Annotated in this window: 93 protein-coding genes (2 of these 93 cut by a window edge); 37 read left to right on the plus strand and 56 right to left on the minus strand. The window is 68.5% G+C overall.

Annotation, left to right across the window (positions count from 1 at the left end):
- On the minus strand, positions 1–536 hold the start of the coding sequence (locus QT382_RS18500; protein WP_289255596.1) for an ABC transporter substrate-binding protein. The gene continues 1057 nt to the left of window position 1, outside the view; only the first 536 of its 1593 coding nucleotides appear in the window; the start codon lies at positions 534–536; the stop codon falls past the left edge of the window.
- Between the two features lie 115 nt (positions 537–651).
- On the opposite strand from QT382_RS18500, the gene QT382_RS18505 reads away from it, so the two are divergent.
- Positions 652–2838 carry an NHL repeat-containing protein gene (locus QT382_RS18505; protein ID WP_289255597.1) on the plus strand — a complete coding sequence of 729 codons (2187 nt, stop codon included), beginning with the start codon at positions 652–654 and terminating at the stop codon, positions 2836–2838.
- Positions 2839–2851: 13 nt separating this feature from the next.
- Here the strand turns inward: QT382_RS18505 and QT382_RS18510 are convergent, their stop codons facing one another.
- From QT382_RS18510 to QT382_RS18545, 8 genes are all read right to left on the minus strand, one after another.
- Positions 2852–3130 carry a PspC domain-containing protein gene (locus tag QT382_RS18510; RefSeq protein WP_289255598.1) on the minus strand — a complete coding sequence of 93 codons (279 nt, stop codon included), beginning with the start codon at positions 3128–3130 and terminating at the stop codon, positions 2852–2854.
- Between the two features lie 27 nt (positions 3131–3157).
- The gene (locus QT382_RS18515; RefSeq protein ID WP_289255599.1) at positions 3158–5653 is read right to left on the minus strand and encodes a putative bifunctional diguanylate cyclase/phosphodiesterase; all 2496 of its coding nucleotides are present in this window, start codon (positions 5651–5653) and stop codon (positions 3158–3160) included.
- 8 nt (positions 5654–5661) lie between these two features.
- Complete coding sequence (locus QT382_RS18520) at positions 5662–7230, minus strand: B12-binding domain-containing radical SAM protein (protein WP_289255600.1); 1569 nt, start codon at positions 7228–7230, stop codon at positions 5662–5664.
- On the minus strand, positions 7218–8483 hold the full coding sequence (locus QT382_RS18525; RefSeq protein WP_289255601.1) for a patatin-like phospholipase family protein: 1266 nt from the start codon (positions 8481–8483) through the stop codon (positions 7218–7220). Before QT382_RS18525 ends, QT382_RS18520 begins: the two co-directional genes overlap by 13 nt.
- Positions 8484–8639: 156 nt before the next feature.
- On the minus strand, positions 8640–9881 hold the full coding sequence (locus QT382_RS18530) for a glycoside hydrolase family 18 protein (RefSeq protein WP_289255602.1): 1242 nt from the start codon (positions 9879–9881) through the stop codon (positions 8640–8642).
- Positions 9882–9959: 78 nt separating this feature from the next.
- Positions 9960–10616: a hypothetical protein gene (locus tag QT382_RS18535; RefSeq protein WP_289255603.1), complete on the minus strand. Its 657-nt coding sequence runs from the start codon at positions 10614–10616 to the stop codon at positions 9960–9962.
- Positions 10613–11737 carry a diguanylate cyclase gene (locus QT382_RS18540; RefSeq protein WP_289255604.1) on the minus strand — a complete coding sequence of 375 codons (1125 nt, stop codon included), beginning with the start codon at positions 11735–11737 and terminating at the stop codon, positions 10613–10615. The genes QT382_RS18535 and QT382_RS18540 overlap by 4 nt, the downstream gene beginning before the upstream one ends.
- Positions 11738–11756: 19 nt before the next feature.
- Positions 11757–12278, minus strand: coding sequence for an Lrp/AsnC family transcriptional regulator (locus tag QT382_RS18545; protein ID WP_289256077.1), 522 nt, complete (start codon positions 12276–12278; stop codon positions 11757–11759).
- A gap of 221 nt (positions 12279–12499) precedes the next feature.
- On the opposite strand from QT382_RS18545, the gene QT382_RS18550 reads away from it, so the two are divergent.
- Positions 12500–16054 (plus strand): indolepyruvate ferredoxin oxidoreductase family protein, encoded by a 3555-nt coding sequence (locus QT382_RS18550; protein WP_289255605.1) that lies wholly within the window; start codon positions 12500–12502, stop codon positions 16052–16054.
- Positions 16055–16205: 151 nt separating this feature from the next.
- Entirely contained in the window at positions 16206–17777 is a 1572-nt protein-coding gene (locus tag QT382_RS18555) for a methyl-accepting chemotaxis protein (protein WP_289255606.1), read from the plus strand.
- Here QT382_RS18555 and QT382_RS18560 read toward each other — a convergent pair.
- From QT382_RS18560 to QT382_RS18575, 4 genes are all read right to left on the minus strand, one after another.
- Positions 17758–19560, minus strand: a complete 1803-nt coding sequence (locus tag QT382_RS18560) for a peptide-N4-asparagine amidase (RefSeq protein WP_289255607.1) — start codon at positions 19558–19560, stop codon at positions 17758–17760. The genes QT382_RS18555 and QT382_RS18560 overlap by 20 nt on opposite strands.
- A gap of 143 nt (positions 19561–19703) precedes the next feature.
- Entirely contained in the window at positions 19704–21599 is a 1896-nt protein-coding gene (locus QT382_RS18565; protein ID WP_289255608.1) for a TRAP transporter large permease, read from the minus strand.
- Between the two features lies 1 nt (position 21600).
- On the minus strand, positions 21601–22251 hold the full coding sequence (locus QT382_RS18570; protein WP_289255609.1) for a TRAP transporter small permease subunit: 651 nt from the start codon (positions 22249–22251) through the stop codon (positions 21601–21603).
- Positions 22252–22311: 60 nt separating this feature from the next.
- Positions 22312–23436, minus strand: coding sequence for a TRAP transporter substrate-binding protein (locus QT382_RS18575; protein WP_289255610.1), 1125 nt, complete (start codon positions 23434–23436; stop codon positions 22312–22314).
- Positions 23437–23642: 206 nt separating this feature from the next.
- On the opposite strand from QT382_RS18575, the gene QT382_RS18580 reads away from it, so the two are divergent.
- The 7 genes from QT382_RS18580 (at position 23643) to QT382_RS18610 (ending at position 29510) form a co-directional block, all read left to right on the plus strand.
- Positions 23643–24707 (plus strand): alkane 1-monooxygenase, encoded by a 1065-nt coding sequence (locus QT382_RS18580; protein WP_289255611.1) that lies wholly within the window; start codon positions 23643–23645, stop codon positions 24705–24707.
- 83 nt (positions 24708–24790) lie between these two features.
- The gene (locus QT382_RS18585; protein ID WP_289255612.1) at positions 24791–25345 is read left to right on the plus strand and encodes a cytochrome b; all 555 of its coding nucleotides are present in this window, start codon (positions 24791–24793) and stop codon (positions 25343–25345) included.
- Positions 25346–25362: 17 nt separating this feature from the next.
- Positions 25363–25974, plus strand: a complete 612-nt coding sequence (locus QT382_RS18590) for a YceI family protein (protein ID WP_289255613.1) — start codon at positions 25363–25365, stop codon at positions 25972–25974.
- 61 nt (positions 25975–26035) lie between these two features.
- The gene (locus QT382_RS18595; protein WP_289255614.1) at positions 26036–26605 is read left to right on the plus strand and encodes a YceI family protein; all 570 of its coding nucleotides are present in this window, start codon (positions 26036–26038) and stop codon (positions 26603–26605) included.
- A gap of 203 nt (positions 26606–26808) precedes the next feature.
- The gene (locus QT382_RS18600; RefSeq protein WP_289255615.1) at positions 26809–28224 is read left to right on the plus strand and encodes a sensor histidine kinase; all 1416 of its coding nucleotides are present in this window, start codon (positions 26809–26811) and stop codon (positions 28222–28224) included.
- A complete protein-coding gene (locus QT382_RS18605) occupies positions 28221–28664 on the plus strand; it encodes a hypothetical protein (protein WP_289255616.1) in 444 nt (147 codons plus the stop codon). The genes QT382_RS18600 and QT382_RS18605 overlap by 4 nt, the downstream gene beginning before the upstream one ends.
- Positions 28665–28673: 9 nt before the next feature.
- A complete protein-coding gene (locus QT382_RS18610) occupies positions 28674–29510 on the plus strand; it encodes a LytR/AlgR family response regulator transcription factor (protein WP_289255617.1) in 837 nt (278 codons plus the stop codon).
- Positions 29511–29532: 22 nt separating this feature from the next.
- Here the strand turns inward: QT382_RS18610 and QT382_RS18615 are convergent, their stop codons facing one another.
- Both QT382_RS18615 and QT382_RS18620 read right to left on the minus strand, forming a co-directional pair.
- Positions 29533–29925: a YciI family protein gene (locus QT382_RS18615; protein ID WP_289255618.1), complete on the minus strand. Its 393-nt coding sequence runs from the start codon at positions 29923–29925 to the stop codon at positions 29533–29535.
- Positions 29922–30575: a lysoplasmalogenase gene (locus tag QT382_RS18620; protein ID WP_289255619.1), complete on the minus strand. Its 654-nt coding sequence runs from the start codon at positions 30573–30575 to the stop codon at positions 29922–29924. The genes QT382_RS18615 and QT382_RS18620 overlap by 4 nt, the downstream gene beginning before the upstream one ends.
- A gap of 61 nt (positions 30576–30636) precedes the next feature.
- On the opposite strand from QT382_RS18620, the gene QT382_RS18625 reads away from it, so the two are divergent.
- Both QT382_RS18625 and QT382_RS18630 read left to right on the plus strand, forming a co-directional pair.
- Positions 30637–31308, plus strand: coding sequence for a hypothetical protein (locus tag QT382_RS18625; protein ID WP_289255620.1), 672 nt, complete (start codon positions 30637–30639; stop codon positions 31306–31308).
- On the plus strand, positions 31305–31910 hold the full coding sequence (locus QT382_RS18630) for a hypothetical protein (protein WP_289255621.1): 606 nt from the start codon (positions 31305–31307) through the stop codon (positions 31908–31910). The genes QT382_RS18625 and QT382_RS18630 overlap by 4 nt, the downstream gene beginning before the upstream one ends.
- 1 nt (position 31911) lies before the next feature.
- Here the strand turns inward: QT382_RS18630 and QT382_RS18635 are convergent, their stop codons facing one another.
- Positions 31912–33990, minus strand: coding sequence for an ATP-dependent helicase (locus QT382_RS18635; protein WP_289255622.1), 2079 nt, complete (start codon positions 33988–33990; stop codon positions 31912–31914).
- Positions 33991–34029: 39 nt separating this feature from the next.
- Entirely contained in the window at positions 34030–36567 is a 2538-nt protein-coding gene (locus QT382_RS18640) for a hypothetical protein (RefSeq protein ID WP_289255623.1), read from the minus strand.
- Positions 36568–36694: 127 nt separating this feature from the next.
- On the opposite strand from QT382_RS18640, the gene QT382_RS18645 reads away from it, so the two are divergent.
- Positions 36695–38239 carry an alkaline phosphatase D family protein gene (locus QT382_RS18645; RefSeq protein WP_289255624.1) on the plus strand — a complete coding sequence of 515 codons (1545 nt, stop codon included), beginning with the start codon at positions 36695–36697 and terminating at the stop codon, positions 38237–38239.
- A 16-nt stretch (positions 38240–38255) separates the two neighbouring features.
- Here the strand turns inward: QT382_RS18645 and QT382_RS18650 are convergent, their stop codons facing one another.
- The gene (locus tag QT382_RS18650) at positions 38256–39248 is read right to left on the minus strand and encodes a protein kinase family protein (protein WP_289255625.1); all 993 of its coding nucleotides are present in this window, start codon (positions 39246–39248) and stop codon (positions 38256–38258) included.
- Positions 39249–39368: 120 nt separating this feature from the next.
- Between QT382_RS18650 and QT382_RS18655 the strand changes: the two genes are divergently transcribed.
- Genes QT382_RS18655 through QT382_RS18665 form a run of 3 tightly spaced genes read left to right on the plus strand, consistent with a single transcriptional unit; the run spans position 39369 to position 43498 of the window.
- On the plus strand, positions 39369–40337 hold the full coding sequence (locus QT382_RS18655) for an AEC family transporter (RefSeq protein ID WP_289255626.1): 969 nt from the start codon (positions 39369–39371) through the stop codon (positions 40335–40337).
- A gap of 31 nt (positions 40338–40368) precedes the next feature.
- Positions 40369–41109 carry a tetratricopeptide repeat protein gene (locus QT382_RS18660; RefSeq protein WP_289255627.1) on the plus strand — a complete coding sequence of 247 codons (741 nt, stop codon included), beginning with the start codon at positions 40369–40371 and terminating at the stop codon, positions 41107–41109.
- Positions 41069–43498, plus strand: a complete 2430-nt coding sequence (locus QT382_RS18665) for an alpha/beta hydrolase family protein (protein WP_289255628.1) — start codon at positions 41069–41071, stop codon at positions 43496–43498. The genes QT382_RS18660 and QT382_RS18665 overlap by 41 nt, the downstream gene beginning before the upstream one ends.
- A 10-nt stretch (positions 43499–43508) precedes the next feature.
- Here QT382_RS18665 and QT382_RS18670 read toward each other — a convergent pair whose 3' ends face one another.
- Entirely contained in the window at positions 43509–45599 is a 2091-nt protein-coding gene (locus QT382_RS18670) for a primosomal protein N' (protein ID WP_289255629.1), read from the minus strand.
- 315 nt (positions 45600–45914) lie between these two features.
- Positions 45915–47006 (minus strand): uroporphyrinogen decarboxylase, encoded by a 1092-nt coding sequence (hemE, locus tag QT382_RS18675; RefSeq protein WP_289255630.1) that lies wholly within the window; start codon positions 47004–47006, stop codon positions 45915–45917.
- A 94-nt stretch (positions 47007–47100) separates the two neighbouring features.
- Between hemE and QT382_RS18680 the strand changes: the two genes are divergently transcribed.
- Genes QT382_RS18680 through QT382_RS18690 form a run of 3 tightly spaced genes read left to right on the plus strand, consistent with a single transcriptional unit; the run spans position 47101 to position 49201 of the window.
- Complete coding sequence (locus tag QT382_RS18680; RefSeq protein WP_502929925.1) at positions 47101–47745, plus strand: LemA family protein; 645 nt, start codon at positions 47101–47103, stop codon at positions 47743–47745.
- 7 nt (positions 47746–47752) lie between these two features.
- Positions 47753–48685, plus strand: a complete 933-nt coding sequence (locus tag QT382_RS18685; protein ID WP_289255632.1) for a TPM domain-containing protein — start codon at positions 47753–47755, stop codon at positions 48683–48685.
- Positions 48686–49201 carry a TPM domain-containing protein gene (locus tag QT382_RS18690; protein ID WP_289255633.1) on the plus strand — a complete coding sequence of 172 codons (516 nt, stop codon included), beginning with the start codon at positions 48686–48688 and terminating at the stop codon, positions 49199–49201. It begins immediately after the preceding gene.
- On the opposite strand, the gene QT382_RS18695 is transcribed toward QT382_RS18690, so the two are convergent.
- The 13 genes from QT382_RS18695 to QT382_RS18755 form a co-directional block, all read right to left on the minus strand.
- Entirely contained in the window at positions 49193–50053 is an 861-nt protein-coding gene (locus tag QT382_RS18695) for a D-hexose-6-phosphate mutarotase (RefSeq protein WP_289255634.1), read from the minus strand. The two genes, QT382_RS18690 and QT382_RS18695, sit on opposite strands and share 9 nt — an antisense overlap.
- A 103-nt stretch (positions 50054–50156) precedes the next feature.
- On the minus strand, positions 50157–50570 hold the full coding sequence (locus QT382_RS18700; protein WP_289255635.1) for a F0F1 ATP synthase subunit epsilon: 414 nt from the start codon (positions 50568–50570) through the stop codon (positions 50157–50159).
- 128 nt (positions 50571–50698) lie between these two features.
- On the minus strand, positions 50699–52111 hold the full coding sequence (gene atpD / locus QT382_RS18705) for a F0F1 ATP synthase subunit beta (RefSeq protein WP_289255636.1): 1413 nt from the start codon (positions 52109–52111) through the stop codon (positions 50699–50701).
- A gap of 43 nt (positions 52112–52154) precedes the next feature.
- Positions 52155–53027 (minus strand): F0F1 ATP synthase subunit gamma, encoded by an 873-nt coding sequence (atpG, locus tag QT382_RS18710; protein WP_289255637.1) that lies wholly within the window; start codon positions 53025–53027, stop codon positions 52155–52157.
- Between the two features lie 55 nt (positions 53028–53082).
- The gene (gene atpA / locus QT382_RS18715; protein ID WP_289255638.1) at positions 53083–54636 is read right to left on the minus strand and encodes a F0F1 ATP synthase subunit alpha; all 1554 of its coding nucleotides are present in this window, start codon (positions 54634–54636) and stop codon (positions 53083–53085) included.
- Positions 54637–54742: 106 nt separating this feature from the next.
- Positions 54743–55279, minus strand: a complete 537-nt coding sequence (locus tag QT382_RS18720) for a F0F1 ATP synthase subunit delta (protein WP_289255639.1) — start codon at positions 55277–55279, stop codon at positions 54743–54745.
- 2 nt (positions 55280–55281) lie between these two features.
- Positions 55282–55752, minus strand: coding sequence for a F0F1 ATP synthase subunit B (locus QT382_RS18725; protein ID WP_289255640.1), 471 nt, complete (start codon positions 55750–55752; stop codon positions 55282–55284).
- Positions 55753–55787: 35 nt separating this feature from the next.
- Complete coding sequence (atpE, locus tag QT382_RS18730; protein WP_289255641.1) at positions 55788–56030, minus strand: F0F1 ATP synthase subunit C; 243 nt, start codon at positions 56028–56030, stop codon at positions 55788–55790.
- Between the two features lie 74 nt (positions 56031–56104).
- Positions 56105–56992 carry a F0F1 ATP synthase subunit A gene (gene atpB / locus QT382_RS18735; RefSeq protein WP_289255642.1) on the minus strand — a complete coding sequence of 296 codons (888 nt, stop codon included), beginning with the start codon at positions 56990–56992 and terminating at the stop codon, positions 56105–56107.
- A 16-nt stretch (positions 56993–57008) separates the two neighbouring features.
- Positions 57009–57515 carry an ATP synthase subunit I gene (locus QT382_RS18740; RefSeq protein ID WP_289255643.1) on the minus strand — a complete coding sequence of 169 codons (507 nt, stop codon included), beginning with the start codon at positions 57513–57515 and terminating at the stop codon, positions 57009–57011.
- Between the two features lie 129 nt (positions 57516–57644).
- The gene (locus tag QT382_RS18745; protein ID WP_289255644.1) at positions 57645–58541 is read right to left on the minus strand and encodes an SMP-30/gluconolactonase/LRE family protein; all 897 of its coding nucleotides are present in this window, start codon (positions 58539–58541) and stop codon (positions 57645–57647) included.
- 38 nt (positions 58542–58579) lie between these two features.
- Positions 58580–59071: a GNAT family N-acetyltransferase gene (locus tag QT382_RS18750; RefSeq protein ID WP_289255645.1), complete on the minus strand. Its 492-nt coding sequence runs from the start codon at positions 59069–59071 to the stop codon at positions 58580–58582.
- A complete protein-coding gene (locus QT382_RS18755; RefSeq protein WP_289255646.1) occupies positions 59068–59766 on the minus strand; it encodes a cytochrome b/b6 domain-containing protein in 699 nt (232 codons plus the stop codon). The genes QT382_RS18750 and QT382_RS18755 overlap by 4 nt, the downstream gene beginning before the upstream one ends.
- A 136-nt stretch (positions 59767–59902) precedes the next feature.
- Here QT382_RS18755 and QT382_RS18760 point away from each other — a divergent pair, with 136 nt between their 5' ends.
- Positions 59903–60361: a c-type cytochrome gene (locus tag QT382_RS18760; protein WP_289255647.1), complete on the plus strand. Its 459-nt coding sequence runs from the start codon at positions 59903–59905 to the stop codon at positions 60359–60361.
- Between the two features lie 11 nt (positions 60362–60372).
- Here the strand turns inward: QT382_RS18760 and QT382_RS18765 are convergent, their stop codons facing one another.
- From QT382_RS18765 to QT382_RS18780, 4 genes are read right to left on the minus strand one after another with little or no spacing between them, the layout of a single operon-like run.
- A complete protein-coding gene (locus QT382_RS18765) occupies positions 60373–61212 on the minus strand; it encodes a PhzF family phenazine biosynthesis protein (RefSeq protein ID WP_289255648.1) in 840 nt (279 codons plus the stop codon).
- On the minus strand, positions 61209–61667 hold the full coding sequence (locus QT382_RS18770) for a GNAT family N-acetyltransferase (RefSeq protein ID WP_289255649.1): 459 nt from the start codon (positions 61665–61667) through the stop codon (positions 61209–61211). Before QT382_RS18770 ends, QT382_RS18765 begins: the two co-directional genes overlap by 4 nt.
- Positions 61667–62875, minus strand: coding sequence for an aminotransferase-like domain-containing protein (locus tag QT382_RS18775; RefSeq protein WP_289255650.1), 1209 nt, complete (start codon positions 62873–62875; stop codon positions 61667–61669). Before QT382_RS18775 ends, QT382_RS18770 begins: the two co-directional genes overlap by 1 nt.
- 22 nt (positions 62876–62897) lie before the next feature.
- Positions 62898–63644, minus strand: a complete 747-nt coding sequence (locus QT382_RS18780; RefSeq protein ID WP_289255651.1) for an aspartate/glutamate racemase family protein — start codon at positions 63642–63644, stop codon at positions 62898–62900.
- A gap of 74 nt (positions 63645–63718) precedes the next feature.
- Here QT382_RS18780 and QT382_RS18785 point away from each other — a divergent pair, with 74 nt between their 5' ends.
- Together QT382_RS18785 and QT382_RS18790 are read left to right on the plus strand one after the other, a co-directional pair.
- The gene (locus tag QT382_RS18785) at positions 63719–65146 is read left to right on the plus strand and encodes an aminotransferase-like domain-containing protein (RefSeq protein ID WP_289255652.1); all 1428 of its coding nucleotides are present in this window, start codon (positions 63719–63721) and stop codon (positions 65144–65146) included.
- 191 nt (positions 65147–65337) lie between these two features.
- A complete protein-coding gene (locus QT382_RS18790; protein ID WP_289255653.1) occupies positions 65338–65976 on the plus strand; it encodes a response regulator in 639 nt (212 codons plus the stop codon).
- A 25-nt stretch (positions 65977–66001) separates the two neighbouring features.
- On the opposite strand, the gene QT382_RS18795 is transcribed toward QT382_RS18790, so the two are convergent.
- On the minus strand, positions 66002–67867 hold the full coding sequence (locus QT382_RS18795) for an ATP-binding cassette domain-containing protein (RefSeq protein WP_289255654.1): 1866 nt from the start codon (positions 67865–67867) through the stop codon (positions 66002–66004).
- Between the two features lie 63 nt (positions 67868–67930).
- Here QT382_RS18795 and QT382_RS18800 point away from each other — a divergent pair, with 63 nt between their 5' ends.
- Together QT382_RS18800 and QT382_RS18805 are read left to right on the plus strand one after the other, a co-directional pair.
- Complete coding sequence (locus tag QT382_RS18800; protein ID WP_289255655.1) at positions 67931–68800, plus strand: flagellin; 870 nt, start codon at positions 67931–67933, stop codon at positions 68798–68800.
- A gap of 97 nt (positions 68801–68897) precedes the next feature.
- Positions 68898–71618 (plus strand): M16 family metallopeptidase, encoded by a 2721-nt coding sequence (locus tag QT382_RS18805; protein WP_289255656.1) that lies wholly within the window; start codon positions 68898–68900, stop codon positions 71616–71618.
- Positions 71619–71639: 21 nt separating this feature from the next.
- On the opposite strand, the gene gshB is transcribed toward QT382_RS18805, so the two are convergent.
- Together gshB and QT382_RS18815 are read right to left on the minus strand one after the other, a co-directional pair.
- Entirely contained in the window at positions 71640–72587 is a 948-nt protein-coding gene (gene gshB / locus QT382_RS18810; protein ID WP_289255657.1) for a glutathione synthase, read from the minus strand.
- A gap of 24 nt (positions 72588–72611) precedes the next feature.
- Positions 72612–73784, minus strand: a complete 1173-nt coding sequence (locus QT382_RS18815) for a benzoate/H(+) symporter BenE family transporter (protein WP_289255658.1) — start codon at positions 73782–73784, stop codon at positions 72612–72614.
- A gap of 23 nt (positions 73785–73807) precedes the next feature.
- Between QT382_RS18815 and QT382_RS18820 the strand changes: the two genes are divergently transcribed.
- Complete coding sequence (locus tag QT382_RS18820) at positions 73808–74578, plus strand: class II glutamine amidotransferase (RefSeq protein WP_289255659.1); 771 nt, start codon at positions 73808–73810, stop codon at positions 74576–74578.
- A gap of 9 nt (positions 74579–74587) precedes the next feature.
- On the opposite strand, the gene QT382_RS18825 is transcribed toward QT382_RS18820, so the two are convergent.
- Together QT382_RS18825 and QT382_RS18830 are read right to left on the minus strand one after the other, a co-directional pair.
- A complete protein-coding gene (locus tag QT382_RS18825; protein ID WP_502929926.1) occupies positions 74588–76507 on the minus strand; it encodes a potassium transporter Kup in 1920 nt (639 codons plus the stop codon).
- Between the two features lie 148 nt (positions 76508–76655).
- Positions 76656–79556, minus strand: coding sequence for a TonB-dependent receptor plug domain-containing protein (locus QT382_RS18830; RefSeq protein WP_289255661.1), 2901 nt, complete (start codon positions 79554–79556; stop codon positions 76656–76658).
- Positions 79557–80094: 538 nt separating this feature from the next.
- Between QT382_RS18830 and QT382_RS18835 the strand changes: the two genes are divergently transcribed.
- From QT382_RS18835 to QT382_RS18855, 5 genes are all read left to right on the plus strand, one after another.
- Positions 80095–81057 (plus strand): LysR family transcriptional regulator, encoded by a 963-nt coding sequence (locus tag QT382_RS18835; RefSeq protein ID WP_289255662.1) that lies wholly within the window; start codon positions 80095–80097, stop codon positions 81055–81057.
- Positions 81058–81129: 72 nt separating this feature from the next.
- Complete coding sequence (locus QT382_RS18840; protein ID WP_289255663.1) at positions 81130–82323, plus strand: amino acid aminotransferase; 1194 nt, start codon at positions 81130–81132, stop codon at positions 82321–82323.
- 141 nt (positions 82324–82464) lie between these two features.
- On the plus strand, positions 82465–83718 hold the full coding sequence (locus QT382_RS18845; protein ID WP_353957281.1) for a D-amino acid dehydrogenase: 1254 nt from the start codon (positions 82465–82467) through the stop codon (positions 83716–83718).
- Between the two features lie 70 nt (positions 83719–83788).
- Positions 83789–85003: a serine hydrolase gene (locus tag QT382_RS18850; RefSeq protein WP_289255665.1), complete on the plus strand. Its 1215-nt coding sequence runs from the start codon at positions 83789–83791 to the stop codon at positions 85001–85003.
- 10 nt (positions 85004–85013) lie between these two features.
- Positions 85014–85925: a S66 peptidase family protein gene (locus QT382_RS18855; RefSeq protein ID WP_289255666.1), complete on the plus strand. Its 912-nt coding sequence runs from the start codon at positions 85014–85016 to the stop codon at positions 85923–85925.
- 92 nt (positions 85926–86017) lie between these two features.
- On the opposite strand, the gene QT382_RS18860 is transcribed toward QT382_RS18855, so the two are convergent.
- Entirely contained in the window at positions 86018–88837 is a 2820-nt protein-coding gene (locus QT382_RS18860; protein WP_289255667.1) for a TonB-dependent receptor, read from the minus strand.
- Positions 88838–89086: 249 nt separating this feature from the next.
- Here QT382_RS18860 and QT382_RS18865 point away from each other — a divergent pair, with 249 nt between their 5' ends.
- The 3 genes from QT382_RS18865 (at position 89087) to QT382_RS18875 (ending at position 92325) form a co-directional block, all read left to right on the plus strand.
- On the plus strand, positions 89087–90010 hold the full coding sequence (locus QT382_RS18865; protein ID WP_289255668.1) for an ornithine cyclodeaminase family protein: 924 nt from the start codon (positions 89087–89089) through the stop codon (positions 90008–90010).
- Complete coding sequence (dacB, locus tag QT382_RS18870; protein WP_289255669.1) at positions 90007–91461, plus strand: D-alanyl-D-alanine carboxypeptidase/D-alanyl-D-alanine endopeptidase; 1455 nt, start codon at positions 90007–90009, stop codon at positions 91459–91461. The genes QT382_RS18865 and dacB overlap by 4 nt, the downstream gene beginning before the upstream one ends.
- Positions 91462–91539: 78 nt before the next feature.
- Positions 91540–92325, plus strand: a complete 786-nt coding sequence (locus QT382_RS18875; RefSeq protein WP_289255670.1) for a substrate-binding periplasmic protein — start codon at positions 91540–91542, stop codon at positions 92323–92325.
- Positions 92326–92332: 7 nt separating this feature from the next.
- Here QT382_RS18875 and QT382_RS18880 read toward each other — a convergent pair whose 3' ends face one another.
- The 4 genes from QT382_RS18880 to QT382_RS18895 are packed head-to-tail and all read right to left on the minus strand — an operon-like array spanning position 92333 to position 96512.
- Positions 92333–93391: a S66 peptidase family protein gene (locus QT382_RS18880; RefSeq protein ID WP_289255671.1), complete on the minus strand. Its 1059-nt coding sequence runs from the start codon at positions 93389–93391 to the stop codon at positions 92333–92335.
- Between the two features lie 19 nt (positions 93392–93410).
- Positions 93411–94013 carry a M15 family metallopeptidase gene (locus tag QT382_RS18885; RefSeq protein WP_289255672.1) on the minus strand — a complete coding sequence of 201 codons (603 nt, stop codon included), beginning with the start codon at positions 94011–94013 and terminating at the stop codon, positions 93411–93413.
- A complete protein-coding gene (locus tag QT382_RS18890) occupies positions 94010–94912 on the minus strand; it encodes a LysR family transcriptional regulator (RefSeq protein WP_289255673.1) in 903 nt (300 codons plus the stop codon). The genes QT382_RS18885 and QT382_RS18890 overlap by 4 nt, the downstream gene beginning before the upstream one ends.
- A gap of 7 nt (positions 94913–94919) precedes the next feature.
- Positions 94920–96512 (minus strand): ABC transporter substrate-binding protein, encoded by a 1593-nt coding sequence (locus tag QT382_RS18895; RefSeq protein ID WP_289255674.1) that lies wholly within the window; start codon positions 96510–96512, stop codon positions 94920–94922.
- Positions 96513–96665: 153 nt separating this feature from the next.
- On the opposite strand from QT382_RS18895, the gene QT382_RS18900 reads away from it, so the two are divergent.
- Both QT382_RS18900 and QT382_RS18905 read left to right on the plus strand, forming a co-directional pair.
- Positions 96666–97145 carry a hypothetical protein gene (locus QT382_RS18900; protein WP_289255675.1) on the plus strand — a complete coding sequence of 160 codons (480 nt, stop codon included), beginning with the start codon at positions 96666–96668 and terminating at the stop codon, positions 97143–97145.
- Positions 97145–98026 (plus strand): DUF2145 domain-containing protein, encoded by an 882-nt coding sequence (locus QT382_RS18905; RefSeq protein WP_289255676.1) that lies wholly within the window; start codon positions 97145–97147, stop codon positions 98024–98026. Before QT382_RS18900 ends, QT382_RS18905 begins: the two co-directional genes overlap by 1 nt.
- On the opposite strand, the gene QT382_RS18910 is transcribed toward QT382_RS18905, so the two are convergent.
- The 3 genes from QT382_RS18910 to QT382_RS18920 all read right to left on the minus strand — a co-directional run bounded on the left by QT382_RS18910 (position 98020) and on the right by QT382_RS18920 (position 103679).
- Positions 98020–99507 carry a serine hydrolase domain-containing protein gene (locus QT382_RS18910; protein ID WP_289255677.1) on the minus strand — a complete coding sequence of 496 codons (1488 nt, stop codon included), beginning with the start codon at positions 99505–99507 and terminating at the stop codon, positions 98020–98022. The genes QT382_RS18905 and QT382_RS18910 overlap by 7 nt on opposite strands.
- Positions 99508–99551: 44 nt before the next feature.
- The gene (locus QT382_RS18915) at positions 99552–102896 is read right to left on the minus strand and encodes a ligand-binding sensor domain-containing diguanylate cyclase (RefSeq protein ID WP_289255678.1); all 3345 of its coding nucleotides are present in this window, start codon (positions 102894–102896) and stop codon (positions 99552–99554) included.
- A gap of 81 nt (positions 102897–102977) precedes the next feature.
- Entirely contained in the window at positions 102978–103679 is a 702-nt protein-coding gene (locus QT382_RS18920) for a helix-turn-helix transcriptional regulator (protein WP_289255679.1), read from the minus strand.
- Positions 103680–103869: 190 nt separating this feature from the next.
- On the opposite strand from QT382_RS18920, the gene QT382_RS18925 reads away from it, so the two are divergent.
- Both QT382_RS18925 and QT382_RS18930 read left to right on the plus strand, forming a co-directional pair.
- The gene (locus QT382_RS18925) at positions 103870–104529 is read left to right on the plus strand and encodes a response regulator transcription factor (RefSeq protein ID WP_289255680.1); all 660 of its coding nucleotides are present in this window, start codon (positions 103870–103872) and stop codon (positions 104527–104529) included.
- Complete coding sequence (locus tag QT382_RS18930) at positions 104513–106375, plus strand: sensor histidine kinase (protein WP_289255681.1); 1863 nt, start codon at positions 104513–104515, stop codon at positions 106373–106375. The genes QT382_RS18925 and QT382_RS18930 overlap by 17 nt, the downstream gene beginning before the upstream one ends.
- A 48-nt stretch (positions 106376–106423) precedes the next feature.
- On the opposite strand, the gene QT382_RS18935 is transcribed toward QT382_RS18930, so the two are convergent.
- From QT382_RS18935 to QT382_RS18960, 6 genes are all read right to left on the minus strand, one after another.
- Entirely contained in the window at positions 106424–109441 is a 3018-nt protein-coding gene (locus tag QT382_RS18935; RefSeq protein ID WP_289255682.1) for a TonB-dependent receptor, read from the minus strand.
- A gap of 238 nt (positions 109442–109679) precedes the next feature.
- Positions 109680–110264, minus strand: coding sequence for a general secretion pathway protein GspB (locus tag QT382_RS18940; RefSeq protein ID WP_289255683.1), 585 nt, complete (start codon positions 110262–110264; stop codon positions 109680–109682).
- Positions 110265–110285: 21 nt separating this feature from the next.
- The gene (locus tag QT382_RS18945) at positions 110286–111893 is read right to left on the minus strand and encodes an ExeA family protein (RefSeq protein ID WP_289255684.1); all 1608 of its coding nucleotides are present in this window, start codon (positions 111891–111893) and stop codon (positions 110286–110288) included.
- 49 nt (positions 111894–111942) lie between these two features.
- Complete coding sequence (locus QT382_RS18950; protein WP_289255685.1) at positions 111943–112914, minus strand: peptide ABC transporter ATP-binding protein; 972 nt, start codon at positions 112912–112914, stop codon at positions 111943–111945.
- Positions 112907–113941, minus strand: coding sequence for an ABC transporter ATP-binding protein (locus QT382_RS18955; RefSeq protein ID WP_289255686.1), 1035 nt, complete (start codon positions 113939–113941; stop codon positions 112907–112909). The genes QT382_RS18950 and QT382_RS18955 overlap by 8 nt, the downstream gene beginning before the upstream one ends.
- On the minus strand, positions 113938–114635 hold the 3' portion of the coding sequence (locus QT382_RS18960; protein WP_289255687.1) for an ABC transporter permease. 193 nt of this gene lie beyond the right edge of the window; the window shows 698 of its 891 coding nt (coding positions 194–891); the start codon falls outside the window, past its right edge — the gene reads right to left on this strand; its stop codon occupies positions 113938–113940. Before QT382_RS18960 ends, QT382_RS18955 begins: the two co-directional genes overlap by 4 nt.

The following is a 114635-nucleotide window of genomic DNA, read 5'->3' on the forward strand; positions in this document are numbered from 1 at the left end:
TCCAGCACCGAGGCCACATTGGCGCTGAGGCAGTTCAGCACGAAGCTGGGCGCATAGGCCTTGTCGGTCTCCATGGTCAGCGTCAGCGGGCCGGTCTGGCGGATCTTCTCGGCCACATTGGTCTTGGACAGGCCCAGCTGGGTGAGGATGAAGGCCGGCGTCTTGTCCAGCAGCACGGCACGCTGCAGCGACCACACCACTTCTTCGGCGGTCAGCGCATTGCCCGAGGAGAAGCGCAGATTGGGCAGCAACTCGAACGTGAAGCTCCTGCCATCGGCCGACACGGTCCAGCCCTTGGCCAGTTGGCCGCTGAGCTTGCTCGGGTCGGCGATGTCGAACTGGGTCAGCCGTTCGTAGGTGTTGCCGACGATCTCGCCGGCGGCGATCTCGAAGGCTTCGGCCGGGTCCATCGAGATGATGTCGTCGAAGGCCATGGCCTGGACCAGGCTGTCCTTGGGCGTGGCGGCCTGCAGCGGCAGGGCCAGGCTCAGGGCGGTCAACAGGACGGCGAAGGGGAAGCGGGGGGCGGCAGGCAAGGTCGGTTCCTCCGTTGGGCCCCGGATTGTTGCCCAAGCGGGGCCGGCCGCGTGCGCAGGTCAACCCGGTGCCGGGCCGCTCCCGGCCCCAGGGCACGGTTACGATCCGCGGCCGATGCCTGAAGGATTGAACAAGCCCCACCGTCCGCCGCGCCGCCGCTCTCGCAAGCCGCTGGCCGCGCTCCTGAGCCTGCTGGCCATGGCCGCCGGCCTGGCCTGGTTGCTGGAGCCACCCGAGCATCCCCAGGTGGCCATGCCCGCCGCCGCGCCGCCCGTCGCAGCCTCGGTGCCGGCGGCCGAAGCCGCACCGCCACCGCCCGCTCCCACGCTGATTGGCGGCCCGGCCCATATCAGCCTGCTGGCCGGCGACGGCACCAGCGGCCTGCGTGATGGTGTTGCGGCCCAGGCGCGCTTTTCCGATCCCTACGGCCTGGCCGCCGCGCCGGACGGCCGACTCTTCATCGCCGATGGCGGCGAGGCCAACCGCATCCGCGTGCTGGACATCAAGCGCGGCCAGCTCAGCAGCCTGGCCGGCGGCGAAGAAGGCTTTCAGGACGGCCCGTCTGCCCAGGCCCGCTTCAATACGCCCTCCGGCCTGGCGCTGGACCGCGAAGGCAATCTCTACATCGCCGACACCGGCAACCATGCGATCCGCAAACTGAGCCCGCAGGGCCAGGTCACGACCCTGGCCGGCGACGGCAAGCCCGGCTGGAAGGACGGCGAAGGCGCGCAGGCGCGCTTCAATGCACCGCTGGCAGTGGCAGTCGATGCCCAGGGACGGGTCTTCGTCGCCGACACCCACAACGACCGCATCCGCATGATCACGCCCGAGGGCCAGGTGTCCACGCTGGCCGGCGGCAACAAGCCCGGCGAGGCCGACGGCCCGGGCGCCAAGGCGCTGTTCGACACGCCTTCCGGCCTCACGCTGGACGCGAACGGCCTGCTCTGGGTGGCCGACACGCAGAACCACGCGATCCGCTCGGTCGATCCGGCCAGCGGCGAGGTCCAGACCTGGCTGCGCAGCCCCGACGAGGACGACGAGGCCCTGCTGCGCCGACCGCTCAGCCTGGCCTTCACGCATGACGGCGTGCTGCTGGTCGGCACCATGAACAAGGGCGGCTTGCTGCAGGTCACGCCGGAGCGCCAGGTGTTCGCCCTGACCGGCGGTGCGCTGCGCTTCTCGCGGCCGGGTGGCATCGCCGTCGATGCACGCGGCCGGGTGCTGGTGGCCGATGCGCCGGCCTTCCGTATTCATCAGGTCTTGCCTGGTGAGGGCGAGTCCGGCCCGCTAGGCCCGGCGCTGCTGCAGCCGCCGCTGGAGACGGCCAAGCGCTGGCCCCTGCGGCCGCAACAGGGCTGGCATGAAGTCGTCGGCCTGCTGGGCGAGGTGCGCGGCGGCCGCGGCAAGGACCGCAAGCTGGACTCCCGCCACCACCTGCACGCCGGGCTGGACATCCGCGGCGACACGGGCGAGGCGGTCCTGACCATCGCCGACGGCAAGGTGCTGAGCCCGGCCGCCAGCAGCGGCTTCGCGCGACTCGGCGAGGGCCTGGCGATAGGGCCGCTGCAGTACATCCACATCCGCGTCGGCCGCGACAAGTTCGGCAAGCCGCTGGACGCGCAGCGCATGAGCCTGGTGCGCAACGCCGCCGGCAAGGTCGAACGGGTCCGTGTGGCCCGCGGCACCCGCTTCAAGGCCGGCGAGGTGATCGGCTTCATCAACCCCATGGCCCATGTGCACCTGGCCCTAGGCGCACCGGGCTTCTACCGCGATGCCATGAGCCTGGGCTTCGAGGGCTTCATCGACACGGTGGCGCCGCGCATAGATTCCATCGAGCTGTTCGACGCGGCCGGCAAGCGACTCAAGCGCGAACTGGCCGGCGCCCTGCTGCTGCCGCGCGCGCCGCTGCAGATCGTGGTCGATGCCTGGGACCAGGTCGACGACAACCTGGAGCGCCGCCGCCTGGGCGTGCAGAAGCTGTCGTGGCAATTGCTGAACGAAGACGGCACGCCGCTCTCCGGTTTCGAGCAACCACGCGAGACCCTGAACTTCGAGCAGCTGCCGGTGGATGACGAGCTGGGCGTCAAGCTGGCCTACGCGCCGGCCAGCGGCATCACGGTGCACGGCGCGCGGGCCACGCAGTTCCGCTATCAGCTGGCCAACCAGGTGCGGGACGGCAAGGCCGTCGAGGGACGCTGGGATCCCTCGGGCTTGCCGGCGGGTCGCTATCGGTTGCGGGTCGAGGTCAGCGATGGCAACAGCAATCGCGCGCAGCGGGAGCTGGTGCTGAGGATGGACTAGGGCCGACCGGTACTCACGAGCGCTTGTAGTCGTTCACGTCGAAGGGCTTGCTCGGCTCTTCCGGCATGAAGGCCCAGAACAGGAAATAGATCAGCGTGCCTGTGCCGGATGCGATCAGGAGGACCATCAGCAAGCGCACCGTCCCGACATTCCAGCCGAGCCAGTTGGCAATGCCTTCACACACGCCGCCAAAGAGGCGGTCCTGCGGCTTGTACAGCCTGCGTTTCTCCATGGCTCTCTCCGCCTCGTCGGCGCCGGTCTGCGGGCTGTTTGCCCGTCTGGTGACGCTCATTGAACGAGCGCGGATTCTAGGGTCGCCTCAGGCCGCCGCCGGATGGCTGCGGGCGCTGGCGGCTTCCAGCCAGCGCGTGGCCTGCTCGGCATTCATGGGCCGCGAGAACAGATAGCCCTGGCCGTAGCCGCAGTGCAGGCCGTGCAGGGCCTCGCACTGGTCCTTCTCCTCGATGCCCTCGGCCACCACCAGCATGCCCATGGTGTCGGCCAGGTTGATCACCGTGGTGACCAGGGCCGACAGCTCGCGCCGCTTGCACAGGTCGGTGATGAAGGAACGGTCGATCTTGAGCACGTCGAAGGGCAGCTCGCTGAGGTAGCTGAGCGAGGAATAGCCGGTGCCGAAGTCGTCCATGCACAGCAGGAAGCCCTGCTCCTTGAGCCGCGGCAGCAGGCCGAAGGCCACGTCCTGGTTGGCGATCACCGAGCTCTCGGTGACCTCGATGCGGATGTCGCCGGATCTCAGACCCAGCAGGCTGCGCAGTTCGGCAAAGCGCTCGACCAGGTTGGCATCGCGCAGCTGCACGCCCGAGACGTTGACGCTGACATACCAGCCCTCGCGCCACAGGCCGGCTCGCCGCCATTCCGCCACCTGGCGCATGCTGCCCTCCATCACCTGCAGGCCGATCTCGCAGATCAGGCCGTTCTCCTCGGCCACCGGGATGAAGTCGCCCGGTCCGATGAAGCCCTGCTTTCCATGCTCCCAGCGCACCAGCGCCTCGAAGCCGGCGTGGCTCATGCCCTCGAGCTGGATGATGGGCTGGAAGAAGGGCTTGAACTCCTGGCGCTCGATCGCGCCGCGCATGTCGGACTCGATGCGGAAGCGCTCGTCCGCCGCCTTGCGCATGGCCGGCTCGAAGATCTCGAAGCGGGCCCGGCCGCGGTGCTTGGCGCGGTGCAGGGCCAGGTCGGCATCGCGGATCACGTCTTCGGGAATGCGGTACTGCTCGCCTATGACCACCATGCCAATGCTGGCCGAGATGCGCAGCGTGCGGCCATCGAGCAGGATGGGCTCCTGCAGACGGCGCAGCACGTCGCTGCCCAGCAGGGCCAGCTCCGCTTCGCCGCAGGCCTCGTGGACCACGACGAAGTACTCGTCGCCACCGAAGCGGGTCACCGTGCCATGGTCGCCGAACAGATCGGCCAGCCGGGCCGACAGCAGGCACAGCAGCTCGTCGCCCTTGGAATGGCCCAGGGTGTCGTTGATCTGCTTGAAGCGGTCCAGGTCCACGAACAGGCCGCCGTGGCTGAGCAGGGGCGCCGAGGCGATCTCGTCGATGCTCTGCTGCAGCCGGCCGTCCAGCCATTGGCGGTTGGGCAGGCGGGTGACCGGATCATGGGTGGCGTCGAATTCGAGCTGCAGGCGCTGCGCCTCTCGGTCGCGCGCATGGCGGCGCTGCACCGCCGTCACCCAGGCCATGGCATGGACCAGATTGCCGACGGCAAAGGCATAGCCGCCGAAGCCGCGCAAGGCCGTGTCGGGCAGCACGATGGTCAGCGACTGGATCCCGCCGCCCAGCATGTTGGCGCCCAGGCCGGCCAGGAACCAGGGGTCGACGCTGTGCCTGGCGCGCAGCCGGCGCAGCAGCATGGAGATCACGGCGCCGGCCAGCAGCACCAGGGCCAGGGCCGAGTAGCGGTACAGGCCCTCGAACTTGTAGGCCACGCCGAACAGCAGGGCCACGGCGGCGACGGGCACGGCCAGGGCCAGGCGCTCGCGGCCACGCAGCTGCAAGGCCGCCAGCGTGGCCACGCCTATGCCCAGGGTCAGCAGGCTGACCGACAGGCCGTGCAGCTCCGGGAACCAGGCCGAGGCCGGCCAGAACGACAACCATTGCTGGCCCAGACCGAAGTTCTGAAGCGACCAGAACAGCAACGTGGCGACGTAGAAGGCATAGGCCAGCGAGAGTCGGCCCTCGCCCATCACCCCCAGCTGCAGGCTGAGGAAGGGGATCAGGAGCAGCATGCCGACGAAGCCGGCCATGGCCATCCAATGCTGGCCGGTGCGGCGCTGGAATTCCTCGCGCGGCATCAGCTCCACCCAGGCGCGCACCGCCTTGGCATCCTGTATCAGCACCAGCAACGGCGAGGCCGCCTCGCGGCCCTGCAGGTCATGGTGGGCCCAGGGGCTGATCAGGCTGCCCGGCGGATTGGGCTGGGTGCGCCCGCCGACCTTGAGCCGGGCACAGCCGCGGTCATCGCGGTAGGCCAGGGCGAACAGCTCGACGATCGGATCCTCGTCCACCAGCAGCGAAGGTCCGGTGGCGCTGGCTGGCGCTTCGAGCCGGAACAGTTGCACCGAGCGATCCTGCAGCAGGGCCTGGAGCTGGCCGCCATCGCACCAACGCGAGGCCGACAGCTGGCGCAGCAGCGCCTGCTCCAGCGCCGGCTCGCGGCCGGCGGCCGGCGGCCAGGCCGACAGCTTCTGCAGGTCGGCCGCCGAGGCCTGCAAGGCCGCCAGCAACAGGGCCAGCAGACCGAAGCGCAAGGCCCGGCCAAGGCTATTAAGCGGGTTGCCGCTCATGTCGGGCCCTAGTCTCGCAGCAGTGCCGGCGGACGCCGGACCTCGGTGAGCAGCTGAACCGGCTGCAGCACGGCCGGCCGATTGCCCAGGTCGGACCACAGGTCGGGATGGAGTTCGCCGGCCCCATCGGTGACCGCGGTGGCCTCGAAATGGCCACGATAGGACTCGGCGAGAGCGATGCGAGGCTGGTACAGCGTGCCCAGCCTTTCGCTCGGCCCAAAGTGGCTGCGGCGCGTCGCCGAGGCGCCGAGGTGGGCGTCGCGCGTGGCCGTTGAGAAGCGGCGCAACAGGCAGCCGACATCGGCGCTCAGGGCCGACACCAGGGCCCGTCGCGGCAGGATCTTGCGGTAGTGCCGCCACAGGCCGAAGGCATGGCGGCGCGCCTGGGCCGGCGAGACCAGGCAGTGGTCCATCTCGGCCAGCAGCGGCATCAGCTCGTCAGGCCCATCCAGGCTTTGAGTCAGCAGCGAACGACCGTCCATGTCGCGCAGCTTCAGGCCCGGCAGCAACACGCCCTGCTCGAGCTGGCGCCTGAACATGGGCGTACCCAGCAGCGGGATGGCCAGGCTGACGAAGCTGGGCAGGGTCAGCGTGGGATCGGCGGCGATCGCCTCGACCTCGTCGCGCAGGGCCCGGGCCCGGCGCTGCAAGGGGTCGTAGATCAGGCCGTAGTGAAAGGTCATGCCGGCCGCCAGGCAGCGGCGCATGCGCTCGGTGCCCGGCAGCTGCAGGTTCTGCTTCTTGGCATAACTCCGCAATTGATCGTCATCCAGAGATTCGACGCCGCTGAAGAACCCTATGCAGCCGCTGGCCCTGGCCTTGTCCATCCATTCGGGCTTGGCGAAGAAGTCCGAGGTCACCAGGGCCGCCCAGCCGCCGATCCGGCCGGCGTCGTGGAACTCGGCCAGCAGGTCCAGCCGCTCCTGCAAATGCTGCCGCGGACCGGCGAAGAAGTTCTGGTCCAGGAACATCACGCATTGCTTGCCCTGCAGGCGCTCCAGCTGGGCCCGCACATGCTCGAGCGGCAGGGTCTGGTGGGGCCGGCCCTCGGCCGTCATCGAGCAGAAGTCGCAGGCGAAGTTGCAGTTGCGGCTGGCCTCGGCGTAGCCGACCGGATGCCAGCTCGGCGCCAGCTCGTAGCGCGGCCGTACCGGCTCGGCACGATGCTCGGGCCCGTAGAGACTGGCCGCCAGCTCGGCCAGGGCTTCGGCATCGCCGTCCAGGACCACGTCGAAGAAGCGGCTGCAGTAGCGCGGCAGCACGCGCGCCAGCGGCCCGCCGACGACCACGGTCACGCCCGGGTTGAGGGTCTTGGCATAGGCGCAGAGCTGCTTCATCCGGTCCAGCGCCGCGTTCAGCCCGGTCAGCACCAGCAGCTGCGGCCAGGCCAGGGCCTTCAGGTCCTCGAAGGGCCCGCTGCGGAACTCGCAGGCCACGCGCAGCTCGCAATGCTCGTTCGAGAAAGCGCCGGCCAGCGACAGCGCCGCAATCGACTGCGGAACGAAGAAGGGATTGCCACGCGCCCCGCGGTTGTTGTCGGAATAGCAGTTGACGACCAGGACCTTCAGCTTGCCCATGCCTCGTCGTCCTGCAGCGGGGTCGGGGAGGACGCGCACATGCGCAGCCAGGCGGCCTTGGCATCGGCAAAGCGCGGGTGGCCGATCTCGCAGCAGCGTGCCTCGTTCCAATGGCCGCCTTCCAGCCGGAAGTAGTCGCCGGCCCGTCGCAGCGGCTGGTTCTGGCTGCGGCCGGCGATCCAGTTGTCGATCAGGCGGCTGATCAAGGCCACGTCGGCATCGGCCGTGGCCGAGATGTCCATCTTGACCAGGCGCCTGAACTCGACGGCCGAAGCAAAGCCCGGCGGAGGCCCCCACTGCCCCGGGGCGTGCAGGGGATGGATCAGCGGGCTGCAACGGATCACTGGCGAGTCCAGGGTCTGGCCCTCGGCGGTCGGCACGGCGCCGGTCAGCGAAAGGTGGGCCAGGTAGCTGTCCGCATCCGGCGGCTCGGCGATGATGGCGCGCGCCACCTTGGTCAGGTCGTTCAAGAGGCTGGAGCTCTTGAGTTCGACCTTGTAGGCCTCGTCCGCCGGGTCTGCGTGCGGCAGCAGCATGCAATGACCCGTGCCTATGGACAGCACGCCTATGGACTCGCGCGGCACGCCATTGCCTATGGCCTCGCTGACGGCCAGCTGCACCGGGTTGTTGAAGCCGGTGAGTGCGCCGTCCCAGTAGCCCGGCGTGCGGCTGCCGGCCGGCTTGGAGACGCCGTCGAACCAGTTCACCGGCGCATGGGTGGACAGGTCCACCGCCTCGGCCAGGGTGGTGCGGCCGTCGTCGCGCGGGAAGTTGGCGGCCGGGCTGTCGGGTCGGCTGCGCAGCAGCTTGGCGCGGTCGAACTGGTAGTCGTAGCCGACGATCAGCAGGGCCGGCAGCTGGGCGTTGCGCCCCAGCTCGGCAAGCGACTTGCCGCCGGTCTCGCCCAGGGTCTCGGTGATGAAGGCCTTCTTGCTCTTCACGTCGTAGCGCGTGCCCAGGCGGCCGGCGCTGAGCACCGAGGTCCAGCGCTTCCACACCGGCAGCTTGCTGAAGAAGCGCTTGCGGTTGGACTCGTCGTCGAACTTGCGGACGATGTCGGCCGGGCTGCGGTTGTTGGCCAGTGCGCCCAGCACGAAGGAGCCGCCCGAGGTGCCGGCGGCGAGCTTGAAATGGGAGAGGACTTGGTGGCCCGGCGTATCGGCGCCGAAGAGTTCGGCCAGGGCCCGGGCCTGCGCGAGACAGAACGTTCCCCCGCCGTCGAGGCTGAGGATGCGGAAGTCCTTGGACGTCACGACGCCTCCTTGCCGGGCTCTGACAGGCCTCGGCTGTGCAGCAGCATGCGCCGTTGCCTGGCGCACGACGGGAGGATTAGCCTCCAATCAGGGGCCGGGGTCAAGAAAGCGGCCCGCCCGCCGTGGCGCGGCAGGCACGGTCTGACCCCGTCGAGCTCAGCGGGGTTTCTTGCCGACGCCGAGGTTCATCGCATTGAGCAGCTCGCCCTCATGGTCCTGCGAGAGCTCCCAGGCGAACACGCCGGCCAGGCCGGCACGGCGGGCATAGCGGCCCTTCTCAAGCACGGCCCGCGGATCGTCGTAGCTGATCCAGAGCTTCTGCTCGGGCTGGTAGAGGCTGAAGGCAGCAGCCTGCTTGTCGTGCTGGACCACCCAGCCATTGAGGCCGCGGCCCTGGGCATCGAGCCGGTCGGCACGCAGCTCGCGGTAGACGGTGGAGCCATCGCCGTTGTCCGGGTAGTTGCCGGTCTTGGCCGCGCCATGCCCTTGCTTGCTCGTCACGCCAGCAAAGCCGCGGCCATACATGGCCACACCGGCCACCAGCTTGGCGCGCGGCACGCCGGCCTTCACGAGATTGGCGACCGAACGCTCGACGCTGTCATCGGTCTTGCGGGCACTCTTCAGCGCCGCATGGTGGCCGGCGGTGTCGGTCCAGGGGCCGAAGAAGTCGTACGTCATCATGAAGACCAGGTCCAGGGCCGGCGCGGCCTGGCGGAACTTGATCCGGTCGACGATGGTGGAGCTGCTGTTGACGGCCGTGGTCACCAGGTAACGGCGGCCGGTCTCGCGGCCCAGCTGGTCGACGGCGGCGCGCAGGTCGACCATCAGGTCGGCATAACCCTGGCCATCGGCCGGCGAGCCCAGGGCCACGCCGTTGGCCGAGCCGTTGCCGCCGGGATGCTCCCAGTCGATGTCTATGCCGTCGAAGCCCGGATGCTCGCGCAGGAAGCGCACCACGTCCTTGGCAAAGACCTGGCGCTTGGCAGCGTCGTTGGCGAGGTGGAAGAACGGGTCCGAGCCGCCCCAGCCACCGACCGAGGCCACGACCTGCAGCGCCGGCAGACGCTTCTTCAAGGCGACGAAGCCGGCATCGAAGCGGCGCTCCAGCTCGGTATCGGTCAGCGAGAACTCGGGCCGGCCGGCACAGGTCTTGGCGTCCTTCTCCAGCTGGCCGGGTCCGCAGATCCGCAGGAAGGCATAAAGGATGTGGCTGAGGCTGCCGGGCTTGATCTTGTCCAGCTGCTCGACGCCCTCCCAGCCCGGCACATAGACGCCCACCACCGGCGAGCCCGGCTTGTTCTCGAAGGCCAGCGGGCCGGCGCCGAACAAGGGTGGCGCGGCCAGCACCGCGGTGGAGGCCAGGCTCAGGGCGGCAAGGGCAGCGGTCAGCAGGCGCATCAGACAGTCTCCGGGCAGGCAACAAGGCCGGCCGAGACTAACACCAATCGACTACCAATCAAATACCAATTACCCGAATCAGGGCGCCCGGACGATGCGCAGCTGCAGCTCGCGGCTGGTCTGGGGTTCGGCATCGCGGCTGCTGTAGGTGCCGGCAGCCGGGGCTTGAGGGTTGCTGCCTTCGCGGGCCACGACCGCCCACTGGTCCAGCGGAATCAGCTGAGTGGTCACCAACTCCTCGCTGCCCGCCTCGCCGCGAGGCAGCAGGGCCCGCAGTTCCAGCAGCACCGGCTGCGAGCCGCCGGGCCAGCTGGGCTTGATCTGGAAACCGGTCTGGCGGTCGACCCAGACCGAGCGCATCTGGGCTTGCGGCTGCCATTGGCCGCGGCGGTCTCTCTCGACGCCCCAGTCCAGCATCTCCATGCGCCGCGGCTGGTTGACCAGGGCGCTGGCCTGACGGCCGTTGAGCACCAGCAGGCGCTGAACCGGCGACACGCCGGCATCAGCGGGCCGGGTCGAAATGATCTTGCCGCCGGCCGGCGATACCGAGCCGCCCGTGCCCACCACCACGGCGCCGCGCTTGCTGGCATCGAGCGCTGCGCCGCTGAGGCTGGTCTCGACCCAGCGCAGCTCGATTTGCAGCATCACCTGCGGCGGCTCGGCGGCCTGCGCCACCAGCGGCAGCATCACCAGGGCCGTCAGCAGGGCCCGGCGCTTGAGCTTGGTCTTCGTCATCCGATCACCACGCGGTTGCGGCCTTCGCTCTTGGCCTGGTAGAGCAGGCGGTCGGCCCGCTCCAGCGTCTGCGCCAGCGTCTCACCGGGGCGGTGCTGGGTCAAGCCGGCCGAGACGCTGGTGCTGAGCATCACCTCGCCGGCCGGCACACGCAGCGCCTCCACATGCTCGCGCACCCGCTCGACGCCAGCCAGGGCCGGCGGCATGCGCGAGTCGGCCATCAGCAGCACGAATTCCTCGCCGCCCCAGCGGGCCAGCACGTCGGAAGCGCGTATCGCCGCCTGGGCCACGTCGGCAAAGCCGCGCAGCACGGCGTCGCCGGTGCCGTGGCCGTGGCGGTCGTTGACGCGCTTGAAATGGTCGATGTCCAGCAGGGCCACACAGAAGCTCTGGCCGCTGCGTTGGCAACGCTGCACCTCCTGGTCCAGCAGAGTCTGCATGTGGCGGCGGTTCAGGAGGCCGGTCAGCTCGTCATGCGTGGCCAGCGCCTGGATCTGGGCCAGGGCCTCGGCGAGTTCCGACTTCTGCTCGGCCAGGCGGTGGCGGATGCGGCTGATGCGGCCGGCCAGCACCGACACCGCCGGCAGCGTGCAGACCAGCATCAGGAAATGCCCCAGCTCGACGGCCGGCGGGTACTGGGCCGGCCGCCAATGCGCCATGAAGGCCATGGTCAGGCCGAACAGGCCCAGCGCATAGAGGCTGATGCGCAAGGTGGTGCCGGCGCGCAGCTGGAACATGCCGAACACCAGGATGGTCATCAGGATGGGAAACACCGCGCCGCGCAGCGGGCCGGCCATGCCATAGCCGACGGCGCCGCAGGCAATCGCGTAGACCATCTGCGGCACGGTCAGCGAGGGGTCCGCGAGGCGCTTGCTCCAGCCGCTGCGAATCAGCAGATAGGCGCCGAGCAGGCCGCCCAGCGACAGGCCGGTCCACCAGGCCAGCGGCGCGCTGGACAGGCCGTTGACCCAGGCCGCGTACTGCATGATGGCCACGCAGACCGCCATCAGCACCAGGGCCAGGCTGGCCTGGATCAGGCGGATGCGCTGCACCCGCTCGCCGGTGAACAGCAGCTCCGACAAGCGGTCGGTCCAGCGGGGCGTGGTGGCGTGGCGCTCCATGGGCGGCTAGCCTAACCGATCAGGCGCCCTTGGCCGGCTGCAGATGCGCCAGCGGCAGGCCGCCGCCGGCCTTGACCTCGCCCAGGGAGAAGCTGGTGTGCACATCTTTCACGTTAGGCAGGTTCAGCAAGGTGTCGATCGTGAAGCGGCTGAAGGCATCCAGGTCGGTCGCCAGCACCTGCAACTCGAAGGTGCCGGCGCCCGAGATGTAGTGGCAGGCGATCACCTCGGGCAGGCGGCGTATCGCCTCTTCCAGCACCTTGGTGGCGGCCGCATTGTTGCGGTCGGCGTCGAGCTTGACGAAAGCCAGCACGCCCAGGCCGACCTTGCGTCTGTCGATCTCGGCGCGGTAGCCGGTGATGTAGCCCTGCTCTTCTAGCCAGCGCACGCGCCGCCAGGTCGGGGCTGCGGAAAGGCCTATGCGCGCCGCCAGCTCGGCATTGGACAGGCGGGCATCGCGCTGCAGCTCGCCCAGGATGGCGATGTGATAGCGGTCAAGCGTGCCGTCCTCGGCCTCCGCGGGCGCAGCAGCAGCGGCCAGGGTTTGCCCTGATTTGCGTGTTTTGGAAACCAATCTGATCTCGATCTATTGATTGGAGAAAGATTATTGCCTAGATGCAAGCTGCCGAGCGCAAATGAGAAAGCACCCGGCGCCCCGCTTTCCCTACACTCGCGGATCCGGAATACTGCCGCTATCCGGGCCCCGCCCGGCCGCCACAAGCGACCCCGGCAGGCGCCCCGTCCCCATAGGAGCCCGACCCGATGAACGCCCCGCTGCCCGAACACATCCTGCGTGCCCTCGAGAAGGTCACGCTGGACGACAAGTACGCCCTGGACTCGGGCCGCGCCTTCATGAGCGGCGTCCAGGCCCTGGTGCGACTGCCCATGCTGCAGCGCACCCGCGATGCGATGGCCGGACTCAACACCGCCGGCTTCATCTCGGGCTACCGCGGCTCGCCGCTGGGCGGCTACGACCAGATGCTGATGGCGGCCAAGAAGCATCTGGCCAAGAACAACATCGTGTTCCAGCCCGGCGTCAACGAGGAACTGGGCGCCACGGCCGTCTGGGGCACGCAGCAGCTGGCCCTGTTCCCGGAGAAGGCCAAGGTCGACGGCGTGTTCGGCATCTGGTACGGCAAGGGCCCGGGCGTGGACCGCTGCATCGACGTGTTCAAGCACGCCAATATGGCCGGCACCTCGCGCCATGGCGGCGTGATCGCCGTGGCCGGCGATGACCACATCGCCAAGAGCTCCACCGCCGCCCACCAGAGCGACCACGTGTTCAAGGCCGTGGGTTTCCCGGTGTTCTTCCCGTCCAGCGTGCAGGACATCCTGGACATGGGCTTGCATGCCTTCGCCATGAGCCGCTTCTCCGGCCTGTGGTCGGGCCTGAAGACCATTCAGGAAATCGTCGAATCCTCGGCCTCGGTCAGCGTCGATCCGGACCGGGTCAACATCATCCTGCCCGAGGACTTCGAGATGCCGCCGGGCGGCCTGCACATCCGCTGGCCGGATCCGCCGCTGGACCAGGAAGCGCGGATGATGGATTACAAGTGGTACGCCGCCCTGGCCTATGTGCGCGCCAACAAGCTGAACTACAACGTCGTGTCCACGCCGCAGGACCGCTTCGGCATCATCGCCAGCGGCAAGGCCTGGAACGACACCCGCCAGGCCCTGCATGACCTGGGACTGGACGACGACACGCTGCGCCGCCTCGGCATCCGCCTGCACAAGGTCAATGTGGTGTGGCCGCTGGAAGCCACCATCACCCGCGACTTCGCGCAGGGCCTGCAGGAGATCCTGGTGGTCGAGGAGAAGCGCCAGATGATCGAGTACCAGCTCAAGGAGGAGCTGTACAACTGGCGTCCGGACGTGCGTCCCAATGTGATGGGCAAGTTCGACGAGATCGCCGGCGACAACACCGGCGGCGAATGGAACGTGCCCAACCCGGCCAAGAACTGGCTGCTGCGCCCCGAGGCCGACCTGACGCCGGCCATCATCGCCCGCGCCATTGCCAAGCGCCTGAAGAAGCTGGGCGTGGACGCCGACGTGCAGGCTAGGTTGGATGCCCGCGTGGCCATCATCGACGCCAAGGAAAACGCGCTCAAGGCCGAGGAAAAGACCGCCGGCGGCGCCGACCGCACGCCCTGGTTCTGCTCGGGCTGCCCGCACAACACCTCGACCCGCGTGCCCGAAGGCTCGCGCGCCGTCGGCGGCATCGGCTGCCACTACATGGTCACCTGGATGCCGGGCCGCAGCACGGCCACCTTCACCCAGATGGGCGGCGAGGGCGTGCCCTGGGTCGGCCAGGCGCCGTTCACCGACGAGAAGCACATCTTCTCCAACCTGGGCGACGGCACCTACTTCCACTCGGGCATCCTGGCGATCCGCCAGAGCATCGCGGCCGGCGTCAACATCACCTACAAGGTGCTCTACAACGACGCGGTCGCCATGACCGGCGGCCAGCAGGTCGGCGAGCGCCCTGAGGGTCACAGCGTCACGCAGATCATGAACAGCCTGGTCTCGGAAGGCGTGGCCAAGCTGGTCATCGTCACCGACGAGCCCGAGAAGTACGCCGGCAAGCCGCTGGCCTACGGCGTGACCGTGCACCACCGCGACGAGCTGGACGAGATCCAGCGCCAGTTCCGCGAGATCCCGGGCACCAGCGTCATCATCTACGACCAGACCTGCGCCACCGAGAAGCGCCGCCGCCGCAAGCGCGGCAAGCTGGTCGACCCGGCCAAGCGCGCCTTCATCAACGAGCTGGTCTGCGAAGGCTGCGGCGACTGCTCGATCCAGTCCAACTGCCTGTCGGTCGAGACGCTGGACACCGATTTCGGCCGCAAGCGCCAGATCAACCAGAACAGCTGCAACAAGGACTACAGCTGCGTGAAGGGCTTCTGCCCCAGCTTCGTCACCATCGAGGGCGGCGAGCTGAAGAAGCCCAAGAAGGACAAGCGCATCAGCCCCTTCGACGCGAGCCTTCCCGCCCTGGCCCAGCCGGTGATCCCGAGCAGCCGGGAGGCCTTCGGCATCGTCGTGGCCGGCGTGGGCGGCACCGGCGTGATCACCATCGGCCAGCTGCTCGGCATGGCGGCCCACCTGGAAGGCAAGGGCGTGATCACCCAGGACGCAGCCGGCCTCGCCCAGAAGGGCGGCGCGACCTGGAGCCACATCCAGATCGCCGACGCGGTCGAGGACATCCACTGCACCAAGGTCGGCACGGCCGAGGCCCAGCTGGTGATCGCCTGCGACGCCATAGTCGGCGCCAACAAGAGCACGCTGGCCGTGATGCGCGAGGGTCGCACCTTCGTGGCGCTGAACACCCACGGCTCGCCGACAGCGACGCTGGTGAACGACGCCAACTGGAGCTTCCCGGGCGCCGCCTGCGAGGCCGCCATCGCCGCCGCCGTGGGCAAGGAGCACTTCGGTCTGTTCGACGCCGAGGAGGTGTCGGTCAAGCTGCTGGGCGATTCGCTGTACACCAACCCGCTGATGCTGGGCTATGCCTGGCAGAAGGGCCGCATCCCGCTGAGCTATGCCTCGCTGATGCGCGCCATCGAGCTCAACGGCGTGCAGATCGACAACAACAAGGCCGCCTTCGAATGGGGCCGCCGCTGCGTGCAGGACCTGGCCGCCGTGCAGGCCCTGTTCGCCGCCAAGCAGGTGATCAACATCGTCAAGCGGCCCGGTGTGGACGAGATCGTGGCCAAGCGCGTCGAGTTCCTGACCGGCTACCAGAACGCCGCCTATGCCGAGACCTACAAGGCCTTCGTCGAAAAGGTGCGCGCGGCCGAAGGCCCGCTCAACAGCAGCCGCCTGACCGAGGCCGTGGCCAAGTATCTGTTCAAGCTGATGGCCTACAAGGACGAGTACGAGGTGGCTCGCCTGCACACCGACAAGAGCTTCACCGACAAGATCGCGGCGCAGTTCGAGGGTGACTTCAAGATCGTCCACCACCTCGCTCCGCCGCTGCTGGCCAAGAAGGACGCGCAGGGCCACCTGGTCAAGAGCGCCTTCGGCGGCTGGGTGCGTCCGGCCTTCTCGCTGCTGGCCAGGATGAAGGGCCTGCGCGGCACGGCCCTCGACATCTTCGGCTACACCGAGGAGCGCAAGATGGAGCGCGCCCTGATCCAGCAGTACCGCGCCAGCATCGAAGAGGTGCTGGCCAAGCTGACCGCCGACCGCCTGGCGCTGGCGGCCGAGATCGCGCGGATCCCCGAGGAGATCCGCGGCTACGGCCATGTGAAGGAGCGCCATGCCAAGGCCGCCAAGGCCAAGTGGGACGGCCTGATGGCCCAGTGGCGCCAAGCCTGATCCAGGCCCACCCCGCCCTCACCAAGCCCGCAGCGCGCCAGCCCTGCGGGCTTGTTTGTTCTGGATGCGCCCAGCCGGATTGACATCGGGCAAGCCTGGGCCTTCAATCGTCTCCACCCGGCCCGGCAGAGGCCGCCCAAGGAGAGACGACATGCCCCAGACCCTGAGCATTTCGAACCGGCTCTGGCTGCCCACCCTGCTGACCGGCGTCATCCTGGTCGCGCTGACCCTGGTCACCAGCTGGCGCAGCAGCAAGGCGCTGGAGGAAGAGCAGCGCGAACAGGCCGAACAGCGCGAGAAGCTGGAGATCTCGCTGCAATGGGCCGGCCTGACCCAGGCCAATGCGGCCCGCACCATGGCCGGACTGCAGAGCGCCGACGCCGGGCTGGCCGCGACGCTCAAGCCCGAGATGGACGCCACCTCGGCCCGGATCTCGGAGCTGCAGAAGAGCATCGAGGCTGCGGCCGACAGCGACGAGGAGAAGCAGAGCCTCGCCGCCATCGCCCAGGCCCGCAAGGTCTACATCGATGCCCGCGGCGCCGCCGCCAAGGCGCGCGGCGCGGGCGCTGACATGGGTGCCCAGGTCAGCGGCGTGCGGTCCGAGCTGGACCGCTACCTCGCGGCGCAGAAGGCCTACGTCGATCTGCAGCACCGGCTGGCGGTCGACCTGGCCGCCGCTGCCAAGGCAGCCCGCGCGACCAGCGTGATGATCACCGCCGTGCTGCTGGGCGCCGTGGTGCTGATGCTGCTGGTCAGCACCTGGCTGATGGTGCGTTCCATCATCCCGCCGCTGCGCGTGGCCCTGGACGCCACCGAGCGCATTGGCGCGGGCGACCTGTCGGTGCAGCTGGAGTCCAGCCGCGGCGACGAGATCGGCGACCTGCAGCGCGGTCTCAACCGCATGGTGGTCTCGCTGCGCAGCCTGGTGCAGGACGTGCGCGAGAGCGCCGAGAACATCAAGTCGGCGGCCGGCGAGATCGCCGTCGGCAACCAGGACCTCAGCCAGCGCACCGAGCAGGCCGCCAGCAGCCTGCAGATGACGGCGAGCACCATGGAGCAGCTGACCAGCACGGTGCGCAGCTCCTCGGACTCGGCCGCCACCGCCAACCAGCTGGCGGTCGATGCCGCCCATGTGGCGCAGGACGGCGGCCAGGTGGTCGGTCAGGTGGTGGACACCATGGGCCGCATCCACGCCAGCTCGGGCCGCATCAACGACATCATCGGCGTGATCGACGGCATTGCCTTCCAGACCAATATCCTGGCCCTGAATGCCGCGGTGGAAGCGGCGCGGGCCGGCGAACAGGGCCGCGGCTTCGCCGTGGTGGCCGGCGAGGTGCGGGCCCTGGCCCAGCGCAGCGCCGAGGCCGCCAAGGAGATCAAGTCGCTGATAGGCCAGAGCGTCAGCGAGGTCGATGCCGGCTCCAGCCTGGTGGGCCGCGCCGGCTCGACCATGGGCGCGGTGGTGGACAGCGTCAAGCGGGTCACCAGCGTGCTCAGCGAGGTCAGCGCCAGTTCGCGCGAGCAGAGCCACAGCCTGGCCCAGATCAATGCCGCGGTCAGCCAGCTGGACCAGATGACGCAGCAGAACTCGGCCCTGGTCGAGGAAAGCGCGGCAGCCGCCGCCAGCCTGCAGGAGCAGGCCCTGCGGCTGGCCTCCATGGTCGAGACCTTCAGGCTGGAGGGCCTGCGACCGCAGGGCGAGTTCAGGGCAAAGGCAGCCTGAGCAGCAACTCGTTGTCCATGCGCAGGCCCAGCGGGTCCAGGTACCAGGCGGGCCTGGGCGCCGTGGCGCAGCGCGCGGACTCCCTGGCCTCGACCATCTTGCCGTCCTTGCTGAGCAGGCGGCGCGACGCGCAGTTCAAGGCGCTGTCCGAGTAGTCGAAGCGCTGGGCCGTGCTCTGGGTCTGGACCGCGCTCGCACCGGCCGCCGGCGCCTCGGCGCGGATGTCGGCCGTGACCGCGTTCTCGACCTGGCTGAAGAAGACGCGGCGCTGCTCGTCCTGCAGCCACTGGCTGCGCTGGAACTGCTGCTCGACGGCGATGCGCTGCAGCAGGGGCTCGCTCACATAGAGCAGGCGGAACGGATAGCTGCTGCTGCGCGTCGCACGCTGCGTCTTGCCGCCGCGCTCCACCAGGGTCTGGTCCTCGACCCGCGTCTGCTGGACGACTTCCAGCTGCGTGGCCGAATAGGTCTGCAGGTTGCTGAAGCTGGTCTGTTGGGCCACGGTAACTTGCTCGCGGCCACGTGAGCCGATCTGGTAGCCGGCTATCCGGTAGTCGCGGCTGGCCAGGGTCTGCAGCAGGCCGCTGGGCGCCGCGCCGCTGGGCAGCTTGAGCTGGTTGCTGATCTTGCTCGGGTCGTTGAGGTCCTTCAGGCTGTTCTCGGTCAGCTGGCCGGTGACCCGCTCGACGCCGGCGTCGCGATAGACGAGCAGGCTGCCGACCAGGTTGAACCAGGCCCGCGAGTTCAAGACCTTGATGCGCACCGAATGGTTGGCGCCATCGGCCAGCAGCGGCGCGAAAGGCGACAGGTCGACCCGGTAGGGCTGCAGCTGCAAGGTCTGCACGCCGGTGGTCTGCAGCCACAAGCGCGGGTTGTGGCCGCCGCTGAAGACCCAGGGGAAGATGGGCGCCAGGCCGGCGGGCTGGTCATCGATCAGCACCTGGACCTCGCGGTAGGCGCCGTCGCCGCAAGTGCCCAGCGCCGCGGCCAGCTCGGTCGGCGCGCAGGCGTACCAGTACTCGTTGCTCGACTGGCCCTGGGCGATCAGGTCCAGGTAGACCCGCGAGGTGTTCAGCGGAAAGCGGAAGCTGCGGGTGTAGCCGCCCTCGGGCCGCTGCTGGGCCAGCGGCCGCGCCGAGGCGCCGGCGCTGAAGGCCAGCACCTGGTCGGCCTGCGAAGGCAGGGGCTCGCCCGCCACGGCCGGATAGAACAGCAGCCGCGCGCTGCCGGTGAAGACGCCTGTGTAGGTCGCGTTGACCACGGTGTCCAGCACCGCGGCCCCGGCCTGCGGCGTGCGCAGCAGGGCGGCGAACTCGGTCACGTCGCGCTCGATCTTCCAGCTGCGCGCCAGGCTGGCCGTGGGCTGGGGCGTGGTGCCGTAGTAGAGGTTGACGCCGCCCAGGCCGATCAGGGCCGTGCGGTCGAACTGCCGGCCGGCCGTGACGCTGTAGTCCGCTTCCAGCACCACCTTGGCCCAGGCACCCTGGCAGAGCGCGGGCGGCTGGTAGCTGAAGTCGCGCTGGTTGAAGTCGTTGAAGCTCAGTCCCTGGTACAGCGTCACGACGCAGGGCGTGGTCCCGGGCCTGGGCAGCGCCGGCTCGGCATGGGTCGGATCGGTGCTGCCCACATTGATGGCCTGGATCGCCTGCAGCGGCGCCAGGTCTGATGCCGGCAGGGCTGCACCGCCCGAATCCTTGCCGGCGCCGCCACCGCAACCGCCCAGCCCAATCAGGCAAGCGGCCAGGGCCACGCCGACGCCCATGCGCCTCATCCCTCTCTCCATCGGATCGCTCCTAATTCTTGATGTGAGCGCGCATTGGAGCTTCAATCAGGCGCCATTCCATGGGGGCAAGCCCCAAGCCGGACCGGCAGCCGCCGCCACACCCCCTTCAAGGGGGGCGGGCGTTCACAGCGGGGGGTTTCCGTTCAGCGGCCGTACAGATAGCCCGGCAGCCACAGCGTCATGCCGGGCCACACGTACATGATCACCATGCACAGGATCACCACCAGCATGTAGGGCATCATGCCGGCGAAGATCTGGTTCAGCGTCACATGCGGCGGGCTGACACCCTTCAGGTAGAAGGCCGACATCGCCACCGGCGGGCTCAGGAAGGCCGCCTGCAGATTGACGAAGACCAGGGTGCCCCAGAGCATCGGGTCGATGCCGAAATGCTGCAGCAGCGGCAGGAAGATGGGCACGAAGATCACGATGATCTCGGTCCATTCCAGCGGCCAGCCCAGCACGAAGATGATGGCCTGCGACAGCAGCATGAACTGCAGCGGCGTCAGGTCCAGCTTCAAGACCCATTGCTCGACCAGGGCCTGGCCGCCGAGCAGGGCGAACACGGCCGAGAACAGCGCCGAGCCGACGAACAGCCAGCAGACCATGGCCGTGGTCTTGGCGGTCAGGAACACCGCCTCCTTGATGCGCTGGAAATTCAGGGTGCCGGCCTGGAAGGCCATCAGGAAGGCGCCGGCCGCGCCCACCGCCGCCGACTCGGTGGCCGTGGTGATGCCGAACAGGATCACGCCCAGCACCACAAGCGTCAGGATGCCCAGCGGCATCACCGAGGACACGAGCATGCGCAGGATCTCGAACTGCTCGGCGTCGAACTTCCAGTAGTACCAGGCCAGCAGCAGCAGGCTCAGGGCGCAGCTGATGGCGAAGCCGGTGTAGAAGGCCTGGGGCACCGACTCGGGCTTGGGCACGTCGATCACTTCGCCCATGCGCTGCAGGCCGGTATCGGCGGCCGCACCGGGTGGCTCCTTCACGGCACCGGGAGGCTCCTGCACGCCGCTGCTGCCGGGAGGCTCCTTCAGGGCGCCCGGTGGTTCCTGCAGACCGCCCGAGGCGCCGGGTGGCTCGGCCAGGCCGCCGCCGGCCGGGCGCGGTTCGGCCACCGTGGCCGTCACCGCGGGCGGGGCATTGGACTCGACCTTCTGCGTGTAGATGGTCACGTACCACCAGGTCGTGCCCAGGCACACGAGCGCCAGCCAGACCGGCACCAGGGCGCGCAACAAGCTGGCGACCACCCGGCCGTAGCCTATGCCCGCGGCGCGCGCGCGGCCTGGTGCGAGCAGCGACTTCAAGAGCGCCACGAGCATGCGCGGCGAGTAGTCGCTCGCCAGCTGTGCCACCCAGGGCGAGATCGGCGCACGCTGCTGCTCGATCGGCAGCTGCGGCGCGACCTTGGGGTTGAGCAGGGCCCAGCCGATCACGTAGACCAGGTAGAGAAACGCCAGGAAGAAGCCCGGGAACATGGCGGCCGCATAGAGCTTGACCACCGACTGCCCGGCCACCGCGGCGTAGACGATGATCATCACCGAGGGCGGGATCAGGATGCCCAGCGTGCCGCCGGCGGTGATCACGCCCGAAGCCAGGCGCACGTCGTAGCCGGCGTTGAGCATGGGCCGCATCGCGATCACGCCCATCAGCACCACCACGGCGCCCACCAGGCCCGAGGCAATGCCCCAGAAGGTGCAGATCACCAGCGTGGTCACGGCCAGCGAGCCGGGCAGGCGGCGGAAGGCCAGCTGTACGCTGTGGAACATCTTGTCGACCAGGGCGCCACGCTCCATCACGTAGCCCATCAAGACGAACAGCGGAATCGACAGCAGGGTGTCGTTGTTCATCGCCCCGTAGGCACGCTGCACCATCAGGTCGAACACATGGTTGTTCCACCAGGCCGTGCCAGGGTCGTAGAAGGCGACGAAGCCGAACATCATCCCGAGGCCCATCAGCGTGAAGGCGGTGGGGAAGCCCAGCATGATCACGACGACGATCAGGCACAGCATGGTGAGGCCGAGCGCGGCATTGCTCATGTCAGCCCCCCAGGCGCTGGCGCGCCGCCTCGTCAATGTCCTTGGCCTTCTCTATCGCCTCGCGCGCGGCCTCGGCATCGACGTGCTGGCTGGCCGACAGCTGCTGCTCGACCACGTCGATCTCCTCGGCATCCTTGAGCCGCGGCGGCCACTGCCCGCTGCGGATGCAGACCACGCAGCGCAGGATCTCCGACAGGCCCTGCATCAGCACCATGGCGCCGGCCAGCGGGATGATGTACTTGAACGGATAGACCGGCAGCGGCGTCGCGTTGAAGGTGTGCTCGCGGATCGCCAGCGATTCGCCGGCATAGGTCCAGCCGCTCCAGGTCAGTGCACACACGCCGGGCAGGAAGAACAGCAGGTACAGCACGCAGTCCAGCGAGGCCTGGGTGCGCGGCTTCATGCTGCCGTAGAGGAAGTCGCCGCGCACATGGCCGTCATGGGCCAGGGTGTAGGCACCGCCCATCATGAACAGCGTGCCGTAGAGCATGTTGCTGGCGTCGAACACCCAGGCCGTGGGCATGTTCAGGGCATAGCGCTTGAACACCTCGGCCACCACCAGCAGCATCAGCGCGACGATCAGCCAGGAGAAGGCCTTGCCCACCCAGGTGCTGATGCCATCGGCGGTGTGCAGAAGCTTCTGTACCGTCATCCGGACCCCCCAACGATGGAATCAAGAAACAAGGCCCGCCTGGAGCGGGCCTTGGTCTCATCAGCCGCGTCTGCCGAAATAGTGGTTCCAGGCCATCTTGAAATCAACGAGATAGTCGTTCTGCCACTGGCCGGCGCGCTGGGCGAAGGCGCGCTGGCTGTCCAGCACCTTCTTGAACAGCGGGTTCTCGGCCGACTTCTTGGCGATCACCTTGTCCCAGGACTCCAGCTGGTTGCGCAGGATGGCGTCCGGCGTCTTGTAAAAGGCCACGCCGGCCTTCTTCAGCTCGGCATAGTCGCTGGAGTTGCGCTCGATGGCTTTCCAGCTCATGTCGGCGCTGGCCGCCTGGACCGCATAGTCGATGATCTTCTTCAGCTCGGCCGGCAGCGCGTTGTACTTGGTCTTGTTGAACAGGATCTCGAACTGTTCGGTGCTCTGGTGGAAGCTCTGCAGCATGCAGTTCTTGGCCACGTCAGGGAAGCCGAGCGAACGGTCGCTGGAGGCGTTGTTGAACTCGGCTGCGTCGATCAGGCCGCGGTCCAGGGCCGGCACGATCTCGGCACCGGGCAGCGGGTTCACCGCCGCGCCCTGCTCGGTGTAGAGGTCCACCGCCAGACCCACGGTGCGGAACTTGATGCCCTTCATCTGCTCCAGGTTGGCCACCGGCTTCTTGAACCAGCCGTAGGGCTGGGTCGGCATGGGGCCATACAGGTAGGACATCACATCCATGTTGATGGCCTTGTAGATCTCCTGCAGCAGGGCCTCGCCGCCGCCGTAGTAGTGCCAGGACAGCAGCATGTTGGGGTCCATGCCGAAGCCCGGTCCCGAACCCCACAGGGCCAGCGCCGAGTTCTTGCCGTAGTGGTAGGCCACCACGCCATGACCGCCATCCAGCGTGCCCTTGTTGACCGCGTCCAGAAGCTGGAAGGCCGGCACGACCGAGCCCGAGGGCAGCACCTCGATCTTGAGCCGGCCGCCAGCCATCTCGTTGACCTTCTTGGCGAAGTCGTTGGCGTACTCGTGGAAGATGTCCTTGGCCGGCCAGGTCGACTGGAAGCGAAGGTTGACGGTCTCGGCCCGCGAGATCATCGGCGCGGCCAGGGCGCCGGCCGCCGCGGTGCCGGTGGCGGCATGTTTCAGAAAGCGCCGACGCGAAGCCGGTGCGAGGTCTTTCTTCTCACTCATCACGGTCTCCTTGGTTCGTTCTCTGCGTGCTTGCGCCACCGTGCCGTCGAGCCGGCCCGGGCGCCAAGTCGAATATCAAAGCCGCTACCGGCAGCGGCAAGTGGGTAAACCCGGTTGCACGGCCGCGGTGCCGGATCGCGTTGGCACAGTTGCCCCCGGGCCGGCGCTCTTGACGCCAGTGCGCAGCTCGCGCATCGTCGCCCGCCATGAACGAACGTCGATGGCGGGATCCGAAGCGCTGGTGGTGGCTGCTGTCGCCGGCCCTGCCCTTGCTGGTCGCCTCGCACCTGCTGCGCTTCATCGAGTCCGGCCAGACGCGGTGGCTGTTCCTGATGAGCCTGTTCATGTATGGCGTCGTGCCGCTCATGGATGCGCTGCTGGGGCTCGACAAGGGCAATCCGCCCGAGTCGGCCACGGCCGAGCTGGCAGGCTCGGTCTGGTACCGCGCCATCGTGGTCGCCTATGTGCCCTCGCAGCTGGCCGCCACCGGGCTCGGCGCCTGGATTGCGGCCACGCTGCCGCTGGACGGCTGGCAATGGCTGGGCCTGGTGCTCAGCGTCGGCGGCATCAATGGCATTGCGATCAACACGGCCCATGAGCTGGGCCACAAGCAGCCTCGCTGGGAGCGGGCCCTGGCCCTGGTGACGCTGGCGCCGGTGGCCTATGGCCATTTCTTCGTCGAGCACAACCGCGGCCACCATCGCCGCGTCGCCACCCGCGAAGACCCGGCCAGCGCCCGGCTGGGCGAGAGCTTCTGGGCCTTCCTGCCCCGCACCGTGCTCGGCAGCCTGCGCTCGGCCTGGCAGCTGGACCGCCGCCAATGCCTGCAGGCCTGGGCCCTGAGCCTGGTGCTGTACGCCGGTCTGGTGGCCTGGCTGGGCCTCGCCGTCCTGCCCTTCCTGCTGGTCCAGGCGGCCTATGGCATCTCGCTGCTGGAGGTCGTCAACTACATCGAACACTACGGCCTGCTGCGCAGCCGCGGTGCCGACGGCCGGGTCCAGCGCTGCGGGCCCGAACATTCCTGGAACTCGGACCACAGGGTGTCCAACCTGTTCCTTTACCAGCTGCAGCGCCACAGCGACCACCATGCCCACCCGGGCCGGCGCTACCAGCTGCTGCGGCATTTCGACAGCAGCCCGCAGCTGCCCATGGGCTATGCCGGCATGCTGCTGCTGGCCTACCTGCCGCCCTTGTGGTTCCGGGTCATGGATCCGCGGGTGCTGGCCCATTACGGGGGGGACCGAAGGCGGGCCAACCTTCAAATCATCTGAACCATGGCATCAAGCCCGGTGAACCGCCGGGCCCCGGCGGCGGCCGACACTGGGTCCATTCGCAACCCACCCCGGACCGCCTCATGCCGCAGCCAGCCACCATCGCCCCCGAGCAGCGCTACAGCCTGCCGGCCATGGTCCTGCACTGGCTGCTGGCCCTGGCCATCGTCGGCGCCTTCGGCGTGGGCCTGTACATGACCGGCCTGCCGTTCTCGCCGGCCCGGCTCAAGCTCTACAACTGGCACAAGTGGGCCGGCGTGAGCATCCTGCTGCTGTCCGGCCTGCGCCTGCTGTGGCGCCTCTACCGCCAGCCGCCGGCCGACCTGGTCATGCCCGAGTGGCAAGCCCGCGCCGCCCACTGGACCCATGGCCTGCTGTACGCCCTGTTCTTCGCCGTGCCCCTGGCCGGCTGGGCCTACAGCTCGGCGGCCGGCTTCCCGGTGGTCTGGTTCGGCCTCGTGCCGCTGCCCGACCTGGTGAGCCCGGACAAGGCACTGGCCGACAGCCTGAAACTGGCCCACAAGCTGCTGGCCTATGGCCTGGGCCTGCTGGTCCTGGCCCATCTGGGCGCCGCCCTCAAGCACCATTTCGTCGACCGCGACGGCTTGCTGCAGCGCATGCTGCCGGCCTTTCGCTGAACCCTCGGAGACCTGAGATGAAGACCCTGTCCACCGCGGCCCTGGCCCTGGCATCCGCCCTGGTGATGGCCACCGCCGGCGCCCCCTGCGCCCTGGCCGCGCAGGCCAAGCCGGCCGCTGCCGCCGCGGCGCCGGCCCTCCAGGCCGCCCAGAGCGAGTTGCTGTTCGTTGCCAAGCAGATGAATGTGCCCATCGAGGGCCGCTTCAAGCGCTTCGACGCCCAGCTGAGCTTCGACCCCAGGAAGCCCGAGGCCGCCAAGGTGGCGTTCACGATCGAGCTGGCCAGCGCCACGCTGGGCGCGCCCGAATTCGATGCCGAGCTGGCCAAGGCGCCCTGGTTCGACAGCAAGCGCCTGCCCCAGGCCCAGTTCCAGAGCACGGCCGTCAAGGCCCTGGGCGGCGGCCGCTACGAGGTGGCGGGCAAGCTGAGCATCAAGGGACTGAGCCGCGACGTCACCGTTCCCCTGGCCCTGGCCCAGGCCGGCGGCACGACGACGGCCAGCGGCGCCTTCCTGCTCAAGCGCCTGGAATTCAAGATCGGCGACGGCGAATGGGCCGACACCTCGATGGTCGCCAACGACGTGCAAGTGAAGTTCAAGCTGGCTTTCAGCGGCATCGCACCGCTGTGACCAAGCACCCAAGCCCCCTGTTGTTCCCCTCCTCCTCCAGTTCCACAAGGAAACCCGCACCATGCTGAAGAAAGCCCTCGCCCTGGCCGCCCTGGCCGCTGCCGGTCTGGCCCAGGCCGAAACCGCGACCTACGCCATCGAGCCCAGCCACACCTACGCCACCTTCGAGATCCCGCATTTCGGCGTCTCGACCAACCGCGGCCGCTTCGAGAAGAAGGAAGGCACGGTCACCATCGACAGCGCCAGCAAGACGGGCAAGGTCGAGATCAGCTTCGACATGAACGGCATCAACACCGGTTCGGCCGGCTTCGACAAGCACCTCAAGAGCGAGGACTTCTTCGACGTGGCCAAGTTCCCCAGCGCCAAGTTCGTCGGCGACAAGTTCGTCTTCAACGGCGACAAGGTCGTCGAAGTCGCCGGCCAGCTGACCATGAAGGGCAAGACCGCCCCGATGACGCTCAAGGCCAGCAACTACGGCTGCTACATGAACCCGATGTTCAAGCGCGAGGTCTGCGGCGGCGATTTCGTGGCCACCATCGACCGCACCCAGTGGGGCGTGGACTACGGTCTGGCCTGGGGCTTCGCCAAGGACGTCAAGCTGGTGATCCAGGTCGAGGCGGTCAAGCAGTAACAAGCCCCCGACGGCGTCCGTCCGTGACGCAGTTCACAGACCAAGGCCCGCCCTCCCGGCGGGCCTTTTCATTGGGGTGCCACCGTGCGCGCGGCCTGTCGCCGATTAATGCAGCTGGTCACGCGGCTCGCACGGCGCATCGCCCGGGCGTCGAGCGGGGCGGCCAGGCTGCGTACAGTCCGGCCCAACGACAAGGTTTTCCCATGAGCGCCACCCTCCCCACCAACCCGACCCCCTACCAGCGCTGGCAGCATTTCTCGGCCCTGGCGCTGCGGGCGTTCCACCTGTACGCCGGCTGGCTGGTGGGCATCAGCTGGAAGCGCTTCACCCTGCTGGCCGTGGCCCTGATCATCGGCGCCAACGTGCTGCAGCATCTGCCGCCGTTCAATTTCCGCTGGGAATCGGGCCGCGAGGAGATCCTGCCCGACCTGCCCAAGATCCCCAAGGCGCCCAAGCGGACCAGCGACAAGCTGCCGATCAACGTCGACAAGCCCATCCACTACGAGATCAGCATCGACGACAAGGGCCTGCGCATCGAGCCCCGTCAGGCCCCGGCCGGCAGCGCCAGCGGCGCCTCGGCACCGACGCTCAGCGAAGACGAGCTCAAGGACCTGCCCAGCATCGCCATCGACCTGCCCAAGGGCGTGGACCGTGCCGAACTGCGCCGCGCCGTCGAGGAAACCCGCAAGGCCATCGAAGAAACCGTGCGTGACGCCCGCCAGCGGGCCCGCGAACAGGCCCTAGACGAGGCCCGCGACCAGCTCGAGGAAGCCCGCTCGGCCATCATCGAGGCCAACCGCCACGAGCCCCGCTACCGCATCTTCTACAGCAAGCTCGGTGACTTCCTGGATGAGCTGGCCTTCCTGATCGTGCTGTCCTCGGCCGTGATCAAGGCCATGTACAAGAGCCGCATCGTGGCCGAGTTCAAGGCCGCCAAGGCCACCGAAACCGCCGAGGCCGAGTCGCTGAAGCGCCAGGTCGTCGAGGCCCGCATGGCCGCGATGCAGGCCCAGGTCGAGCCGCATTTCCTGTTCAACACCCTGGCCTCGATCGACCACCTGATCGAGACCGACCCGGCCCGCGCCTCGCAGATGCAGAAGAACCTGATCGCCCTGCTGCGCGCCTCGATGCCCACCATGCGGGAAGCCAATGCCACCGGCGGCGTGCGCGAACTGGGCCGCGAGATCAACGTGATCCGCCCCTACCTGGAGATCCTCAAGGTCCGCATGGAAGAGCGCCTGCAGACCGAGATCGACGTGCCCGAGGGCCTGCTGTCGGCCGAGTTCCCGCCGATGATGATCCAGGGCCTGGTCGAGAACGCAATCAAGCATGGCCTGGAACCCAAGGCCGAGGGCGGCAGCCTCAAGGTCAAGGCCGAGATCGTGCACGGCAAGCTGCAGGTCACCGTGGCCGACACCGGCCTGGGCTTCGGCCGGGCCGCCACTTCGGGCACCGGCGTGGGCCTGGCCAATATCCGCGAACGACTGTCCCTGCTGTATGGCAGCAAGGGCACGGTCACCATCACCGAGAACCAGCCGAGCGGCACCGTGGTCACCATTGCCGTGCCCTACCGCAGCCGATCGGAAGACGAACCCAAGAGCGAAGGAGCGAAAGCATGAAGCGCGTGTTCCAGATCTTTGCCGTCATCGCCCTGCTGGCCCTGGTCGCGGCCGTGTCCGGCGGCCTCAGCCTGTGGCACCACATCGGCAGCCATCCCGACATGTCCATCAGCATCAACGGCGACGAGGTGCTGCTTGGCTCGCTGGACATAGGCGACCTGGTCGGCGGCATCATCGGCCTGGCGGTGGCGGCCTTCGTGGTCCTGATCGTCGTGCCCCTGGCCCTGCTGCTGGGCATAGGCCTGCCGCTGCTGATTGTCGGCGGCATGATGGCCATAGGCGTGCTGGCCGTGGTCGGCATAGGCGCGGTGGTGTTCTCGCCCCTGCTGCTGCTGGTCGGCATCCTGTGGCTGGCCCTGCGCAGGAAGCCGGCCAAGACCACCACGCCGCCGCCACAACCGGTGACAGCACCGACCGAACCGACGCTGGCACACGACTAACATCGGCCCATGAACGACACCGCCCCCCCCAAGCAAGTGCGCGCCGTCCTGGCCGACGACGAGCGCCTGATGCGCGAACAGCTGCGCAGCCGCCTGACCGAGGTCTGGCCCGATCTGGACATCGTCGCCGAAGCCAAGAACGGCCTGGAGGCGGTGGAGCTGGTCCAGGCGCACAAGCCGGACCTGGTCTTCCTGGACATCCGCATGCCGGGCCTGACCGGCGTCGATGCCGCGCGCCAGATCGCCCAGTTGCCGGAGGACGACGACTGGCTGCTGCCGGAGATCGTCTTCATCACCGCCTACGACCAGTACGCGGTCGAGGCCTTCGAGCAGGGCGTGGCCGACTATGTGCTGAAGCCGGCCGAGCGCGAGCGCCTGCAGGTGACCGTGGAGCGGGTCAAGAAGCGCCTGGCCCAGCGCCACAGCAACGAGCCCGTGCCCGACGACGGCAAGCCGGCCCAGCCCATGCAGCAGCTGCTGCACAAGCTCTCAGGCCAGCTGAACCCCAGCGGCATTCCCAACTACCTGCAGTGGATCCAGGCCACCGTGGGTCAGACCATCCAGATGATCCCGGTCGAGGACGTGCTGTTCTTCATCAGCGACGAGAAGTACACCCGGGTGCAGACCGCCAGCGTCGAGGCCCTGATACGCAAGCCGATCAAGGAACTGGTGGACGAGCTGGACCCCAAGCTGTTCTGGCAGATTCACCGCTCGACCCTGGTCAACGTCAAGGCCATCGCCGGCATCACGCGCGATTTCCGCGGCCGCCAGCTGGTCGGCATCAAGGGGCTGAACGAGAAGCTGGAAGTCAGCCGCAGCTACACGCACCTGTTCAAGGGCATGTAAGCAGGCGGGAAGCCGCCTCGCTTCAGCGGCGGCGCGGCGCCGGCTGCAGCGTGCCGCCGTAGAACACGCTGAACTCGTTCAATTGGTAGGCAAAGGTGCCAGCCTTGACCGACGGGTCCTGCCTGACCATCTCATGGGCGGCGGCCTCGTTCTCGGCCGCCAGCACCACCAGACCCACTTCCCCGTAACGGGCGCCCATCACCAGGCTGCCCTGGTCTCGCAGCTTCTTCAGGTTGGCCGAATGGGCACGGACCTCGGCCTGCTCCTGGTACGGCTTGTTCTTGTCCCAGCCCGGGCCGGTACGGAACTCGACGGCGAACAGCGGCACCGAAGCCGCCGGCGCCGAAGCCGCTTGCGCCATCGCCAGGCCCGAGCCCAGGGCCAGCAGGCCGGCCATCATCAGACGCTTCGTCATGGTTTGCTCTCCTTGGCCGATGGCGCCAGCCAGCCGGCAATGCACCACTGCGCGGCCCAGTAGGTCGGCAGCACCATCCAGGCCGCCCAGGGCAGCGGTCCGGCGAACTTGTTGGCCGCCAGGCAGGCGTCCGACACCACGAACAACAGGCCGCCCAGGGCCAGCAGCCGGTTGCGCGGCGTGTCCGACAAGCGGGCCAGCACGGCCGTCTGCGCGCCCATGGCACTGAGGCACAGGACATAGGCCACCACCGGCGCTTGCAAGGCAGCCGGAACGCCGGCCCACAGCTGGCTCAGGATGGCGCCGGCCAGCAAGCCGTAGAAGACGAAGGCCCAGGGCCAGGCCGCGAATCGCTGGTGCCGGGTGAAGGCCCAGAGGTAGCAGAGATGGGCCAGCAGGAACGACACCAGGCCCGGCAGAAAGCCCTCGCGGGGCCACAGCAGGGCCACGTCGCCCGCCAGCGACGCGAGCAGGCCGGCCCGTACCCACAGCCGCGCCGCATCGCCCTCGCCGCGCGGCCAGGCCCGCCAGAGGATGAGGACCGTGGTGAAAGGCTTGAGCACGAAGAACAGCGCCGTGGGTGCCCCCAGCTGCGAGCCGAGGATGGCCGCGAGGGCGCAGACCAGGATGAGCGGATTGAGCCATTGCATGGGTCCAATCTGAGCATGCGACACTCTTCGCCCCAACGGTAAATGCCCTGTGAATCGACCGATGAAGACCCTGAGCAAGCTCCTGGCGGCTCCTTGCCTCGCCCTGATCCTGTCGGCTTCCGCGCTGGCCGCCGACGCCACCGAAAAACCCGCGCCCTGCACGCCCACGACCCTGGCCTGGCACTGCCCCGGCTACCTCGAGCTGCGTGAAGACAAGGTCGGCAACGCCGCCAGCCTGACCTGGTTCGAGACCGATGAAGTGCTGGCCGAACGGAGCAGTGGCCAGGAGCGGCAGCGCTTCATGATCGTCAAGCCGTCCAATCTGATGCTCTATCAGGGCGTCGGTGTGATCAACCTGAGCGCGCCGGCCCTCAATCCGTTCAACCGTTTCGACCAGGTCTTCGCCGAGGCGATGGGCGCACTGCGCCGAGCCTTCGAAACCGGCCCGTCGTCCGTGCCCCTGGGTGAAAGCCAGCGCGAGGCCCAGCTCGACGGCAAGCCGGCCAAGCTCAAGCTCACGCGCAAGGGTGGCAGCCCGGTAATCGAGTTCGAGCTGTCCCGCCCGGACGGCAGCATCCACAACGGCAAGTGGGACCCGCGGCGCCCCAAGCCCTGGGACGCGGCGATCACGCTCGAGGGCTGGACCGACGCCCGCGGCAACGCGGCCCCGGCCTCGATAGGCGCGGCACGCCAACCGGCCCAAGCCGCGGCCAAGCCGGCCAGCCAGCCTTGAGCCCGCGGCTCGGCTCGCTGTTGCTGGGATTGCTGCTGGGCTTGGCGACGATCTGCGACGCCGGCGCTGCCGACTGCGCGCCCGCCGAGTTGCACTGGCAATGCGTAGGGCAGATCAGCCTCAGCATCGACTCGCGCACCTTGAGCCTCGCGCTGGACGCGCAGGGCAATTCGCTGGCCGAGATCGCCCAGCCCGGTGAAACAACCAAGCGCCACCTGCAGCTGGTCCGGGACGGGCGTTCACTGGATGCGGGCCTGAGCGCCGCGGAGCAGGCGCGGCCCTCGCCCTTCTTCTTCTTCGACCAGGTGTTCGCCGCGCCGCTGATGGCCTTGCACCAGGCCTTTCCGGCGGGCCCGGCCACGGTGCCGGTCGACCGCCGGCGACAGGCAATCCAACTGCCACAACTGGGCGGTGCCAATGGCCAGCTGACCAGCTGGCGCGAAGCCGGGCGCATCCACTTCATGCTGCAGTTGGACCGCATGCCCCTGCAGCAGGGTTGGTGGGATTCAACCCGGGTCGCTCCGCTGGCCTCGCTGGCCGATCAGCCCGGCTGGCTGCCCAGCCGCGGCCCAGAACCACTGACTCAGCCTTCGAGGCCCTGAGTCAGCCCTTCAGCTGCTGAGCCTGCGCCGCCGCGCTGGCCGCGGCCTTGGCGGCCAGGGCCTCGCGCATCTTCTTGAGCTTCTCTCGCGGGTCTTCCTTGCCCGACCCTTCATGCAGCTTCATCTCCAGGATGAAGCGGCTGGGGATGCCCATCACCAGCTCGCGCGCCTTGCGGCGGCGGCGCAGGGTGCTGACCGCCAGCGTCTTGCGGGCGCGGGTGATGCCGACGTACATCAGGCGACGCTCTTCCTCCAGCCGCTGCGGGGTCATGTCTTCACCGTCGGCCTTGAAGGGCAGCAGGCCCTCGTTGACGCCGGCCAGGAAGACATGGGGCCATTCCAGGCCCTTGCTGGCATGCAGGGTGGTCAGCACGACCTGGTCCTGGTCGTCGCCGCGCTCGGCCATGGAAAGAATCACGCTGATCGTCTGTGCCACCTGCAGCACGGTCTGCTTCTCGGTCTCGAACTTGCCGCCGTCCTCCTGGATCTCGCCGCCGCAACGCTTGGCCACCCAGTCGACGAAATCGAGCACGTTGTTCCAGCGCGCGGCCGCGACCTTCTCGTTCTCCTCGTTGTCGTAGAGGTGCTGCTCGTAGGCAATGGCCTTGAGCCACTCCAGCAGCAGGACCTTGGCCTCCTGCGAGCCGGCCGTGTGGCGGGCCTTGTATTCGAGCTCGTTCACGTAGCGGCCGAACTCGTGCAGCGCCGTGATCTGCTTGACGCTCAGCGCCGTGCCCAGGCTCTCGGCGAACAGGGCCTCGTAGAGGCTGCACTTCCACTTGGCCGCGAAGCCGCTCAGGCCGGCGATGGTCTGGTGGCCTATGCCGCGCTTGGGCGTCGTGACCGCGCGCAGAAAGGCCGGGTCGTCGTCCTGGTTGACCAGCAGGCGCAGCCAGCCGCACAGGTCCTTGATCTCGGCCTTGTCGAAGAAGCTCTGGCCACCGCTGACCTTGTAGGGAATCTGGGCCCGGCGCAGCGCCTGCTCGAACGGACGGGCCTGGTGGTTGGCGCGGTAGAGGATGGCGAAGTCCTTGAACTCGATGCCGGCGCCGCCCTGGCCACGTATCGCCTGGATGCGCGCCACGGCACGCTCGGCCTCGTGGTCCTCGCCGTCGCATTCGACCAGGGACACCGGCTCGCCATCGCCGAATTCGCTCCAGAGCTTCTTCTCGAACAGCTTGGGGTTGACCGCGATCACGTTGTTGGCGGCGCGCAGGATGGCGCCGGTGGAGCGGTAGTTCTGCTCCAGCGGTATGACCTTGAGCTGCGGGAAGTCCAGCGGCAGGCGCTTGAGGTTCTCGATCGTGGCGCCGCGCCAGCCGTAGATGCTCTGGTCGTCGTCGCCCACGGCGGTGAACAGCGCCCGGCCGCCGACCAGCTGCTTCAGCAGGTCGTACTGAACGGCATTGGTGTCCTGGTATTCATCGACGAGCACGTAGCGCAGCGTGTCCTGCCATTTGCCGCGCGCCTCGGCATCCTCGGTCAAGAGCTTCAGGGGCAGCGAGATCAGGTCGTCGAAGTCCACTGCCTGGTAGGCCGAGAGCCGCTCCTGGTAGCGCTCCATCACGACCGCGGCCACGCGTTCGTTCTCGTCCTTGGCCTGGGCCGCGGCCTGGTGCGCATTCAGGCCCATGTTCTTCCACAGCGAGATGGTCCATTGCCAGGAGCGCGCCTGGTTGGCATCGACGGTGCCGCCGGCATCGCGCAGCACCGACAGCACGTCGTCGCTGTCGAGGATGGAGAACTGCTCCTTCAGTCCGACCCGTGTGCCTTCTTCGCGCAGGATGCGCACGCCCAGCGAGTGGAAGGTCGAGATCGCCAGGTCCTTGGCCGCACGCGGGCCGACCAGGGCCTTGGCCCGCTCGCGCATTTCCTGCGCAGCCTTGTTGGTGAAGGTGATGGCGGCGATGTTGCGGGCCGCATAGCCGGCCTGCAATAGCCGCGCGATCTTGGTCGTGATCACCCGCGTCTTGCCCGAGCCGGCACCGGCCACCACCAGGCAGGGACCGCTCAGGTGGTGGACCGCCTCCAGCTGCGCGGGGTTGAGCGTGGCGGCGGCATCGAGAGGCGGGGCGGACATGGGAGAACAGCGCAGGCGGGCTGCGCATGATAGCGGTGGCTACTGACGCGAATCGGCCGCCACGCCGGGCGACAGCGCCCGCAGTGTCAGTCCCAGCAGCAGCACGCTGTAGAACAGGAAGCCCAGGCGCGGTGCATCGATCAGGCTGTCGAACAGGCCCACGGTCAGGAAGCCCACGATGGAGGCGGCCACGGCCGGCGCCAACGGATGGGCGCGGGCGCGGCCCAGGCTCACCCGCCACAGGGCCGCTACCACCAGGGCGGTCCAAAGCCAGAGTCCGACCCAGCCCTGCTCGAACTGGATGTGCAGCGGCAGGCTCTTGGCATGCCAGGGCAGGTGGTGGCGATCGCTGGTGAAGTACCAATAGGCCAGGCCCTTCGAGAAATCGCCATTGGCCAGCAGCGGGCGGCCGCCAGCGTCCAGCAGTTGCAGGTCGGTGACGTCCAGTTCGCGGCCGCTGTGCGTCTCGGCGATCGACAAGGTCACCAGTCGCGGCGCCCACCAGTCGCCGCCCACGCCCGGCGGCAGCGGCTTGAGCTTGATCTGCAGGCTCTGCCATTCGCCGGGCCGGCCCTTGATCTCCACCTCGCCCTCGCTCACCGCGCCGTGGTAAAGCAGATGCTTCTCGCCCAGTTCCGCACGCAGACCCGCGTCGGCATTGGCACGGACCCGCGCCTGCAGCACCAGAGCCCCGCTCGGTGCGGCCAGGCGCTGGCTGACCCGCAGCAGCCGGCCGGAGTCCAGTCCATGGCGGCCGCCGCTGAGCCGCAGCAGGGGCTTGCCTCCGTCATCCGACAAGCGGTAGTCCCCCACGCGCTCCGGCACCGGTGCACCGTAGAAACGCGCCGCCATGTAGCGTCCGCTGCCCTTGCCCAACCAGCGCTCCGCGTCGCCCTGCAGCAGCCAGTAGCTGCTGCGCCAATGATCGACCCGGGCGCCGAAGTCCTGCACGCCGGTGGTCATGCGCTCGCTCAGGTAGGCGCCGCCTTCCAGCGTGGACACCAGGGCACCCACGGCCAGCAGCACGCCGGCCAGGATGCTGCGCGCGCGCCAGTGCAGGGTCAGCATGCGCTGCGCCGCCGGCGGCGTGAAACCCATCAACCACACCCAGGCCAGGGCCCAGAGCAGGGCCGGCCCCAGCGTCGCCTTCAGTGCGGCCTCGCCACCCCAGTTGCCTGCCACCACCGCCACGCAGCCCAGCCCCCAGAACCAGACGGTGCTGACGATCAGGGCGCGCAGCATCGGGTCGCCGGCCTGGGGCCGCCGCGAGATCAGCCAGGCCCCCAGCGCCAGGGCCAGCGCATAGAGGCCATAGGCCGACTTGGGAATCCAGCTGGCCACCACCCAGCTGAGCCCGGCGGCCAGCAGGCCCAGCAGGGCCGCCATGACCAGCACCAGCAGGCGCTGACCCAGCCGCCCGGCCGACAGCTCGCGCGGCGCGAACAGCAGCAGCAGGCCGGTGCCCGACAAGGCCAGCAGGCCGCGGTAGCCGGCGACTGCAAACACCTGCGACGCGCTGAATCCGAACAGCAAGATCAGCAGCAACCAGGGCAAGGCCCTCAGTGCCATTTCCAGATGATGCGGCTGCTCGGCCAGCAGGGCATTGCGAGCCCGGTGCTGGCGATAGCCCAGGATCAGCAGCACCGCCAGCGCCACCGGCAGGGCCAGGTAGACGCCGCGCGAGAAGGTCGTCAACGCGGCATAGACGCCCAGCAGCAGCAGGGCGACCAGCAAGCCCAGCAGCACCGGGCTGCGCTGGCGCAGCAGGGCCGCCACCGCGAACGGCAGGCAAAGCAGCAAGGCGCCATCGAGCTGCGCACCGCCGACCTGCATCTCCCAGAACATGGCCGTGCTGCGGTAGTCGGAGCTGAAGTTCAGCAGGCCCGGGAAGGCGACACGCTCCCACAAGGCTGCCAGCGAAATGCCGGCCAGGGCCAGACACATCGCGAACAACATGCCGCGCTCGACCCGGTCTGGCCGGCTGGCGCTGGCGCGTTGCCACAGCGGAAACAGCAGCAGGGCGTAGACAAAGCCCTTGGCCTGGCGAGGCGCGTTGAGGCTCTCCAGGTACCCCTGCCACCAGCCGAATTCGAAGCCGCCGGCATCGCCCAGGCCGCGCTTGACCGACCACAGCAGCCAGAGTCCATAGACCACCAGCAACAGCTTGGCCAAGGCGGACGGCGCCAGCGGACGCCGCCAGGCGGCCTGCTTGTCGCCGGCCCTGCCGAAGGCATACGCCGCGTAGCCACCGGCCGCCGCGGCCAGTACCAGCAGGTCCAGTTCCTCGAAGATGAACCAGCCGGTCCAGGTCGCCAGGCCCAGCACCGGCACCAGGCCGATCAACAGCAGTGGCGCCGCCTGCCACCAGCGAAAGCTCGCCACCATCGCCACCAGGTAGAGCCCCGTGGCCAGCGGCCTGAGCAGCGGGTAGTTCAGCACCAGGGCCAGGCCCAGGGCGCCGCAACCGGCGGCCAGCAGCAGGGCCAGCCAGCGGGCCGCGTGGTCCGGACGGCTCAGCGCCGGCGGCGACGGTGCCAGCGAGGGGCTGGTCAGGGCGGACGAGGCATCGGTGGACATGGCGAACCATGATAGCCACGGGGACCCGTGCGCAAGCCCCTGTGGATGACGAAGGACATGAGCATTTCCCCGGGGACACCGGGCCCGGCGTCAAAGGGCCGTCGCGAATCCCGACTAAGCTGCGGCGATGCAATCCGGCCCCGACTCCCAAGACCGCCGCCAGCTGCTGCAGCTGCTGCTGGCCTCCGGTACCGCCCCCTTGTTCCTGCGTCACGCGCGCGCCGCCGACCTCGAGCGCTTCGGCCTGGGCCTGGCTTCGGGCTGCCCCAGGCCCGACAGCCTGGTGCTGTGGACCCGGCTGACCGGCCCCGGCCTGGCCGAGCCGGTGCCGGTGCGCTGGGAACTGGCCGAGGACGAAGGCTTCCAGCGCCTGGCCGCCAGCGGCACCGAGCTGGCCGAGGCCGACAGTGCCTTCACGGTCCACGCCGAGCCGGGCGGACTCAAGCCCGACCGCTGGTACTGGTACCGCTTCAGTGCCCTGGGCCAGCGCAGCAGCACCGGTCGCACCCGCACCTCGCCGGCGCCGGATGCCCAGGCCAGCCTGCGTTTCGCCATCGCCTCCTGCCAGCGCTGGGACCACGGCCGCTATGCCGCCTGGCGCGACATGGCCGAGCAGGAGCTGGACCTGGTGCTCTTCCTCGGCGACTACATCTACGAATACAGCACCGCCCACGACAGCGATGCCCAGCGCCGCCACCAGGGCGGGCCCTGCCGCACGCTGGACGACTACCGCCAGCGCTACGCCCAGTACAAGAGCGACCCTCATCTGCAGCGCATGCATGCGCGCGCGCCCTGGATCTGCACCTGGGACGACCATGAGGTGTCGAACGACTGGGCCGGCGATCAGCCGGAAGTGCCGGACGCCGGCTTCCACGCCCGCCGCGCCGCGGCCACCCAGGCCTATTGGGAGCACATGCCCTTCCCCAAGGCCTGGCGTCCCCGCGACCCGGACCGTGCGGCGATCCGGCTCTACCACCATTGGGACTGGGGCCAGCTCGCCCGCATCATCACCACCGACGACCGCAGCTGGCGCGATCCGCAGGTCTGCCCCAAGCCAGGCCGCGGCGGCTCCAACACGGTGGACGAGCGCGACTGTCCCGCGCTGAACCAGTCCGGCCGGACCCTGCTGGGCGAGGCGCAGGAGCGCTGGTTGGCCAGGACCTGGGATGCCAGCCGCCCCTGGAACCTGCTCGCCCAGCAGACCCTGATGGCCCGCCATACGCTGCGGGACACCGCCAAGGGAGGCGGCCGCTACTGGACCGATGGCTGGGACGGCTACCCGGCCGCCCGCGCCCGGCTGCTCAAGGACCTGGCCGGGGCCCAGGTGCCCAATGCGGTCGTGCTGGGCGGCGACGTCCATACCAACTACGTGGCCGGCCTGCGCCTGGACTTCGACCGGCCCGAGACGCCGCTGCTGGCCAGCGAGTTCTGCGGCACCTCGATCAGCAGCCATGGCGGCTCGCAGGACAAGCAGAACCAGGCCCTGGCCTGGAACCCGCACGTGCTGCATTCGCGCACCGACCAGCGCGGCTACATGCGCTTCGAGCTGGCTGAGGGATTGATGAACGCCGAGCTGAGGACCGTGCAGTCGCACTGGGACGAGGCGAGCGCCATCGAGGTTCAGGCCCGCTTCGTCGTCGAAAGCGGCAAGCCGGGCCCGCAGCGCGCCTAGGCCGTCGACCGGCGGTTCAGCGCGGCGTGCCGGCCGTCAGCTGGCGCCAGAAGCGCCAGAACCAGGCCATGCCACCGGGCGCGTCCTCGGTGGGCACGGGCTCGTCCAGCGGCACCGGACCGGAGTTCGGGATCGGCATCGGTGTCAGCGTCAGGGCCGAATGGCTCTCGCCGGCCAGCCAGGCACGCAGGTCCAGGCCCAGGGCCTCACTGTTGGCATGGCGCTGCTCAGGCAAGGGGCTGGCCGCCTTGTGGACCAGGGCCTCCAGGCTCAGCCGCTGGGCCGGGCTCAGCTCGGGCCAGCGCGTGGCCACGCTGTCGTGCTCGGGACCGGCTTCGTGATGGTCGGGCAAGCGCTCGTGGACCAGCTCGCACAGCAGGGCGCCCAGCGCATAGGCCTCGCTCGACGGGCTGACAGCCCCGCCCTGGCGGCGCTCCGGGCTGGCGTAGGCCAGCAGGGCCGGATGCGGCGGCACGGGAATGTCTTCGTGGCTGAGATGCAGGCCCATCAGCTGCAGGCGACCATCCACGCCCACCCACAGCAGGCTGGGGTCCAGCTCGGTCAGCATGAAGCCCTCGCTGTGCGCATGGGCCAGGGCGTCGCAGAGCTGCAGCAGCAGGGCCAGGCGTTCGCGCACGCCCAGCCTTTCGGTCAGGCTCAGGAGCGGCCGCGCCTCGACCAGGGGCAGGACCAGGAAGGGCTTGCCATGCGGCGTGACGCCGCTGTCCACCGGCGTGACCATGCCGTGGTGCTGCAGCTTGGCCAGGTCGGAGGCCCCATCCGCAAAGCGCAGCATCAGGGCCGCGGCGTCGGCGGCGTTCTCGAACACGATCAGGGCGGCCCGCTGGCCGCGGGCCAGGGCATGCTCGGCCCGGTACCACTGGCCGGCGGCACTCGCATGCAGGGCGCGGCGCAGCACCCAGACGCCCAGGCGCTGCTCGGGCACCAGGGTGGCCCCGGAAGGCGGGCCGGCGGCCGGCCGCGGACGATGGTTGAAGGCAAATCGCATTGCGGCCGATGTTAGCCAGCCCCCGTGGCGGCCGAAACCCAAGCCCCCCACGAACCGAGGGGCCGCGAGGATTCGCTCACGCCCTGAATCGGGGGGATGGCCTTGCGATACTTGCCGCCCATGCAAGCCATTCTCGCCGTCACCTTGCCCTTTTTCGCCCTGGTGCTGTGCGGCTATCTGGCGGCGGCGCGCGGCGTACTGGCCGAAAGCGCCATCCCGGGGCTGAACGGCTTCGTGCTGTTCTTCGCCCTGCCCTGCATGCTGTTCCGCTTCGGCATGAACACGCCCGTGCTGGAGCTGCTCAACCCGGCCATGCTGGGCCTTTATGTGGGCGTAGCCTTGCTGATCGTCCTCGGCACCATCGCCCTGACCCGATCGTCGCGTGTCAACCTGAAGAACGCCTCGTTCGGTGCCTTGGTCGCCGCCTTCCCCAACACCGGCTTCATGGGCGTCCCCCTGCTGGTCGCCCTGTTGGGTCCCACGGCCGCCGGCCCGGTGATCTGCACCGTGCTGGCCGACCTTTTCATCACCAGTTCGCTGTGCGTGGCCCTGGCCAGCAGCCAGGATGCCGGCCCGGGCCGCGGGCGGGCAGCCCTGGGCCAGGCGCTGCGCGGCGCCCTGTCCAATCCACTGCCCTGGGCGATTGCGCTGGGCATGCTGGCCTCGGTCACCGGGCTGAGGCCGCTGGGGCCGGTCGATACCGTGGTGCGAATGCTGGGCGACGCTGCCTCGCCGGTGGCGCTGTTCACCATAGGCGCAGTGTTGTGGCGCTCGGGCCAGCACGCCCACAGCCGCACGCCGGTCTCGCTTTACCTGCCGGTGGCCCTGATCAAGCTGCTGCTGCATCCGGCCCTGGTGCTGGGTCTGGGTGCGCTGGGCCGGCGCTGGGGCCTGCTGGCGCTGAGCGAATTCCAGCTGCTGGTGCTGGGTCTGGCCGCCGCCCTGCCCAGCGCCAGCAACGTGTCGCTGCTGGCCGAGCGCTACGGCGCCGACAACGGCCGCATAGCCCGCATCATCATGGCCTCGACCGGCCTGGCCTTCTTCAGTTTCTCGCTGCTCGCCTGGCTCTTGATCAGCCCGGCAAAATAGCCACCCAGAAAAGCACCCCGGGGAGTCCTACATGCCCTTCATCGGAGCCGGCCTGCACCTGCTGGTCGCCCTGTTCTTTGCGATCCACGCCGTGCGGACCGGCCAGCCGCTGTACTGGCTGGTGATCCTGTTCATGTTCCCGCTGCTGGGCAGCGCGGTGTATTTCTTCGCCGTCTTCCTGCCCGGCTCGCGCCTGGAGCGCGGCGCACGCCGCACCGTGGCCGCCACGGCCCGCGCGCTGGACCCGGGCCGCGAACTGCGCGAAGCACGCGCGGCCCTGGAGGCCACCCCGACCGCGCAGAACCAGATGCGTCTGGCCAACGCGCTGCTGGAGGCCGGCCAGCCGCAGGAGGCAGCCGAGGCTTTCGAGATCTGCCTCAAGGGTCCGTTCGCCAGCGACGCCGAGATCAAGCTGGGCGCCGCCCGCGCCTGGCTGGAAGCCGGCCAGGCCGGCCGCGCCGTGAACCATCTGCAAGCGATACGCGCCGACCAGCCCGGCTTCCGCAACGACCAGCTGAGCCTCTTGCTGGCCCGCGCGCTGGCCGCCGACAAGCGCCATGAAGAAGCCCGCGCCGAGTTCGAGCACGGCCTGGCCCGCTTCGGCAGCTTCGAGGCTCATGCCGAGTACGCGATCTGGGCGCTGCAACGCGGTGAACAGGCGCTGGCCGACAAGCTGCAGGCCGAGATCGAGAAGATGTGCCGTAGCTGGAACCGCCACACGCAGGAGCTGAATGCCCCGGTACTGCGCCGGCTGGAAGCAGCCCGCCGCTGATTCGCCGATGCTGATGCGCCGCGCCCTGCTCCTGCTCTCTCTCTTGACCGTCCTGGGCCTGGCCCAGGCGCAGGAGCCTGCCGGCTACATGCAGCCAAGCAGCGCGATCCGCCAGGTGCTGGACGCACCGGCCCTGCCCCGGCCGCTGGTCTCGCCCGACCAGCAGACCCTGGCCTTGCTTGAGCTGCGGCCCTATCCCTCGATCGAAGAGCTGGCTCGGCCGGTGCTGCGCCTGGCCGGCCTGCGCTTCGAGCCCGGGCCGGGCACGCCGCAGCCGCTGCAGGTCCTGCAACGAATCCGGTTGCGGACCATCAGCGCCACCGAAGCCTCGGAGCGGGTGATCGAGCTGCCGCCGGGCGGCAGCTTCCACAGCTTCGTCTGGTCGCCCGACGGCCAGCGCTTCCTGCTGGAGCGGCGGCTGGACCAGTCCAATGAACTGTGGGTGGGTGAGGTGGCCAGCGGTCGACTGCGGCCCATCGCCGGACTCAAGCTGAACGACGCCTTGGGCCAGGGCGAGCAGGCCTGGCTCAATCCCCAGGAACTCGTGCTGCTGAGCGTGGCCCGCCGCGGCCCGCCACCCAAGCCCACGCCGCGACCGGCGGTGCAGGAGGCCAGCGGCCGGGCCTCGCCCGAGCGCAACTACTCCGACCTCCTGCAGTCGCCGTACGACGAGGCGCTGTTCGAATACCACGGCCGCTCGCAGATGGTGCTGGTCAACATCGCCACCGGCAGCTCGCGCGAGATCGGCGAGCCCCAGCTCTATAGCAGCGTGAGCAGTGTGGGCGCCGGCCAGTACCTGCTGACCGAGCGCCTGGTGCGGCCGTTCAGCTATGACCTGACCTGGGACGACTTTCCCACCGTGGTCGAGGTGCGCTCACGCGACGGCCGCCTGATCAAGGAGCTGGCCCGCATGCCCATGCGCAAGGGCGTGTCCATCGACGGGGTGCTGGTCGGGCCGCGGGTCTTCTATCCCGCACCGACCAAGGAGGCGGCGATCTACTGGGTCGAAGCGCTGGACGGCGGCAACAACAACGCCCGCGTGCCCTTTCGTGACCGCCTGATGCGCCTGGACCCGCCCTTCAACGGCGAGCCGCGCGAGGTGCAGCGCATGCCGCACCGCTTCACCCAGCTGCGCTTCCTGGACGACGGCCAGCAGGCCCTGCTGACCGAGACCGACCGCAACCGCGCCTGGGTGCGCACCTATCTGCTGCCGCTGAACGGCGCGCAGAGCAAGCCGCTGTTCGAATACGCGCAGCGTGAGCGTTATCGGCATCCCGGCTTCCCGCTGATGCGCCTGCTACCCAACGGCCATGCGGTGATACGCAGCAACGGCCAGGGCGAGATCTTCATGCTGGGTCAGGGCGCCAGGCCCAAGGGCGAGCAACCCTTCATAGACCGGCTTTCGCTGCGCGACGGCGCCAGCACGCGGATCTTCCAGTCCAACGAGGCGATCTACGAGCAGCCACTGGCCCTGCTGGAAGGCAACCGCGTGCTGATGACGCGAGAAAGCCCCAGCGAGCCGCCCAATGTCTACCTGCGCGACGGCACCGGCCTGCATGCGCTGACCCGCTTGAGCGACCCGACCCCGAGCCTGCGACGCATCCACCGCGAGTTCGTCAGCTTCAAGCGCGCCGACGGCGTGGAGATGTCGTTCTGGGTCAACCTGCCACCCGACTACAAGGAAGGCGAGCGCCGGCCCACCCTGGTCTGGTCCTATCCGCTGGAGTTCAACGACCCGACCTTGGCCGGCCAGGTCAGCGGCCCCACCAGCCGCTTCGTGCGCTTCTCCGGCCTGGCGCCGCAGCTGCTGGCGCTGGACGGCTATGTGGTGCTGTCGGACGCGACCATGCCGGTGGTCGGCGACATCCGCTCCATCAACGACGGCTTCGTCGAGCAGATCACCATGAACGCCCGCGCCATCCTCGACAAGGCCGAGTCGCTGGGCTACACCGACCCCAAGAAAGTCGCCGTGGGCGGCCACAGCTACGGTGCCTTCATGGTGGCCAATCTGCTGGCCCACACCGACCTGTTCAGGGTCGGCATCGCGCGCAGCGGCGCCTACAACCGCACGCTGACACCCTTCGGGTTCCAGAGCGAACGGCGCTCGCTGTGGGATGCGCGCGAGACCTATCTGCGCCTGTCGCCGCTGATCTACGCCAACCAGATCAAGGAGCCGCTGCTGCTGATACACGGCGATGCCGACAACAACTCCGGCACTGTGCCGCTGCAGAGTGAACGGCTCTACCAGGCACTGGCCGGCCTGGGTGGCACGGTGCGCTTCGTGTCGCTGCCGCACGAGTCCCACGGCTATGCGGCGCGCGAGTCGATAGGCCACACGCAGTGGGAGATGAGCCACTGGCTCAGACAGCACTTGGGCGAACCCAAGTAGGCGCGCGTTGCTAGATCGCCAGCGGGTCTACATCCACGGCCCAACGGATCAGGCCCCGGTGCTCCCGCTTGAGCACACCCAAAGCCGGCAGCCAGGCCGCCAGCAGGCGCTGCAGCAGCACGCGATTCGGTGATTCGACCAGCATCTGCAGGCGCTCCACATTGGCGACCCGCGAGATGTGCATGGGCACGGGCGCGTAGATCAGCACCTCTCCGGAGGCGTCCAGCGATTCGGCCACCTTCGCAGCTGCCTTGAGGAAGTCGCGAGCGGCGTCGGCCGTGCGTGCCTCGGCCCGCAACAAAGCCAGATGGACAAAGGGCGGCAGGCCGGCCGACTCGCGCTCCTCCAGCTGGCTCTTGGCGAAGCGCTCGAAGTCATGCTTGACCAGGGCCTGGAACAGCGCATGCTGCGGATGCCAGGTCTGCACCCACATTTCGCTGCGCGCCGCCTGCGCTGCATCGCGGCCGGCGCGGCCACCTGCCTGCATCAAGAGGGCGAACAGCCGTTCGGGGGCACGGAAGTCGCTGGAGAACAGCGCCCCGTCCGGATTGACCGCGGCCACCAGGGTGATGCGGCGGAAGTCGTGGCCCTTGGTCACCATCTGGGTGCCGACCAGGATGTCCACCTCGCCGGCATGGACCGCGTCCAGCTGCGCTTCCAGCGAGCCCTTGAGCTTGGTCGAATCGGCGTCGATGCGGGCGACCCGCGCGCCGGGCAAGGCGGCGGCCAATTGCTCTTCCAGCTTCTCGGTGCCGCGGCCCAGCGGCGCGATGTCGGTGTTGCCGCAGTCCGGGCAGCCGAAGGGCACGCGTTCGGACAGTCCGCAGTGGTGGCAGCGCAGCGTGCGGTCGCCCTTGTGGAAGACGCGGAAGGCGCTGCAGTGCGGGCACTGGCTCTTCCAGTTGCACTCCGTGCAGTGCAGCACCGGCGCATAGCCGCGCCGGTTCAAAAAGATCAGGCTCTGCTCGCCCCGCTCGATGCGCAGCCGTATCGCCTCCAGCAGCGGCGCACTGATGGCCGTGGTGACTCCCTTGATGCGCGGCAGGCTGTTCATGTCGAACAGGCGCACCCGTGGCATCGCGCCACCGCCTATGCGCTGCGGCAGGGCCAGGCGCTGATAGCGGCCCTCCTCTGCGCGTTGCCAGGATTCGAGTGAGGGCGTGGCCGAGCCCAGGATGACGGGCAGCTTCTCCAGCCGCGCGCGGTAGACCGCCAGGTCGCGGGCCGAGTAGCGCGCGCCATCCTGCTGCTTGTAGGACGGGTCATGTTCCTCATCGACCACGATCAGGCCCAGCCTGGGCATGGAGGCGAACACCGCCAGCCGCGTACCCAGCACCAGCTGGGCACGGCCCAGGTGGGCGGCCAGCCAATTGCGCAGCCGCTGGGCCGGGCTCAAGCCGCTGTGCAAGGAGACTGTGGGCGTGCCGGCAAAGCGCTCGGCAAAGCGCGCTTCCAGCTGCGGCGTCAGATTGATCTCGGGCACCAGCACCAGGACCTGGCGGCCGGCCGCCAGCGCATGCTCGGCGGCGCGCAGATAGACCTCGGTCTTGCCGCTGCCGGTCACGCCGTAGAGCAGCAAGGGCGGCGGTGCCTGGTCGGAGTCGGACTGCAAGACCGCATCAAGTTGGGACAGGGCCTCGGCCTGGGCCGGGCTGAGCTCGGGCAGCGGCGCCCGCTCGCCGGGCTCGGTCACCGGCAGCTTGTCGAGCTTCTTCAGCCGCGACTTCAATTGCTTGGGGTCCAGCTCGCGCAACTGCGGCGGCAAGACGGCCGCGGCCAGCTCGCCGACGCTGCGCTGGTAGTACAGCGCCGCGAATTCGACCAAGGAGCACCAGGCCGGTGACAAGGGCGGCAGCGCATCCAGCGAAGCGCTGATCGGCCGGAGCTGGTCCAAGGCGAAGGCCTCGCCGCTCGCTTCGGCCCGGCCCGGCGGCCAGACCACGCCCAGCAACTCGCGCGCACCCAGCGGAACCCGGACCAGGCTGCCCGGAGCGAGCGCCTGCTCACCGGCATAGTCCAGCGGCCCAGTCAGTCCGCTGTGCTGCGGTGCATCAACGGCCACGCGCAGCCGGTGCGGAGCGGCTTCTTGCGGTTCGCTCATCTTGCCGGCCTTCGCTCAGGCTTTAGCTGAGCTTTGATACGCAAGTCACTGATTTGCAAAGGCTGGGCCTCGAATCTTGCAAACTGTGGATAACTTTGTGGGGAAGATACGCACAGGCCGGCTCCGCGCCTGGAAAGCCCTTGGATTCCCCTGTCGCGCCGAATTCGTGCGACATGCGTACTTGTATGAAAAATCAAGGACTTAGCCGGCAATCGGGAAAACGAGAACTTGCGCCGCAGCAATCCCGACAGCCGCACACCGCTTGCACACATTTGGGGATAAGTCCCTACCCTGAGTGCTTACTTCACGAACGGATCAGACCGTTGCTCGCAGCTTGCGCGAATGGCTGTGCACCGCCTCGACCAGGGCGCTGACATGCTCCGGCGGCGTGAACTGGCTGATGCCATGACCCAGGTTGAACACATGGCCACCCCAGCGACCGTCGGCGCGCTGCGGCCGGCCGAAGCTGTCCAGCACGGCACGCGCCTGCTCGGCCACCGCCTCGGGCGGGGCGAACAGCACATTGGGGTCGAGATTGCCTTGCAGGGCCACGCGGTCGTCGAGCTGGACGCGGGCGCGAGCCAGGTTGACGGTCCAGTCCAGGCCCACGACGTCGGCGCCGGCATCAGCGATTTCGTCCAGCCACAGGCCACCGCCCTTGGTGAACAGGATGCGCGGAATGCGCTGGCCTTGGTGTTCGGTCTTGACCTGGGCCAGCACCTGGCGCGAATAGGCCAGGCTGAAGCGCTGGAAGGCGCCGTCGGCCAGCACGCCGCCCCAGGAGTCGAACAGCATCACCGCCTGCGCGCCAGCCTCGATCTGGGCATTCAGGTACCGGGCCACAGCCTCGGCATTGACCGCCAGGATGCGCTCCATCAGGTCGGGGCGCGAATACATCAGGGCCTTGACGTGGCGGTAGTCGTCCGAGCCGCCGCCCTCGACCATGTAGCAGGCCAGCGTCCAGGGGCTGCCCGAGAAGCCGATCAGCGGCACGCGGCCGTTCAGCGCCTGGCGGATCGAACCGACGGCGTCGAACACGTAGCGCAGCTTGTTCATGTCCGGCACTTCGAGTGCCGCCACCGCGGCTTCGTCGCGAACGACCTTTTCGAACTTGGGACCCTCGCCCTGCGCGAACGACAGGCCCAAGCCCATGGCATCGGGCACGGTCAGGATGTCGCTGAACAGGATGGCTGCATCCAGCGGATAGCGTTCCAGCGGCTGCAGAGTGACCTCGGTGGCGTAGTCCTTGTTCGTCGCAAGGCCCATGAAGCTGCCTGCCTTGGCACGGGTGTCGCGGTACTCGGGCAGATAGCGGCCGGCCTGGCGCATCAGCCACAGCGGCGTGTAGTCGGTCGGTTGGCGCAGGCAGGCGCGCAGGAAAGTGTCGTTTTGCAGCGGGGACGTCATGGCCGGGATTATCCGCTGCCATACTGGCGCCCTTCGCGCCCTTGAACCGTCCGCGGCTGCCTCTACCTTGTGGCAGCACCACAGGAGGATGCTGATGAACCTGATCCCGTTGAAGCGCTCGCTGGCCCTTTCCACCGTCGTCGTCGCCGCCCTGGCCTTGAGTGGCTGCGGCTACAACGAATTCCAGCGCCTGGACGAGCAGAGCACGGCCGCCTGGAGCGAGGTGCTGAGCCAGTACCAGCGCCGCGCCGACCTGATTCCCAACATCGTCAACACGGTCAAGGGCGAGGCCAATTTCGAGCAGGAAACGCTGACCAAGGTGGTCGAGGCGCGCGCCAAGGCCACCAGCATCAATGTGACGCCGGAGCTGGCCAAGGACCCCGAGGCGCTGAAGAAGTTCCAGGCCGCCCAGGGCGAACTCTCCAGCGCGCTCTCGCGCCTGCTGGTGGTCAGCGAGAACTATCCCAACCTGAAGGCCAACCAGGGCTTCCAGGACCTGCGCGTGCAGCTGGAGGGCACGGAGAACCGCATCACCGTGGCCCGCAACCGCTATATCAAGTCAGTGGCCGACTACAACGTGCACGCCCGCTCCTTCCCGAGCAATCTGACGGCCATGATGTTCGGCTACCAGACCAAGCCCAACTTCCAGGTGCAGAACGAGGCCGCCATCACGACGGCACCGACGGTCAGCTTCGACACCAAGCCCGCCGCGCCGGCCGCCCCTGCTGCCTCCAAGTAAGCCAGGCATGCGCTGGCTGCTGACCCTGCTCCTGCTGCTGTGCCAGGTCTTGCCTGGCTGGGCGCAGGAGCTGCGCCCGGTGCCGGTGCTGACCGGCCGCGTGATCGACCAGACCGGCACGCTGGATGCGCTGCAGCTCAGCAGCCTGGACGCCAAGCTGGCCGCCTTCGAGCAGCAGGCCGGGCCGCAGATCGTCATCCTGATGTTGCCCTCGACGGCGCCCGAGGACATCGCGGCCTACGCCCAGCGCGTAGGCGATGCCTGGAAGCTGGGGCGCCGCGAGGTTGGCGACGGCCTGCTGATCGTCGTGGCCAAGAACGACCGCAAGGTCCGCATCGAGGTGGCCAAGGCGCTGGAGGGCGCGGTGCCCGACCTGGCGGCGCGTCAAATCATCCAGAACGCCATCACGCCCGCGTTCAAGAAGGGCGACTATGCCGGCGGCCTGAACCAGGCCGTGGATCAGCTGCAGGCGCGCATACGCGGCGAGGCCCTGCCGGCGCCCAAGATCAAGCCGGCGAAGGCGGCAGCGAGCAGCAGCGGCAGCGGCGGCTTCGACTGGGAAACCCTCGCCCTGATCTTCTTCATCGGCGTGCCCCTGGTGGGCGGGGTGATGACCTCGATCATGGGCCGCAAGCTCGGCAGCCTGACGACCAGCGCCGGCGTCGGCGGCGTCAGCTGGCTGATAGGCCACAGCCTGTGGATCGCAGGCTTCGCGGCGCTGCTGGCCCTGATCCTGATAGGCGTGATGGGCATTGGTTCCTCGATGCGCCGCGGCCGCAGCTATGGCGGTGGCAGCGACCTGCCCTTCATCTGGGGCGGGCACGGAGGCGGAGGCGGCGGTTCCTGGAGCGGCGGTGGTGGCGGCGGCAGCGATGGCGGCGGCTTCTCGTCGGGCGGCGGTGGCGATTTTGGCGGCGGCGGCGCCTCGGGAGACTGGTGAATGGCCTGGTTCCAACGACTGCAGCGCCTGCTCAAGCATCGCAGCCTCGACGCGCTGGACGCACGCCGCGCCTTGGGTCCGGCGGCACTGGAAGCGCTGAAGGAGCGCATCGAAGCCTCGGAACGCCTGCACAGTGGCGAGCTGCGCGTGGTGGTCGAGGCCGGCCTGCCGCTGTCCTACCTGATGCGCGATGCCACGGCCCGCGAACGCGCCGTGAACCTGTTCGGCAAGCTGCGCGTCTGGGACACCGAGCACAACAACGGCGTGCTGATCTATCTGCTGCTGGCCGAGCACCGCATCGAGCTGCTGGCCGACCGCGGTCTGATGGGCGAGATCGACGGCCTGACCTGGCAGCGCCTGGTCGAGCGCATGCGGGAGCAGTTCCGCGCCGGGCGCTTCGAGGACGGCCTGATCGAGGCGGTCGAGGCGGTCAGCGAGCTGCTGGTCGAGCATTTCCCGCGCGCCGCGGGCGAAGCCAATCCGAACGAGCTGCCGGACGAGCCCTTGCTACTCTAGGACCAGGGTCTGCATGCCGGCCCAGGTCTCGCCCGGAGCCAGGCGCACGGGCCGCTCGATGGCAGCGGCCTCCACGCACAGCATCTGCTGCCAGCCGTCGGCCGGCATGTCGGCCAGCTGGGCACAGGCCTCGGGGCCCGGGTTCCAGACCACGGCATCGGCAAAGCCCTGCTGGCGGACCCAGACGCGGCGCGAAGGCCGGCCAGCCGGCTGCTCCTGCAGGGTCAGGTCTTGCGCGACACCGTAGTAGATGCGGTCCAGCGGCGGCTCGGGCAACAGCAGGTCCACGCGCTGGCGCTCTTCGGTGCCAGTGAGTGCGTCCCAGTAGTGCAGGCCGGAGAGGCCGCGCACGCTGGCGTCCAGCAATCGACCCAGACCGAGGTAGGTGTGCAAGGCCGCGGTGAAGTCGAGCTCGGCTTCGCCACGGTTCTCGCAAGCCAGCTCGATCTCCAGGCTGCGGCCGGCGACGCGCACGCAGAGCTCGGCCTCGAAGCGATGCGGCCAGACCAGGCGCGTGGCCTCGTCGTCCTGCAGGCGCAGCACGGCCATCGCGTCGTCCTTGCCGATCTCGGCCGAGACCAACTGCCAGGGCTTGGTGCGGGCAAAGCCATGGCGCGTGCCGCTGCCGCGACCGGCGAACTGCGGAAAGATCACCGGCACACCACCACGTATCGCCTGGCCGGTGGCATAGGCGCTCTTGGGCGACAGGTAGAGCTGCTCGCCGGCGCCAGCCGGCTTCCAGGACACCAGGTGGGCGCCATGCAGCAGCAGCGTGGCAGCGGCGCCGTCGGGGGCGCGCAATTCAAGGGCGTCTAGGCCCTGGTGGCGGGTCAGTGCAATCGGCTTGGCCATGGGGCTTCAGGCTGAGAAAAGACAACGCCCGCCGGACTTGCATCCGCGGGCGTTGGGGATGATACGGCGACCCCGGCAGGAGTCGCGACGCATCAGCGTGGATTTACTTCTTGCGGAACTTGCGCAGCGCAGCGATCTGGGCGGCCATGGCAGCGAACTCGCTTTGCGCGGCGGCAAAGTCGATGTCGCTCTTGGCGTTCTTCATCGCTTCCTCGGCCAGCTTCTTGGCCTCGGTCGCCTTGGCTTCGTCCAGGTCCTTGCCGCGGATGGCGGTGTCGGCCAGCACGGTCACCGTGCCCGGCTGCACCTCGAGGATGCCGCCGGCCACGAAGACGAACTCTTCGCCGCCGTCCAGCTTCTCGATGCGCACGGCACCCGGCTTGATGCGGGTGATCAGCGGCGTGTGCTGGGGCAGGATGCCCAGCTCACCGCCTTCGCCCGGCAGCGCGACGAACTTGGCCTCGCCCGAGAAGATCTGCTCCTCGGCGGACACCACATCAACGTGGAGAGTTGCCATGTCAATCTTCCTTTAGCGTGTAAGAAGGTTCAGTAAGCAAGCAGTCGGGTCTCAGGCTAGGCGCCGTGCGCAGCCGGGTTGGGCACCCGGCGAGCACGGCAACGACGCATGAGGCCCGAATGCGCCGCTTACTGGAGCTTCTTGGCCTTTTCGAAGGCTTCGTCGATCGTGCCGACCATGTAGAAGGCCTGCTCCGGCAGGTGGTCGCACTCGCCGGCCACGATCATCTTGAAGCCGCGGATGGTTTCCTTCAGCGGCACGTACTTGCCCGGCGAGCCGGTGAAGACTTCGGCCACGTGGAAAGGCTGCGACAGGAAACGCTGGATCTTGCGGGCGCGGGCCACGGCCAGCTTGTCTTCCGGCGACAGCTCGTCCATGCCCAGGATCGCGATGATGTCGCGCAGTTCCTTGTAGCGCTGCAGCACTTGCTGGACGGCGCGGGTGGTCGTGTAGTGCTCTTCGCCGACCACGTTCGGGTCCACCTGGCGCGAGGTCGAGTCCAGCGGATCGACGGCGGGGTAGATACCCAGCGAGGCGATGTCGCGCGACAGAACGACGGTGGCGTCCAAGTGGGCGAAGGTGGTGGCAGGCGACGGGTCGGTCAGGTCGTCCGCGGGAACGTAGACGGCCTGGATCGAGGTGATCGAACCGACCTTGGTCGACGTGATCCGCTCTTGCAGACGGCCCATTTCCTCGGCCAGCGTCGGCTGGTAGCCCACGGCCGACGGCATACGACCCAGCAGTGCCGACACTTCGGTACCGGCCAGGGTGTAGCGGTAGATGTTGTCCACGAAGAACAGCACGTCACGGCCTTCGTCGCGGAACGACTCGGCGATGGTCAGGCCGGTCAGGGCCACGCGCAGACGGTTGCCCGGGGGCTCGTTCATCTGGCCGTAGACCATGGCGACCTTGGAGTCTTCGAGCTTCTCGAGGTTCACGACGCCCGAATCGGCCATCTCGTGATAGAAGTCGTTGCCCTCACGGGTACGCTCGCCGACACCAGCGAACACCGACAGACCCGAGTGAGCCTTGGCGATGTTGTTGATCAGCTCCATCATGTTCACGGTCTTGCCGACGCCGGCGCCACCGAACAGACCCACCTTGCCGCCCTTGGCGAACGGGCAGATCAGGTCGATCACCTTGATGCCGGTTTCCAGCAGGTCCTGCGACGGGCTCAGCTCGTCGTAGGCCGGAGCAGCGCGGTGGATCGAGGCGGTCATGGCCTGGTCCACGTCACCACGTTCGTCGATAGGGTTGCCCAGCACGTCCATGATGCGGCCCAGCGTGGCCTTGCCCACCGGCACCTTGATGTTCTCGCCGGTGTTGTAGACCTGGGTGCCGCGGCGCAGGCCGTCCGACGAACCCAGAGCGATGGTGCGAACCACGCCGTCGCCCAGCTGCTGCTGGACTTCCAGCGTCAGGGCCGAGCCATCCATCTTCAGCGCGTCGTAGACACGCGGCATCTGGTCACGCGGGAATTCCACGTCCACCACGGCGCCGATGCACTGAACGATCTTGCCCACTTGTTGAGTGTTAGCCATTTCTTCGTTCCTTCAATTCAAAACTTGTAGCGTTAGCACGCGATCAGCCGACGGCGGCCGCGCCACTGACAATTTCGCTGAGCTCCTTGGTGATCGCGGCCTGGCGGGTCTTGTTGTAGACCAGCTTCAGCTCACCGATCAGGGTGCCGGCGTTGTCGGTAGCGGCCTTCATGGCCACCATGCGTGCCGATTGCTCGGACGCCATGTTTTCTGCGACGGCCTGGTAGACCAGGGCCTCGGTGTAGCGGACCAGCAGCTCGTCGATGACGGTCGCGGCATCCGGCTCGTAGAGGTAATCCCACGAGTGGTTGCCACCGGCCGTCTTCATGCCCTCGGTGCTCAGGGGCAGCAGCTGCTGCACCACAGGCTCCTGCTTCATCGTGTTGATGAAGCGGGTGTAGCAGAGGTAGACGGCCGACAGCTTGCCTTCGGCATACGCGTCGAGCAGCACCTTGACCGGGCCGATCATCTTCTCGATGTGCGGCTGGTCGCCCAGCTGCGTCACCTGAGAAACGACCTTGGCGCCGATGCGGTTCATGAAGCCCAGGCCCTTGTTGCCGATGGCAACGACCTCGGGCTTCTGGCCCGCCGCTTCCAGCTCCTTGAGCTTGGTCGTGGTGGCGCGCAGCAGGTTGGTGTTCAGACCGCCGCACAGGCCCTTGTCGGTCGTGACGACCACGAAGCCCACCGTCTTCGCTTCCGCGTTCGCGCTCAGGAAGGGATGCTTGTACTCGGGGTTGGCCGTGGCGAGATTGGCGGCGATGTTGCCGATCTTCTCGCTGTAGGGCCGTGCCGAGCGCATCCGCTCCTGCGCCTTGCGCATCTTGGAAGCGGCGACCATTTCCATGGCCTTGGTGATCTTCTTGGTGTTCTCGACCGACTTGATCTTGCCGCGAATTTCCTTGCTTGATGCCATGATTTCTCCTGTTAGGTCCGGGCCGCTCTTTGCATCACAGCCCGGTCATGGTCGATTAAGCGAAGGACTTCTTGAACGTCGTGATCGCGGCGTTCAGCTCGGCTTCAGCATCCTTGTCCATGGCCTTGTCGGCTTCCAGCTTGGCCAGCAGAGCGGCGTGGCTGGTCTTCAGGAACTGGTGCAGGCCGTGCTCGAAAGCCAGGACCTTCTTGGTGTCGATGCTGTCCATGAAACCCTTGTTCACGGCATACAGCGTCGCGCCCATCAGGCTGATCGACAGCGGCGAGTACTGAGCCTGCTTCAGCAGTTCGGTCACGCGGGCACCGCGGTCCAGCTGCTTGCGGGTCGACTCGTCCAGGTCGGAAGCGAACTGCGCGAAGGCAGCCAGCTCACGGTACTGGGCCAGGTCGGTACGGATACCGCCGGACAGCGACTTGATCAGCTTGGTCTGGGCAGCACCACCGACGCGCGACACCGAGATACCGGCGTTGATGGCGGGGCGGATACCGGCGTTGAACAGGCTGGTTTCCAGGAAGATCTGGCCGTCGGTGATCGAGATCACGTTGGTCGGCACGAAGGCGGAAACGTCGCCGGCTTGCGTCTCGATGATGGGCAGCGCGGTCAGCGAGCCGGTCTTGCCCTTGACTTCACCCTTGGTGAAGGCTTCGACGTAGTCGGCGTTGACGCGAGCGGCACGCTCCAGCAGGCGGCTGTGCAGATAGAACACGTCGCCCGGGTAGGCTTCGCGGCCCGGCGGACGGCGCAGCAGCAGCGAGACCTGGCGGTAGGCCACGGCTTGCTTGGACAGGTCGTCGTAAACGATCAGGGCGTCCTGGCCGCGGTCGCGGAAGTACTCGCCCATCGTGCAGCCCGAGTAGGCCGACACGTACTGCATGGCCGCCGATTCCGACGACGAGGCAGCGACGACGATGGTGTATTCCATCGCGCCGGCAGCTTCCAGGGCACGCACCACGTTCTTGATCGACGAAGCCTTCTGGCCGATCGCAACGTAGACGCAGGTCATGTTCTGACCCTTCTGGTTGATGATGGCGTCGATGGCCACGGCGGTCTTGCCGGTCTGGCGGTCGCCGATGATCAGCTCGCGCTGGCCACGGCCGACGGGCACCATCGAGTCGATCGACTTCAGGCCGGTCTGCACCGGCTGGTCGACGCTCTTACGTGCGATCACGCCCGGAGCCACCTTCTCGATGACGTCGGTCATCTTGGCGTTGATCGGGCCCTTGCCGTCAATCGGCTGGCCCAGGGCGTTGACCACGCGGCCGATCAGCTCGGGGCCGACCGGCACTTCCAGGATGCGGCCCGTGCACTTGACGGTGTCGCCTTCCGAGATGTGCTCGTAGGCACCCAGAATCACGGCGCCGACGGAGTCGCGCTCGAGGTTCAGGGCCAGGCCGAAGGCCGGCTGGCCGTCGGCGCCAGCCGGGAACTCCAGCATTTCGCCTTGCATCACATCGGACAGGCCGTGGACGCGGACGATGCCGTCAGACACGGACACCACGGTGCCCTGGTTGCGGACGTCGGTCGAAGCACCCAGACCCTCGATGCGGGACTTGATGAGTTCGGAAATTTCAGCAGGATTCAGTTGCATTGCTTGCTCCCATCTGCTCGGTCCCGCGGTACGCACTCCGGTGGAGCGCTACTCGGACCAAGGGGGGTGATTCGGTCAGTGTTGTTGCCGACTAGAGCCGCGAGGCTCAAGCCGTCAGAGCCACCTTCATGCGTTCCAGGCGGGCCTTGACCGAGGTGTCCAGCACCTCGTCGCCAACGACCACGCGGATACCGCCGATCAGCGAGGGTTCCAGCGCGACCTGCGGCACCAGTTTGCGACCGAAGCGCTTCTCCAGCGTGGCCACCACATCGTTCAGCTGGGCTGCGTCGATGGGGTAGGCGCTGAAGATCTGCGCGTCGGCCACGCCGGCGGCCGCGTTGGCCAGGGCATGGAACTGCTCGACCACCGCCGGCAGCGCCGCGAGGCGGCCGTTCGCCACCACCGTGCGCAGGAAGTTCTGCAGCTCCGGGGCCAGGGCTTCTTGCTTGGCCGCCGCGGTGATCACCGCGAAGACCTGCTCGGCCGTGACCTTGGGGTTGTCGGCGAACTGGCGCAGCTCGGCGTCGGCGGCGACCAGGGCCAGCGCGTCAAGCGCCTGGCCCCAAGCCTTCACGTCGTGCTTCTGTGCGACCTGGTACAGCGCTTCGGCGTACGGGCGGGCAATGGTTGCGAGCTCGGCCATGATTACAGCTCCGTCTTCAGACGGCCCAGCAATTCGGCGTGCACGCTGGCATTGACCTCGCGCTGCAGGATCTGCTCGGCGCCCTTGACGGCCAGCGCAGCGACCTGCTCGCGCAGGGCTTCGCGGGCACGGGTGGCCTGGCTCTCGGCTTCCACCTTGGCGTCGGCCACGATCTTGGCGCCGACTTCCTCGGCACGCTTCTTGGCTTCTTCCACGATGGCGGCGGCGCGCTTTTCAGCGTCCGACAGCAGTTGCGTGGTCTCGCCGCGCGCTTGTGCGCGCTGCTCGTCGGCAGCCTTGCTGGCGTTGGCCAGCTCGGACTTGGCCTTGTCCGCGGCGGCCAGGCCGTCGCGGATCTTCGCGGCACGTTCGTCCAGCGCCTTCGTGATCGGAGGCCACACGAACTTCATCGTGAAGCCGACGAACGCGAGGAACACGACGATCTGCGCGATCAGTGTTGCGTTCAGATTCACTTGGGAATCCTCCCTAATGCAGGGTCAGAAGAGGATTACTTCAGGAAGGTCGACGTGGCGAACCACAGGGCGATACCAGTGCCGATGATGAAGGCGGCGTCGATCAGGCCGGCCAGCAGGAACATCTTGACTTGCAGTTCGCCCATCAGCTCGGGCTGGCGAGCCGACGACTCCAGGAACTTGCCGCCCATCAGAGCGATACCGATACAGGCACCGATAGCGCCCAGACCGATGATCAGACCGCAGGCCAGAGCGACCAGACCGTAGACTTGTTCCATGATGACTCCTAGTTGTTCAGGTAAAGAGAAAAGAAAAAAGCGAAGGGAAAAACTCTAGAACCGCTGTAGCGCGATCAGTGCGCTTCGTGTGCTTGGCCCAGGTACACCAGGGTCAGCATCATGAAGATGAAGGCCTGCAGCACGACCACAAGGATGTGGAACAGGGCCCAGGCGAAACCGGCGATGAAATGGCCCAGGAACAGCAGTGCGCTGGGCGCGTTGGCGCCGGTCCAGGCCGCGCCCATCAGCGCGATCAGCATGAAGATCAGTTCGCCGGCAAACATGTTGCCGAACAGTCGCATGCCATGCGAAATCGTCTTGGCGGCGAATTCGATCAGCTGCATGGCGAAGTTGACGAGGCCCAGGACCACGGCCAGAACCGGGTTCTTGCTGCTGCCGAAGGGGGCGCAGACCAGCTCGTGAGCCCAGCCGCCCATGCCCTTGATCTTGATGTTGTAGAACAGACAGATCAGCAGCACGGCAATCGACATGCCCAGCGTGGCGTTGATGTCGGCCGTGGGCACGACGCGCATGTAGGCGTGGTGCGGGTCATGGCCCATGCCGCCGTAGATGGCAGCCCAGGCGTTGGGAATGACGTCGAGGGGGAGGAAGTCCATGGCGTTCATCAGGAACACCCAGACAAAGACGGTGAGGCCCAGGGGGGCAATCACGCGGCGCGACTGTTCGTTGTGGATCAGGCCGGCCGTCTGGTTGCCGACCATCTCGACCAGCAGTTCCACGGCAGCCTGGAAGCGGCCTGGCACGCCGGCGGTCGCCTTGCGGGCACCCAGCCACAGCAGGAACAGGCCCAGCAGGCCCATGGCCAGCGACCAGAACAGCGTGTCGTAGTTGATGACACTGAAGTCCACCAGCGAGGCTTGCTTGCCACCGACGCTGTTGAAGTAGGTCAGGTGGTGCTGGATGTACTCACCGGCGGTCGGCGCGTGTCCTTCTGCTGACATGTTCGGGTCCGTCTTCTTAAGCTTTTTTGAATCGACCCTGCGTGAACAGGGCCAGCCAGTTACCTTTCAGGCATCCGATCATGGTCAGCAGCATTGCCAGCCAACTCAGATCGGCGACCTGCCTGACCACCGCCACCAAAATGACGCCGGTCAGCAAAATCTTGATCAGCTCCCAGACTGCGAACGAGAGCACGGCGGCTCCAATGTTCACGGTCCGGCGCCGCGTCATGCCCCAGGCCATCAAGGCAGCAGGCATCACGACGGCCAGGGCGCCATACAGCGCCGACCTTCCCTGGACAGCTCCGGCGAACACCCACCAGAGACCGACCAGCACCCCACCAATGGCAGCCTCGGCCGCCACCACCCGCCAAGGCGAGAGAGAGGGATGTTTTGCCTTCAGGGCTTCTGCCTCCTCGCGGGACAGGGCCTTGAAAGCCGCTTCGTCGCCCGCATGTCCCTCGCTCTCGTCATCCCAGCCGGTCGATGACGCCTTGTCTCGGGCGCGCATCTCGATAGGGGTCACGTTTGTCTCAGGGGCGGTCGGCAAAACCCAAAGATTATATGTGGAAACCCGAAGTTTCCTGACAATCCCGGGCGCCGCGCCCCAGAAAAGGACAGCGCAGACGAGCCCGGCCAGTGCCGGAAGTGGGGCTCAGCCCCGTGCAGGCCTCGGTGCAAACCCGCAGACCGGCAACTGGACCTTCAGCACACAACCCGCAAAGGGCTCGCGTGCCAGCTCATCGGTCGGGCGCCCATCACGTGCGGTGGTGATGTAGAGCGTCTTGAGGTCCGGGCCGCCGAAGGCCGGCATCGTCGGACAGCGCACCGGCAACCGGACCGCCTGCAGCAACTCGCCCGCGGGCGACAGTCGCACGATGCGCGCGCCTTCGTACATCGCGACCCACAGGCAACCCTCGGCATCAACGGTCGCGCCATCGGGCCGGCCGCCGTAGCTTTCCAGAGGTTCGCCGGCCACGCGAGCCGGGAACCGGGCGAAGCGGCGCCGATTCGCAATCGCCCCGGTCGCCGGATCGAAGTCGAAGGCGTAGATCTCATGCGCCTTGGTGTCGGTCCAGTACATCGTGCCCTGGTCCGGGCTCCAGGCCAGGCCGTTGGAATTGGTGATGCCCTCGGCCATGCGCTGGAAACCGCCGTCGGCCCAGCGGTACAGCGCCGCTTCGGGCTGGCGCGCGTCGTCGATGGTGCCTATCCAGAAGCGGCCGGCGGCGTCCGGCTTGCCGTCGTTGAAACGCTGCTTGGCCGGATCGAAAGGCGGCGCTCCCAGCTGCCGGCTACCACCGGTGGCGGTATCCAGATGCCAGAGCCCGTCGCGCCTCGCAACCAGCAGACCGCCCTGTTCGGCCAAGGCGATGCAGCCCGGTTCGGCCTCCAGCTGCCAGCTCCTGAGGGCACCGTCTGCGGCGAGCCTGAGCACCTGGTGTGCGGCGATGTCCACGTAGTAGAGCGCCTGCTCGGCCTCGCACCACAAGGGGGATTCGCCCAGCCGGGCCGGTGCAGCGCCGGCGCATTCGATCAGCAATTCATTCATGGCCGGCGATGCTAGGGCCGAAACCGCAGGTAACCCGGTCAGCCCAGTTCCACTTTGAGGTAGTGGGCGCCCGGGATGGGATTGAAATAGAACGGCGGCACTTCGACGAAGCCCAGGCTCTCGTACAGGCCGCGCGCCGCCTCCATGTCGTCCAGCGTGTCGAGCAACATATTGGAATAGCCAGCCTCGGTCGCCCGGTCTATCAGCGCCTGGGTCAGGCTGCGGCCGAGGCCGAAACGGCGGAAGGCCGGGCGGACGAAGAGCCGCTTCATCTCGCAGGCGTTCGGGTAGTCGGAATCGGTCAGATCCCGAAATGCGCCGCAGCCCGCCGGCTGGCCATCGACCCAGGCGACGAGGAACACGCCACGCGGCTGTGCGTAGGGCCCGGGCAGGCCGGCCAGTTCGGCCTCGAAGCCCTGGAAGCAGAGGTCGACCGCCAGGCTCTCGCTGTAATCGATCAGCAGCTTGCGCGCCTCATCCCACTGCTCGGCACTCTCGGGCACCCGCAGCATGATCTCGGGACTGCTCATTCCCCTCCCCCCATCACAACGAGCAAATAGACGGCTGCCACGCAGGCCGCCAATAGCGTCAGCGCAAACAGGCGCGTGGCCACGGTATCGCGGGTGGCGGGTACATGGGCCGGCAAGCGCTTGTTGCCGCTCAGCATGGGGCCGATCAGGTCGCGCCCATGGCCGAAGCGGTAATAGATGATGGCCACCACATGCAGGCCTATCAGCAGGAACAGGCCCCACTGGCCCCAGCTCTTGTGATAACCGGTCCAGGCCAGGCTGGCCTCGCTGGAGACCAGGCGTATCAGCGGCCCGGTGTTGGCGATCTCGTCGTCGGCAATCAGGCCCGAACCGATCTGCATCAGCAGCCAGACCAGCATGGCCAGCACAGACAGTCCGCCCAGCGGGTTGTGGCCCACGTCGAAATGCTCGCCCTCACGTGGCTTGCGGCGCAGGTAGCGCCAGATGGCCGCCGGGCTGTAGATGAAATGGGTGAAGCGCGACCAGCGCCCGCCGACCAGGCCCCACAGCAGCCGGAAGCCCACCAGGGCCAGCACCGCATAGCCCAGCCGCATATGCCAGACCATGGCATTGCCACCGATCTTGGCGCTGGTCACCGAGCCCAGCACGCACAGTACCAGGGCCCAGTGGAACAGCCGGGTCGGCAGGTCCCAGACCCGCACCTCTTCATGATCCTGATGACGACCGTCGGCCATGCCTCTTGCTTGCAATCCCGCAGTGCGAAGGCGGCAACGATACCGCAGCACGCCGGCGCTGCAAATTCCATACACTCGACCGCGCGGCGGTGCCGCCGCATCCTCAGCCCCACCTCTCGCAGCAAAGGATTCCCGGATGTTCAAGCAAGTTCTGATCGCCCTGGCCGGCACCGTCGTCCTGGCTGGTGCCGCCCAGGCCCAGCAGCGCCCCGAGCAGGCCATCAAGTACCGCAAGTCGGTGATGACGCTGATGGGCTCGCATTTCGGCCGCCTGGGCGCCATGGCCCAGGGCCGCATCCCCTTCGATGCCGCGGTCGCGGCCGACAACGCCCAACTCGTCGCCATGCTGGCCAAGCTGCCGTTCAACTCGTTCGGACCCGGCACCGACAAGGGCCTGCCGCACCGCGCCAAGCCCGAGGTCTGGACCGAAACGGCCAAATTCAAGGAAGCGGCCGACGCCTTCCAGGCCGAGGCGCCCAAGCTGGAAGCCGCTGCCAAGACCGGCAATCTCGATCAGTTCAAGGCAGCCTTCGGCGCCGTGGGCAAGACCTGCAAGGCCTGCCACGACACGTTCCAGGCCGAAAAGGACAACTGAAGCAGTCGTTCCTAGAGGCGAACCTGGCCATGGATCAGCGACGCCACGTCTCCGCCTATCCAGGTCGCCTCGGCATCGCGCCAGACATGGACCCGGCCGTCGCGACCCAGAGCCTTGCCCTGGCCGGCCAGATAGGCCTCGGGTGCATGGCCGGCCTGCATCAGCCATAGCGCCAGGCCGGCGTTGAGGCTTCCGGTGACCGGATCCTCGGGCACACCCAGGCCCGGCACGAAGCCCCGCACCTCGAACTGCAGTTCCTGGCCGGCCGGATAGGCGCCGACCACGCCGAGCTTCAGTCCCTTCATCGCTATGAAGTCCGGCTTCAGCGCCAGTACCGCTTCGGCGCTGGCCAGCCGCGCGGCCATCCACTGCGGACCGTTGTCGACCCAGACCAGGTCCAGCATCTCTGCTTCCTGAAGCCCCAGCGCGCGCAGCGCCTGCTCGCGCAGTTCCGGCTCGACCGGCCCCGAGCGGCGCAGCGGCGGCGCGGCGAAAGCCAGTCGAGCCCCCTGACGCTTGATCCGCACCAGGCCGATCTCGCATTGCTGCATTACTTCGCCCGGCTTCTTGGGGTCGCCGCCGCTGGCCAGCCAGGCATGGGCCGAGCCCAGCGTCGGATGGCCGGCGAAAGGCAGCTCGCCGCCGGGCGTGAAGATGCGCACCCGGTAGTCGGCCGCCGGGTCGGTCGGCTCCAGCAGGAAGGTGGTCTCCGACAAATTGGTCCAGCGCGCGAACGCCGCCATCTCGGCATCGCTCAGGCCTCCACCATCAACGACCACGGCCAGAGCGTTGCCCTTGAGCGGCTGGGCGGTGAACACATCGACTTGCACGAAGCGGCGCAGCAGGCTCATTTCGATTCCTCTTTGTTCTGCAGATAGAGCCCCGGCCGCACCACCTCCATGCCGCGGTCCGGCGTGGCCAGCGGCTGGAAGCCGTGGCGGGCATAGAGCCCGTGGGCATCGCGGGTGAACAGCGAAAAGCGTCGCAGCCCTTGCAAGGCCGGGTGGGCCATCACGGCCGCGATCAGCGCATCGCCGAGGCCGCGCCCGCGCAGGCCGTCCTCGACGAACACGTCGCAGAGATAGGCAAACGTGGCCTGGTCCGTGATCGCGCGGGCATAGCCGCGCAGCCGGCCTGTCTCGTCGCGCAGCACGAAGTTCAGCGAGCTCCGCATCGCCCTTTCGAGCAGATCCAGCGGAATGCCTTCGCACCAGTAGGCGGTGACTAGATAGGCATGGGCGGCCGTCAGATCGGCCCGATCCCAGGCCGTGTCTACGCGCCAGTTCTCCGGCAGGGCCTCGGCCATCAAGGAGCCGGGGCTTCGGCCGTGGCCATCACCTCGCGCAGCACCTTGCCCAGGATGGCGACGCCGTCGCGTATCAGCTCGGGCGTCAGCGTCACGAAGGACAGGCGCAGCGTGCGCAGATCCGGCGACTGGGCGTAGAAAGCCGCGCCGGGCACGAAGGCGATACCCGCGTCCACCGCCTGCGGCAGCAGGGCCATGGCGTCGAAGCCCTCGGGCAGGCGGATCCAGAAGAACATGCCACCCTCGGGCTTCAGCCATTCGCAGCCCTCGGGCAGGTGCTGCTGGAGCGACTCGGCCATGGCATCGCGATTGGCCTTGTAGCGCGCACGGATGCTGGGGATATGGCCTTCCAGGAAGCCGTTCTTGATGACCTCATGGACCACGCGCTGGTTGAAGCCCGGCGTGTGCAGGTCGGCCGCTTGCTTGGCCTGCAGCAGCTTGGGATACAGCTCCTTTGGGGCGATGAGGTAGCCCAGGCGGAAGCCGGGCGTCAGGATCTTGGAGAACGAGCCCAGGTAGATCGTGCCCTCGGGCCACAGCGAGGCCAGGGCCGGCGGTGGCGCCTGATCGAACCAGAGGTCGCCATAGGGGTTGTCTTCGACGATGGGCACGCCGGCCGCCTTGGCCGCGGTCACCACGGCCTGGCGGCGCTCCTGGCTCATCACCCGGCCGGTGGGGTTCTGGTAGTTGGGCAGCAGGTAGGCGAAGCGGGTGCCGGGCGCATCATGGGCCAGGCGGCCGAAGGCCTCGGGGCGCACGCCCTCGTGGTCGCTCTCCAGGCTGGTGAAGATCGGCTCATAGGGCGTGAAGGCCTGCAGCGCGCCGAGGTAGGTGGGAGTCTCCACGGCCACCGGTGCACCCTGGTCGCACAACACCTTGCCGACCAGGTCCAGGCCCTGCTGGGAACCGCTGGTGATCAGGACCTGGTCCGGATCGATCTTCATGCCCAGCTGGGCCACGCGGGCCGCCACCCACTCGCGCAGCGGCGCGAAGCCTTCGCTGGCCGCGTATTGCAGCGATTCCTTGGCGTTGTGGGTCAGCACGGCATCGCAGGCCGCCTTCAGTGCCTCGACCGGGAAGGTGTCGGCCGAGGGCAGGCCGCCGGCCATCGACAGGATGCCGGGCTTTTCGGTGACCTTGAGGATCTCGCGAATGATCGAGGGGTTCATGCGCGCGGCGCGGCGCGCTTGGGTCCAGACAGTACTCATGGCTCTCTCGGTTGCAACGGGCTCAACGGCCCTGGGAATCATCATAGGCAAGCAGCAGCCAGTCGACGGCGGCTTGCGCATGCAGGGCCGTGCCGTCGAACAGCGGCAGCAGGTCGGCGTCGCGCTGCACATCGAGCAGCAGGCACAGCTCGGTGCAGCCGAGGATCACGGCCTCGGCGCCGGCGCCGGCCAGCTCGGCAATCGCCCCGCGGTAGAACTGGCGCGAGCGCTCGAGCACCTGGCCGCGGCACAGCTCCTCGTAGATCACGCGATGGACCTCGGTCCGCTGCTGCTCGCCCGGAATCAGGATCTCGATGCCATGCCGGTCCCGCATGCGGCCGCGATAGAACTCGCCTTCCATCGTGTAGCGGGTGGCCAGCAGGCCGGCGCGGCGCACGCCGGCCGCCTTCAGGGCCTCGGCCGTGGCATCGACGATGTGGATCAGCGGCAGGCCACCGAGGCTCTCGACCTGGTCGGCCACCTTGTGCATGGTGTTGGCGGCAATCATCAGCGCGCCGGCCCCGGCCGCCTTGAGCCCCGCCGCGGCCTCGCCGAGCAGCAGGCCGGCCGCCTCCCAGTCGCCCGAGCGCTGCAGCGCCTCGACCTCGGCGAAGTCGACGCTGTGCATCAGCAGCCGGGCACTGTGCAGGCCGCCCAGGCGCGCGGCCACGGAGCGGTTCAGCAGCTGGTAGAGATGGCTGCTGGATTCCCAGCTCATCCCGGCCAGGATGCCGAGGATGCGCGGCTGGCGTCTCGAAGCAGGGTTCATGGCGGCCCAGTCTAGCGGCTCGACCAGTACAGCACCGATACACTCACCCGTACATCGAACGGATCTGTATTGGCATGAGCACCAGCACAAGCAGCCCCCGCGACCAACTCATACGCAGTGCCAGCACGCCGCTGGCCCAGCAGTTGGCCCAGCGCTATGCCGAGCGCATACAGCAGCGACTGCTGCTGCCCGGCGCCCGCCTGCCCTCGGTGCGCGAATGCGCCCGCCACCATGGCGTGAGCCCCTACACCGTGGTCGCCGCTTACGACCAGCTGCTGGCCGCCGGCCTGCTGGAGGCGCGCAAGCAGCGCGGCTTCTTCGTGCGTGAATCGGCCCCCAAGCTCAAACCGGCCGCCCGCAGCGCGCCGGTGGCCACCGCGCCGCGGGCCTTCGATGCCACGGCCCTGATACGCGGCATGTTCCAGGCCGACGCCGCCACCTCGCCCGGACTGGGCACCCTGCCCGCCGATTGGCTGGACCGGCCCATGCTGCAGAGCGCGCTGCGCAAGGTCGTGGCCCAGGGAGCTGATGCGCTGACCCTTCAGTACGGCGAGCCTGGCGGCGATGTGCGCTTGCGCGAGGTGCTGGCCCAGCGGCTCAATGCCGACCTGGGAATTGCAGCCACGCCCAGCCAGGTCCTGAGCACCGTAGGCGCGACCCATGCGCTGGACCTGATCACCCGCGGTCTCTTGCAACCGGGCGATGCGGTGCTGGTCGACGACCCAGGCTGGGCCATCGAGTACGCCCGCCTGACCCAGGCCGGCATGCGCCTGCTGCCGGTGCCGCGCGGCGCCGATGGCCCCGACCTCGCGGTGATGGACCGCCTGATCGACGAGCACCGGCCGCGCATGTATGTCACCGTCTCGGTACTGCACAACCCGACCGGCCAGACCCTGAGCCTGGCCGCTGCCCACCAGATCCTCAAGCTGGCCGAGCGGGCCGACCTGCTGATCGTCGAGGACGACACCTATGCCTTCATGGCGCCCAACCATGCTCCGCGGCTGTCGGCGCTGGACGGGCTCAGGCGCACGCTCTACGTGTCGGGTTTCTCCAAGATCCTCACGCCGGCCTGGCGGGTCGGCTATGTGGCAGCCAGCCCCGAGCGCATAGACAAGCTGACCAACCTCAAGCTGCTGTCCACGCTGACCACCAGCCCCTTGATGGAGCGCGCCGTGGCGCTATGCCTGGAGCAAGGCCAGCTGCGCCGCCACGCCGAGCGAGTCAATACCCGGCTCGATGCGGCTCGGCAGCGCGCCGTGCGCCTGGCCCTGGACGCCGGCTGCCAGTTCATCACGCCGCCGCAAGGCCTGTTCGGCTGGGTCGATGTGGGCGTGGACACCGAGCGCGCCGCCCAGCGTCTGCTGGACCTGGGCTGGCTGATCGCGCCCGGCCTGCTGTTCAGCGCCACGCGCCGGGCCGGCACCGCCATGCGCATCAATTTCGCGACCGCCCAGGACGCTCGCTTCTGGAAGCTGCTGCAGACCTTGCGGCAGGAACTTTGAGCGATCCACGCACCCTTGGTGTGCGCTCACTGGCACGGTCTGGTGCATGGCCTCGGCGGCTCATAAACAGCCGCAAAAAAATCGCCGCGAATCGCTGGGACTTTGCGCCGCAGGCGGGCTCAGGCGGCTAGGATTTGCGCTTTCCGGCAGGCCTTGAACCCCGCTTGTCGCCCCGCTGTTTTCGTACCGACATGAGCGACAGTGCCCCTCTGCGATTCCTGATCGTCGATGCCTTGGCCGGCGTGCAGACCTTTGCGCGCCAGCTGCTGCAAGGCTATGGCTTTCCGACCGACAGCCTGGCCGTCGCCAGTGACACCGTACAGGCACTGGAACTGGGCCGCCAGCAGCCGCCCGACTTCCTGATCTGTGACGACTTTCCCAAGTCGGAGCTGGATGCGTTCGCGCTGTTCGAGCAGCTCAAGCAGGCCAACCCGGGCTGCCGGCTGGCCTTGCTGAGCTTCGAGATCACGCCGGAGCTGGAAGCCAAGGCCAGCCAGGCGGGCGCCCGCTTCCTCTTGAAGAAGCCGTTCGCCGCCACCGACCTGCGCGACGCCTTGCGCAAGTCGCTGGACGCCCTGGCCCAGGAAAGACCGGATCTGCACGCCCGCATGATGCAGGTGATGAAGCCCCCGGCGCCGGCCAAGTCGGCCGCCCCGCCCCGCCCCATCGTGCTTCCGCCCATGCAGCCGGCCCTCAAGCCCGGCGACAAGGTCAGCCATGCCGGCAAGACCAGCACCATCGAGTACATCGTGATCCGCCACGGCGAGCTGGCGGTCCAGCTGCGCGGCCAGTCCGGCCTGGTCCCGGCCGCCCAGCTGACCAAGCTCTGAACGACCCGGCGGCCGGCTCCACCGTTCAGCGCGCTTCGAGCAACTCCCAACGCTCCATCAGCGCCAGCAATTCGTCGTCAATGGCGGCCGCGCGCTGCGTCACCTCGCCGATGCGGGCCGTGCCCTGGGCATACAGCTCGGTGCCGTTGATCAGCCCATGCAGCTGGGCCTGCTCGGCCTCCAGCGCCGCGATGCGGCCGGGGATCTCGTCCAGCTCGCGCTGTTCCTTGTAGCTGAGCTTGCGACGTGCGGGCACAGCGGGGGCTGGCGCAGGCGCCGCAACCGGAGCAGCGGCCGGCGCGGCCTTGGCCTGCAGGGCGGCGGCGCGCTGGCTCTGGATCAGCCAGTCCTCGATGTCGCCCTCATACTCGCGCCAGCGCCCCTCGCCCTCGTTGACGATGGTCGAGGTGACCACGTTGTCGAGGAAGCGCCGGTCGTGGCTGACCAGGAAGACCGTGCCGTCGTAGTCGGCCAGCAGCTCTTCCAGCAGTTCCAGCGTCTCGATGTCCAGGTCGTTGGTCGGCTCGTCCAGCACCAGCACATTGGCCGGCCGTGCGAACAGCCGCGCCAGCAGCAGGCGGTTGCGCTCGCCGCCCGACAGCGTGCGCACCGGCGAATCGGAGCGGGCCGGCGAGAACAGGAAGTCGCCCAGATAGCTCTTCACATGCTTCTTCTGGCTGCCGATCTCTATCCATTCGCTGCCGGGACTGATGGTGTCGGCCAGCGTGGCGTCGAGATTGAGCGCGTCGCGCATCTGGTCGAAATACGCCACGCTGAGCTTGCTGCCCAGGCGCACCGTGCCGCTGTCGGGCGCCAGCTCGCCGAGGATCATCTTCAGCAGCGTCGTCTTGCCGGCACCATTGGCGCCGACCAGGCCGATCTTGTCGCCGCGAAGGATGGTGGCCGTGAACTCACGGACGATGTCGCGTTCGCCATAGCGCTTGGACACGCCCTCGAGCTCGGCCACGATCTTGCCGCTACTCGCCCCGGTGTCCACGTCCAGCCTGACCTTGCCCTGCACGTCGCGGCGGGCAACGCGCTCGGCGCGCATCTCGTGCAGCCGCTGCACGCGGGCCACGCTGCGGGTGCGGCGGGCCTCGACGCCCTTGCGTATCCAGACTTCTTCCTGGGCCAGCAGCTTGTCGAAGCGGGCATTGGCCAGCGCCTCGTTCTCCAGCTCATAGGCCTTGGCCGCCTGGAAGGCCGCGAAATTGCCCGGATAGCCGCGCATCTGGCCACGGTCCAGCTCGACGATGCGGTTGCAGACCTTGTCCAGGAAGGCGCGGTCGTGGGTGATCAGCAGCAGCGAGCCCTGGAAGCCGTTGAGCAGGTCTTCCAGCCAGCGGATCGCATCCAGGTCCAGGTGGTTGGTCGGTTCGTCCAGCAGCAGCACGTCGGGCTGGGCCACCAGGGCACGGGCCAGGGCCACGCGCTTCTTCAGCCCGCCCGACAGCGATCCCACGCGGCGCTCGCCATCCAGGCCCAGGCGATGCAGGGTCTCATCGACCCGCTGCTCCCAGTTCCAGGCACCGATGTGCTCGATGCGCTCCTGCAGCGCCGCCAGGTCCTCGCCCTCGGCATGATTCTCGAAACGGTCGCGAAGGGCCTTGGCCTCGGCCACGCCCTCGCTGACCACGTCGAAGATCGAAGCCTCCGGGTCCAGGGCCGGCTCCTGCGGCACATAGACGCTGGTCAGGCCCTGCTGCAGCTGCAAGAGCCCGTCGTCCAGCCTCTCCAGGCCGGCCAGGATCTTGAGCAGCGAGCTCTTGCCCGTGCCGTTGCGGCCGATCAGGCCGACCCGCTCGCCGGTTTCGAGGGCGAAATTCGCACCATCCAGCAGGGCCACGTGGCCGTAGGCGAGATGGGCATTGGTAATCGATAAAACAGCCATAGGGGGCGGATTGTCCCGCATGCCCCGGGGAGGTCCGTCTCGACAGCCCCAGGCGCGCCGACTATGCTTTGCTTCGCGAACCACCATCCGCTGACGTCCAGCCTCGTCGCGAGAGTCAAGCCCATGGCCAACGCCATAGACACCACTGCCAGGATCCTGACCCAGACCCAGGCCAGCCGCGAACGCTCGCTGCAGCGCCTGGGCAGCGGCAAGTCCATCAATACCGCCTCCGACGACGCGGCCGTGGCGGCCATCGCCGTACGGCTCTCTGCCCAGCTCAATGCCTCCAGCCAGTTGCGCCGCAACGTGGGGGATGCCCTGTCCTTGGCCGATACCGCCGGCGGTGCCCTGGGCCAGGTCAGCGCCGCCCTGGTCCGCATGCGCGACCTGGCGATCCAGGCCGCCAACGGCAGCTACACCAGCAGCGACCGGGTCGCGATAGAAACCGAATACGCCAAGCTGTCCGAGACCCTGGACAAGCAGGCCGGCGGCGTGCAGTTCAACGGCCGCCCCATCCTGGACGGCAGCCTGCAGCTGAACGTCCAGACCGACGAGCAAGGCGGCGAACAGCAGCTGAACCTGGCCGATGTCTCGACCCAGGGCCTGAGACTGGCCGGCCAGTCGCTGGCCACGGCCGACCAGGCCCGCCAGGCCGTCGATGCGCTCGACCAGGCCATAGAGCAGGTCGGCGCCCAGCAGGCCGGCATAGGCGCGGCCCAGGCCGGTTTCCAGAGCGTGATCGCCAACCTGGAAGGCAGCTACGAATCGCTGGCCTCGGCCCGCAGCCGCCGCGTCGACACCGACTATGCGGCCGAGTCGGCCAACAGCAGCCAGGCCACGGTCCGCCAGCAGGCGGCGCTCAAGGCGGTCGCGCTGTACAAGCGCAACCAGGTGCTGCAGACCGATCTGCTGCCGGCGCCGATCAAGGATTGAAGCAGCCTTTGCGCTGATTTCCTGAGCCTCCTCGCTGCCGGACTAGACTCCGCGCCCTGGAGACGGGCAATTCCGCCCGCCCGGAGGAGGAACATCCATGAGAGCAAGAAATTCGTTGGCACGCCTGTCCCTGGCGCTGAGCCTGGCCGGCCTTTGCAGCCTGGCCGCCGCCCATTCGCTGAAGCCGCAGCGTGCGGTCGAAGGCATCACCGAGTACCGCCTGGCCAATGGCCTGCAGGTGCTGCTGGCGCCGGACGACAGCAAGCCCACGACCACAGTCAACGTGACCTACCGCGTCGGCTCCAAGCACGAGAACTACGGCGAAACCGGCATGGCCCACCTGCTGGAGCACCTGATCTTCAAGGGCAGCCCCAAGTACCCGGCCCCCTGGGACGAATTCAGCAAGCGCGGCCTGATGGCCAACGGCTCGACCTGGTTCGACCGCACCAACTACTTCGCCGCCTTCGCCGCCAACGAGGCCAACCTCAAGTGGTACCTGGAATGGCAGGCCGATGCCATGGTCCACAGCCACATCGCCAAGCGCCACCTCGACACCGAGATGACCGTGGTGCGCAACGAGATGGAGATGGGCGAGAACGACCCCGGCAATGCCACGACCCAACGGGCCCTGGCGGCGATGTTCCAGTGGCACAACTACGGCAAGGACACGATTGGCGCCCGCGCCGACGTCGAGAACGTCGACATCTCGCGGCTGCAGGCCTTCTACCGCCAGTACTACCAGCCCGACAACGCCACGCTGATCGTCTCCGGCAAGTTCGACGCCAACAAGGTGCTGGACTGGGTGGAGCAGAGCTTCGCCAAGCTGCCCAAGCCCAAGCGCCAGCTCAAGCCCACCTACACCAACGACCCGGTGCAGGACGGCGAGAACCAGGTGACCGTGCGCCGCACGGGCGGCACGGCGCAGTCGCTGGCGGCGTACCACATTCCGGCCGGCCCGCACCCCGACTACGCCGCCATCGAGCTGCTCAACCTGGTGCTGGCGCAGACCCCGGGCGGCCGTCTGCACAAGCGCCTGGTCGAGGAGAAGAAGCTGGCCGCCTCGGTCGGCCACTTCGGTCTGGCGCTGGCCGAACCAGGCTTCACCAGCGTCAGCGCCGAGCTGGCACCGCAGGCCTCGCACGAGGAAATGAACAAGGAGCTGCTGGCCGTCGCCGAGAGCTTTGCCTCGCAACCGCTGAGTGCCGAGGAGCTGCAACGCGCCAGGACCAAGTGGCTGAACGACTGGGAACGCCGCTTCACCAGCCCCGAATCGGTGGGCATCACGCTGTCCGAATACATCGCCCAGGGCGACTGGCGGCTGTTCTTCCTGCTGCGCGACCGCATCAAGGCGATCAAGCTGGAAGAGGTGCAGCGCGTTGCCACCGAATACCTGCAGCGCAGCAACCGCACGCTGGCCCAGTACATCCCGACCGACAAGCCGCTGCGAGCACCGGCCCCCAGCTTCGTCCAGTTGGACAAGGAACTGGCCGGGTTCAAGCCCCAGGCCGCGGCCCAGGCCGTGGCGGCCTTCGAAGCCTCGCCGGCCAATATCGACAAGCAAACGCAGCTCAGCCAACTCACCAACGGCATGAAGCTGGCCCTGCTGGCCAAGCCCTCGCGGGGCGAGGCGGTGCGCGGCCAGCTGCAATTGCGCTTCGGCACGGCCGAATCTCTGCAAGGCCAGCAGGCGGCGGCCGAACAGCTGGCGGCGATGCTGAGCATGGGCACCGAGCGCCTGAACCGCCAGCAGCTGCGCGATGCGCTGGATGCGGCCAAGGTCGAGCTCAATGTCTCGGCCCAGCGCGCCAACCAGCTGGTGCTGAGCTGGGCCACCAAGCGCGAGCATGCGTCGGAGGCGCTGCGCCTGATCGCCGAGATGCTGCGTCAGCCCCGCTTCGAGGCCGCGGCCCTGGAAGAGCTGCGCGCCCAGGGCCTCACCGCCATCCAGTCCCAGCGTGACGAACCGCAGGCCCTGGCCTCGGTGGTGGCGCAGGCCGCGCTGAACAAGCATCCGCGTGGCCATGTGTTCTACGCCCGCAACTTCGCCGAGCAGGAACAAGACCTGAAGGCCCTGAAGCTGGACGACCTCAGGCAGTTCCACGCCCGCTTCTACGGCGCCGATGCCGGCCAGCTGTCCCTGGTCGGCGACTTCGATGCCGCCGCGCTGAAGGCCGAGGCCGAGAAGCTGTTCGGCAGCTGGCGCGCGACAACCCGCTTTGCGCGCACCGGCGACAAGGCTTCCGACCAGCCCGGCCGCGTGCAGCAGGTGGTCACGCCGGACAAGCAGAACGCGATGCTGTTCGGCATCCTGCCCATGCCCATCGACGACGACCATCCGGACCGCGCCGCGCTGCAACTGGCCAACCACCTGCTGGGCGGCAGCATGAGCTCGCGGCTGTGGATGCGCATCCGCGAGAAGGAGGGTCTGTCCTACGGCGTCGGCAGCGGCGTATCGCTGCGCCCGCGCGACCCGGACTCGGCCTGGTTCCTGTACGCGATCTTCGCGCCGCAGAACCGCGCCAAGGTCGAGACCGCGCTGCGCGAGGAAGTGGCCCGGGCGCTGGCCGAGGGCTTCACGGCCCAGGAAGTGGCCGACGGCCGCCAGGCCCTGGTCAACGAGAGCCGGATGATGCTGGCACAGGACCCGGCCCTGGCCGACCTGCTGTCGCGCAACCTCTACCTGGATCGCCGCATGGACCGCCAGCAGCAGCTGATCGACGCGATCGGCAAGCTGACGCCGGATGCGGTCAACGCCGCGCTGCGCAGGCACTTCAAGCTGGACGGCTTCCAGCTGGTGTTCGCCGGCGACTTCAAGTAAGGGCGCCAGCCCTGCAGGCCCTCAGGCGAGGGCCTGCTCCAGCGCATCTATGAACATCTTCGCCACGTCGAAGCCGGTCTGCTGGCTGATCTCCTGGAAGCAGGTCGGGCTGGTGACGTTGATCTCGGTGAGGCAGTCGCCGATCACGTCCAGGCCCACCAGCAGCAGGCCGCGCGCCGCCAGGATGGGGCCCAGGGCCTCGGCGATCTCGCGGTCGCGCGCGCTGATCGGCTGGGCCACGCCCTTGCCGCCGGCCGCCAGGTTGCCGCGCACCTCGCCGCCCTGCGGAATGCGGGCCAGGCAGAAAGGCACGACCTGGCCCCCGATCACAAGCACGCGCTTGTCGCCGTCCTTGATGGCCGGCAGGTAGCGCTGGACCATCACCGTCTCGGCGCCGCCCTTGTTCAGGGTCTCGATGATGGCGCCCAGGTTCAGGCCATCGGCGGCCACGCGGAAGATGCCGGTGCCGCCCATGCCGTCCAGCGGCTTCAGGATGATGTCGCCCTGCTCCTTGTGGAAGGCGCGGATCGCCGCCTCGCTGCGCGTGACCAGGGTGGGCGCGCTGAACTGCGGGAACTCCAGGAGCGACAGCTTTTCCGGATGGTCGCGCAGCGCGGCCGGCCGGTTGAACACCTTGGCGCCTTCGCGCTCGGCCTGCTGCAGCAGGTGGGTGGCGTAGAAATACTCGCTGTCGAAGGGCGGGTCCTTGCGCATCAGCACGGCGCCCATGTCGGCGAGGGCCAGCTCGGCTTCGGCCACCACGGTGAACCAGTCAATGGCATCGCCGGTGAGCGTGATCGCCCTCGCACTGCGAGCCACGACGCGGCCGCCTGAATGCCACACCAGGTCGGCCGGATGGCAGGCCCACAGCTCATGGCCGCGGCTTGCGGCCTCGCGCATCATCGCGAAGGTGGTGTCCTTGTAGGTCTTGAACGACTCCAGCGGGTCGGCGACGAAGAGCAGTTTCATGGTGAGGGGAACTTCTTTGATGGTTCAAACGCGTCGGCGGAAGTGTTGCACCAACAGAGAAACCGTGCCGGCCACCACGCCCCAGAAGGCCGAGCCTACGCCGGCCAGGCTGACGCCCGACAGCGTGACCAGAAAGGTCAGGATGGCGGCGTCGCGGTGGCGCTCATCCTGTAGTGCCTGCGAAAGCCCGCCCGCGATGGTGCCGAGCAAGGCCAGGCCGGCCACGGCCGCCACCAGCTCCTTGGGGAAGGCCGCCAGCAGTCCCACTACCGCACCACCGGCCAGGCCCAGCAGGATGTAGAACACGCCGGCCGCGGCCGAGGCCCAGTAGCGGCGGGCCGGATCCTCATGCGCCTCGCGGCCCATGCAGATGGCCGCGGTGATCGCCGCCAGATTGAGGGCGAATGCGCCGAAGGGCGCGAGCACCAGGGTGGCAAGACCTGTCACCGTGAGCGTGGGCGAGACCGGCGTCTGGTAGCCCGAGGCGCGCTGGGCCGCCACACCGGGCAGGTTCTGCGAGGCCATGGTGACCAGGAACAGCGGCAGGCCCACGCCGACCAGGGCAGCGGTCGAGAACACCGGCGCGGTCCAGACCGGCCGGGCCCAGGCCCAGTCCACCAGCTCCAGATGCAACCGCCCCTGCACGCCCGCCACCGCGATGCCGACCAGCAGCACGACAACCACCGCATAGCGTGGCCACCAGCGCCGGCCCAGCAGGTAGGCCAGGGCCATCAGCAGCACCAGCAGCGGCGCTGTGCGCACGCTGCCCACGGCATCGAGACCGAAGCGGGCCAGCACCCCGGCCAGCAGGGCCGAGGCCACGGCCAGCGGGATTCGGTCCATCAGCTTCTCGAACCAGCCGGTGAGGCCGCTGACGAGGATCAGCGCGCCGCAGAGCAGGAAGGCGCCGGTGGCCTCGGCCAGCGTGAGGCCGGAACTGGCGGCGATCAGGGCCGCGCCGGGCGTGGACCAGGCCACCTTGATAGGCAGCCGGGTCCAGAGTGACAGCGAAAGGCTGGTCAGCCCCATGCCCAGGCCCAGGGCCCAGATCCAGGAGGCGCTCTGTTGCGCATCGGCACCCAGGGCCTGGGCGGCCTGGAATACGATGGCCACCGAACTGGTGAAGCCGACCAGCACGGCGACGAAGCCGGCCACGACGGCGCTGAGCGAGAGCTGCTGCAGGCGGTTGGATTCCATGGGCGGAGCATAGCGAGCCAAGCATGTGCAGATTCCTGGCCTACGTGGGCGATGCGATCTTTCTGGACGAGCTGGTCTGCGTGCCGCCGCATTCGCTGGTGCGCCAGTCGCTGCGCGCCGAGGAGGCCAAGGTGGTCACCAACGGCGACGGCTTCGGCATAGGCTGGTACGGCGAGCGCGAAAGCCCCGGCGTCTACCGCGAGGTGATGCCGGCCTGGTCGGACGAGAACCTGCTGGCCCTGTGCGCCAATGTGCGCTCCCACTTGTTCTTCGCCCATGTGCGGGCCGCCACCGGCACCGGCATAGCGAGGCAGAACTGCCATCCGTTCCGCCATGGCCCCTGGCTATTCATGCACAACGGCCAGATCGGCGGCTACGGCCAGCTGCGCCGCGCGATGGAGGCACGGCTGCCCGACCATCTCTATGCCGAGCGCCGCGGCGCTACCGACAGCGAGCTGCTGTTCCTGCTGATCCTGGCCCGCATCGAGATGGGCGAGAGCGTGCCGGACGCGGTGGGCCAGGTGCTCAACGAGACCCTGGCCATGATGCATGTGCTGCACATCACCGCCCCCCTGCGCTTTGCAGCGGCGCTGGCCGATGGCAGGCAGGTCCATGCCTTCCGCTTCTCGAGCGACAAGCGCGCGCCCACGCTCTACCTGCACCACCACCAGAGCCGCGGCATCCTCGTGGCCTCTGAGCCGCTGGTGGACGATCACGAGGGCTGGGAGCTGATACCGCAGGGCACGGTGGTGCGCTTCGATGCCCAGGGGCATCACAGCCAGGCGCTGGCCTGAGGCCGGCGCTCAGATCTCGACCTTGGAGCCCAGCTCGACGATGCGGTTGGTCGGCAGGTGCAGGAAGTCGGCCGCGGCGGCGGCGTTGCGGTGCATGCTGGCGAACAGCTTCTCGCGCCAGAGGGCCATGCCCGAGCCTATGGTCGGAATCACGATGTCGCGCGACAGGAAATAGCTGGTCTCCATCTCGTCCAGGTGCACGCCATGCTGCTCCAGCAGCTTGAGCGCGTAGGGCACGTCGGGTTCGTTCTTGAAGCCGAAATGCAGGCTGACCTGCCAGCAGTCGTTGCCCAGGGCCTCCATCTGCACCCGCTTGTCGAAGCCTATCCAGGGCACCTCGTGGTGCTTGACCGTGACGAACAGGTTCTGCTCGTGCAGCACCTTGTTGTGCTTGAGGTTATGCAGCAGCGCATTGGGCGTGATGCCCGGCTCGGACGACAGGAACACGGCCGTGCCCGGCACCCGCACCGGCGGGCTCATGAACACCGCCTCCAGGAAGCCGGGCAGCTCGATGGCGTCGTGCAGCAGCTTGTCGCTGAGCAGGCGGCGGCCCTGCTTCCAGGTCAGCATCAGCGTGAACATCCAGATGCCGATGAGCAGCGGGAACCAGCCGCCATGCGTGACCTTGAGCAGGTTGGACGCGAGGAAGGTGATGTCGATGATGAAGAACAGGCCGGTGGCCAGCAGGCACAGGGCCAGCGGGTATTTCCAGCCGAAACGGATCACGTAGAAGGTCATCACCGTCGTGATCGTCATGTCGATGGTGACCGCCACGCCGTAGGCGCCGGCCAGCTTGCTGGACGAGCCGAAGAAGACCACGGCCAGCACCACGAAGGCGAACAGGCCCCAGTTGATGAAGGGCACGTAGATCTGGCCGGTGTCGCGCACCGAGGTGTGCAGGATGCGCATGCGAGGCAGGATGCCCAGCTGGATCGCCTGCTTGGTGACCGAGAAGGCGGCCGTGATCAGCGCCTGCGAGGCCACGATGGCGGCCAGCGTGGCCAGGCCGAACAGTGGCAGCTCGGCCCAGGACGGCGCGATCAGGAAGAAGGGGTTCTTGATCGCCTCGGGCCGCTCCAGCAAGAGCGCACCCTGGCCGAAGTAGTTGATCACCAGGGCCGGCATCACGAAGCCGTACCAGGCGATGCGGATCGGCTTCTTGCCGAAGTGGCCGAGGTCGGCATAGAGGGCCTCGCCGCCGGTCACCACCAGCACCACGGCGCCCAGGGCCACGAACGCCACCCAGCCGTAGTGCAGGCAGAAGTCCAGCGCATACATCGGGTTGACGGCGGCCAGCACCTTGGGGTTCTCGGCGATCTGCGGCAGGCCCAGCAGGGTCAGGCAGCTGAACCAGACCAGCATCACAGGACCGAAGGCCTTGCCCACGCCGCCGGTGCCGAAGCGCTGCACCGAGAACAGGCCGGCCAGCACGATCAGCGTGATAGGCACGATGGCATCGTGGTACTGCGGCGCATAGACGTCTATGCCCTCGACCGCGCCCAGCACCGTCATCGCCGGCGTGATCACCGCGTCGCCGAAGAAGATGGCCGTGCCGAACAGGCCCACCATCATCAGGCCGCGACGGAGCTGGGGCTTGTCCTTCACCGCCATCGTGGCCAGCGCCAGCATGGCGATCAGGCCGCCCTCGCCGTTGTTGTCGGCGCGCAGTATCAGCAGCACGTACTTGATCGAGACCACGATGGTCATGGTCCAGAACAGCAGGGACAGCACGCCCAGGATGTTCTGTGGATTCAAGGGGACATGGCCCCCGTGGAAGACTTCCTTGAGCGCATACAGCGGGCTGGTGCCGATGTCGCCGTAGACCACGCCCAACGCGGCCAGGGTCAGTGCGGCCAGGGCCGCCGGCGAACGGGTCGCCGTCGAAGAAGAACTCACGGGTGGTGTCGCACAGCCTTGTGGCGGCTGCATCGAGTCGAGGAAAGGCGGTATTTTGCTACTGCCCTTGTGTGCCGCGCCAATCGAACCCCCGGTGTTGGCGGGAGGCCATTGACGGCCAAAGAAAAAGCCGGGGCACCTTGCGGCGCCCCGGCTCGGACCGGGAGGTCAGGCGGTGGACTTATTCCCAGGAATAGGTCGCGCCAACCGAGAAGCGACGGCCCAGCTGGCCCGGGGTGCCCGGGTTCCAGTAGGTCCAGGCCGACGGCACGCCGCTGGCTTGGGTGTAGTTGGCCGTGGCGTTCAGAACCGAGCCGGTCAGGATCCAGTTCTTGAAGCCGCGGTAGGCCACGCCCAGGTCCAGCACGTCTTCGGCGCCGATCTTGCAGTAGTCGCCGTTACGCAGGAAGGTATTGGCGGCCGTGGTCGAGGTCAGGCAAGTGCCCGTGGTGGAGCTGAATTCCGAGTCCGTGTGGCTGAAACGAGCCCAGGTCGTCCAGTCGGCACGGCGCCAGTCGACGCGCAGCGAGGCCTTGGTCTTGGGCACGTCCAGCGCGATGCCGGTACCGACGTAGCGGTCCGGAGTGGCGCCGGCCAGCACGACCTGGTCGAAGCGAGCCGTGTAGGTGCCCGACAGCGTGAACGTGAAGGTGCCCATTTCCTGGGTCGGCACGCGCAGCTTGGCGTCGTAGTCCAGGCCCGAGGTCTTGGTCCAGCGGTAGTTGTCGTAGCCGCGGATCAGGGCAATGATCGGACCGCTGTTCTGCACGCCAGGCAGCCAGGTGGCCTGGTCCGGGTTGCGCAGCACGTTGGCGGCGGCCGGGCCCGTCGGGTTGGCGTTGTAGGCCTCCATCACGTCGACACCGCGCTGGGCACGGATTTCGTTGTCGCGCTTGAAGTACCAGGCGTCCAGCGACATTTCCAGGTTCTTGGTCGGCGAGAAGATCGCGCCCAGGGTCATGGAACGCGAGGTTTCGGCCTTCAGGTTGGGGTTGGCCGAAATCACGGTCGGGATGGAACCCGGGTTGGGCGTCAGGCCGCTGAAGCCGAGCACGTTGCAGTCACGCGTGCTGGACGGGTTGCCGATGCTGACACCGTTCGGGCAGCGCAGCTTGTCCGGCACGCCGTACAAGCTGAACGTGTGGAACGACATCATGAACGAGTTGCCGATCTGCGACAGCGACGGTGCGCGGAAGCCGGTACCGGCCGTGCCGCGGAACGCCAGCGTCTGCGGGATCGCCGACCACTTGAAGCCGGCCTTGCCGGTGTTCGAGTTGCCGAAGTCGTCGTAATGCTCGTGGCGGGCAGCCAGTTGCAGTTCCAGGGACTTCAGGACCGGCAGGTCCAGCTGGGTGTAGGCAGCCCAGGACTTGCGGGTGCCCGAGGTGCCGTTGGCCACCAGGCCGACATAGTCACCCGACAGGTAGTTGGCGTCCGGCGTGGAGTCCAGCTTTTCCTTGCGGGCTTCGACGCCCAGGGCGATGGCGGCATTGCCACCGTCCAGCTTGAACAGCTGACGCGAACCGCGCAGGTCACCCGACATCACGGTCGACTTGCCGGTGTTGACGGCGTCGGAGGCGATGGTGGCGATCGCGGCACGATCGTTCATCTTGCCGAAGTGGTAGGTCGCGTTGGCGATCGCGGCCGGCAGCAGCGAGGCGCGGACGCGGTCCTGCTGGGTACGTTCGCTGTCGATCTTGGAGAACAGCAGGGCGCTGTCGATGTCCCAGCCGCCGATTTGACCTTCCAGGCCGACCGTCAGGCGGGTCTGCTTCAGGTCGCTGATGTCGCCGGTCTTCAGGTCTTCAAAACGCGGAATGATCTGGATGTCCTGGGCCGAGGCGGTGCCGCGGGTCGGGTTGTCCGGATGGTTGGCGTTCAGGATGATTGCCGGCAGGCCCTTGAACACGCCGCTCAGCAGCGGCCAGGTCACGACGTTGGCGTTGCGCTGAGCCTGGGTCACCAGGGTCTGGTTGAACACGTACTTGGTGCCGGTGCCGGTGGTCTTGGTCTTGGCGACCATCAGGTCGGCGAACAGGGTCAGGTCGGGCGAAACCGCGAAGGTGCCGCGCACCATGCCGTTCACGCGATCCTGCTTGGCCATGGCTTCGGCGGCCTCGTCGGCGTTGAAGCGGCACATGCCAACAGGCAGCACCTGGGCAACACCGGTCTGCACCGTCGGCACGCCCTTGCCCACTTCGTTGGCAGCCGGGCAGTCACCCATGTGGCCCAGGAAGTTGGTGCCGAAGTAGCTGCCGGCGAACGAGGTGGTGTTCGGGACCTTGTAGTAGTTGGTGAACTGCGACGAGACCGAGCTGGCCTCGTAGCGCGACAGCGCGCCGTTGGTGTTCTGGTACTGGTTGTAGGTGCCCAGGTCGCCGACATGCTTCAGCTCGCTGTAGCCCACGGCGTCGCGATGGAAGGCGTCGATGCCGCCGAAGATGTTGAAGCGCTGCGAATCCAGGCTGCCGAAGCCGAAGGTGAAGCCCGCGCTGGCGTTCTTGCCGACGCCACGGTCAGCAGCGCCGACCTGGCTGGTCACTTCGAAGCCCTGGTATTCCTTGCGCAGGATGTAGTTGATCACGCCGGCCATGGCGTCCGAACCGTACGAGGCCGATGCGCCATCCTTCAGGATGTCGACGCGTTCGATGGCGGCGCGCGGGATGGTGTTGGCGCTGACCAGGTTGCCGCGACCGAAGTTCACGTCAACGGCAGCGACCGGGGCGATGCGGCGGCCGTTGATCAGCACCAGCGTGCCTTGCGAGCCCAGACCACGCATGGAGATCGTGGCCAGGCCGGCGACGAAGCCGGAGGCGGCACCGTCGCTGATCGAGCTGGTGTCGATCGAGCTGACCGAGCGCAGCATTTCTTCAACGGTGGCGAAACCCGAATTGCGGATCTCGTCACGGGTGATCGTCTGGACGACCGACGGGGTTTCCTTGTCGGTACGCTTGATCAGCGAGCCGGTCACTTCGACCCGCTCGATCTTCTGCACCTCGGGGGCCGGGGCAGCCTGCTGGGCCTGCGCCTGCGAGACCAGGCCGACGACGGCCAGTGCCAGGGCGGTAGGACGGAATTGCATGAATCGCTCCTTCAACATCACGATGAACTCTGCATTTGTCGGCCGCTGGCGCTTGCACCCGGCGGCGACTGGCCTCCTCATTCATTGGAGGGAGCGACTCCCCATTCAGTGGGGATGCGCTACGTGTCGGTTTGACGACAAGGCCCGAAGCGGCGGATGGTAAAGCAGTGTTAACGCAGGGTCTCGGCGGCGTTCCCCACGCACAACGCCGGGCCGGATGGCACTTGACGTGCGGGGCAGCAATCGGCACGAAGCGGCTTGCACCCGGTCAAGCGGCCCCAAAACCAAGGGTTAACCCTTGAATTTGCTGCTCACAAACACCGAGGCGCCCAGATTTGCCTTTCGATTCAAGCCGAACCATGCCGCCGGCCCTGTCGATTCGGCGGTCGGCCAGCCGCAGCGGCACCCCTGCGCCCGGTATTCAGATCCGCGAAAACCCGAAGCACCGGCCGACTATGAATTCTTGTTAAGGCCCTGGATCGAAAATCTCATGCCGCGACTGGCGGCCCGCCCGCCTTGCCCCCTTACAAGCTCGTCCATGCAACGTCCGTCCGCCGAGACCATCAGCCCCGATGAAGTCGAGAACTTCATCCGGCGCCGCCTGAGCCTGCGCCACCTGCGCATGTTGCTGGCGCTCAACGCCACCGGCACTATCAGCGCCGCCGCCGAATCCCTGCACGTCACCCAGCCAGCCGTCAGCAAGGCCCTGGCCGAAATCGAGGGCGGCGTGGGCCAGGCCCTGTTCGCCCGCCGCGGCCGCAGCCTGCGCCCGACGGCCATGGGCCAGCGCCTGGTGGACCTGGCGCTCAAGCTCGATGCCGACCTCAGGCGCGGCGCGGGCGACCTGGGCTCGATGGCCCGCGGCGCCTCGGGTGAGCTGCTGGTCGGCTCGACCAATGCCGCCCTGGCCAAGATCCTGCCGGAGGCCATAGTCGCGATGAAGGCCGAGCATCCGTCGGTGACCATCAGCGTGCGCACCCATGCACTCAGCAGCCTGTTCGCCGAGCTGCGCGAAGGCCGGCTGGACCTGGTGATCGCCCGCGTACCACCGCAGGAGCTGCCGGCCGATCTGGAGAGCTCGCGGCTGATCGAGCAGACCCAGGTGCTGACCATCAGCAGCATCCATCCGCTGGCCAAGGCCGGTCCGGTGGGCTGGGAGACGCTGACCCGCCAGGCCTGGATCTGGGAACTGCCCGGCACCCGCTCGCGGGCGCTGCAGGACCGCATGTGGCAGGGCCTGGGCCTGCCGCTGCCGACCAATGTGATCGAAACCGGCGACCTGATGCTGGCCCTGAGCCTGATGAAGCGCATGCCGCTGCTGATGGTGATGCCCCAGCATGTGGCGCGGGTGGCGGCCCAGACCGGCGTGCTGAACATCCTGCCGCTGGCCATGGACTCCGGACTGTCCGACCTGACCGCCTGGCATCTGCGCGAACCGCAGGGCGAACTGGTGCTGCGTTTCAAGCAGCTGCTGCTGGAGGCCGCCCAGGCCTCGGTCTGATCCGAGCCGGCCGGCCGGCCGGGCGACAGCCGCCCCGATAATGCGGGCATTCCCGAACCGGAGCCCCGCGCCATGTTCCAGCACGTCGACGCCTATGCAGGCGACCCCATCCTCAGCCTCAACGAGGCTTTTCAGAAGGACCCACGGCAGAACAAGATCAATCTGTCGATAGGCATCTATTTCGACGACGACGGCCGCATCCCCATGCTGGACTCGGTGCGCAAGGCCGAGCTGGCCGTGGTGGCCGATGCCGGTGCCCGGCCCTACCTGCCGATGGAAGGCGCGGCCAATTTCCGCGAGGCGGTCCAGGCCCTGCTGTTCGGTGCCGAGCATCCGGCGCGCAAGGAAGGACGCATCGTCACCATCCAGAGCGTGGGCTCCAGCGGCGGCCTCAAGGTCGGTGCCGACTTCATCAAGCGCTACTTCCCGGCCAGCCCCATCTATGTCTCCGACCCGACCTGGGACAACCACCGCGCCGTCTTCGAAGGCTCGGGTATCGAGGTCAAGACCTACCCCTATTACGACGCGTCCACCGGCGGTGTGCGCTTCGCCGAGATGCTGGAGGCGATCCGCGCCCTGCCGGCCAAGAGCGTGGTGCTGCTGCACGCCTGCTGCCACAACCCCACCGGTGTGGACCTGAGCCCGCTGCAGTGGGACGAGCTGATCCCGGTGCTGCAGGAGCGCGAGCTGCTGCCCTTCCTGGACCTGGCTTACCAGGGCTATGGCGACGGCCTCGACGAAGACGCGTTCGCGATCCGCGCCATGCTGGATGCCGGCCTCTCGTTCTTCGTCGCCAACAGCTTCTCCAAGAGCATGAGCCTGTATGGCGAGCGCTGCGGCGCGCTGAGCGTTGTCTGCCCCGACGCCGCCCAGGCCCAGCTGGTGCTCGGTCAGCTGAAGTTCATGATCCGCCGCAACTATTCCAACCCGCCGCTGCACGGCGGCCAGGTCGTCGCCCGGGTGCTGAGCGATCCGGCGCTGCGCACGCTGTGGGAGGGCGAGGTGGCCGAGATGCGTGTGCGCATCCACGCCATGCGCAATGCGCTGTACGAGGTGCTGGCCGCCAAGCTGCCGGGCCGCAACTTCGACTACTTCCTGACCCAGCGCGGCATGTTCAGCTACACCGGCATGAGCCCCGAGCAGGTGGATCGCCTGAGGAACGAATTCGGCGTCTACCTGGTGCGCTCGGGCCGCATGTGCGTGGCCGGGCTCAACACCAAGAACGTCGAAGCCACGGCCCAGGCCATGGCCGCCGTGCTGGGCTGAGACGCCGCCAACCCAGCTGAATCATCCGGGCCGCGATATGCGGCCCGGTTATAGGCGGCGGCGCCGCTTTCATTGGCCCAGGGCCGGTCTGTTCCTTACGCTGCGAAAGCTGTAATCGGATGGAATCGGCCCAGGGCACGGATGAAACATTGTGTGGTGATCGGCGGCGGCGTGGTCGGACTGACCTCGGCCTGGGCACTCGCCGAACGTGGCCATGCGGTCACGTTGATCGAACGTGAACGCGAGGTGGCGCTGGGAGCCAGCCATGCCAATGGCGGACAGCTGAGCTATCGCTACGTCTCGCCGCTGGCCGATGAGGGCGTGCCCCTGAAGGCCCTGCGCTGGCTGCTGGACCCCGACGGCCCGCTGCGCTTCAAGCCCGAGGCCAGCTGGCAGCAGTGGTCCTGGATGCTGGCCTTTCTGCGCGCCTGCCGCGCCCCGGTGAATCGCCGCATGACCGAGAAGCTGCTGGCCCTGGGCGCCTTCAGCCAGTCGGCCTTCTCGCAGCTGCACCAGGCCACCCGGCTGGACGGCATTGCGCTGCGCGCGCCGGGCAAGCTGGTGGTCTACCGCAAGGACGAGGAATTCGCCCGCGTGGCCGGCCGGGTCCGGGCCCAGGCCGGCTCGCTGGAACAGGCGCTCAGCCATGACGAATGCGTGGCCCTGGAACCGGCGCTGGGCTACAGCGACACCCAGCTCGCGGGCGGCATCTTCACGCCCGGCGAGGCGGTGGCGGACTGCAAGCAGTTCTGCCTGCAGCTGGCCAAGGCCTTGCAGCAGCACCCCAATTTCCGCGGCTTCCAGCAGGCCGAGGTGAGCGGCTTCCTGCAACGCGGCGGCGACAGCATCGCCGCGGTGCGCACGTCCAAGGGCGAGATCGCCGCCGACCAGGTGGTGCTGGCCGCCGGCCTGCAGAGCCGCCCGCTCGCCGCGCAGCTGGGCATCAGGCTGCCGCTCTATCCCCTCAAGGGCTACAGCCTGACCGCACCCATCGCCGAGGGTCATCATCCGCCCGAGGTCAGCGTCACCGATTTCGAGAAGAAGATCCTGTACGCCCGCATAGGCGACCAGCTGCGCATCGCCGCCATGGTGGACCTGGTCGGCGAAGACGACAGCATCGACCCGCGCCGCATCGCTTCGCTGCACAAGGCGGTGCGGGCCACGTTCCCCAAGGCGGCCGACTACGACCAGGCCATCGCCTGGGCCGGCCTGCGTCCTGCCACGCCTTCGGGCGCACCCATCGTCGGCGCCACGCCGGTCTCCAACCTGTGGCTCAACGTGGGCCATGGTGCCCTGGGCTTCACCTTCTCCTTCGCCACCGCCGACATCGTGGCCGAGCTGGTCTCCGGCCGCAGCAGCCCGGTGGCGCTGGACGGCTTGCAGCTGGCGGCATGAGCCCCGCCCGGCCGCCCGTAGGGGCTCGCTCCCGCTTGGCGGGACAGCGCCAAGCGCGAAGGGTGCAGACATGAATTCGGCACAGCTGGCCGAGGCCTTGCTTGAGGCCGTTCGTGCGCAGCAATTCGAGCTGACGAACGACAAGCTGCAGGACGGACGGCCGCTGGGCCTGATGCCCAGCATCGACCTGGCGGTCGCGGCCTTCCCCGCCGAAGGCACCCCGGTCTGGGCCAATGTGCTGTTCTCGCGCGAGCATCCGCAAGGCCTGGTCGCGAGCTTCGACGGCAGTGCCGGGCCGGTGAACAACGTCCACTACCTCGCCGACCAGCAGGATGCCGAGCAGCGCTCGCCCGCCTGGTTGCCGGGGGCCGACTGGTCGCGCCTCGATTGGCAGACCCTGGCCGGCCAGCCGGGCCAGCCGCGTGTCGTGGCGCCCTACCCGGCCTCGCTGATCAAGCTGATGGTGATGGTCGCCGTCGCCCACCAGGTCGACCTGGGCCGCTGCCGCTGGGAACAGGACTGGCGCTGGCAGCAGCGCGGCCGCCGCGTGCTGGACTGGGCCTTCGACATGACCGTGGTCAGCTGCAACGACGCGACCTCGGCCCTGGTCGCCCTGCTGCATGAACTCGGTGCCCTGGGCGGCGAGCACAACGAGGTCGAACAGCTGTTCCAGCGCTTCGGCCTGGGCACGCTGCGCTTCGCCGACACCCGTGCCGACGGCGGCTGGCGCAATGCCGACGGCGCCGGAGTCGGCCATCTGCAGATGACGGCCTGGGACGCGCTGCGCCTGCTGTGGCTGATCGACCCCGATGCGCCGCCGGCTCCGTGGCTGCCGGCAGGCCAAACGCCGATGCTGAGTGCCAAGCAGACGGCGGCGGTGCTTTATTGCCTGCGCGAGCAGGGCCTGCACGAAATGCTGTCCAGCACCGTGCTGGCCGGCGTGCCAGGCTGGGTGCCCGGCCTGCCCGCCCGGGTGCCGGCGCGCTGGCTGCAGAGCGACGGCTCGGCCCGGCTGGCCGAGGACCGCGCCTATCCGGCCGACCTGCGCCAGGCCCAGGCGAACGCCTCGCTGGAGTTCCTGCACAAGACCGGCAATACCGAGAACTACGGCTCCGACGCGGGCATCGCCCGCGGCCTCGGCCGGGCCCGTCGCCACTACCTGATAGCCTTGACCAGCAGCCTGGGCCGTCGCTTCTCGCCGGGCGAGCCTTGCGCCACGACCTGGCGCCTGGCCGCCCTGGGCGCCCGCATCGACGCGCAGCTGCGCACCTGGTTCGGAGACTGACGCAGTACCCATGCCCCAAATCGACCGACTGCTGATCCCCGCGCTGGGCGAAGGCGCCACCCTGGGCCTGATCGCCCCGGCCGGCCCGCCCAAGCCCGGCACGCTGGAACAGATCCCGGCCCTGCTGCAGCGCCACGGCTTCAAGCTCAAGCAGTTCCCCGGCTGTGCCGGACCGACCGCGCTGGGCTTCCTGGCCGCCGACGACCGCCAGCGCCTGGACGACCTGCACGCCGCCTTTGCCGATCCCGAGGTCGATGCCGTGCTGTGCGCCCGCGGTGGCTATGGCTGCGCGAGGCTGCTGGACCAGATCGACGGAGAGCTGCTGAGCCGCCATCCCAAGCTGCTGATCGGCTACAGCGACATCACCAGCCTGCACGGCCTGCGCGACCACCTGGACCTGCCCGGCCTGCACGCGCCCATGCCGGCCTCCGACCTCTTGCATGCCGAAGCCGGTCCGGACGCCGACGCGCTGTTCGTCCTGCTGAAGCAGGGCCTGCGCGTCGGTGACCGGCTGGCGCCTTCGTTCGCCGCACATCCGCTTTCGCAAGGCCGCGAGGCCGCGGGCCGGCTGATAGGCGGCAACCTGGCGGTGTTCACCGCACTGGCCGGCACCCGCTGGGCGCCGCGGGCCGAGGGCGCGATCCTGTTCTTCGAGGACATTGCCGAAGAGCCCTACCGGGTCGACCGCCTGCTGGCCCAGCTGCGCCTGAGTGGCGTGCTGGATGCCGCGGCCGGCTTCCTGATCGGCAGCTTCAGTGACGCCGAGTCGCCCGACGCCGTGCTGGCCGACTACCTGCGCCCGCTGGGCAAGCCCATCCTCGCCGGCTGGCCCTCGGGCCATTGCCGTCCGAACGCGCCGCTGCCGCTGGGCCTGAGGGTGCGCATGGATGTGGCCGGGCAAGCCCTGACCCTGCTCGGCTGAAGCGCCGCCCCCAACAAAGAACAAGCCCCGCCTGGCTCGCGCCGGCGGGGCTCTTTTTTGGGCGGGTCCGCCGCAGCGGACCCGGTGCTCGATCAGAAGAACTCGTACTTGACCGAGGCCTGCAGCGTGCGGCCGCGCGGGTCGGCCACGCGCGGATCCCAGCCGGCACCGATCACGCCGTCGACGTTGTGCCAGGTGAACGGCGGCTGCTTGTCGAACAGGTTGATGACGCCGGCGGTGATCGTCATGTTCTTGATGCCGCTGTAAGTGGTGAACAGGTTGAACGTGGTGTAGCTGCTGACGTTGCGCTTGACCTCGCCCGTGCTGCGGTAAGCGGTCATGTCCTCGTCCTCGTAGCCGTCCTTGTAGGTGGCCGAGACGGTGCTGGTCCACTTGCCCTGCTTCCATTCCAGGCTGCCCGTGCCCTTCCAGGGCAGGTACAGGGTGGTGGCGTTCCACTTGCCCACGTACTGCACCAGCGGCGCGTTGTCGATCAGGCGCTCCTTGTGGCTGATCATCTTGGTGAGGTTCAGCTTGGCGGTCAGGCGGCCATCGCCTATCAGGGTGCGGTGGACCAGGCCCATGTCGATGCCCTTGGTCTGGCTGGCCGATGCATTCACCCAGCCGGCCTGGATGTAGCTGACATTGCCGCTGCCGTCACGAATGAAGTTGTCCTTGAACAGGTCGTAGTTCGTGATCATCTGGGTCACGCTGAGCGTGCGGATCCGATCCTCGAGCTTGACCTGCCAGTAGTCGGCAAACACCTGCATGTTGCTCATGGGCTCGAACACCACGCCCAGGGTGGCCTGCTTGCTCTCTTCAGGCTTGAGCAGCGGGTTGCCGCCGGTGCGGTACAGCACGCCGCTGCGGGCGCACTGGGTCGGGTCGACCGGGCAGCGCACCGGGTCGTTGAACACGCCGGTCAGCGTGTTCTCGAGCACGCCCAGGTTCAGCTGCTGGGGCGTGGGAGCGCGGAAGCCCGTGTTGGCCGAGCCGCGGATCAGCAGCTCCTTCATCGGCGTGAACTTGAAGGCGATCTTGGGATTGGTCGTGCTGCCGATCTGCGAGTACTTGTCGGTCCGCACGGCCAGCTGCAGTTCCAGGTTGGTGAACACCGGCACCAGCAATTCGGCGTAGGCCGCCTTGATGGTGCGCTCCTGGTCGGGCGACTTGGCATTGCTGGCGCAGCCCATCACGGCGTTCTTCACCAGCAGGTTGGCGGCCGAGAAGGTGTCGCGGCAGGCGATCTGGTCTTCGATCGAGCCGGAGAAGCCGTAGAACTCCTTGCGGTAGTCAAAGCCCACGGCGAAGTCCAGCGAACCGGCCGGCAGCTTCATCAGCGAACCCGACAGGGCGCCGTCGAACTGGGTCACCTTGGTCTTGCCGCCGAAGATGCGGCCGCGCGCCTTCGTGTCCTCGATCAGCTTCATGACCTCGGGCGTCTGGCTCTGGCCCGGCAGCAGGAAGGGGTTGTACTTGCCGCTGGCCAGCAGGTCCACCAGCTTCTGGGTGTAGGCATAGCCGTCGTACAGATAGGCCGAGCCCTTGGCCTCGCCCTTGGAGACGCCGAGCTTGTAGTCGTAGCCGAAGACCTCGCCGTCCAGGCCGGCGGCCAGGCGCTTGTTCTCCGAGCGGTTCTCGACGGTGCGATAGCCCCAGTCCCACATGCGCAGACGGTAGGCGATGGGCTTGGTCGGGTCGAAGTCGTTCGCTCCGATCAGCGCCTTCATGTTCAGGTAATACGGGCCGTTCACCGGGTAGTTGGTGATGGCATTGGTGCTGGTGCTGAACTGGTAGGGCGTGAACTCGGAACGCACGTCGGTGCGCGAGCCGTTGAACTCGACGAAGGCCGTGTCCGTGTCGGTCACCGCGAAATTGGCGCGGGTCAGCAGGTTGTAGCCTTCCTTGGGAGGCGTCAGCATGAACTGGCGACCGTAGTCGGTGGCGCAGCGGTACTGGCTGTTGGCCTTGGTGTAGCCGAACTTGTCCCACAGCGTGATGTTGGTCGACAGCGGCACGCCGAACGGCACCTGGTCGCACTGGTTGCGGTAGGCCAGCAGGTTCAGGTTGGTGTACTTGGTCGCGTCGCCGGTACCGATGGTCGTACCGGTCGTGGCCAGGGCGGTGCCGGCCGAGGCAATGATGTTGGCGTGCGGCGCGCTGGTGGTGTCGGGCGACAGGCCCATGGCCGGCTGGTAGCCCGTGGCCCATTCGCGGTCGATGCCGCGCAGGATGGTGTTGCGGTCGGCCGTGAGGCTGGCCATCACGTTGAAGCGGTCCTTCTCCAGCGTGCCGACGCCACCGGAGATCGAGGCCCGCTTGGTCATGCCGCCGCCCGACTGCATCGGGTTGCTGACGTTCACGCGCAGGGCCGCGCCCTGGTAGTTCTTCTTCAGGATGAAGTTGATGACGCCGCCGATGGCGTCCGTGCCGTAGATGGCCGAGGCGCCGTCCTTGAGGATTTCGACCCGCTCCACCGCTTCGATCGGGATTGCGTTCAGGTCCACCGCGCCGCCCGACATGCCGTGCGTCGAAACGCGGCGGCCGTTCAGCAGCACCAGGGTACCGGTCGGGCCCAGGCCGCGCAGGTTGGCGAAGGAGGAGCCGCCGGTCAGACGGTCCTGGTCGGCGCCGAACACGCTGTTGCGCGAGGTCGCGTTGTCCACGTTGGCCGAGTTCTCGCCCAGCGAGTTCAGCAGCTCTTCGGCCGACTGGGCGCCCGTGTTGCGGATCTCGTCGGCCGAGATCACCTGCAGCGGCAGGGCGGTCTGGTTCACGCGCTTGATGCTGGAGCCGGTCACCTCGACCTTCTCGATCTTGGTCGGGGCGCTGGTCTGGGCCAGCGCCACGCCTATCAACTGGGTACCGAGGCCAACGACGGCAAGGTGGTGCGCGAGCTTGTTCAACTTCATGGGGCTGCTCCTGGTGATGCGAGTCCGGACATGGTTTCCGAACCTGAACTTCTATTGCGGATCGGTAACGATGATCGGGGACCGCACAAGGGCTGCCCATAGGGCTGGACCGTAGCTGTTGCGCCCAGTTCACTGAATGCTTGACGGCTCCTCATAACCCAGCGGAATGCAAGCCGGCCAAGCCGTCAGCGCGAGCTGCGGCGGCAGGCTCTACATTGGCGCCAGTCCCCTTCAGACCGCCCCTGTTCCATGCAATTGATCACCGAAGCCCAGGTCGCCTCCGTGCTGACGCTGCCGACCGCCACCGAGGCCCTGCGCCGGGCCTTCACCCAGTTCGGCCAGGGCCAGGGCGCCGTGCTGGCCCGCCACCGCGCCGCTGCCGAAGCGGCCGACGGCGCGCCGCTGCTGGTCAGCGCCATGGGCGCCCTGCTGCCGCAGCTGGGCGTGCTTGGCACCAAGGTCTATTCGACCCGCAGCGGCCAGTTCCAGTTCCTGATCAACCTGTTCTCGACCACGACCGGCGAGCCCTTGGCCACGCTGGAGGCCAACGAGCTGACCCGGCTGCGCACCGCGGCCAGCACGGCCGTGGCGGTCGATGCGCTGGCCCGCCCAGATGCCAAGGTGCTGGCGATCTACGGCGCCGGCACCCAGGCCCGCGTCCATGCCGAGGCCCTGCTGCCGCTGCGCCGCTTCGAGCGCGTGCTGGTCTGCGCCCGCAGCGGCGCTCCCGAATTCGCCGCCGAGCTGGCCGGGCAGCATGGCCTCAGCTGCGTGGCGGTCGACGCCGCCAGCGCTGCCAGCCAGGCCGATGTGGTCGTCACCTGCACCCGCTCGACCGAGCCCTTGTTCGACGGCGCCCTGCTGCGGCCCGGCACCCTGGTGGCCGCGGTCGGCTCCAGCAAGCCGGCTGCCCGCGAGCTGGACGACGCCCTGCTGGCCCGCGCCAGCCTGATCGCCGTCGAATGGAAGCCGGCCGCCGAGACCGAGGCCGGCGAGTTCTGCCGCGCCGCACCGGGCGTGATCGACGCTTCCAAGGTGGCCGAGCTGGGCCAGCTGCTGGCCCTGCCGCGCGCCATCGATCCGGCCGCCGTCGTGGTCTACAAGAGCGTGGGCATTGGCCTCGAGGACGTGGCCATTGCCCACCAGGTCTACCAGGCGCTGCAAGCCGCATGAACAATCCGATGATGAAGACCCGACTCCAGACCGCCCTGCTGCTCGGCGGCGCCCTGCTGCTCAGCGCCTGCGCCTCGCTGCGCCAGAGCCAGGAGATCCCGGCCCCGGTCAAGGAGGCCTTGACCAAAGCCGCCCTGCCGGACAACGCCCTTGCCGCCGTGGTTCTGCCGCTGGATGCGCGCGAAAGCGGCCTGCGCCTGCAGCCGCAAAGGCCGATGTCGCCGGGCTCGACGATGAAGCTGGTGACGGCCATCGTCGGCCTCGACAAGCTGGGCCCCAACTGGCGCGGCCGCACCGAGCTGCTGGCTACTGCGGCGCCGCAGGGCGACACGCTCCCCGGTCCGCTCTACCTGCGTGGCGGTGCCGATACCGACCTCGACTGGGGCGCCCTTGCCATGCTGCTGCGCCAGCTGCGCGAGCAGGGCGTGCGCCAGATCCAGGGCGGCCTGGTGGTGGACCGCACGCTGTTCAAGCCGGCCCGCATCGACATCGGCGTGCCGCCCTTCGATGAGGCACCCGAGTTCCAGTACAACGTGATCCCGGACGCGCTCTACCTCAACGGCGTGATGCTGGGCCTGCAGCTGCAAAGCGATGGCGAGCGCCTGGCCGTGGCCCGACTCAGCCCGGGCTGGGCCGGACTCGAGGTCGATGCCAGCGGCCTGAACCTGAACGATGCCGCCTGCAAGGACTGGGACAGCAAGGGCTGGAAGATTCCGCAGCTGGCCAACGAGGGGCGCAAGCTGCTGCTGCTGGGCCAGTACCCGCGCAACTGCAGCCAGTCCACCGAGATCAATTCGCTGGAGCGCCAGGCCGTGACCGCCGCGGCCGTGCGCCAGCTCTGGCGCGAGCTGGGTGGCGAGATCGGGCCCGGCGATGTGGAAGGCGCGACGCCGGCCGGCGCCAAGGTGCTGGCCACCCATCAGGGCCGGCCGCTGGCCGAGGTGATACGCGGCATGATGAAGCGCTCGGACAACCCGCTGACCCGCCTGGTCTACCTGAGCCTGGGCGCCAAGGCCGCGCAGGGCGAGGAAGAGACCCGCGCCGCCGCCGAGCGCACGGTGCGCGAATGGTTCGCGGCCAAGGGCATTGCTACCCAAGGCCTGGTGCTGGAGAACGGCTCGGGCCTGTCGCGCAGCGAGCGCATCAGCCCGGCCCAGATGGCCGCCCTGCTGCTGGCCGCCCAGGACGGACCCTGGCTGGCCGAGCTGCAGCAGAGCCTGCCCATCGCCGGCTATGACGGCACCATGGCACGCCGCCTCAAGGGCACGCCGGCCGAGATCCGCGCCCGGCTCAAGACCGGCACGCTGCGCGACGCCGTGGGCCTGGCCGGCTTCGTGCCCGACAGCCAGGGCCGGGTCTGGGTCGTGGCCGCCATGGTCAACGACGAGAAGGCCGCGGCCAAGGGCCGGCCGGTGCTGGACGCGCTGATCGACTGGGTCTCGCGCCAGTAACAACCACTAGGCCGCGCGGCCTCAGGGCCGCGACGCCAGCGCTTATGCTGCGGGCTCCTCGGAAAGGAGTCCGCCTCGATGCCGAAGCAAGTCGCCAGTCTGGCGCTATTCCTGTGGCTGCTGGCCCTCGGCCTGCCCCTGGACTCGGCGATGGCCGAGCCGGCGCGCAGCTTCGTCACCGAGCCCTTCCCGCCCTACACCTATGCCGAGCGCGGCAAGGCCGCCGGCCCCATGGTCGCGGTGCTGCAGGCGGTCTGCGAGGAACTGCGCTGGAACTGCCTGGTCGAGGTCCTGCCCTGGCGGCGCGCGCTGGGCCTGGCCCAGGCCGGCCGGGTCGACGGCATCTTCACCGTGGTCGACACGCCCGAGCGGCGGGTCTACTTCCATGTCAGCCAGCCGGTGATCGCCGCCCGCTACACGCTGTTCTCGCGCGCCGGCGACGATTTCCGCTTCAAGGACAAGCAAGGCCTGCAGGGCCGCACGCTGGGCGCCTACGGCCCCTCGGCCACCGTGCTGGCGCTGGACGAGCTGGTGGCCGATGTGGCGGGGGTGCAGACCGTGATCGAGACCGACAACCGCACCGTGCTGCGCAAGCTGGCCGCCGGCCGCTACGGCCCCAAGGGCCTGGCCCTGGTCAACGAAAGCGTGGCCCTGACCCTGATGCGCGACGAGAAGCTGGACGGCCTGCAGACCGCCGGCTCGATCAAGGACTTCGACTACGCCTTCGGCCTCTCGCGCCAGCGCGTCAACGAGGCCGATTTCAAGGCCTTCAACGAGGCCCTGGCCCAGCTCTGCCGCAGCGGCCGCACGGCCGAACTCCTGCGGCCGTTCGCGGTGCCGGCCTCGGCTTGCAGAAAGCCCTGATCCAAGCTCAGACCGTGACCGGCTTGAGCAGCTGGATGGTGCCGGCGTCGGCGTCCATCTCCGCCTCCGCCCCCACCGGAATCGTCAGCTTGCGCTTGACGTGGCCGAACTGGGCGCCGCGGTAGACCGGCACGTTCAGTGGCAGGAAGTAGTCGTCGAAGACCTCGTCCAGCGTCAGCACGCCGTAGTTGCCGTCGCCCGGTTCGCACTTGGTGAAGTGGCCCAGCACCACGCCGGCCAACTGGTCCAGCGCGCCGGCCAGGCGCAGCGTGGAGAGCATGCGGTCGACGCGGTAGATGTATTCGTTGATCTCTTCCAGGAACAGGATGGCGCCGCGGAACTCGGGAGCGTAGGGCGTGCCTATCAGCGAGCTCAGCACGGCCAGGTTGCCGCCGACCAGGCGGCCGCGTGCCTTGCCACCGCGCAGCGCGCGGGTGCGGTACTGCGTGGGCACGATGTTGTCGCCGCGTTCGGGCGGCGGGTTCTTCAAGAGGGCCGCCTCGCCTTCCATCACCAGCGAGCGGAAGGCCGCCACGCTGTAGCCGTTCCACTCCGAGCTGGCGACCGGGCAGTGAAAGGTCACGAGGCCGGTCTGGCGCTGGATGCCGTTGACCAGCGAGGTCAGGTCGGAGAAACCGCCGAAGAACTTCGGTCTGGCGGCAATGGTCTTGTAGTCCAGCTTGTCGACGATGCGGTTGCAGCCCGAGCCGCCGGTCATGGCGATGATGCCGGCCACCGAGTCGTCGGCGAACATGGCGTTGATGTCGGCGGCGCGCTGCGCGTCGGTGCCGCCGAACTGGCCGTAGCGGGCCCGCAGGTTGGCGCCATGCCTGACCTTGAAGCCCAGGGCCTGCAAGGCCTCCGTGGCGATCTCGATAGGCTCGCGCTCGAAAGTGGCATTGGCCGGGCTGACCAGGGCCACGGTGTCGCCCGGGCGCAGCCGGCGGGCATGGATCTGCGGCTTGGCGGCGGACTGCAGTGCAGCTTGCGGCGCGGCAGCGGCAGCCAGAGCCGGAGACAGGCCGGCCGCGGCCAGGGTCTGGATGAAGTGACGACGCTCGCTCATGCTTTGCTAACTCCAGGATTCAGAGGACACGCGGCAGGTCGCGCCGCACGGCGACCCGATCGCCGAAATCGAAATGCCACCACTCGGTGCTGATGCCGTGGAAGCCGGCCTGGCGCATGGCCGCGCGCAGCCAGCCGCGCTCGCGCAGCTGGGCTTCGCTGAGCTGGCCCAGGGCCAGGTGCTCGGCCTCGTGGTCGGGATGGGAGACCAGGGTCATCTCGTCGAAGCCCGTGCCCATGTCGACCTCCGCTCCTCGCGGGTCCAGCACGGTCAGGTCCACGGCCATGCCGAAGCTGTGGATGGAACCGCGCTCAGGATGGGCCAGGTACATGGCCAGCGGCGTGCCGGCCAGCTCGGCGTACAGCGTCTCCTGGATGCGCTGCGGGCGCAGGGCGTCCAGCACCAGGAAACGGTAGCCGGGGCGCCGGGCTTCAAGCCATTGGGCGGCGTTGAGCAGGGCCTCGGCCGCTTCACTGCGCAGGTAGGCACAGTCGAGGCCGCCATAGACATCGTGGCCGACGAAGTTGTCCGCCGTCGCGTAGCGCAGGTCCACAGCGATGTTAGGCAGGCTGGCCAGGGCCCGGAAGTCCGGATGGCCGGGGATCTGTTCGCAGGGAATCATGGATTCAGCGAGTCCAGGCTTTGCTGGGCCGCCTCGCTCAGGTACTTGACCAGGCGGCGCGCGGTCTGGGCCAGCGGCGCATTGGCCGCCGTCAGCAGGAAGAGCTGGACCGGGATGGCCGGGGCCAGCGGGCGCAGGCGCACCCGCTCGCGGTTGGCCGAGGCGGCGGTGAACGGGTCGACCACGGTGACACCGACCCCGGCCTCGCACAGCGTGCGCGCCAGCTGGTAGGTCTGCACCGTGATGCGGCTTTGCAGATGGGCGCCCTGAGCCTCGCCGGCGTTGTGCACCACGTTGCCCAGCGGGTCGTCACCGGCCAGGCCCACCAGCTCGGAGCGGATCTCGCCCACGGCCAGGGGACCATAGCCCTCGGCCTCGGGCGTGCCCACCGGGCACAGCGCCATCATCTGGCCGCTGGCCAGGACCTCGGCCTTGATGCCGGGATGGCGCGGATCCTGCAGCGACAGCGCCAGGTCGGCCTCGCCCAGCATCAGGGCCGAGACGATTTCACGCGTGTGGTTGGTGGACAGCAGGCAGTGGCTGGCCGGGAAGGCCCGGCACCAGTGCGTCATCGCCGCCGGGATCACGGCCGCGCCCAGCGTGGGCGTGGCGACCAGGCGCACCAGCTCCGATTCGCCGCTTCGCAGATTGGCGGCCAGCCGTCGGATCGACACCAGGTCGCGATTGAGCTTGTCGATCTCCACGAACAGGCGCTGGGCCTCGGGCGTCGGATAGAGCTTGCCGCGCACCCGGTCGAACAGGGCCATGCCCAGCTGCAGCTCGCAATGCTGCAGCACCTTGGTCACAGCCGGCTGCGAGATGTGCAGCAGCTGGGCCGCGCCGCTGATGGTGCCGGCCTGCATGACCGCATGGAAGACTTCGATGTGACGGAGACGCATAGGCTGCTTACTCTCGATAGACGTTCTCGAAATCGACAGCGCCGTTGGGTGACATCACGAAACCCTGCACGTCGCGCCGCATCGGAATGTAGACGGTCGAATGGGCCATGGTGATCCAGGGCCGTTCGCGCTTGAAGATCACCTGCGCCTGCTGGTAGAGCTGCTGGCGCAGCACCGGGTCGACGCTGGCGCGGGCCTCGTCGATCAGGGCCTCGAACTCGCGGTTGCAGAACTTGACGCCGCTGGTGTTGGCGGCACAGGACAGGTTGGGCGTCAGGAACTCGTCGGCATCGCCGGTCTCGCCGGCCCAGCCGCTCATGTAGACGCTGTGCTCGCCGTTGTTGGCCCGCTTCAGGTACTCGCCCCATTCATAGGTGCGGATGCTGGCGCGCACGCCGATGCGGGCCCAGTCCTGCTGGATCAGCTGGGCCATCAGCTGGCCGTTGGGATTGGTCGGCCGGGTCACCGGCAGGGCCCAGAGCTCCAGCGCCAGGCCGTCCTTGAAGCCGGCCTCGGCCAGCAGCGCGCGGGCGCGGGCCGGGTCGTACTCGTTCTTCAGGCCCTTGTTGTAGCCGGCAATGGCCGGCGGAAAGGCGCTGACCGCCTGCATGGCATCGCCGCGCGGGAACAGCGCGCGGAAGATGGCATTGCGGTCGATGGCGATGTCCAGGGCCTCGCGGACCAGGCGGTTGTCGGTCGGCGGCTTGCGCAGGTTGAACGACAGGTAGGAGATGTTCAGCGCCTGGGCCTTGGCCACACGCACCGTCTCGGGCCGGCGGTCCAGGGCGGCCAGGTCCACGTCGCGGGCCGGAGCCGCCACATGGCATTCACCGGCCAGCAGCTTCTGGATGCGCACATTGGGTTCGCGGGTGATCGCGAAGATCAGTTTCCCGGTGCGCTGCGGTGGACCCCAGTAGTCGGGATTGGCCTCCAGGCGGATCACGTCGTCCTTGGCATAGGACTTGAAGCGGTACGGCCCGGTGCCCACCGGCTGGTTGTTGATCTGGCGCGCCCGGCCGGTCCGCAGCAGCTGGGCAGCATATTCGGCCGACTGGATGCCGGCCCAGGCCATGGCGAAGTTGGCCAGGAAGGTCACGTCGGGCCGGCGCAACCGAAAGCGCACGCGGTAGTCGTCCAGCCGGTCCATGCCCTCGATCAGCCGGGCCAGGCCGAGGTTGGACGGGTAGATGAAGTTGGCCGGGAAAGCCTGGTTGAACGGCAGCTTGGGGTCGATGAAGCGCTGGAAGGTGAACAGCACATCGTCGGCATTGAAGTCGCGGCCCGGCTTGAAGAACGCCGTGCTGTGGAAGCGCACGCCGCGGCGCAGCTCGAAGACGATGCTGCGGGCATCGCTGGCCAACTCCCAGCGCTGCGCCAGGGCCGGCTCCAGCTCGGTGCTGCCGCGCTTGAAGCCCAGCAGGCCCTGGAAGATCTGCTTGGTCACCGTGCCGGTGCTGGCGCTGTCCCACAGGCCGGGATCGAAGCCCTCGGGACTGGCATCGCTGCAGAACACCAGCGGTTTGGCCGTGGCCAGGGTCGCCAGGAACAAGGCCGCTGCGCCAACGGCAAGACGGCGGAACAGCGGCGACGGGACCTTCATCGGGACAGCAGGGATGGACGAGGCGGCCATTGTTGAAAGCACCCGGACCCTCAACAAGTGAGAACCGGGGCTTTGACTATAACTTTGCCTTATGGGCCAAGGGAGGCCCCGCCGGGTATCCTGGGCGCCCTGCAAACCACTCCGGGTGAAGCCATGCCAAGCACCTCGAAGAAAGCCCTCGACCCCGTCGCCCGGATCGCCGCCGGCCTGCTCTGCCTGACGCTGGCCGGTGCCGGCCAGGCCGATTCCTCGGTGTCCTCGTCGGCCTCCAATGCCGCGTCCTCGACCTCGGGCAGCGTGTCCGATTCCATCCAGGGCAGCAGCAACAGCAGCAGCGGCGGCGACAAGAAGGTGTCGGCCGGCGACTACAAGGTGATCGAGTTCGCCGACGCGGCCCAGAAGCCGGGCTTCGTGCAGCTGCGCCTGCAGGCCCTGGCCGCCACGGGTGATGAATTCACCCTGGTGCTGCCGCGCCAGGCGGCCGACAAGGGCGGCGTCGTGCGCGTCGGTGCCACGGTCGCGGCGGCCCAGCGTCCCTATGGCCTGGAGTTCTCCAACAAGGCCACGGCCCAGCGCTTCTTCCTGGTGCTGGCCGACGACTGGAACCGCGAGCTCCAGGCCAAGCCGGTCTGATGCTGCGCACGCTGGCCGCCGTCTTGCTCTGCAGCGCGGCGGCGCTTTCAGCCCAGGCCGGCAGCCTGCAGCTGTGCAGCAAGCCGGCCGATCCCACGGCGGAACAAAAGGACCGGCTGCTGCGCTTCGCCGCGGTGATCAAGGCCGAGCTGCAGGACTCCGGCCAGGCCCTGGCCCTGGTGTCACGCTCCGGCCTGGACCTGGAGCGCTTCAAGCTGCGCTACTCGCATGCCGGCGTGAGCCTCAGGGACAGCGCCAACGCGCCCTGGTCGGTGCGCCAGCTCTACTACGACTGCGAAACCGAGAAGCCGCGGCTGTATGACGAGGGCCTGAGCGGCTTCGTCATGGGCACGCACGACGCCGACCTGGGCTATGCCTCCCTGGTGCTGCTGCCCTCAGATGCAGCGGCCAGCCTGGCCGAGGCGGCGCTGGACGACGAACGCGCCAAGGCCCTGCTGGGCGAGCGCTACAGCGCCAATGCCTATGCCTTCGGCCTGCGCTACCAGAACTGCAACCAATGGCTGGTCGAGCTGCTGGCCGGCGCCTGGTCGGGCGCCGCGAGTCGCGAGCCGGCGCAGCGCTGGCTGGGCGAGCAAGGCTACCAGCCGCGCGTCATCGACGTGGGCTGGCGGCCGCTGATGTGGCTGGCCCGCCTGATCCCCTGGCTGCACAGCGACGACCATCCGGAGGCCGACCTGGCCGACCAGCGCTACCGGATCAGCCTGCCCGATGCCATCGAGGCCTTTGTCCACGAGCGCTGGCCGGAAGCCAGGCGCATCGAGTTCTGCCACGACCGCGAGCGCATCGTCGTGCGGCGCGGCTGGAAGCCGCTGGGCGAGAGCTGCCGCGCCGAGGACGGCGACCAAGTGCTGCCCTACTGAGCCGGCGCTGCCGCCGGCTCGCGCCGACCGACCTGGCCGTACAGGCGCAGCCGGACCTCGTCGCCCTCACGATCGAAGCCAGCCCGCACGCCGGAGTCGCCATGGATGAATTCCAGCGGCCCGCCCTCGATCGGCGTCATTGCATAGCGGTCGCCGTTGGGGAACACCACGGTCAGCACCGCCGCCTCGAACACCACCGAGACCTGCCAGCCCTGCTCGGCAAACCGATAGCGGCCGGCGAGGGCCTGCAGTGCTTCGGCCGGCCGCTCCACTCGACGCACCTTTTGCTGCTCACGGAAGACCGGCCAGCCATAGGTCCGCGACACGGCGCCGAGGAATTCGAGGCCCAGGCTCAGGGCCTGGTCCGAGTTGCCCATGAAGACGGCGCCATTGCCGGTCTTCAGGTTGAGCGTCAGGCCGGCGCGGTAGCCGAGCGTGCCGGCCCAATGGGTCAGGAAGACTTCGTCGCCCTCGCCCACCAGGCGAAAGCCATAGGCGTGGCCCTCGAAAGGCCGCGCAAGCAGGCGGCGCACCAGGGCCTGGTCCAGCACCCGCCCCTCGCCCTGATGGCCCTTGCGGAGCTCGATCAGCAGGGCCGCAAGATCGCTGGCCGTGGACCACAGGCCGGCCGCGGCCTGCTCCGGATGGTTGTGCCAACCGCCCGCCACCTCACTGCCATCAGCGCGATGGCCATGGGCGGCGCGGGCCCGGCTGGCCTGGGGCAGCGGCAGGTTGAAGTCGGCCTGGCGCATGCCGGCCGGCTTCAGGATCCAGTCCTGCATCAGACGCTCGAACGGGCGCCCGAGCTTGTCCTCCAAGGCGATCTCCGCCACCGTGTAGCCGCCGCCGGAATAGGCCAGGCGGCTGCCCGGCTCGGCCTGCACCTCGACCTTGCGGCCGTTGGCCGGCGGCTCGCCGAGCACCGTCTGCACATCGGTCGGCAGGGCCTGACCCTGGGCGTAGCCGTCGTATCCGCCCGGTGTCAAGCCCGCGGTATGGGCGAGCAGGTGGTGAAGCGTCACCGGATGCTCGGCCGACTGCTTTCCCGCGGGCAGCTGATAGCGGCTCAGGTAGGTGGCCACATCCCGGTCGAGGTCGATCATTCCGGCCTGCTGCAGTCGCAGCGCCGCCAGCACCGTGACCGGCTTGGCCAGCGAGCCGGCCTGAAACAGGCTGTCGCAGCCGGCCGCGGGACCGCCCGGGCCGAGCCGGCCCCAGCTGGCGCTCCAGTCAAGGCGCCCGGCCCGCAGCACGGCCACCGAGAAAGCCGGCACCCGGTGCTTGGCCATGCGTTCTGCGATGGTCTGCGCCCGCGTCTCGCCTTCGAACACCACCGGCGGCAGCAGGTCCTGCTCGACCTGCTGGCGGCGCGGCGCCGCCTCCTTGGCCGTGACACAGGACCAGCGCGCGGGCTCGGCCGCCAGCGCCTGCCCTGTCGCCAGCGACGCGGCCAGCATCCATCCAATCGACTGCTTCGTCATTGCATCTCCTCCGTTGCCGCCCCGCTGCGGCGGGGCCTCGTCCCTCAACGTTCTTCGCCGGACTGCTGGGCCGCATCGGGCGCCAGCGCCGCACTGACCAGCACCGGCGGCTTGTTGCTCAGCAGCTCCAGCTGGCCGGCCCACAGCAGGGCATGCAGGCCCGACTGCAGATGCTCGGGCAGGCGGAAGTCCGGCGTCGTGGCCGTGGCCAGCAGACCCACCCAGGCATTGCGGCCGCTGCGCTTGGCACCGAGCAGGGCCTGGTCGGCCAGCTTGACCGCGTCCTGCCAGCCCAGGGCCTTGGGCTTGTCGGCCACGAAGGGCATGCAGGCAAAGCCTATCGAGCAGTTGACGCGCAGCAACCGGCCGTCGTCCAGCTCGAAGGGCGTGTCGCCCACCACGCAGCGGATGCGCTCGGCCAGCTCGGCGGCGCGGCCGCGGTCGGTGTCGCGGGCCACGGCCAGGAATTCCTCGCCGCCCCAGCGCACCACGTAATCCGACTCGCGCATCAGCTGCTGCAGCCGGCGGCCGAACTGCACCAGCACGGCATCGCCGGCCGCGTGGCCGTACTGGTCGTTGACCCGCTTGAAGTGGTCCACATCGATCAGGAAGAACAGAGTGTCGCAGTCGGGGGGCGGCGCGGCCTCGTGCAGCCGTGCCTCACGCGCACGCCGCAGACTGGCAGCCAGGGCCGTGTCTATGTGCTCGGCCAGGAAGCGGCGGTTGTGCAGACCGGTCAGCGGGTCGCTGATGCTGGCCCGCTCCAGCACGCGCGACTTCTGAGCCAGCGCCGCCGACAGCCGCTCCAGCTCGGCCGTGCGCTCGGCCACCAGACGCGACAGCTGCTGCTCGCGCAGCCGCAGCCAGCGGGTACGCAGCTGCACGACGCCGGCCACGCCCGCCAGCGCCATCAGCACCAGCAGGCCACGGAACCACCAGGTCTGATGCCAGGCCGGCAGCACGCGGACGTTCAGCGCCAGCTCCTTCTCGGTCCAGACGCCGTCGCGGTTGGCGCCACGCAGCAGCAGCCGGTACTTGCCGGGTGGCAGGTTGTTGTAGCCGAACTGGCGCTGGCCCGGCTCCATCTCTATCCACTGGCGGTCGAAGTTCTCCAGCTTGTGGGCATAGCGATTGCGCTCGGGTGCCGAGTAATCGAGCGCCGCGACCTCGGCCACCAGGCTGGTCGCATCGGCCGGCAGCTCGAGGACTTGTGCGGACACCTCGGCCAGCCGGCCCTGATCCAGCCACTGCTCGCCCAGCCGCAGGGCCGTCAGGACCACAGGGGGACGGTAGCTCCAGCGCTGGAACTGGTCGGGCCTCACGATGGACATGCCGCCGGAGCCACCGAACAGCAGCTCGCCGGCGCCGGTATTGGCGGCCGAGCCGGTCCAGTAGTTCATGAACTCCACACCTTCGGCCCGGCGCAGGCCCTGTGCCTGGAGCGTGGCCGGATCGATGCGCGCCAGGCCACTGTCGGTGCTGGCCCAGACCAGGCCCGCACGGTCTTCCAGCAGTGCGTTGATGTTCTCGTTGGCCAGCCCCTGCTCCTTGCCGATATGGCGGAAGCGCAGCGGCTCGCTGCTGCTTTCCAGGATGCTGATGCCGGCGCCGTAGGTGCCGACCCACAGGCGCTGCTGGCGGTCGGTGTAGAGCGAGGTGATGAAGCCGCCCGCCAGGCTGTCGGGTCGAGACGCCTCGGGGACGATGCGCTGGACCCGCCCGCTGGCCGGAAAGAAGCGGTTCAAGCCCATGCGCGTGCCGATCCAGAGGCTGTTGGCCGGGCCGCGCGCCAGGGTGAAGATGCGCTGATCGCTGAGTTGGCGGGCCGGTTCGGGCAGCACCGAGCGGGCCTTGCCACTGCGCAGATCCAGCGACCACAGGCCGTCGGACTGGCCGCCTATCCACAAGGTGTCGCCGTCGGCGAGCAGCGCCCAGCTGGACGAGGCCGGATCACGGCCCTCGATCTTGACCCGCCGGACCTGGCTGCCGTCGCCATTGGCCCGGTACAGGCCGCGCTTGGTGCCAATGAAGACCGTGCCGTCGGACGCCTGCTCCAGGGCCACCACGATGTCCTGCGGCAGCGCCTGCTCGGGCCTGGCCTCATCGGGCTTGAGCCAGGCCACGCGGGCGCCGGTGGGGTCGATGATCTCGACACCGCGCTTGTGCGTGCCCAGCCAGATGCGACCGTCGGCCGTGGGCAGGATCCAGCTCACCTCGTTGGACAGCGACACCTCGCGGCAATGGACCTGCTGGCAGGCCGGCGTGCCGTACATGGTCAGCACCGCGCGCTGGCCCGGATCATGGCGGCTCAGGCCGCGGTTGGTAGCCACCCACAGCAGGCCCGAGCGGTCGCGATAGAGCGCGCGGACCGAGTTGTCGGCCAGGCTGACCGACAGGGCCGGCTTGTGCTGGACCGCTCGGCTGCGTCGGCTGGCTGCATCGACCGCGACGATGCCGTGGCTGAGCGTGCCCAGCCAGACCTCACCCGGCCGCACCTCGTTGATCGTCACCACCTGCTGGACCGACAGCGGCGGCTGACCGGCGAACTCGGCCTCCAGCCGGGAGGCCTCGGCCGCGCCGGGCTCGATGAGGAAGGCACCATGCTGAAGCGTGCCTATCCAGAGCCGGCCGGCGCTGTCCTCGTAGATCGCCTGAGGCTCGGGCTGCCGACCGGACACAGGCAGGGCGACGGCCTGGAAGCGCACGGCGCCGGCGGCCCGGTGGAACAGGCCGCGCTCCGTGCCTATCCAGAGGCCGGCCCGGCGGTCCTGCAGCACGGTCCAGATGCGACTGCCTGGCGCGTCGGCTCCGGTGGTGGGCAGCACCCGGCGAATGCGACCGGTGTCGGGATCCAGGTGATCGAGACCGCCTTCGCTGGCCACCCAGAGCGCGCCCTGGCCGTCCTCGACCACGGCGCGCACGCTGACATGGGCCAGGCCGTTCGGTCCGACGGGGTAGCTGATGAAGCTGTCGGTGGTCGGTTCATAACGGGCCAGGCCCGAGCCCTGGGTGCCGACCCACAGCCGGCCCTTGCGATCGCCGTGCAGCATCTGCACATAGCTGTCGGGCAGGGCACCGGCATGCTTGCTGTCGGTCTGGTAGATGCGGAAGCGGTAGCCGTCCCAGCGGGCCAGGCCGCCCAGCGAGCCTATCCACAGGAAGCCGGCGCCATCCTCGGCCACGGCGGTGGCGATCTCGTTGGGCAGGCCGTCATCCTGGCGCAGGTGGCGGAAGCTCAGCTCGGTCAGCTGCGACCAGCGAGGTGCAGCGGGCTGGACGGCGCTGGCCGGCGCCAACGCCAGCATGGCCAGGCCCAGCACTGCCGCACAGCTCGGCAGGGCTCGCAACCAGGAACGCACGGCAAGAAAGGCAGGGGCTGGCTTTGACACGGTGGGCGATTGTGACCGAGCCGGCCCCCGCCCTCCAAGCGAGCTTGTCTCCGTCTGTTCCAGCTGCTCGGCGCCGGCCGTTCAATGGCCTTCGACCAAGGCGTGCACCAGCGGCGGCAACACGGCCATGCCGCGTACCAGGGCGCCGATGTCGCGGGCGCCGGTCTTGGCACGGATCGCGCCGATCTGGGTGCGCACCGTCGACAGGGCCACCAGGCGCTGCTGGGCAATGGCTTCGGGCGAATGGCCGGCACAGAGCGAGCACAACACGCCGCGTTCGCCTTCGGTCAGGCCATGTTCGCGCGCATAGGCCTGAAGCGTCAGGCTCTGGCACAGCAGAGGCTTGGCCAGCAGCAGCAGGGCCAGGCGGCCCTCGTCCGTGGGTGAGGCCACCGGCAGCACGGCCAGCGCCGGCTGGTCCGGCCGGTCGGATCGCGTGGCGATCAGCTCGCGCCGGCCGCGCTGCACCGCCGCATCGACGGCGCGCCGCAGCCGCAGCTGCTGGCTTTCGTCGCGCAGCGTGAGCTGGCCTTCATCGAGGTAGTAGGGTTCCTGGCGCGCCAGCTGGCTGCGGGCGATGCGGTTGCCGTGCTTCAGGTGCATCTCGGCATCGACCAACAGCACCGGGTAGTCGATCTCGTCGAGGATGGCGGCGGCCAGCGCGCCGAACAGGCCCGGCCCCATCCAGGCTTGGCTGGCCGGCGAGCGGCGGCGCTCGACAAAGGGGGAGGTCGGGGACAGCAGGGCCGCGTCCAGGCCTGAACGATCGAGCAGATCCAGCATGACAGACTCCCTGATGGCGTATTCGCCTTGTATGGATGCGCAGTGTTAGGCAAGGGGGGGTGGGCGGCGAATCCCTTGAAATGAGGAGGCAGCCCTGGGGATCACCCACGGCGGCCCCTGGGGATCCTCCTCATTTCGCATGAGGAGACTCAGCTGGCAATGTTGGGCCCGCCCTGACAAGATCGCCGCCATGCACGCAGCCGCCATCACCGTCGCCCTGGTCGAGGACGACAGCCGTACCCGAGAACGCCTGTGCCACGTGATCGAGGGTGAACCCTCGCTGCGCCTGGCCTTCAGCGCCTCTACCGCCGCCGAACTGCTGGCCTGGTTCGCCGACAACCCGGTCGAGGTGCTGCTGGTCGACCTGGGCCTGCCGGATCGCTCGGGCCTGGAACTGATCCAGCGCTGCTGCCGCATGCAGCCGGCCTGTGCCGTGATGGTGATCACCATGTTCGGCGACGAGGCCAACATGCTGCGCGCCTTCGAGGCCGGGGCCCGCGGCTACCTGCTCAAGGACGGCACCGAGGCCGACCTGGCCACCCATGTGCTGAGTCTGCATGCCGGTGGCTCGCCGATGACGCCCATCATTGCCCGCCAGCTGCTGGCCCGCTGGCGGGCCGAGCAGCCGGCCGGCCGCCGCGAAGGGCCGGCGCCGGAGGCGCTGTCGCGCCGCGAGACCGAGGTGCTGGATCTGATCGCCCGCGGCTTCACCTATGCCGAGATTGCCCAGCAGATGGCGATCTCGGTGACCACGGTGCAGACCCATGTGCGCAACATCTACGGCAAGCTGGGCGTGCACAACCGCAGCGAGGCAGTCTTCGAAGCCAGGCAGTATGGGCTGCTGCGCTAGGGCCGCGCTGCTGATCCTGATGTTCCTGCAGGCCGGCCTGGCGCTGGCCTGCGAGCCGCCGCCGGCACGGCCTGATCCCAAGCTGGGCTGGTGGCGCATTGAGCAGGCCTGCTTCAGCCTGCAAGCCTCGACCGACGCCGCGCCCACGGCAGAACAGTCCCTCGCCCTGCCCCTGCGCTGGGACAAGCTGCGCAACGGCCAGGACGGCCGCGCCTGGCTGCGGCTACGCCTGCCCGAGGGCAACCAGGCCCGGGCCCTGCTGATCGAGCGCGTCGGCAACCAGGCCCGGCTGCTGCTGAACGGCCACAGGCTGGCGACCCTGGGCCGCGACAGCTGGCAGGACATGGCCAAGCAAAGCCAGCTCCTGTTGCTGCCACCAGCCTTGCTTCGCACCGATGGACCGAACGAGCTGAGCATCGAGCTCGATGCCCAGGCGCTGCGCGGCGCCATCCTGACCCCGCTTCGCGTGGGCCCGGCGGCAGAGGCCGAGGCGCTGCAGGCCCGCTGGCGGCTGTTCGACCAGATGCTGCCGGCCGCCTATGTCGCCAGCTTCCTGCTGATGGGCGGCCTGGCCGCGGCGCTGTGGCTGCGCCAGCGCGACCCGGTCTACGGCTGCTACAGCCTGGCCGCCTTGGCCGGCGTGCTGCGGCCGCTGGACGCGGTCTGGCAGAACGCCCTCTTGCCCTGGCCGATGTGGGGCGCGGCGCTGGCCCTGGGCTATGGCTGGCAAATCGTGCTGCTGAACCGCTTCATCGTGCTGGTACTGGGCAAGAACCCGCGCTGGCTGGTCCACACCATCAACGTCGTGCTGACCGCCGTCACCGTGCTGGCCAGCCTCTCGTTCGCGCTGCTGCAGCGCCACTACTGGACCGCCGCCCTGGGCCTGATGCTGACGCTCAGCCTGCTGTCGCTGGCCCTGGTGCTGCGCGAGGCCCTGCGCGATCGCCAGCCCATCGCCTGGATGGTGGTGGTCAGCGGCGCGCTGTCGGTGGTCGCCGGCGTGCACGACTTCTTCCTGGTGCGCACCGGCTGGCTGGGCGAGATGAGCCGGCAGCTGACGCCGCATGCGCTGTTCGCCTTCGTGCTGGTGCTGGCCTGGGTGGTGGTGGCGCGCTACAGCCGCACGCTGGCTGACTACCGCTCGCTCAACGAGCACCTAGCCGAGCGGGTCGCCGAGCGCGAGGAACATCTGCGCCAGGCCTTCGAGACGCTGCGCAGCCAGCAGCAGGAACAGGCGGTGCTGAACGAGCGCCAGCGCATCATGCGCGAGATCCACGACGGCATAGGTTCGCAGCTGGTGGGCCTGCTGAACATGGTCAACCGCGAGGGTGGCAGCCAACGCGAGGAACTGGAGACCCAGGTCCGCCAGGCGCTGGACGAGATGCGCATGGCGGTCGATTCGCTGCAGCCCATGGATGCCGACCTCACCACCGTGCTGGCCACGCTGCGCTACCGGCTGCAGCCGCGGCTGCAGGCCGCCGGGCTGCGCGTGGTCTGGGACGTGGCCTCGCTGCCGCCGCTGGCCGAGCTGTCGCCGCAGGCCGTGCTGCAGCTGCAGCGCATCCTGCTGGAGGCCTTCACCAATGTGCTCAAGCATGCGCGGGCCAGCAGCGTCACCGTGACCGCCCGCTGGATTGAAGGCCACGGCGGTCGGCCGGCCGAAGTGCAGCTGCAGCTGCTGGACGATGGCATAGGCCCCCAGCCCGCCCCTGCCGACGCACCCGCCGGCCATGGCCTGGCCAATATGCGGGCCCGTGCGACCAGCATTGGCGCACAGCTGGATATTGGCCCGGGGCCGCAAGGTGGCACCCGCGTCGCCATCGCCTGGCCGCAAGCCGCCGCCTGAACAAAAAAGGCCGCCCGAGGGCGGCCTTCTCGCTCCTGCTGAGCGGGCTCAGAACTTGTAGCGCGCTTCCAGGTAGTACTGGCGGCCGCTGACGTCCAGCTTCTGCTGTTCCGCTTCGCTGTAGCGGTACTGGGCACGACCCGGGTTGGTCAGGTTGGTGGCGTTGAACGACAGCTGCAGTTCCTTGGTCAGGTTGTAGTTCATCGACAGGGCCACGTTGGTCACCGGCGCGGCGATGGTCGGAGCCGTCGGCATCAGCACGCCGCCGATGGTCGACAGGCCCTGGCTGTTGGCCGTGGGCGCCGGCGCCGTCGTGCTCGACACGTAGCGGCCGCGGTAGTTGAACACCAGGCGGGCGCTGAAGGCGTCGTCCTCGTAGTAGCCGCCCAGGTTCCAGGCCACCTTGGAGGCGCCGTTCATCGGACGACCGTCTTCCACCGAGGTCTCGGCCAGGCTGACGTTCGAGGTGAAGCCGAAGCCGGCGCCGATGGGCTGCTCGTAGGCGATTTCGACGCCGCGGATCTTGGCCTTCTGCTGCGTGGACGTGTTGATCTGGTAGGTGCGGAAGCTGTTGGTGCTGGAGTCGTACAGATCCACCGAGGCACCGCTCTGCACCGCGCCGGTCTTGGCATAGCCATTGATCAGCGAGCCGAAGGCGCTGACCGACAGCATGGCGCGACGGGCGAAGTACCAGGCCAGCGACAGGTCCAGATTGCGCGCGGTCAGCGGCGTCAGGTCCGGGTTCGGGCCGGTCACCTGGCAACCGGCCGAGGTGCAGGTCGCGCCGGTGAAGTTGGCGCCGTACAGGTTGTAGTTCTGGCGGCCGATGGTCTTGGAGGCACCCAGGCGGGCGATCAGGGTACGGTCGATCTCCCAGCGCAGGTTCAGGCTGGGCAGGAAGTTGTCGAAGTTCCGCTTGTTGGCCTTCTTGTAGTACATGGTGCCGGCGGCCGGGTTCCAGGCCACGCCGTCGTAGTACGAGACGGCGTCACCGGCCGTGTTGATCGCGTCCGGGAAGGTCGCGCAGGGCGTGACCGGCTTGCCCGGCTCGATACGGGCGCAGGCGCCGGCCGGGATAGGCACCGGCGTCATCGAGTTGACCATGGTGCGCACGAAGCGGATGCCGATGTTGCCCGACAGGCCGTTCTTGGCCTCGAAGTTCTGCATCGCGTAGAGCGAGGTCTGGACTTCGCGCAGCTCGATTTCGGAGCTGACGAAACGCTCGAATTCCGGCGTCGTGGTCTTGGCCACATTGGCGAAGTAGTCGACCAGGTATTCCTTGGGGAAATAGAAGCCGGTGTTCTCGAACGTGCCGCCCAGGCCATTGCCGAAATCGCCCGGGTAGCTGACCGCGGCCGAGACCGGCGGCGTGCCGGTGGCGGCGCTGAAAGGTGCCTTCAGGGCCACGATGGAGCGGCGGAAGTCGCGGTTGTGGTCAGCGCGGCGCACACCGAACTGCAGCGAGGTGAAGATGTCGAAGTCCTGGGTCAGCTCGCCGTCGATGGCCACGCTCTTCTCGCGGTCCACCGTGTGGTAGCGGTTGATGCCGCTGCGCGAGACCAGGCGGTAGCCGCTGCCGTCGGCGTTCAGGGCCGGCGTGCTGCCGTCACCGCCGCCGATGGTCTTGAAGTTGGGCGCCTCGTCCACGTCGTTGAACGCATAGGACACGCCCTTGCCGAAGCGGGCATAGGTCAGGCCGCGGTCGTTCTCGGTGTGGCCCACACCGCGCGTGGTGCTGAACAGGCCCTTGAACACCAGGTCCTTGGAGGCCTGCCACTTGGCGTCGAAGTCCAGGAAACCGCTGCTGGCCTTGGCGCCGCTGCGATAGAAGCCTTCGGAGTTGCCCATGTACTGGGGCGTCGTGCCGTCGGGGAAGACGATGTCGGCGCTCTTGAGCACACGCAGCGTGTCGCCGTAGATCGTCTTCTCGGTGACGATCACCGGGTTCTTGATCTGGGCGTAGACGCGCTGGCCGTTGGAGTTGGTGAAGACCGTGGTCTCGCCGGTGGTGCCGGCCAGGCCGCGCAGCATGCTGTTCATGGCGCCCATGGTGGCGCGGCCGAAGTTGGACGCACCCATGGTCGAGTAGAAGCCGGTCACGCCCACGTCCCAGTCATTGGTCGGGCGGGCCTGCACCGCGAACATGCCGCCCTTGCGGTCACGCACGCCCTCGACGAACTCGGTGGCCATGGAGCCGGGCATGCGCACGTCCTGCAGGTCGGCGGCCTTGTAGCCGGTGCCGGCCAGCGAGGCGTCGGTGATGCCCAGCATGGTGGACAGGTTGATCTGGTCCCAGCCGCTGTTGGCACCATAGGCCAGGCGCGACACCGAGTCGCGGCGCACATAGCGCTTCTCGCCGAAGGCCTGGGCGATCACGCCGAAGTTGTTGGCCTCGTTCTTCCAGTTGACGCTGGCATTGAGCTGCGGGCCGGTCTTGCCCGGCAGGTCGGCATAGACGCCGCCCACGCTGACCACGCCACCGAGGCTCTTCTTCTGGTCCAGCGGCTTGCGGGTGGTCACGTTGATCGTGCCGGCCAGGCCGCCGTCGACGATGTTGGCCTGCGAGGTCTTGTAGACCGTCGCGGCATTCAGGACCGACGAGGGCATCAGGCTCAGCGAGGTGCTGCGCGAGCTGGAGCTCTGGTCGGCCAGGTACCAGTCGCCGCCGCTGACCGTGTGGCCATTGAACAGGATCAGGCTCATGTCGGGATTGGTACCCCGCATGGCGACCTTTTCAGCCTCGTCGTAGTCGGTGCGGACCGCCACGCCGACCACGCGCTGCAGCGAGTCGGCCAGGTTCTTGTCGGGCATCTTGCCCACGTCCAGCGCCGTGATCACGTCGATGTTGGCACCGGCGTCCTTCTTCATCAGCAGCGACTGCTCGGTCGAGGCGCGGATGCCGGTCACCTGCACGGTTTCCAGCTGCTTCTTGGCCTCGGCGGCCTTCTTGGCCTCGGCATCGGACGACGCGGGCGCGCTCTGGGCCAGGGCCAGCGTGCTGCCGGCCATCATGAGGGCCAGGGTGATCGCCTGGGCGACCGGGGTGGGCTTGAACGACGGGATCATGGGGCTGCCTCCTGCGGCTTGGTTGCCGGTCTACTTAACTAGACCGCCAGCATGCGTGCTGGTCTGGCTGCCCGACAGTTCCATTGTGTTTGCGTTGTATGCCCCAGGGTTATGACTTGCGCCGCGCGCGAAATTGGCGGCTGAAACCCCGTTCCGCTCACAAGCAAACGCCGGGCCGCCCCAAGTTTGCTTGACCCCCACGGGGGGCGGGCTGTGCGCAGCACGGCCCTGGGGGCGCTCAGTACGCGATGGTGAATCGCTGGCCCTTGTAGACCAGCTGGGCCGTGCGCAGCTGGATCCGCTCCAGCACCAGGCCGGGTGCCACGGCATCGCCCTCGTGCAGCAGCTGGCCGTTCAGGATCAGCATGCGCTGCGCGGCCTGCTCCGAATCCATGGCGCCGCCGGCCACCAGCTTGGGCAGCTCGCGGCGCAGCGCCTCCGGCAGCTCTTGCAGCTTGGGGATGCGGGGCTCGGGAACCGGGGCCAGCGGTGGCGGCTCCAGCACCGGTGGCGCCGAAGCCGGATCGGGCAGGCGCAGCCGTGTCATCTCGGCGCCCAGTGCCACAGGAGGCTGGGCCAGGGGCGGCGCAGGCTGGGCCGTAGCGGCCGCAGGGGCCGGGTCACCGCGCCACCACTGGGCCAGCCACGCCCCTGCGGCCAGCAGCAACAGCGCCGCGAGCAACAAGGGCCAGAGCCGGCGCACAGCCGGCAGTGCAGCCTCGTCGGCGCGGTCGGCAGGACCTGGATCGCTGCGCAGCCCAGGCAGCTTGCCGCGCTCGCGCTCGGATTCGGCGCGTCGCAGGGCATCGAGGATCAGGGACATGGGCTCGCTCTCCTCGCTCGTTCAGCCACCGCGGCCCAGGCGCGGCTCGGCAATGCCGGCGGCCCGGTTCAGCTGCATCAGCGTGATGGGGCCGGCCAGGCCATCGGCCCGCAGGCCCTGGGCGCGCTGGAAGGCCGCGACCCGCGCCTGCAGCGCCGCATCGAAGGGGCGCGGGCTGCCGTCGCCGGCTGCCGCTTCGCCCAGGGCCTTGGCCAGTTGCTGGTCCAGCCAGCCGGCCAAGGGCTCGGCGCGCGCCTGGCCGTCGTAGCCCGGCGGCACCCGCCACAACAGGGCGAACTCGCCGCGCCATTGGCGGCTCAGCGCCGCCAGGCCGACCCGCTGCGAATGGCCGCCGGCTTGCAGCTCGGCGCTCTCCTCGTCGAGCCGCACCAGCAGCGCATAAGCGCGCTGGCCGCTGCCGTCGATCAGGCTCAACAGGGCCGGCCGCGCCAGCAGCCGCAATTGGGCCAGGCCGCCTTCGCTGCGCAGGCACTGCAGGCCCAGCTGCTTGACCGCCGCACAGGGCTCACCCGTCTCACCTTCGGGCAAGACCTGGCCCCATTGGCTCAACAGCTCGCGCCAGCCATCGCGCTCGTTGCGCAGGGCCAGACTCAATGGCGCATTCGGATCAAAGGGCGGAACCGCCGAGGCCGGCGCGCTGGCCACCGCGGGCGGCGGTGCCGAAGCCGCGGCCACGGGCTTGATGACATGGGGTTCCTGGCGCTTGCCCACCGCCACCCAGGTCGCTGCCGCGGCCACCGCCACGCCCAGGCCCGCCAGGCCCAGCGTCCAGGCCAGCGCGCGGCGCCCACCCGGCCGGACACCGAAGACCTCGGCCGCCGCCTGCTCCAGCAGCCGTGCCGTGATCTTGCGCCGGCCCTGCGAATAGGCGCCCAGCAGGGCCCGGTCGCAGAGCAGGTTGATGCGCCGCGGCACGCCGCGCGAAAGGCGCTGGATGCGGCGTATCGCCGCGCGGTCGAAAGGGCCGCTGCCGTCGAAGCCGGCCACGCCCAGCCGGTGGTGGATGTATTGCGCGGTCTCGGCCTCGCTCAGCGCCTCCAGGTGGAAGCGGGCGATCACGCGCTGGGCCAGCTGCTCCAGCTCGGGCCGTTGCAGCACCTGGCGCAGCTCCGGCTGGCCGATCAGCACGATCTGCAGGAGCTTGCGCTCGCTGGTCTCGAGGTTGGTCAGCAGGCGCAGCTGCTCCAGCACCTCGGCCGACAGGTTCTGCGCCTCGTCGATGATCAGCACGCAATTGCGGCCGTCGGCATGGGCCTTCAGCAAAAAGGCATTGATCGCATCGACCAGGGGCTTGACCGTGTCGCTGCCCGCCGGCGGCTCGATGTGGAATTCCTCGCAGACCGTGCGCAGCAGCTCCAGCACGGTCAGCTTGGGATTGAAGATGTAGGCCACCTGGCACTGCTCCGGCACCTGCTCCAGGAAGCAGCGGCAGACCGTGGTCTTGCCGGCGCCGATCTCGCCGGTCAGCAGCACGAAGCCGCCACCGCCGCGCAGGCCGTACAGCAGATGCGCCAAGGCGTCGCGATGCCGCTCGCTCATGAAGAGATAGCGGGGATCGGGAGCGATGGAGAACGGCTCCTGCTGGAGGCCGAAGAACTTGGCGTACATGGGCGCTATGTCCGGCACGGCGGTGTGCCGGGGCGCCCATGGTAGCGACTCAGGCAGAGACCAGATGGCAGGCCACCTGCCGCCCGTCGACCTCGCGCAGCTGCGGTTGCTCCTCGGCGCAGCGCGGCTGGGCCAGCGGGCAGCGCTTGTGGAAGGCGCAGCCCGTGGGCGGGTTCAAGGGGCTGGGCAGCTCGCCCCTGATGACGATGCGCTGGCGGCGGTCGGCCGCGCGCAGGGCCGGCGTGGCGCTCATCAAGGCCTGGGTGTATGGATGCAGCGGCCGGGCGTAGATCACCTGCTTGTCGCCGAGCTCGACCGCGCGGCCCAGGTACATCACCATCAGCTCGTCGGCCACATGCTCGACCACCGACAGGTTGTGCGAGATGAACACATAGGCCGTGCCCAGCTCGTCCTGCAGGTCCATGAACAGGTTGAGGATCTGTGCCTGGATGGACAGGTCCAGCGCCGACACCGGTTCGTCGGCCACCACGATGCCGGGGTTGAGGATCATGGCCCGCGCAATGGCGATGCGCTGCCGCTGGCCGCCCGAGAACATGTGCGGATAACGCCGCAACTGTTCGGTGCGCAAGCCGACCTTGGCCGCCAGTGCCTCCATGCGCTCGCGCCGCTCGCCGCGGCTCATCGTGGTGTTGATCAGCAGCGGCTCCTCCAGCGTGGCGGCGATGGAGCGGCGCGGATTCAAGGAGGCAAAGGGGTTCTGGAACACCATCTGCACCTGGCGGCGCAGCTGCTTCAGCGTGTCGTTCGATGCCGTGGCGACCTCGACGCCGGACAGCCGCAGCGAGCCGCCGCTGGGGTGCTCGATCAGCGTCAGCTGGCGCGCCAGCGTGCTCTTGCCGCAGCCCGACTCGCCGACCACGGCCAGCGTGCGGCCGCGCCTCAGGCTGAAGCTGACACCATCCAGCGCCTTGACCGTGGCCTTGGGCTGGAACAGGCCCTGGCGGACGCTGTAGTGGCGGGCCAGGTCTTGCGCCTGCAGGATCAGCTCGGGCTCAGCCATTCGATTCACCGGGGAAGAAGCAGCGCACGCCCTGCTCCAGCAGCGGCCGCTCGGCCTGGCAGCGCACTTGCGCCTTGGGACAGCGCGGCGCCAGCAAACAGCCCCAGGGCCGGTCGTGCGCGCCGGGCACGATGCCCGGCAGGGCCGCTAGCCGGCGTGCGCCGCGGCTGTGCTCGGGAATCGCCGCCAGCAGGGCCTGGGTGTAGGGATGGCGCGGCGCGTCGAACAACTCGGGCACGGCCCCGGTCTCGACCACCTGGCCGGCGTACATCACGGCAACCCGCGCGCCGGCGCTGGGCCGCTCCCGAGGCGGCGCCGCCCCCTCGGGGGGCAGCGGCGCACCTTGTGCGCTGCGTGGGGGCTCTGTCCTTGCCATCTCGGCGACAACGGCGAGATCGTGGGTGATCATCACCAGGCCCATGCCTTGCTCGCGCTGCAGACGCAGGAGCAGGTCCATGATCTGCGCCTGGATGGTCACGTCCAGCGCCGTGGTCGGCTCGTCGGCAATCAAGAGGCGCGGTTCGCAGGCAATCGCCATGGCGATCATCACGCGCTGGTTCATGCCGCCCGAGAGCTCGTGCGGATAGGCCTGCAGGCGCCGCTTCGGGTCCGGAATCTCGACCAGCTCCAGCAGCTCCAGCACCCGCTTCTCCAGCGCGGCGCCGCGCAGGCCGCGGTGGGCCTTGAGCACCTCGGCGATCTGGTAGCCCACCGTGTAGCTGGGGTTGAGGCTCGTCAGCGCGTCCTGGAACACCATGGACAGATCCGCGCCTATCAGCTCGCGGCGCTGCTGCGCATCGAGCTGCAGGAGGTCGCGGCCCATGAACTCCAGGCGGTCGGCCGTGACCCGGCCCGGCGCGTCGATCAGGCCCATCAGGGCCAGCATGGTCACCGACTTGCCCGAGCCCGATTCGCCGACGATGCCCAGCAGCTCGCCCGGCGCCAGCTCCAGGTCCACGCCTTCGACGGCCGGGAAGGCACCGAACTGCACGCGCAGGTTGCGGATGGAAAGCAGAGGCGCCGTCATGACAGCTTTCTGAGCTTCGGGTCCAGCGCATCTCGAAGGCCATCGCCCATCAGATTGACCGACAGCACGGTGCAGAGGATGGTCAGGCCCGGCAGCATCACCACCCAGGGCGCGCGCTGGATGTAGTCGCGCGCCGAGGCCAGCATGCCGCCCCATTCGGCCGTCGGCGCCTGCACGCCCAGGCCCAGAAAGCCCAGGCCGGCGGCCTCGAGGATGGCGGCCGAGAAGCTCAGGGTCGCGTTGACGATCAGCGGCGCCAGGCAGTTGGGCAAGACCTGGACCAGCATCAGCCGCCAGGTGCTGGCGCCGGCCACGCGGCTGGCCACCACGTATTCCTTGTGGATCTCGCCCAGCGCCGCGGCGCGGGTCAGCCGCGTGTAGCCGGGAAGCGCGCCGATGGCGATGGCGATCACCGTGTTCACCAGGCCCGGGCCCAGCACGGCGATCACGCAGATCGCCAGCAGCAGGCCCGGCAAGGCCATCATGATGTCCATCACCCGCATCACCGGCGGCGCGATCCAGCGCGGATGGAAGGCGGCCAGCAGGCCCAGGGCCACGCCGGGCAGCAGGGACAGCAGCACCGAGGCCAGACCTATGCCCAGCGAGACCCGCCCGCCGTGCAAGAGGCGCGAAAGCAGGTCGCGGCCCAGCTCGTCGGTGCCGAGCAGGAAGCGCAGGCTGCCGCCCTGCTCCC

Origin of the sequence: Pelomonas sp. SE-A7 (assembly GCF_030345705.1) — a bacterium.
GTDB lineage: Bacteria > Pseudomonadota > Gammaproteobacteria > Burkholderiales > Burkholderiaceae_C > JAUASW01.

Bases quoted from the DNA above. Each gene is read 5' to 3' on its own strand.
- gshB (WP_289255657.1), bottom strand. From the start codon at position 72,587: ATGAAACTGCTCTTCGTCGCCGACCCGCTGGAGTCGTTCAAGACCTAC.
- QT382_RS18685 (WP_289255632.1), top strand. From the start codon at position 47,753: ATGCGCTGGCTGCTGACCCTGCTCCTGCTGCTGTGCCAGGTCTTGCCT.
- QT382_RS18650 (WP_289255625.1), bottom strand. From the start codon at position 39,248: ATGCGATTTGCCTTCAACCATCGTCCGCGGCCGGCCGCCGGCCCGCCT.
- QT382_RS18945 (WP_289255684.1), bottom strand. From the start codon at position 111,893: ATGTACGCCAAGTTCTTCGGCCTCCAGCAGGAGCCGTTCTCCATCGCT.
- QT382_RS18785 (WP_289255652.1), top strand. From the start codon at position 63,719: ATGAGCACCAGCACAAGCAGCCCCCGCGACCAACTCATACGCAGTGCC.
- QT382_RS18535 (WP_289255603.1), bottom strand. From the start codon at position 10,616: ATGACGAAGACCAAGCTCAAGCGCCGGGCCCTGCTGACGGCCCTGGTG.
- QT382_RS18655 (WP_289255626.1), top strand. From the start codon at position 39,369: ATGCAAGCCATTCTCGCCGTCACCTTGCCCTTTTTCGCCCTGGTGCTG.
- QT382_RS18765 (WP_289255648.1), bottom strand. From the start codon at position 61,212: ATGAGCCTGCTGCGCCGCTTCGTGCAAGTCGATGTGTTCACCGCCCAG.
- QT382_RS18615 (WP_289255618.1), bottom strand. From the start codon at position 29,925: ATGACGAAGCGTCTGATGATGGCCGGCCTGCTGGCCCTGGGCTCGGGC.
- QT382_RS18865 (WP_289255668.1), top strand. From the start codon at position 89,087: ATGCAATTGATCACCGAAGCCCAGGTCGCCTCCGTGCTGACGCTGCCG.
- QT382_RS18600 (WP_289255615.1), top strand. From the start codon at position 26,809: ATGAGCGCCACCCTCCCCACCAACCCGACCCCCTACCAGCGCTGGCAG.
- QT382_RS18900 (WP_289255675.1), top strand. From the start codon at position 96,666: ATGCCAAGCACCTCGAAGAAAGCCCTCGACCCCGTCGCCCGGATCGCC.
- QT382_RS18585 (WP_289255612.1), top strand. From the start codon at position 24,791: ATGCCGCAGCCAGCCACCATCGCCCCCGAGCAGCGCTACAGCCTGCCG.
- QT382_RS18565 (WP_289255608.1), bottom strand. From the start codon at position 21,599: ATGAGCAATGCCGCGCTCGGCCTCACCATGCTGTGCCTGATCGTCGTC.
- QT382_RS18570 (WP_289255609.1), bottom strand. From the start codon at position 22,251: ATGACGGTACAGAAGCTTCTGCACACCGCCGATGGCATCAGCACCTGG.
- QT382_RS18925 (WP_289255680.1), top strand. From the start codon at position 103,870: ATGCACGCAGCCGCCATCACCGTCGCCCTGGTCGAGGACGACAGCCGT.
- QT382_RS18505 (WP_289255597.1), top strand. From the start codon at position 652: ATGCCTGAAGGATTGAACAAGCCCCACCGTCCGCCGCGCCGCCGCTCT.
- QT382_RS18790 (WP_289255653.1), top strand. From the start codon at position 65,338: ATGAGCGACAGTGCCCCTCTGCGATTCCTGATCGTCGATGCCTTGGCC.
- QT382_RS18515 (WP_289255599.1), bottom strand. From the start codon at position 5,653: ATGAGCGGCAACCCGCTTAATAGCCTTGGCCGGGCCTTGCGCTTCGGT.
- QT382_RS18635 (WP_289255622.1), bottom strand. From the start codon at position 33,990: ATGTCCGCCCCGCCTCTCGATGCCGCCGCCACGCTCAACCCCGCGCAG.
- QT382_RS18800 (WP_289255655.1), top strand. From the start codon at position 67,931: ATGCTTTGCTTCGCGAACCACCATCCGCTGACGTCCAGCCTCGTCGCG.
- QT382_RS18950 (WP_289255685.1), bottom strand. From the start codon at position 112,914: ATGGCTGAGCCCGAGCTGATCCTGCAGGCGCAAGACCTGGCCCGCCAC.
- QT382_RS18555 (WP_289255606.1), top strand. From the start codon at position 16,206: ATGCCCCAGACCCTGAGCATTTCGAACCGGCTCTGGCTGCCCACCCTG.
- atpG (WP_289255637.1), bottom strand. From the start codon at position 53,027: ATGGCATCAAGCAAGGAAATTCGCGGCAAGATCAAGTCGGTCGAGAAC.
- QT382_RS18580 (WP_289255611.1), top strand. From the start codon at position 23,643: ATGAACGAACGTCGATGGCGGGATCCGAAGCGCTGGTGGTGGCTGCTG.
- QT382_RS18640 (WP_289255623.1), bottom strand. From the start codon at position 36,567: ATGTCCACCGATGCCTCGTCCGCCCTGACCAGCCCCTCGCTGGCACCG.
- hemE (WP_289255630.1), bottom strand. From the start codon at position 47,006: ATGACGTCCCCGCTGCAAAACGACACTTTCCTGCGCGCCTGCCTGCGC.
- QT382_RS18850 (WP_289255665.1), top strand. From the start codon at position 83,789: ATGAATTCGGCACAGCTGGCCGAGGCCTTGCTTGAGGCCGTTCGTGCG.
- QT382_RS18795 (WP_289255654.1), bottom strand. From the start codon at position 67,867: ATGGCTGTTTTATCGATTACCAATGCCCATCTCGCCTACGGCCACGTG.
- QT382_RS18830 (WP_289255661.1), bottom strand. From the start codon at position 79,556: ATGCAATTCCGTCCTACCGCCCTGGCACTGGCCGTCGTCGGCCTGGTC.
- QT382_RS18935 (WP_289255682.1), bottom strand. From the start codon at position 109,441: ATGATCCCGTCGTTCAAGCCCACCCCGGTCGCCCAGGCGATCACCCTG.
- atpD (WP_289255636.1), bottom strand. From the start codon at position 52,111: ATGGCTAACACTCAACAAGTGGGCAAGATCGTTCAGTGCATCGGCGCC.
- QT382_RS18875 (WP_289255670.1), top strand. From the start codon at position 91,540: ATGCCGAAGCAAGTCGCCAGTCTGGCGCTATTCCTGTGGCTGCTGGCC.
- QT382_RS18860 (WP_289255667.1), bottom strand. From the start codon at position 88,837: ATGAAGTTGAACAAGCTCGCGCACCACCTTGCCGTCGTTGGCCTCGGT.
- QT382_RS18610 (WP_289255617.1), top strand. From the start codon at position 28,674: ATGAACGACACCGCCCCCCCCAAGCAAGTGCGCGCCGTCCTGGCCGAC.
- QT382_RS18835 (WP_289255662.1), top strand. From the start codon at position 80,095: ATGCAACGTCCGTCCGCCGAGACCATCAGCCCCGATGAAGTCGAGAAC.
- QT382_RS18760 (WP_289255647.1), top strand. From the start codon at position 59,903: ATGTTCAAGCAAGTTCTGATCGCCCTGGCCGGCACCGTCGTCCTGGCT.
- QT382_RS18940 (WP_289255683.1), bottom strand. From the start codon at position 110,264: ATGTCCCTGATCCTCGATGCCCTGCGACGCGCCGAATCCGAGCGCGAG.
- QT382_RS18825 (WP_502929926.1), bottom strand. From the start codon at position 76,507: ATGCAGCCGCCACAAGGCTGTGCGACACCACCCGTGAGTTCTTCTTCG.
- QT382_RS18910 (WP_289255677.1), bottom strand. From the start codon at position 99,507: ATGACGAAGCAGTCGATTGGATGGATGCTGGCCGCGTCGCTGGCGACA.
- QT382_RS18855 (WP_289255666.1), top strand. From the start codon at position 85,014: ATGCCCCAAATCGACCGACTGCTGATCCCCGCGCTGGGCGAAGGCGCC.
- QT382_RS18895 (WP_289255674.1), bottom strand. From the start codon at position 96,512: ATGAAGGTCCCGTCGCCGCTGTTCCGCCGTCTTGCCGTTGGCGCAGCG.
- QT382_RS18695 (WP_289255634.1), bottom strand. From the start codon at position 50,053: ATGGCCAAGCCGATTGCACTGACCCGCCACCAGGGCCTAGACGCCCTT.
- QT382_RS18680 (WP_502929925.1), top strand. From the start codon at position 47,101: ATGAACCTGATCCCGTTGAAGCGCTCGCTGGCCCTTTCCACCGTCGTC.
- QT382_RS18880 (WP_289255671.1), bottom strand. From the start codon at position 93,391: ATGAGCGAGCGTCGTCACTTCATCCAGACCCTGGCCGCGGCCGGCCTG.
- QT382_RS18605 (WP_289255616.1), top strand. From the start codon at position 28,221: ATGAAGCGCGTGTTCCAGATCTTTGCCGTCATCGCCCTGCTGGCCCTG.
- QT382_RS18590 (WP_289255613.1), top strand. From the start codon at position 25,363: ATGAAGACCCTGTCCACCGCGGCCCTGGCCCTGGCATCCGCCCTGGTG.
- QT382_RS18905 (WP_289255676.1), top strand. From the start codon at position 97,145: ATGCTGCGCACGCTGGCCGCCGTCTTGCTCTGCAGCGCGGCGGCGCTT.
- QT382_RS18670 (WP_289255629.1), bottom strand. From the start codon at position 45,599: ATGAGCGAACCGCAAGAAGCCGCTCCGCACCGGCTGCGCGTGGCCGTT.
- QT382_RS18775 (WP_289255650.1), bottom strand. From the start codon at position 62,875: ATGAGTACTGTCTGGACCCAAGCGCGCCGCGCCGCGCGCATGAACCCC.
- QT382_RS18625 (WP_289255620.1), top strand. From the start codon at position 30,637: ATGAAGACCCTGAGCAAGCTCCTGGCGGCTCCTTGCCTCGCCCTGATC.
- atpA (WP_289255638.1), bottom strand. From the start codon at position 54,636: ATGCAACTGAATCCTGCTGAAATTTCCGAACTCATCAAGTCCCGCATC.
- QT382_RS18815 (WP_289255658.1), bottom strand. From the start codon at position 73,784: ATGGAATCCAACCGCCTGCAGCAGCTCTCGCTCAGCGCCGTCGTGGCC.
- QT382_RS18820 (WP_289255659.1), top strand. From the start codon at position 73,808: ATGTGCAGATTCCTGGCCTACGTGGGCGATGCGATCTTTCTGGACGAG.
- atpE (WP_289255641.1), bottom strand. From the start codon at position 56,030: ATGGAACAAGTCTACGGTCTGGTCGCTCTGGCCTGCGGTCTGATCATC.
- QT382_RS18780 (WP_289255651.1), bottom strand. From the start codon at position 63,644: ATGAACCCTGCTTCGAGACGCCAGCCGCGCATCCTCGGCATCCTGGCC.
- QT382_RS18770 (WP_289255649.1), bottom strand. From the start codon at position 61,667: ATGGCCGAGGCCCTGCCGGAGAACTGGCGCGTAGACACGGCCTGGGAT.
- QT382_RS18745 (WP_289255644.1), bottom strand. From the start codon at position 58,541: ATGAATGAATTGCTGATCGAATGCGCCGGCGCTGCACCGGCCCGGCTG.
- QT382_RS18620 (WP_289255619.1), bottom strand. From the start codon at position 30,575: ATGCAATGGCTCAATCCGCTCATCCTGGTCTGCGCCCTCGCGGCCATC.
- QT382_RS18665 (WP_289255628.1), top strand. From the start codon at position 41,069: ATGCCCCGGTACTGCGCCGGCTGGAAGCAGCCCGCCGCTGATTCGCCG.
- atpB (WP_289255642.1), bottom strand. From the start codon at position 56,992: ATGTCAGCAGAAGGACACGCGCCGACCGCCGGTGAGTACATCCAGCAC.
- QT382_RS18920 (WP_289255679.1), bottom strand. From the start codon at position 103,679: ATGCTGGATCTGCTCGATCGTTCAGGCCTGGACGCGGCCCTGCTGTCC.
- QT382_RS18645 (WP_289255624.1), top strand. From the start codon at position 36,695: ATGCAATCCGGCCCCGACTCCCAAGACCGCCGCCAGCTGCTGCAGCTG.
- QT382_RS18720 (WP_289255639.1), bottom strand. From the start codon at position 55,279: ATGGCCGAGCTCGCAACCATTGCCCGCCCGTACGCCGAAGCGCTGTAC.
- QT382_RS18885 (WP_289255672.1), bottom strand. From the start codon at position 94,013: ATGATTCCCTGCGAACAGATCCCCGGCCATCCGGACTTCCGGGCCCTG.
- QT382_RS18575 (WP_289255610.1), bottom strand. From the start codon at position 23,436: ATGAGTGAGAAGAAAGACCTCGCACCGGCTTCGCGTCGGCGCTTTCTG.
- QT382_RS18930 (WP_289255681.1), top strand. From the start codon at position 104,513: ATGGGCTGCTGCGCTAGGGCCGCGCTGCTGATCCTGATGTTCCTGCAG.
- QT382_RS18540 (WP_289255604.1), bottom strand. From the start codon at position 11,737: ATGGAGCGCCACGCCACCACGCCCCGCTGGACCGACCGCTTGTCGGAG.
- dacB (WP_289255669.1), top strand. From the start codon at position 90,007: ATGAACAATCCGATGATGAAGACCCGACTCCAGACCGCCCTGCTGCTC.
- QT382_RS18660 (WP_289255627.1), top strand. From the start codon at position 40,369: ATGCCCTTCATCGGAGCCGGCCTGCACCTGCTGGTCGCCCTGTTCTTT.
- QT382_RS18955 (WP_289255686.1), bottom strand. From the start codon at position 113,941: ATGACGGCGCCTCTGCTTTCCATCCGCAACCTGCGCGTGCAGTTCGGT.
- QT382_RS18805 (WP_289255656.1), top strand. From the start codon at position 68,898: ATGAGAGCAAGAAATTCGTTGGCACGCCTGTCCCTGGCGCTGAGCCTG.
- QT382_RS18845 (WP_353957281.1), top strand. From the start codon at position 82,465: ATGAAACATTGTGTGGTGATCGGCGGCGGCGTGGTCGGACTGACCTCG.
- QT382_RS18840 (WP_289255663.1), top strand. From the start codon at position 81,130: ATGTTCCAGCACGTCGACGCCTATGCAGGCGACCCCATCCTCAGCCTC.
- QT382_RS18890 (WP_289255673.1), bottom strand. From the start codon at position 94,912: ATGCGTCTCCGTCACATCGAAGTCTTCCATGCGGTCATGCAGGCCGGC.
- QT382_RS18750 (WP_289255645.1), bottom strand. From the start codon at position 59,071: ATGAGCAGTCCCGAGATCATGCTGCGGGTGCCCGAGAGTGCCGAGCAG.
- QT382_RS18690 (WP_289255633.1), top strand. From the start codon at position 48,686: ATGGCCTGGTTCCAACGACTGCAGCGCCTGCTCAAGCATCGCAGCCTC.
- QT382_RS18755 (WP_289255646.1), bottom strand. From the start codon at position 59,766: ATGGCCGACGGTCGTCATCAGGATCATGAAGAGGTGCGGGTCTGGGAC.
- QT382_RS18530 (WP_289255602.1), bottom strand. From the start codon at position 9,881: ATGCGCCTGCTGACCGCTGCCCTTGCCGCCCTGAGCCTGGCCTCCACC.
- QT382_RS18700 (WP_289255635.1), bottom strand. From the start codon at position 50,570: ATGGCAACTCTCCACGTTGATGTGGTGTCCGCCGAGGAGCAGATCTTC.
- QT382_RS18550 (WP_289255605.1), top strand. From the start codon at position 12,500: ATGAACGCCCCGCTGCCCGAACACATCCTGCGTGCCCTCGAGAAGGTC.
- QT382_RS18560 (WP_289255607.1), bottom strand. From the start codon at position 19,560: ATGGAGAGAGGGATGAGGCGCATGGGCGTCGGCGTGGCCCTGGCCGCT.
- QT382_RS18520 (WP_289255600.1), bottom strand. From the start codon at position 7,230: ATGGGCAAGCTGAAGGTCCTGGTCGTCAACTGCTATTCCGACAACAAC.
- QT382_RS18510 (WP_289255598.1), bottom strand. From the start codon at position 3,130: ATGAGCGTCACCAGACGGGCAAACAGCCCGCAGACCGGCGCCGACGAG.
- QT382_RS18595 (WP_289255614.1), top strand. From the start codon at position 26,036: ATGCTGAAGAAAGCCCTCGCCCTGGCCGCCCTGGCCGCTGCCGGTCTG.